This is a genomic window from Campylobacter concisus (assembly GCF_002165785.1).
Lineage (GTDB): Bacteria > Campylobacterota > Campylobacteria > Campylobacterales > Campylobacteraceae > Campylobacter_A > Campylobacter_A concisus_W.
In genome coordinates this window covers 57672-173014 of sequence record NZ_NDYO01000006.1, presented here as the reverse complement: position 1 = coordinate 173014, position 115343 = coordinate 57672, and the positions used below count along the sequence as shown (strand labels likewise).

Genomic DNA, 115343 nt, shown 5'->3' with positions numbered 1-115343 from the left:
CGCCATGTTTTTTTGGCTCACACGATGAAATTTCTCTTTTGCATAAATTTTACGAGAAAAAATAATGCAAGAAAACGAGCAATTGGACGCATTTGAACTAGCCTTGAAGCAAAAGGCAAAGATCTTGCAAGAATGCCAAGAACAAAAAGGGCAAAAAAGCTGCTTTAACTGCGAAGTATTTTTTGACTGCGAGACAAGAAAAGAATATGTAAACAGTTGCTATAACTCAATGTCAAAAGGCAATACCGGCAGCGACGGTGGATTTGATTTCTAAAAATTTAAAGGATAAAAATATGAAAGAAAAAGCTTATATAACGACACCAATATATTATGTAAACGACGTGCCACACATTGGCCATGCATATACGACCATCATCGCTGATACACTTGCTAGATTTAACCGCTTGCAAGGCAAAGAGACTTATTTTATGACAGGCACAGACGAGCATGGACAAAAGATCGAGCAGGCAGCTCGTGCTAGAGGCAAAACTCCAAAAGAGTATGCTGACGAGATCAGTGCGAAATTTAGATCACTTTGGGATGAGTTTGAGATAAGCTACGACCATTTTATAAGAACAACCGACGAAGAGCACAAACAAACCGTGCAAAATGTCTTTGAAAAAATGCAAGCAAATGGCGACATTTACAAAGGCGAATATGAGGGATTTTACTGCGTTAGCTGTGAAACTTTTTTTAACCAAAGAGACCTACTAGAAGACAACCACTGTCCAGACTGTGGCCGCGTGACGTCTTTAGTCAAAGAAGAGAGCTACTTTTTCAAGCTTTCAAAATATGAAGACGCGCTTTTAAAATGGTACGAAAATGACGAGCTTTGCGTCATCCCAAAAGGCAAGAAAAACGAGGTCGTAAGCTTTGTAAAAGGTGGACTAAAAGATCTTTCAGTAACTAGAACGAGCTTTGATTGGGGCATAAAGCTACCAAAGAGCGCAAACGACGACAAACACGTTATGTACGTTTGGCTTGACGCGCTTATAAACTACCTAACAACACTAGGATATTCAAGAGATGACGCTAGAATGGATCTTTGGCCATACACTACTCATATCGTTGGCAAAGATATTTTACGCTTTCACGCAGTTTACTGGCCGGCATTTTTGATGAGTCTTGGCTTACCATTACCAAAACACGTAGCAGCGCACGGCTGGTGGACCATAAATGGTGAAAAAATGAGCAAAAGTAAGGGTAATGTTATAAACCCAAGAGAGGTTGCAAACGCTTACGGGCTTGAAAATTTCAGATACTTTTTGCTTAGAGAAGTACCATTTGGTCAAGATGGCGATTACAGCCAAAAGGCTTTGATTGAGCGTATAAATTCAGAACTTGGCAATGGACTTGGTAACTTGCTAAGCCGTATTGTTGGCATGAGTGCAAAGTATAGCGACTATAAAATCGGTTCAAAAGACGTGATCAAATTTCACAAAGCCGAACTTGATGAGGCGAAGGGCTACCTTGATGAGGCTATAAAAAATTTAGAAATTTTAGCAACAAACCGCTATTTAGAGGATCTTTGGAAGGTCGTAACGCTTGCAAATGCAGCCGTTGCGAAGTATGAGCCATGGTCACTTGTAAAAGCTGGCAAAACTGACGAGGCAAACGCGCTTGTGGCACTTTGCGCAAATTTACTTGCAAAAGTGGCGATACTGCTTAGTCCAGCCATGCCAAAAATTTGTGCTAAGATAGCTGACACGCTTGGCTTTAGCATAGACACAGCATCTTATGAAAGTCTTGTTTTGAAAAATGAAATTTCAAATTTTGTAGCAAAAGCTACCGAGCCACTTTTCCCAAGAATAGAAAAAGAGCTAATGAGCGAGGCAAATGAGTCAAAGGTTGAGGTAAAAGCTGAGCCAAAAGAGGAGAAAAAAGAGGACGAAATCATTAGCATTGATGACTTTGCAAAGGTGGTGATAAAAGTAGGTGAAGTGCTCGAGTGCGAGAGAGTCGAGGGTAGTGAGAAACTGCTTAAATTTAAGATAGATCTTGGCGAGGAGCAGCCGCGTCAAATTTTATCTGGCATCGCAAAATACTACGAGCCTAGCTCGCTTGTGGGCAAACAAGTTTGCGTTTTAGCAAATTTAAAAGAGCGAACGATGATGAAAAAATATGTCTCTCAAGGCATGATCCTAAGCGCATCTGATGGCTCACTAACACTTCTTGGTACGCAAGGTAAAGTTAAAAATGGCGCGATCGTTGGCTAAATGACAATAGAAAATTTAACTCGTCTAATAAATGCCGAGGCTCTAAATGCACCGACGATAACTAGCGTAAGCGAGTTTGTTTTCGAACTAAAGCATGTAAGACGTGGCTTTGCCTATATTTGCTTAAACGCAAACGATAGCGACATAGAAACAGCGATTAAACAAGGCGCATACGCCATAATTAGCGAAGATAATGTGTCAATTATCGACAAAGAGATCGCCTTTTTAAAAGTTAGTAGCTTACAAACTGCCATGATAAAACTCATGAGATTTGAGGCTACTCACAAAGATTTAAAATTTTGCGCCGTAAATCCTTTTATAAATGACTTTTTAGAAAAATCAAAGCTTGGCTCTAATGCACACGTCATGTCAAAAAATATCACTGAGCTTTTTAATCAAATTTTTCACGCAAAGGTCTTTGATATCTTTTTTGGCGATGATACAAGAACACTTCAGAGAATATCGCCTCTTTTTGAGACCATTTACACAGATACAACTATGCACGAGATAAATCCAAGCTCGATATTTTTTACAAGCACAGTCTTTAAGCAAACATACTATCAAAACTTAAACATACCACGAGTTTTTACTGGGATGTTTTATGGGCTTTTAAAATTTCTTGATAGCAATAAAATTTCATTTAAGCCCTATGAAGGTAGGATTAGTGGGCACTTTGATCCGATTTTCATAGACAAAAATTTTTCTCCAACAAGCTTTGGAAATAGCTTTAGAGCTATAATCACTGAGAGTGATGAAGATCTATTTGTAAGTCAAAGTATATTTTTAAATAAAAAATTTAGCCCTGATGAGATAAAAATTTGTTTGCCTGAGGGCTCTTTATTAAAAGTACAAAATGCTATTTATTTTAAAAATTTAGGCGAGATAAAAAAACTAAAAAACTTTGTTTATATATTGATCTTATGCCAAAAAGAAGAACTCCTAGAAGAGCTTCACAAAACCACCGAAGAAAATTCGCTATTTTAGTTTGGCTTTTTTTCGTTTATTAGATCAATAAGCCTAACATCCTCACTTCTTACAATTAGACTTTTAGGCAACTCAAATTTCTTGATAACCTCGCACTCTTTTTCTCTCATTTCGCCATCATCTTTTTCATGATCAAATCCTAATATATGAAGCAATCCATGTGTAAAAAGTAGTGCGGTTTCGGCCTCTTCGCTATGATTTAGCTCAGTTGCTTTCTCTTTTACCATATCTTTATTTATAACAATTGAGCCAAGTGGAGCGTGAATGACAAGCTCAAGCGGAAAGCTTAAAACATCTGTCGTTTTATCAATGCCTCGCTCAGTTTTATTTAGTTCTCTCATTTCTTCCTTATCAACAAAAACTAGCTCGATTTCTCCTAGTGTCAAATATTCACAAATTTCATCTAAAATTTTTGGATAGCTCTCTTCGCAAAGTATCATTTTAGGCTCTTTCCTTAGTAACTTTTTGTATAATTCTAGCAAAAATAAAAGGCAAAATATGAAAAAAGCAGTTTGTATAATGAGCGGCGGTATGGATAGCACGCTTTGTGCTGTAATGGCAAAAAAGGCTGGATATGATATCGTAGCGCTTCATTTTGACTATGAACAAAGGACGATGAGGCGCGAGAAGCGTGCGTTTGATGAGATATGTGAGCGACTAGGGGTTGCTAAAAAGCTTAGCCTTGATGTTAGCTTTATAGCACAAATCGGTGGAAATTCGTTAACAGATACCAGCATAAAAATAAGAAAAGATGGGGTAGAAAAAGACGTGCCAAATACCTATGTACCTTTTAGAAATGGCGTGTTTATCTCTGTCGCTGCCGCACTTGCTGAAAAAGAGGGAGCAGAAGCTATCTATATCGGTGTCGTAGAAGAAGATAGCTCAGGGTACCCAGACTGCAAAGAGAGCTTCATAAAAAGAATGAACGAAGCTATAAATTTAGGCACATCAGATAGCTTTTCTTGCCAGATAGTTACACCTCTTGTAAATTTAAGCAAGGCTGATATCGTAGCAAAGTCACTTGAACTTGACTCACCAATAGAGCTAACCTGGAGCTGCTATGAGAGTGAGGACGAGGCATGCGGACTTTGTGATAGCTGTAGGCTAAGGCTAAATGGCTTTAAAAAGGCAAACGCCACTGATAAAATCACATATAAAAATCAAAAATTTTCCTTATGAGCCTCTAAAAGTGGCAAATTATTAAGCAAGGGTATTAAAGATATATCAACGCTTAGGCTCTTACTACCTACCAAAAACATAAATTCTCGATCAAGCTTGCCCAAATTTAATAAAGAAGATTAAAAAGTAGTTGATAAATTTAGTCAAGGGTACAGTAAAAATTTCTAAGTCAGTGGTCACTGCCACGGCTTTTTAGTGATCTTTATTTTTTCTTATTGTCTTGTTTTTTTATTTTGATCGCTTTGGATTTTTTCTAAATTTATATATCCCATTTCAACGAGTTTATTATAAATTTGAGCGATTTTTGGTCCAGCCGCACTTCCACCATGGCCACCATGCTCGATAACCATTGTGATGACATATTGCGGATCTTCATAAGGTGCATATGTAGTCATCCACGCATGAGATCTTTGCAAATACGCCATATCCTCTTCTTTCATACGCTTCTTTTCAGTTTGAGAAATTCCAACGACCTGGGCAGTACCGGTCTTTGCAGCAACTTTGACTAGGCTTCCAATAAAATGCCTATTTGCCGTGCCTCTTGGGTGATTTGCCACTTCATACATTGCATGCCTAATGGCAGGTAGCTGTGACTTTTCAAACGGCGTAAAAGCATCATCTGTTGGCGTAAAATCAACATCCTTGCCATCTATGCTCTTTAAAAAATGTGGCGTTACATTTAGCCCAGTTGCAAGGCCTGCTGTGTATTTAGCCACCTGCATAGGCGTGACTAAGAAATTTCCCTGTCCGATAGAAGTGATAAGGGTCTCACCTTGAAACCACGCTTTGCCATACTTCCTCATCTTCCACTCTCTACTTGGCAAAGTCCCCACAAACTCATTTGGCAAATCAACCTCGGTTTTTCTACCAAAACCCATACGTTCAAGTATCGGCACAATAGCGTCGATCCCTATCTTTTGACTACCTTTATAAAAATAATCATCACAGCTCTCTCTAATTGCCGTATTCATATTAACATTTCCATGTCCGTGAGAGTTCCAGCAGCGGAATTTACGCCCTCCGAGCTCATACGAGCCACTACAAAAAAAGCTATCGTATTTACTCATGCCATTATCCAAAAACGCAAGCGCCATACCCATTTTTACGACCGAACCTGGCGGATAAAGGCCGTTTATTAGCTTATTTGTAAAAGGATGATCGACGTTTTTTACAAGCTCTTCCCATTCAGGCTGAGAAATTCCAAGTACAAATGGATTTAGATCATACTCAGGAAAGCTTCCTGCTGCGATGATAGCACCGTCTTTTAGACTCATAACGATAACGCTTCCTGCATCCTTGCCAAAGACATCGGCCACAAACTGCTGAAGCTCAAGATCGACTGCAAGCTTGATGTTTTGACTTTGTGGCGCTTGATAGTTTATCTGCTCGATCTCTTCATTTAAGGCATTTACCTTTATCTTTTTAAATCCCTGAATTCCTTGTAAGATCGGATTATAAAACCGCTCCACGCCACTTCTTCCAATATAATTTGTAAGCTTTGTCAAAGGATCATTATCCATATCTTTTTGATTTGCCCTACCGACATAGCCGATGATGTGAGAAGCCAGATCGTTATATGGATAGTGGCGTTTTGAAGCGGGTCTTATCTCTAAATTTTCACGCAAAGAAAGTGATGCAAAAAATGGTAAAAATTTATCATAATCAATAAATTCGACCACATTTATAAAATCTTGGTTATAAGCTGAATCATTTTTTATGTATTCATTTTTAAGCTTTGTAACATTTAGATCACTAAATAGTGAGCCAATGTAAGCTAGCTCATCATCTAAAATTTTTACCTTTTTATTAGCACTTAAATGAGGCCTAATGGATACTGAAAAGCCAAGACGATTAACAGCCATTGGCTTATCATGTGCGTCAAAGATGATACCCCTAACTGGCGGAATATAAATAGTCTTTATCGCGTTTTGTTCTGCAATCTCGTTGTAGTAAGTATTTGAGTTGATGCTTAGGTGATAAATTCGTCCCAAAAGTATAATCCAAAAAAGAGCGATTACACTAAAGACGATGCGCATCCTCATAGCACTTTATCCCTAAAAAGAACGATAGCAAGGATACTTTCAAATGCTATAAAAAATAGATATTCAGACGAAAATGCTAAATTTTGCTCATTTAAAACATAAGCAAATAGATTATTTACAAGAAATGTTAAAGTATATCCAGCTGCTACAAAGATGATAAGTAGGCAGTTTCGCCACTTCATCGTGGTATAGAGCCAGTCTAGAATAAAATTATAAAAAAGTAAAAAAGCAATAATCGTTGAAAAAAGATGAAATCCATGGATTTGCTCAGCAAATATTATAAAAATTATCGCAAAGTACCAATTATGCTTAAACTCGTCGTATTGCTTTTGTTTTCTTGAATACTCCAAAATCATATAAGTAAAAAAAATGCCAATGAGTGGCGGCAAAAAGCCAAATTGCGTAGTTGCGATCTCATACGAGAATAAAAAAACAGCCCACCAAAATTCTTTAAAAATTTTAATATCTAAGCTGCTTATGGTTTGCATTTTATCTACCAAGAGCGTTATTTATGATAGCTTCTCTAGCCTTTTCGATACCGCTTTTATTAAGAGTTGAGACCAAGATACCGCTTGGATCAAATTTCATTACCGCACTCTTTTGGCTTTGATTTAGCTTATCGCTTTTTGTATATAAATTTAAAATTTTCTGATCAGCCCTTAAAAAGCTTTTTAGATAAGCATCCACATTTACGTCTATATCTAAATCAAAATGCCTAGCATCAATTAGGTGTATAAAAAGCCTTATATCGCTTCTAAATTTCAAAAACTCATCTAAATTTTTACGCCATTCATCATGCTTTGACTTTGCCACTTTTGCATAGCCAAAGCCTGGCAAATCAACCAAAATGAGCTTAAATCTATCTTTTTCTTCCTGCTCGTCTTTTTGCTCACAAAACTCAGCCTCAAAGAAATTTATAAGCTGAGTTTTGCCAGGAGTCGATGAGCTTTTGGCTAGATTTTTTTGATTTACAAGTGTATTTATGAGGCTACTTTTACCAACATTTGATCTCCCCAAAAAGACGACTTCGCTTGTTACAAAGCTTGGAGCCTCTTTTATACTTGGACTTGATGTGATAAATTTAGCACCTAGTGGCCTTATCACTTATCTTTTTCCTCTACCTGAAAGATAAACTTAACAGGCTTTTTTTCATCACTATTTACACTATATGTGCCATCTTTTTGATTAACAACGATCTTTTCGCCATAAACATTTTTATCAGTTTCTACCTCATGCAAATAGCCATTTCCACTAACAGTATAGATCTGTTTTGCTGGCTCGTATGTAAGAGTATTGCCTTTGCCGTCGTAGTGCTTATCTTTTATAAAAATTTTAGCTCTTGCATTGCCAGTGGCCACATATTTTATAGGTTGACGTTTTTTGTCAAAATAGACAACCACTTTATCTGCCTTAAGCTCATCAAATGAACCCTTTTTGATATTTACATTACCTATAAATTCACTAGTTTGCTTATTCTCATCTGCAAAAAAATCATTTGATGTAATTTCAACTTGCTCTGCATTTAAAAATGTAAAACCCAATATCACCGCTAAAATCGCTGATTTTCTTCTACCCATGCCCTTAACCCTTTTACCTGCGTTTGTTTTTTAGCAAGATCATAGCTTCCACTCTCACCCAGTGCCTTATCATTATTTCTTATGAGCGTGAAATTTGCTTCAGATCTTACTATTTTTGTTTTTGTTCCATATATCACTTCGTCACTTATAAATCTCAAACTATCGTTGTTTTCATAGTTTGCATTCTTTTGAAAGATGATTTCGTCATTTTGTGAGATTGCTTTGTCTGAGCTTAAAAAATGTTTTAAATTTCCTCTTAAAATTTTTGCTTTAAAACTCAAAAATTCATCTTTATCATTGTATCTATTTAGCTCATCAGCCTCGTAGACTCCGCTTATTTTCGTGGAATTTATCTCATAATCTATCACATCATTTATTTGCATATTTGATATCTTTGTATCGATCTTTAAAACATTTGCAAGGTATGGATCTTGAGCTGCCAAAAATATCATCACGACACTAAAAATTGCCACGACGAAGTAGAAAATTTTTACAACCAACGCTTAGACCACTCGTCATATAAATTTTCTGATTTTATAATAAGCTCGATCATCTCTCTAACCGCGCCATTGCCACCTTTATGCTTTAGTTTTGTCTTTACATCAAGCTCTTTTATCGCATCTTTTGGCTTAAAGCTCCAAGCAACTGCATTCAAAATTTTATAGTCATTGTAGTCATCGCCGATAGCTGCTGCGTTTTTAAAGCTAAGCCCTTCAAATTTTAATATCTCACTCGCAACTTCAAATTTATCACCAACTCCTTGATAGACGTGATTTATCTTTAGATCCTCAGCTCTTCGCTCAACAATGGCTGACTTTCTACCTGTAATGATAGCTACCTTTTTGCCAAGCTTTAGCCAGCTTTCTATCGCATAGCCATCTTTTACATCAAAAAATTTAAGCTCTTCACCATTTGCATTATAGATGATCTTGCCATCAGTGAGGCAGCCATCAACATCTAAAAATATAATCTCTATCATAAAACACCCTTTGTGCTTGGTGTGCCTATCCTTACGTTTTTGGCAAGTGCTCTACGAAGTGCTACAGCAAATGATTTAAAAGTTGCTTCTATGATGTGGTGAGTGTTTTTACCGCGAATTTGATTTAGATGAAGCGTGATACCAGAATTTATAGCAACTGCCCTAAAAAATTCCTCCACAAGCTCAGTGTCAAACTCCCCTACTTTGGCATTTTCATTAAAATTTTCATATACAAGGTAGGCTCTATTGCTAAGATCTAGCGCACAAAAAACAGCCGCCTCGTCCATAACGATGCTCGCCTCGCCAAATCTCTCAACGCCGCTTAGTGGATACAAGGCCTCTTTTAAAAGCTGACCCAAAACTATGCCTACATCCTCAACGCTGTGGTGAAAATCCACATAGGTATCGCCCTTGCATGAAATTTCAAGATCGAGCAAAGAATGCTTAGTAAATGCCTCAAGCATATGGTCAAAAAAGCCAATACCTGTGCTTATCTTTGCAACCCCAGAGCCATAAATTTTAAGCTTCATTGAGATTTGTGTCTCTTTTGTATTTCTAGTTAGTTCTAAAATTTCTTCTCTCACGTCCTAACCTCTTACTATAAATGCACCTTGGAATTTACCGCTTCTTGCATAATCCCTGGCCTCGTCCTCGCTTCTAAAGCCATTCAAAAATACCCTATAAATGGTCGAGCCGTCTATGGTAAATGTCCTGACTACCGACTTGTAGCCATCTATGCTTTGATGCTCTCTTTGATATCTGTTTGCGCCCTCAATGTTTTTAAACGAGCCTATCTGCACCATAAAATCTCCACCCACGACTCTCTGCTCTGATGAGATCACGATGCCTCCAGTTGGGGCTGTGGGTGAGACTGGATTTGGCACTTTTATACCAGTACTTGTTGGTTTTGTTTGAGTATTAATGCTAGCAACAGCATTTATATCTTCATTAAAACCTATGACTTCCATACTGACTGGAGCTGTGCCTGTACCGATAATATCAAGTTTAGTCGCAGCCGCCTTTGAAAGGTCTAAAACTCTATCAGCCACAAAAGGTCCACGATCATTTACACGCACAATAACGCTTTTTTGATTTCTTAAATTTGTTACTTTAAGGATCGTATTCATCGGCAAAGTTTTGTGTGCTGCAGTCATGTTGTACATATTATAAATTTCGCCGTTTGAGGTTGTTTTACCATGAAAATTTGGACCATACCAGCTTGCTGTGCCACTTGCCTTATCACCCACACTTACAACGGTTGGGTAGTATGTTTTGCCATTTATCGTGTAAGGCCTCATTGTTGCTTTTTGGATAGAAGCTGAATTGTTGCCCTTTACATTAGTTGGGCCACTTGGTGTAAATGGTGCCCCGTTCCAAGAGCAACCAGTAACTAGAAGAGTAAAACTTAGCCCTATATAAAATTTTAGGCTCTTATGGTATGACAATATTTGCTCCAACATTTAAATTTGAACTAGCAAAAGAATTTGCATCTTTTAAATCTTTTTCGCTTACATTAAATTTTTTAGATAAAGAAGTTATCGTATCACCAGTTTGGACTATATAGTTTTGAGATTTATTTTGGGCAGAAAATGGAATAATTAGTTTTTGATTATAGCTTACGGCATTTGTGCTAAGCTCGTTGTAGTCCTTGATCGCTCTATGACTAACACCTGTTTTTTTAGAGATAGAAAGTAATGTTTCGCCTTTTTTTACAACGTAGGTATAAAAATTATTTTTACCGTTAAATGGCTTGAAATTTTCTGCAAAAAGCTGTTTTTTATTTTCAGGGATATAAACATAATAATCTTTTAGGGTTGGTGGAGTAAATACAAATTTTAAATGTGGGTTGTTGTTTTTCATCTTTTTTGTACTAAGGCCGATACTATCGCCTATTTGAGCTAAATTTGTACCACCAGGTACTTTTACTTTTACAAGCTTTAGTCCTCCGTTTATGTTCAATAAAGATGAATCTTTAGACATCAAGAAGTCCGCGTCTTTTGCGGTATATGCTGCTCTTAAAATTTTGATAACAAAATTTCTAGTTTCGGCTGGAAGGTATTTTTTCTCTGCGTCAAGAAGCGTTACAAGGTCATCTGTACCAGCTTTTTGTATAGCTCTTTTTAAGGCTCCATCGCCGCAGTTATAGGCCATAGCTGCTAGATACCACTTACCAAATTGATTTTTCAGTGATCTTAGATAATTTGTAGCTGCAATAGTTGATTCAACCGGATCTTTTCTCTCATCTACATATTGACCTACTTTTAAACCATGAAGCCTAGCCGTTTGCTCCATAAACTGCCACATGCCAGTAGCTTTTGCGTTTGAGACTGTGTGATTTGAAAAGCCTGATTCTATCATAGCTAGATAAAAGAATGACTCAGGTACGCCGGATTTTTTGATCTGCTCTTTTACCATCGGTATATACATATAACCATTTTTTAGAGATTCTGTAAATGTTTCAAGTTGTGATTGTTTGATACCTTGCCTCATCTTTGCATAGTGAGAAGTCTTCATAAAGCTAGCGTCAATATCCAGCTCTTTTAAAATTTTTACCTGAGTGTCGTATGAGCTCTTTTCAGGCGTATTTGCTAGTAGCAAGCTACTACATGCAAACATTAAAAATATTTTAAGCATTGCTTTCATTTCTATCCTTTTTCGTGTCAAAACTTAAGATGCTAGCATCTTAAACAAGCACAATGCCTAAATTTCAGGCAAAGCACTTAAACAACCTTTTGGCATTATTTGAAGTTTTTTCACAAACAACTTCAAACTCAAGGTTTAAAATTTCAGCTATCTTTTTAGCAACAAATGTCGTAAACGCCGGCTCATTTCTCTTACCACGATTTGGTTCTGGTGTGAGATAAGGAGCGTCAGTTTCAATAACTATCCTATCAAATGGGATTTTTGGCAAGATTTCGACTAAATTTTTAGCATTTTTAAATGTTAAAACACCGCCTATGCCAAAGTAAAAATTCCCAAATTTACAAAGCTCTAAAAGGAGTGGCGAAGCATTATAACAGTGCAAAATCGCTCCAGCTTCAAGCTTTGGTGCATACTCTTTTAAGATATTAAAAGAGTCCTCATTAGCCTCCCTAATGTGAAGAATAACGGGTTTTTTTAACTCAACAGCTAAATCAAGTTGAGCTAAAAAAATACGTTTTTGATCCTCTTTTTCTTTTATCTTTTCATTTTCATCTTTTGGTAAGCGAAAGTAGTCAAGACCACATTCACCAATCGCCACACACTTTTCATCTTTAGCAAAATTTCTTAAAATTTCAATACTAAAACTCTCTTTATCATATGGATGAACTCCAGCGGCAAAGAAAATGTCAGAATTTTCACGCGCTATTTTAGCCGCTTTTGGTAAATCATTAATATCAGCTCCCGGGATAATAAAGCCTTTTAGCCCTAAATTTCTAGCTTCATCTAAAATTTTATCAAGGTCAGGATCATAAACTTTACTATCTAAATGACAATGCGTATCTATAATCATAAAGCTATTTCTACTCTGTTTCTACCATTTTCTTTTGCGGTATAAAGTGCTGAATCGCAAGCCTCAAGCATATCGTCTATCTCGCAATGCCCATTGCCAAAAGATACACCTATTGATATAGTAACTTTTACTTTTTCCTTTTTTATAGTTACTTCATTTTCAGCCACTTTGGCTCGTAAATTTACAAAAAATTTAACAGCTTCTTCTTTATTTATCTTTTTAAGGACAACGCAAAATTCTTCGCCGCCAAATCTAGCAACAATATCACTTCCTTTTGTATTGTCATTTAAAATTTTTGCGATTGATTTTAGTACCTTATCTCCGCCATCATGGCCATATTTATCATTTATCTTTTTGAAATAATCAACATCAATCATTGCAAAAGCATAAGGCTCATTAGTCTCTTCAGCTACTTGAACATACTCTTCTACGTCAGAATAAAAAAATCTTCTATTATAAACTCCAGTCAAGAAGTCACGATTTGCAAAATTTGCTATCTTGTTTATATTTTCCATCGCCTCGATCGTATTATTAACACGGCATATTAGCTCTTCTTTTGAAAATGGCTTTGCTATAAAATCGCTCGCACCATTTTTTAAAAATATTGATGCGTCAGTCTTTTCGCTAGGCGATGTCATAACAATTACGCCAAGACTATTTTTATCTTTTTCTTTTCTGACCTCTTTTAAAACTTCAAGGCCATCTTTTACTGGCATTCTATAATCAGTTATTATAAGATTTATATCAGGATTATCCGCAAAATAATTCATCGCCTCTTCGCCGTGAGCTGCGGCCAAGACTTTAAACTGAAGGCTGGTTAATATCTTTTTTATCATATTTCTAAAAGGAAGCGAGTCTTCAACAACCAAAACATTGTATTGTCTATTTTTGCTCAGTCTATTTATCATTTGAAAGATATAGTTGATATCGTCCATATTCCCTTTATAAACATAATCCACAATATCTTTATTTATAAAATTTTGCCTTGTTTCATCGTCAATGCTACCTGTTAAAACGATAGCCGAAAGTCCTTTGGAAAGCGCATAATCAACGATCTCTCCATTTGGAGCATCTGGTAAATTTAAATCCAAAATAGTCATAAAATAATCTTTGTCATGCTCGCTAATTAATGTCTTAGCCTCGGCAAAACTATATGCGACATCAATTGCCATCTCATCAATAGTCTTTTCCATTTGCATAACAATCAGCTTTGCTAACGCCTTATTATCATCAACTACAAGGATTCTTTCCATATTATTCCTACAAAAATTTTTATCAAATTAGTGGCGATTTTATCAAATAAATTTATTTATAAAGCTTAAATTAATAATTTAAATTAAGCTACTTTAAAAGCCCTTTCGCAAAATTTATTGCTTCTTCACTTATGTGCTCACCGCTTATCATACGTGCTAATTCGCTCACTCGTTCATCTTTATCAAGCTCTCTTACAACCGAGCTTTCACCGTGACGCTCAACCAAAAAGTGAGAATTTGCCTTTGAGCTAAGCTGCGGCTGGTGTGAAATGGCGAAAATTTGATAGAAATTTGCAAGCTTAAGCAAGACATTTGCGATGCTCATCGCCTCTTTTCCGCTTAAATTTGCATCTATTTCATCAAGTATGATGACATCACCGCCCGTTTTTGTGATCTCGCTAGATGCGGCTATAAAAGCCAGTCTTAGGCGGTTTAGCTCGCCTGAGCTTAAATTTTTAAGTGAGGTCTCGTTTAAATTTAAACAAACCTCATCAAGCCCTAAAATATCAAGTCTTTTTTCTTCTATTTTTAGTGTAATATCTGGCATATAAAGCTCTTTTAGGTATAAATTTATCATCGTCTCAAGCTCTTTTAAATTTACGCCCCTTACCCTGCTTAAAGCGCCAGCTAGCTCATTTGCCTTTTTGCTCAAAATTTCAAATTTCTTCTCAAGCTCACTCTTTTCAAAGCTTAAATTTTCATATCTGGCAAGCTCTTTTTCCTTTTTAGCAAGTGCTTCCAACGCCTCCTCCTCGCTGCCATAACGCCTAATGATGGCATTAAGAGCCTCTATCCTATCAAGCACGCTCTCCACGTCGATATCGTCAAGCTCCTCCATATTTAGGCTATCTCTTGCGACCCTTAGCTCGTTCATCGCATCTTCAAAAAAGCCATTGTCAAGGTCGCTGATGCTTAGCGCCTCATTTACGCTGTGCTCTAGCTCAAATATCCGCTCAGCCCTAGCCCACGCCTCATTTATCTTATCTTTTTTACTAAGCCTTTTTTTAGTCTCCATAAGCTCTTCAAACTCGCCTTTTTTAGGCCCGACACTTCTTATCTTCTCGATCTCAAAGCTAGCAAGCTCCTTTAGCTCCTCGACCTTTTTCTCTTCCTCTTTTATAGTGGCTAGCTCTTTTGAAATTTTAGAAAATTCCAAAAACGCCTCTTCAAATTCTTGTTTTATCTCTTTAAATTTCTCATTTTTTGAAATTTCAAGTCTGTCAAGCAAATTTAGAAATTTCTCATTTTCAAATTCATTTGCCTCTTTTGCCGAGAGATATTTGATGTGCTCGCGCGCCACTTGGGCTAAATTTTTCTTTGAGATGGCTTGTTGGTTTATAAAATACCTCGTGCTTTTATCTTTTAAAAGCTTGAAAATATTGACCTCTTCATTTTCTATACCAAACTCATCAAGCTCAAATTTATGCTCCACGTCAGCTTCTATCAGCCTTGCCTCGCTATCTTTTAGCCCAAAAACAGCCATTATGGCGCTCATTAGCACAGACTTACCAGCACCGCTAACGCCCGTAAATACGCTAAGCCCCTCTTTGAAATTTAGCTCGACATTTTTAAAATTTAGATAATCTTTAATCAAAATTCGATCAATCATTATAACCCCAGTGAAGTTTCTCTTTTAAAATTTGAAAATAATCCCTGCCAATATGGCGTATCAGCCTCGCTTTTTTGTCGCTGAGGCTCATGCTAACAGCTGAAATTTTACTCATATCAAACCTATCTTGTCCGTCTATAACCAAAATGGCGTCGCTATTTGTTCTAAATTTAACCGTATGATTTTTCGTGAGTACGACTGGACGCTGTGTAAGTGAGTGCGAGCATATAGGAGTTACTGTAAAAACTTCGCTTAATGGATAGATAATAGGGCCATTTGCGCTCATGTTATATGCCGTTGTTCCAGCAGGTGTCGCTACTATAACGCCGTCACCAAAATATGAATTAAAATATTTTTCATTTAAAAGTGCTTCGATATGCGTCATCGAACCACCATTTTTACTAACAATGACTGCATCGTTAAATGCTATCTTTTGCTCAGTTTTGCCATCATTTTTGTGAAGCGTCACATCAAGCATAAAAGGCATTTCTACCTGAAATTTATCATCAAAAAAGTCTTTAAAAAATTTCTCACTCTCATTAATCATTATGTCGGTTAGAAATCCGAGCCTACCAGCGTGTATACCAAGGACAAGTGGCGAGATGTGAGCTAGCTTTCTACAAGTTGAAATGATCGTGCCATCTCCGCCAAGAGTGATCAAAAATTCGCACTCTTTGGCTAGTTTTATCAGCTCAAAACCATTTTTTTCTATACGCTTAGCACAATTTTTTTCAAGCAAAATTTCTGCGTTATACTTTTTTAAAATTTTTTCTAATTTTTCTAAATCTTGCCTAAATAATGGATAATCTTTAGCAATAAGTCCTACTTTTTTTGTGCAAAAAGTATTAAATTTTTGTTCATTTTTCATGCAAATGATTGTAACATATTTTATTTTAACAAAGCTTTTCAAAAGAAAAAAGCGATTATAATTGCCTAAAAAACATTGCAAAGGAGCATTTTATGCGAAGTCATTATTGTACCGATCTTAGCAAAGCTGATATCGGCAAAGAAGTAATACTTTGTGGCTGGGCAAACACATATAGAGACCATGGCGGCGTTGTTTTCATCGACTTAAGAGACGTTAGCGGGCTTATACAATTAGTCTGTGACCCTGCTGACAGCAAAGAAGCACACGACGTGGCTGCAAAAGCAAGAGATGAATATGTCTTAAAAGCAAAAGGAAAAGTAAGAGCTAGAGGCGAAGGACTAACCAATCCAAAGCTAAAAACTGGCGAGATAGAAGTAATAGTAAGTGAGCTAATCATCGAAAATCCAAGCGAGCCGCTACCATTTATGATAGGCGATGAGAGCGTAAATGAGGACATTAGGCTAAAATACCGCTTTTTAGATCTTAGAAGCGAGCGCTTGCAAAATATCTTTAAAATGCGTTCTCGTGCGGCGATCGCAGCTAGAAATAGCCTAGATAAAATGGGCTTTATCGAGTTTGAAACTCCGGTTTTAACACGCGCGACACCAGAAGGTGCTAGAGACTATCTAGTGCCAAGCCGTGTATATCCAGGCCAATTTTACGCACTGCCACAAAGCCCGCAGCTATTTAAGCAGCTTTTGATGTGTTCTGGCTTTGATAAGTATTTTCAGATCGCAAAATGCTTCCGTGACGAGGACTTAAGGGCTGATCGCCAACCAGAATTTACTCAAATAGACATCGAAATGAGCTTTGTTGAGCAAGAAGATATCATAAATATGGCTGAGACGATGCTAAAAGATATATTTAAAGCCTGCGGATACGACATCAAAACGCCATTTAGACGCATGAGCTACAAAGAGGCCACTGAGACTTACGGCTCAGACAAGCCTGATCTTAGATATGATCTAAAAATGATCGATGTGATCGATATTTTCGAGCGCTCAAGCAATGAAATTTTTAGCTCTATCGCAAAAGATAAGAAGAAAAACCGCATCAAAGCGCTAAAAGTGCCAAATGGCGACAACATCTTTAGTAAGCGCGAGATGAATAGATTTGAGGAGTTTGTACGTAAATTTGGTGCACAAGGTCTTGGCTACTTCCAAATGAAAGAAGAAGGACTAAAAGGCCCGCTTTGTAAATTTTTCGAGCAAAGCGATCTTGATGAGATAGTCTCAAGATGTGAGCTAAAAGTTGGTGACGTCGTATTCTTTGGCGCTGGCAAGAAAAAAATCGTGCTTGATTATATGGGAAGATTTAGAATTTTCCTAGCTGAACAAATGGGTATCATCGATCAAGACAAGCTTGAGTTTTTATGGGTGCTTGACTTCCCAATGTTTGAGCAAAACGACGATGGCAGTTACTCTGCGATGCACCATCCATTTACTATGCCAAAAAATATAGACGAGCCTGATCTTGAGGACATCCTCTCTATCGCTCACGACGTTGTGCTAAACGGCTTTGAGCTTGGCGGCGGAAGTATAAGAATTCACAAAAACGATATCCAACAAAAAGTCTTTAAACTTCTTGGCATAGACGAAGAGGAGCAGCGTGAGAAATTTGGCTTCTTGCTTGATGCATTGACATTTGGCGCGCCTCCACACGGTGGTATCGCGATCGGCTTTGACAGGCTAAATATGCTTGTAAATAAAGCAAGCTCGATCCGTGACGTCATAGCCTTCCCTAAAACACAGCGTGCTCAGTGCCCACTCACAAAGGCGCCAAGCTACGCTAGCAACGAACAGCTTAGGGAGCTAGGACTAAGGATAAGAGAAAAAGAGCAAAAGGCTTAAAATTTTTGCAATAAATTTAGACTTTTTAGATGTCTAAATTTGAGTTATTTTATTAAAAGATTAAATTTTTGAGATGAATTTGGATGTTGTGCAGAAAATTTCATCCCAAAGCTAGACATATAGTCTGCTGTAGGGTGAAATTTTCAAACTCATTCAAAGACGCTCAAAAAATATAAAAAGGGAAAGAATGAAAAATTTATTTTTAATCATCGGCGCTCCAGGCAGCGGCAAAACAACAGACGCATCGATCATCGCACAGCATGATGAGAAATTTGCACACTTTTCAACTGGTGATCTTTTAAGAGCTGAAGTCGCAAGTGGTAGCGAGCTTGGCAAACTAATAGATGGCTTTATCTCAAAAGGAAATTTAGTCCCACTTGACGTTGTCGTAAATGCGATCGTCTCAGCTATCAAAAGCTCAAATAAATCAAACATCATAATCGACGGCTACCCAAGAAGCGTTGAGCAAATGACTGAGCTTGACAAAGTCTTAAGCGAACAAGATGAAATTTCTCTAAAGGGCGTCATCGAAGTAGATGTTAGCGAAGATGTGGCAAGAGCAAGAGTGCTCGGCCGTGCAAGAGGCGCTGACGATAATAACGAAGTCTTTAACAACCGCATGAAAGTATATCTTGATCCGATCAAACCTATCCGCAAATTTTACAGCGAAAAAGAGCTACTTCACGTGGTAAATGGTGAGCGTGGCATTGACGAGATCGTAGCTGACATCAAAAATTTACTAGCTAAACTTCTATAAATTTACAGACCTTGCATCACAAGGTGCAAGGTTTTAAAACTTACCTTTTATTAATATCAAAAATGTACTATCCCTTAAAATTTCACAACCAATTTTAAAGGATAAAAATGAAAAAAATTATAATCGCTGCAATATCTGCTAGCATTGCAATGGCTGGAGGCTTCATATCAAAGCACCCAAGCGAAACGATAAGTGTAAAAGATGCCTTAAAACTAAACGACGACACCAAAGTTGTGCTAGAAGGTAAGATAAAATCACATATAAAATCAGACAAATATGAATTTATCGATAAAAATGGTGATGTTATTGTTGTTGAAATCAACAATAACAAATGGGGCAACATAACAGTCAATGAAGATACACCTTTACGAATAAGAGGCGAGATAGATAAAGACCTTATGAAAACAGAGATCGACGTAGATAGCGTAGAAATCATAAGGTAGTTAAAATTTACACGCATTTAATGCAAAAAATACTAAAATCACGAAAATTTCTAACATAAAGGACGAATATATGGACGTTTCAAAAATCAAAGCTGGCTCAAACCCAGACAAAATCAATGCCGTAATCGAAATACCTTATGGCTCAAATATCAAATACGAGATCGACAAAGATAGTGGTGCAGTCGTTGTTGATCGCGTACTTTACTCAGCGATGTTTTACCCAGCAAACTATGGCTTTGTGCCAAACACACTTGCAGCCGATGGCGATCCAGCTGATATTTTAGTGCTAAACGAGTATCCACTCCAAGCTGGTAGCGTCATTCCTTGCCGCTTAATAGGTGTTTTGGTGATGGAAGATGAAGCAGGCATGGACGAGAAGCTTTTGGCTGTGCCAGTTACAAAGATCGATCCAAGATATGAGGCGATAAAAAGCTATGAAGACTTACCAGTTGCAACGCTAAATAAAATTAAAAATTTCTTTGAAACTTATAAAATTCTTGAGCCAAACAAATGGGTTAAAGTCAAAGAATTTAAAGATGCAAATGCTGCAAAAGAGATTTTAGACGCTGCTATTAAAAATTATAAATAATTTATAAGCCCTATTTTAGGGCTTTTCTTTTTAAATTTGTTCGTTTTATACTCCACGTAAAAAAGGCTATTTTTTATATTTAGATAAGCTTTTTCTTGTATAATACGATTTTCTTTCAACTGCGGGTTCATAGCTCAGTTGGTTAGAGCATCCGGCTCATAACCGGATGGTCCCAGGTTCGAGTCCTGGTGAACCCACCACTTACCAATCAAACACTCAAAAGCCAATTTTCTCTTGTTTTTAAAATTTACAAAAATAAAATATGTATAATAGCCCAAAAGCTAGGTCCAAATTTCTAAACTCTCTCTAAAATTTCCTTGCGTTTTTGCCAATCAGGCATATAAAGCGTTAGATAGTCATAGAATTTCTTTGAGTGATTTGGATAGAGCAGGTGAGCAAGCTCGTGAAATACGACGTACTCGATACATAATTTTGGCTTTTTGATAAGCTCTATATTCAAATTTATATATGATTTATAGGGATTGCAACTCCCCCATCTTGTTTTCATCTGCCTTATTTTTACGCTTTTGATATCTTGTTTTACTGTCTTGTTAAATTCTTGCAAGATATTAAAAAAATATAACATCGCCTTTTCATGATACCACTCATAGACTAAATTTTCTTTTCGCACTAGGTCGCTTTTATCTTTCACAAATAGCTCAAGATAGCCACATTGAAGCTTTACACGCTCCTCTTTAGACTGCACGACTTTAAGCCGGTAGCTTCGCCCAAGATATTTAAAGTCTTCGCCACTTACGTATTCTTTTTCGGGCGTCTTAAATGAGGCAAAAAACGCACGCTTTTGCACTATCCATTTAGCTCTTTTTTTTATGATAAATTTTATATGCTCATCGCTTGCGGCTTTTGGCGCAGTTAGGATCGCTTCGCCATTTGGTCTAACTTTTAAGGTGATATTTTTCACCTCTTTTTTGATGATTTTTACCTCATTTAACATAAAAGCTTATCTCTATTCCACGGATAGTTTGGTAAATTTTTTCCTTCTCATCGATAGAAACGCCGTATTCGTCCTCGACATCCCAAAGGGCATCCTCCATAGCGCTTGTTATCTCATTTTCTACGTCTTTATTTTTGTGCCATTCTGGTTTTTTGGAGGCCTCTTCGTAAATTTCATAAAATTTCACGCTCAAATTTTTAGCAACCACCTCAACATCCACAAGCTCCACATCTCCCAAAATGTCAAGCAAATTATCATAAATAGCAAATAAAATTTTCTTACCATTAAATTCTTTTGGATACCTGTCTTCATTTGGCTTTAAAGCACCAGTTATTAGGTCTTTTAGTAGTTTTGCTTTGGCAAGTTTTTCTTCCTCACTTAGCCTTTTTGCTTTATACTCGTCGATGATGTCTTGTATCTGCTGCGCTATTGATTTATAAAACGCTGGGTTTGAGTCCATTTTCTCTTTTACCACCGCGCTTACTGCGCTGATGATCGTGTCAGCCTTTGCATTTTTACCCTCAACCCTTTGCACCTCATCGTCAAATTCCGTCTCAAAGATATTTACAAGCCTTGTAAGCTCATTGACCCCTTGTGCATTTACGTAAGTATCGAGCAGCTTTTGCATCTGCGCTTCGTATTTGCCAAAGTCGTAAGCCTCGTGATACCTTAGCTGCACAGCCTTTCTTAGCTCGTTATAAAATTTAACCCTTTGCTTATAGGCTTTGATCTCCTCTTCGCTTAATATGTCATAAATTTTCTCACTAGAAAGCGCTAGCTTAAACGCCCTAGCAAACTGCGATAACCACTCTTTAAAGTCATCTCTTTTTTGCACGTCTTCTAAAACCGCCACGTAGCTTTCCAAATCATCTTTAAATTTAACGCTACTAAAAAGATCATCCAGATGAGTATAGTAGGTCTTTGCCTTTATGATCTCGCTTCTTACGTCTATCACGGCTCCGCTTAAATCCTCTGGGTCAAAACCGCTTAGCGACGCATAGCTAGTAAGCGCCTCATCAAGCTCGCCCAAAAGGCCTCTATAGTCTATGATGTAGCCATAATCCTTTCCGTCATAAAGCCTATTTACTCTAGCTATGGCTTGGAGTAAATTATGCTCTTTTAGCTGCTTATCTATATAAAGCGTGCTTGCTCTTGGCGCGTCAAATCCTGTTAAAAGCTTATCCACGACTATAAGCAGGTCTATCTCGTCGCCATAAACAAATTCATCCTTCACATGCTTTAGATACTCTTCCTCGCTACCATAGCCCCTTATAGTATCTTGCCACGCCTTTGCGACATACTCTTTATGTCCGCCCTCAAGCTCCTCGTGCTCGTTGCTTGATATCACATAGGCACTTTTTATCTCTCCAAATTCTTCAAATATCTCATGATATTTTATGGCGTCATATTTTCTTTGCGTTGCCAGCATCGCTTTAAAGCCACTTTTTTTCAAAGTCTTTTTAATATGCTCATTTATATCCACAGCTATTAGCTCTAGCCTTTGCTCGCTTGATGCCACACGCTCAAACCTCGCCCACTTTTGCTGCAAGTCCCTCTTAGTCTCATCGCCAAGCTCTCTTGATATGAGATCAAATTTCCTAGTTAGCCCCTCAGGGTCTAGCACCTCTTGACCCACATATCGCCCCTCGTAAAGTAGCGGCAAGACGGCTCCGTCTTTTACCGCATCATCTATCGTGTATCTATGAATTTCTCCGCCAAATTTGGCAAAGCTGTTTTTCTCACGCTTTAAAAGCGGCGTGCCAGTAAATCCTATATAACAAGCAAGAGGCAACGCCTTTTTCATAGCCTTATGAAGATCGCCGCCTTGCGTGCGGTGGCTCTCATCCACTAGCACAAATATATCGCCATCTCTTATCACTACCTTTTGGTTTTTCACCTTTTCAAATTTATGCACGAGAGTAGTTATCACGCTAACGCCGCTTTGTAGCTTTTCTATCAGATCGCTTCCGCTACTTGCTCGCCCTGCTTTTACGTCCGTGTTTTCAAAGGTCTCATGTATCTGCCCGTCTAGATCTATCCTGTCAGTTACGACAATGATCTTTGAGTTTATATAAATTTGCTTTAAAAGCTTCGTTAGCATCACCATCGTGAGCGACTTACCGCTTCCTTGCGTATGCCAGATGAGTCCGCCCGCTCTTGCGCCCTCTTTTTTCGCTGATACTCTCTTTAGCGTCTCTTCGATAGCGAAAAACTGCTGATAGCGGCAAACCTTTTTCATCCTTTTATCAAACACTATATAGTGCCTAACTAGCCTTAGCAGCCTATCTTTAGATAGTAGAGCAAAGAGCGTCATATCAAGCGAGCTCACCTCTCTACCATTTATCAAGCTCTTTAAGCTCTCTTTTGCTTTAGCTTCGTCCTGCTCTTTCCACACACTATAAAATTTAAACGGCGTGCCAGTAGTGCCATATCTTGCCCCACTTCCGTTTGCCGCGATAGTTAGTTGGATGTATTTAAAAAGGTGCGCTATCTCATCTTTACCATGCTCTTTTTCAAGCTGCTTTATGCCGTTTTCAAAGCTCACGCTTGATTTTTTAAGCTCGATCACGACTATTGGTATGCCGTTTATAAAAAGCACGAGATCAGGCCTTCTGTTTTTTGCGCTATCGCTTTGATTTGCCCTGCTTACTTCAAATTCTTCCGTTACGTAAAAGTCGTTGTTTTGTAAATTTTCAAAGTCTATAAATTTAAAAGAGAAGCTCCTTCTCGTGCTGTCTTCTAAATTTTCTTCTAAACTGGTGCCAAGCAAGAGTAAATTCGTGATCCTTTTGTTTGCAACCATTAGCCCTTCGTTTAATGATACCTCAGCTAGCTCATCAACTGCTTTTAAGACGCTACTTTGGCTAAATTTATACCTCTTGCCCTTATACTCGTAGCCGTTTATCTCGCCAAGCTTTTGGGTTAAAATTTCCCTAAACAAAACCTCGCTAGTTTTACCGCCTCGAAGCTTTAAATTTTCATCCCTGCTTATAAATTTATAACCCAAGCTTTGAAGTAAATTTATGCTATTTTGCTGGATCTTATTTTCTGAAGTATCTGGGATCATTTGGTATCCTTTGTCTATTTTAGCTCTTTATACGAATTATTCACTCTTGTTTTCTTTGTTATTTCCGTAATTGTGTAGCACTCATGTATAATATTAACTATATGCTTTAGTTTTGTATCGTTATCTGCAAAAAGAGTGTTGAACCTTGAATTTACTTTAAAGTCTTTCAAAATTATAGGAAATTTATTTATATACTTTTTTAGCTCCTTATCTTTTCTAACAAAACTTTCTAATAACTCATTATCTAAAATAAATTTTATCTTTTTACTATTTCTTGAACCTATTTTAAAATCACCACTTATAGAAAATAAGGGTATCTTATCTTCTAAATTTTCTTTAAACACCTTTACTTCTTCATCGGTAGCCTCCCTGTAATAATCTATAAATTTTTTATCAAGAGAGGTTAATATTTCAAATTTTCTAAAATACACTATTTTGTTCAAAACATCTATAATTAAATCTCTTTCATTGCGTATCTCGACCACATCATTATAAAATTCATACCCTATGGAGTTGTTAAAAAATTTTAAAAGTGAAGTTGCCTTTAAAATTGCACTATTGTATACTCTTTGAACATTTATAATGTTTTCGTCCGAATACATAAAGAACTTCACTTTTTTCATATATTCTTTATTTAGGCTTTCTAAATTTAAATAATTATTAAAGCTTTTTGTTATTTCTTCTATAACTTCAGAACCAGAGTAGCTTATATAAAACCACTCTCCATCTTCAAGCTTATATAAAATATTCTCCAAAAAAGAAATGCAATCGCTCTTTGGCAAAGAAATATCAAAAAAATTTTGATTATTAGCTCTCATTGAGTCTAGGTTATTTTGTTGCATTTCTAACTTGTATGCATTTTTACTATTAAATGCCATTATGCTTTCCATTCGATCTCCCTATTTATATAGATATGTATGCTCATCTAAGGATATAAGTTCTTTAAATTCTAAAATTTTAATTTTTTTATACTCTCTTTTTCTACTCATTATTAAGATGAATTCTGTTCTGTTAGATTCTACTTTATAGATTCTATATCCAAGCAAAAATAAAACAGGATTAAGATAACCAACATTATTCATATAAAATAACCAAAATAAAATACATATAATAATTATGAAATATGCAAATTCATACTCTGAATAATGCTTTAAGCTAAATGCCACAACACATACGGCAAAAAATGCTGGGACATACTCACTATATGCCGGATATATTTTTGATATCTCTTGTTTTCCTGAAGAGTATATCTTGCATCGCATAAAAACAATTACAGGAAGTAAATTTATACCAATAAAACTCAAAACAAATAGCCAAAAAATTACCGAATTAATTTCGAATATTTTTTATCTAGGGCATAAAGTAAAATAGCCCAAGAAAAAGACGATAAATTTAAAAGTAGTTTTATCATTTCACTCTTACCTTTCCGCTTAGTAGTTTTTGCATCAAGCCTTGTTTTTGTTTTTTCAAATTTTCCAGCTTTAAATTTAGTAAATTTATCTCATCATCGCAAGCCATTAAAACCTCTGCGATTTTTTGTTGCTCGTCTAAATTTATAGGCACTAGAATGCTTCTTGATAAAAAAGTATCATTACTAATATTTATGGTGTTTTTTGCCCCCTTTTGTATAATTGGCTTCAAATAGTTATTTGTCCTTATTGATGATTCAAAAAAGTAATGCAATAAAGTACCTAAAAATTTATTTATCGGCTCAAATACTCCATACAATGGAGAAACAATAACATTAAAAGGGTTTAAATTTTGCTTTATAATGCCGAATGGAAAGTCCCCCGTTGGACTTTTTGTATACACCAAATCAAATGGCTTTACCAAATTATAATTTGATGTATCTTCAGCTGAAAAACTACGTCCCAAATGTTCTATTTGGTTAATAATCCCCTTATGAACAGATACAGAAAAAACCTCACTTTTGTTATCACTTTTAATTTTATGCTCTTTTAAAATTTTACCCAGCTTTGTTTCCTTCCACTCGTCTTTGAACTGGGGAAAGCGGATCTTGGCTGTGAGTAAATTTTGCATAAGAGCTTTTTTAAACTGCTTTTTGCTTTCTATCAAATTTATAGTCAAATTTATAGCCTCATCCCAAGTAGATAAAATTTCCGCTATCTTTTTTTGCTCTAGTTCAGGCGGTATAAAAAACGGCATCTCTGACATATATTCCCAGTCTGCGCGCGGCATTTTCGTACCAGACGTTTTATTAGCGATTTGGTTAAATTTATCCGACTGCACTAGATAAAATAAAAAATCGTTCGTAACCTTTTTACCTTGCAAAACCCAAATTTCAGATGAGCAAACGCCATCAAATTTAGCTTGACAAAATTTTTGCAGATACGGGCGAAGTTTTCCATATAAAATTTGTCCTTTTTTAAATTCGTTTTTTATACTTTTTTGTTCACCAGAGCTTATAAAACCTAAAATTTGACCTGTTTTTTGAGATAAATGTTCAAGCTCAATGCATTTTTTGACCTCGTTGCTTTTGGTCGGATCAAATTTAGACGACGATATTTTACAAATTTCGCCTAGATCGCATTTACTCCATCCGCTTGGTAAATTTTTAAATTCGCTCATAACCCAAGCTCCGCAAGATACTCGCTCATCTTGCTTTGAACGCTTTTTAGCTCGGCTTCTAGGCGTGAGATCTCAGCCTTTGTAGCCTCGATATCTACAAGCTCTTCTTCTTCAAAGGTATCGACGTAGCGAGGGATGTTTAGGTTGTAGTCATTCTCTTTTATCTCGCTAAGGCTTGCTAGGTGGGAGTATTTTTCTATCTCGCTTCTGTTTTTGTAGGTAGTGACTATCTTTTTTATATTTTGCTCGGTTAGCGTGTTTTGGTTTTTGCCTTTTTCAAATTCCTTGCTAGCGTCGATAAATAGCACATCTTCGTTTGCGCGGTTTTTCTTAAAAACGAGTATGCAAGCAGGGATGCTCGTGCCGTAAAATAAATTTGCCGGTAGTCCGATGACGGCGTCTAGTAAATTTTCTTCGATTAGCTTTTGGCGGATCTTGCCCTCATTTGCCCCGCGAAATAGCACTCCATGCGGAAGCACGACACCCATTTTGCCGTTGTTGTTTAGACTTTTTATCATGTGCACGACAAATGCGTAGTCGCCCTTGCTCTTTGGCGGCAAAGCGTAGCTAGCAAATCTCATAAAAGGATCGTTTAGAGCAAAGTCAGCACCCCATTTATCTAGGCTAAAAGGGGGATTTGCCACGACTATGTCAAATGTCTTTATAAGGTTGTCTTGTAAATGAAGCGGGTTTCTGATCGTGTCGCCCCACTCGATCACGGCGTCATTTATCTCGTGCAAAAACATATTCATCTTGCAAAGTGCGTGAGTTTGTCCGTTTTTCTCCTGTCCGTAAAGGCGGAAATTTTTGCTACCGACCTCTTTTGAAGCCTTGATAAGAAGTGAGCCAGAACCGCAAGTAGGATCGTAGATCATATCGCCCTCTTTTGGCTCAACTAGCTTTGCAAGAAGCGTCGAAACCTCGCTTGGCGTATAAAACTCTCCGCCTTTTTTGCCAGAGTCACTTGCAAAATGAGCTATAAGATACTCGTATGCGTCGCCTATTATGTCGTTGCCCTCAAGCATAGAGGGGCGAAGATCTAGCCTAGTGTCGCTAAAGTCTTCAAGCAAATTTTTCAAGATAGCGTTTCTCTCTTTTGTGTCGCCAAGCTTGTTTTTGTTGTTAAAGTCGATGCTTCTAAAGATACCTTCAAGCTTGTCTTTGTTGTCTTCTTCGATCTTTTCTAGAGTTTTGTTCATTATCTCGCCTAAATTTACCGCCTCTTTGTGCGCTAAAAGATACTCAAAGGTGCAGCTCTCATCAAGCTTAAATTTCTCTTTCTTTAGCTTTGCTTCGATCCTCTCGCACTTGTCGCCGTATTCGGCTTTAAGCAATTCAAGCTTTTCTTTATAAAAATCAGATAGATACTTAACAAAAAGCATCGTTAAAACATAGTCTTTATAATCGCTTCCGTCCATCGTGCCGCGAAATGTGTCGCAAGCCTTCCAAACGACGTTATTTATGATCTCTTGTGTAGTCTTTTGCATCTTAGTTCTCCTCTTTTATTAAATTTTTAAATATGCTTTTGTGATATCTTTGCTTTTGGGCTGCTAAATTTTGCAAAATTTCGCTCTCCTCGCGAGCTAAATTTAGGTATTTTACTATCTTGTTTTGAGTTTGCAAATTTATGGCTGGTATTTTTATGTTATTTATGCTTGCAACGCCTATCATCGCTATGGTAGTGCCTGAAACATCCGGCGCAAGGGCTCTTTTAACGGCGCTGCTGTTTAGATAATGCGCCACAAAACGCGGATCAAATTTAGCGCTTTTAACTCTTATACGAACCATCAAAGATGTGTAGATAAGATCGTCATAGTCCTTATCTATATAAACGGCGAAATTTGGCTCTCTAAGGCGCAACAAAACATCGCCACAGCTCACTTTATACTCATCGCTTATTTTTTCGCTTGATATGAACTCATCGGCAAATGTGTCATCAAAAAGCGCATTTTCGTTAAAGGACTTTAGTGAGACTACTTTATAGCGAAATTTCTTATCTACGTTTTTATCTGCCTTTTTGCGGATTAAAACTAGACCAGTTTTTATCTCAGATATGTCGCCTATTTTTATCATTTCAAGATGTCCCTTTCTGTATTATTTTAAAAATAATACTAATGCTTTTATGACCGAAGTATAACTAAAAAAGTAAAAACTAGCAATATATTTTTATATTATTTCCAAAATAATACATAAAATTGTCGGCCAAAACCTTAATTATTTTTTAGACATTAAATTTACAATATAAATTTTTTATCTTATTAAAATTATCTCGCTTTTTAAACTTACTTTTGGTTATAATTACACCAAATTTGGTCGCAGTTGCGATTTACATTTGCATAAATTTACCTTCAACCACCATTTTTGCAAATTTCAAAAGTCAAATTTCACAAGTTTCGCGTGCCGAAAATATCAAATTTACATTTCTTAAATCCCAAAAGGAGATTTCATGGAATTAAAACAAACCGGTATATCACGCCGTGGCTTTTTAAAAGGTGCTTTAGCCACAGCTGCTGTTGCCACTCCGCAAACGATGCTAGCTGGCTTTACGCCATTTAAGTCTGACTCGCTTCAGGTTTGGTCGTGTGGTGGCCTATCTGAAGCTTTTAATGAGCTAAATGCCATTTACGAGGCAAGAACAGGGCACAATATCCAATACACTGGTGCTTTTGCTGGTGCTCTTGGCAAGTCGCTTTTAGCACTTCAAAGCACGACAGAGCTCTTTGGAGCAAGGGTTTTAGAGCTTTCTAAAAAACTTCGCAAAGCTGGCCTTAGCCTTCACTTTAGGCCACTATGCTTTACCGACTACGTCCTAGTCGTGTCAAAAGGAAACCCTGCTGGCATTCGCGACTTAAAAGACCTTGCTGAGCCAGGAGTTAGAGTGATGCTGCCTCTTAGATCATCGCCCCCTGGCAGTGGCCCAGTCAAGGGGATCTTAAAAAACTCAAACCTTACTGATGCGGTGATGAAAAACATGGTCGCAAACGGATCATGCGTCATAAATATGATGTGCGAGCTAGTTGATGGCAAGGGCGATGCCTCGATCATCGAAAAGCGCCTAACAACGCATGATAGGTTCAAAGACAAGATCGAGTATATGCCCATCGATGAAAAGCTCATCCCGCCTGGACCGCTCACTTTTACGCTAAATATAATGAAATATGTAAAAGATGAAAGGCTCGCAAATGACTTTGCAGACTTTGTTTGCGGCACCGAAGGGCAAGAAATTTTTGAAAAGCATGGCTTTACCTCCATTTATTCAGCGCGTGGGCTAGAGCTTATAGAAAGGTTTGGTGTAAAAGATGTGTAGTAGCTGTAATAGCGCATGCTCTAATAACAGTGCATGCGGCAATGTAAATTTAAAAAAGAGAAGCAAAAACTCTCCCACAACAAAGATAAGGCGCCTAGTGCAGCTCATCTTTATAGCTGGCATCGGACAATGGGCGTATTATGGCATTTTTAGATGCCCCTTTGTAGTGCCTTTTGTAAATTGCCAAAACTGCCCTATCATCACCTGTTGGGGGCGGATCACATCGCTGTTTTTTGGATTTTGGCTATTTATCCCAGCGCTTGTCATCCTTTTTGGTAGGGCATTTTGTGGCTGGGTCTGTCCAGCTGGCTTTGTCAATCAAATGCTTGGTAAATTTGCCTTTTTCAAGCTAAAAATTCGCAGCAAAAAGCTAATAATCGCTCAAATAGGCATGCTAGCTACCATAGTAATCAGCCTTTGGGTCTATTTCGTCTGGGGCAATCCTCGCATGATGATACCTATAAGAACGAGCGATGAGTACCTAACCGCTCTTACTTTGTCACTTCGCTTTGGCGAATGGGAGTGGGTCACTCGCACGGTGATCATCATCTCAGTTATGCTAGCCTCGCTGATCGTAGCTAACCTTTGGTGCCGTTTCGTCTGTCCATCAGGCGGCGTGCTTGAAATTTTGCGTAAATTTTCGATATTTCGTGTCTATAAAACTAGTGCCTGTGACGACTGCGACGCATGCTTACGCAAGTGCGAGATGGGGACGAGACCTGATGAGATAAACTGCACAAACTGCGGTGGCTGCCTCAATGTCTGCCATGCAAATGCTATTAAATTTGGAAGGAAAAAGAGCTAATGATCTTTCGTACTAAGGCTGAACTAGACAATCACCCATGCTTTAACAAAAAGGCCTCCGCTAGCTACGGACGCGTGCATCTGCCAGTTGCCCCTCACTGCAACATCCAGTGCAACTTCTGCAACCGCATATATGACTGCGCTAATGAAAATCGCCCTGGCGTAACGGCAAAGGTGCAAACTCCAGATGAATCGGTGAAATTTTTAGAAAAGCTCTTTAAATTTAGACAAGACATCTCCGTCATCGGCATCGCTGGGCCTGGCGATCCGATGTGCGACGCTGACAAGACGCTAGCGACCTTTGAAAAGTGTAAGTCCCACTTCCCAAATGCCCTGCTATGCCTCTCAACTAATGGACTAGCACTGCCTGAGCATGTTGATGAGATCGTGCGTCTTGGCGTGAGCCACGTGACAGTAACGGTTAATGCCGTGACGCCAGATGTTGGCTCGAAGGTCTATTCGTGGGTGAGGTATGAGGATAAAAACTACTACGGCGAGGAGGCTGCTAGGATACTGCTAGCACGCCAGGACGAGGGCATCCGCAAGCTAAAAGAGACTGGTATGCTAGTAAAGATAAACACCGTAGTCATCCCTGGGGTCAATATGGACCACGTCCAAAGCATCTCGGCAAAAGCAAAGCAATGGGGAGCTGATATAATGAACTGCATGGCGATGATACCGGTGCATGATACGCCTTTTGAAAATTTAAAATCCCCTTCAACTGATGAGATCCACCGCATCCGTAGATCAATAGGTAGTGACATAAATCAAATGTCGCATTGCAGTAGATGTCGCGCTGATGCATGCGGCAAACTTGGCGAAAGATAGCGATAAAAGGCACTGAATTTAGTGCCTTTTTTGGTTTTTGGTTTGTGGCTCTCGGCTAAATTTTGTAAATTTTGTTAGATATCAAAGTTGTAAAAAGCATAGGAAAGAGTGGTTGACTCGTAGTTAGAGCAGGCTTTGCTCAAAATCAAAATGGCGAAAATTTCTTTACATTACTTTGAAAAACATCTTTTTACAAACTCTTTTAAGCTTTTTAAGTGAGCTTTAAATCACACATCTTAATACTTTACCAACTTATAGAATAAGCGTTGCTATCTTCATCTATCTCGTAGCTTTGATAGTCTTTGTTGATGCTTATGATATGAGTATGCCCTAAGAGCTCTTTTTGAAGCAACCTAATCATGAAATTTCTATAAAAGTTTATAACTTTAACTTTGCCTTAAAAATATAGATGCCGTTTTATGTGAAATCTAAATTCACTCTTATATTTGTTTTGCTATTGCATAAATTTTGTCTTAGAAAGCTACCTAAATTTACACTTATCTCAAATTTACAAGCTCAAATTCTGCCCAAAATTCGCTTCCAGCTCCAACTTCGCTCTTTACACCAAGCTTTGCGCCGTGAATTTTCGCGATATTTGCCGAGATAGCTAGCCCTAGCCCACTGCCTGTGTTTGCATTTTTATTTCTTGAGCTATCGGCTTGATAAAATTTATTCCAGATTAGCTCGCTATCTTTTTTAGAGATACCCATACCATCGTCTTTTATAGATAAAAGTGCGTGCGTTTTTGACACGCTTAAATTTAGCGAGATTTTACTTGTGGCAAATTTTAGTGCGTTGCTTAAAAAGTTATCCACGAGCCTTGATATCATCAGTTCATCGCCAAGGATTTGAGCATCTGGCGCTACTACACAGCTAAATTTCAGCCCCTTTGTGCTTGCTAGCTTCTCGTAGTCGGTGGCTAAATTTTGCAAGATAGAGCTTAAATTTATGCGTTTTAAGGTCAAATTTCTGCCTGATTCTAGCCTTGAGAGCTCTAAAATTTGATCTATCAGCGAGGTGATCTTTCTTGACTGCCTAGAGATAACCTCTAGCGACTCTTTGGCCTCGTCTAAATTTTGCGCATAACTCGCGGCGTAGTCGCTCTCAGCCATGATGACTGATAGAGGAGTTCGTAGCTCATGCGAAACGTCTGAGGTGAGCTGTTTTTCGCTTTGATAGACCTTTTCAAGCGAGTCAAGCATCTGGTTAAAAACGCTTGCAAGTGCGTGCAGCTCGTCTTTGCCAGCAGGTAGATCGATACGCTTTGAAAAGTCCCGGCTACTGCCTATCTCAAGGGCTGTTTTAGACATCGTGGCGACTGGTTTTAAGGCATTTTTTATCGTTTTATAGCCGCCATAAAGCACAAAGGCAAATAAAACCGGCACAAAGACGCCAAGAGCCAGCAAAAATAGCCCCTCTTTTTTGAAAAATCTCTCCGCATTTATAACGCCTCTGATCCAGACTTTTTTGCCTTTGGCTGCGATATCGTAGTAGTAAAAGCGGTTTTCGCCGTTTTCATAGTATCTCACCTCACCGCTATCCATTTTAAGCGAGCCATCAAAATTTTTAGGTACCAAACCACCCAGCACTTCGCCGTTTGCGCTGTATTTTATAAAAAATATCCCATCGTCGTATGGCTCAAATTCGTCCGTATCATTTGCAATTTTGGTGACTGATTTGGCTAGCTTTTTTTGGCTCACATCTTCAAAAATTTCATCCGCCACGACCGCTGAGATAGCTATGAGTGCTGCCACGATAGCTAGAATAAAAAACGAGTACCAAAGCGTCACGCGCACTGTGATGGGGATATTTGCAAGAGTGCGCTTAATCCTTAACAACATAGCCAAGCCCTCTTTTAGTCTGGATCACTTCGCACTCGCCAAGCTTTTTTCTTATGTTTTTTATGAGTACGTCGATGACGTTTGAACCGCCGGTGTAATCGAAGTCCCAGACGTGCTCTTTGATCTGGTCGCGAGTTAAAATTCTGCCCTTATTTAGCATCAAAAACTCTAAAATTTCATACTCTTTGCCAGTTAATTCGATGCTTTGCCCGGCTAGCTCGACGGATTTTTTACTAAGATCTATCTTTAGCTCGCCTGAGCAAATTTCATTGGCCGCTACACCGCTTTTTCGGCGGATCAGCGTTCGCACCCTAGCTAGTAGCTCTTTAAAATCAAATGGTTTTACTAAATAATCATCAGCTCCAGTGTCAAGCCCCTTTACGATGTCGTCTATCTCGTCCTTTGCGGTGAGCATGAGCACTGGAGTTGCTAGCTTTGCGGTGCGTGACTTTTGCAAAAATGTAAGGCCGTCCATCACCGGCATCATGATATCAAGCACTATGAGGTCGTAGTGCGCCACGGCGGTAAAGTCCATCGCCTCTTCGCCGTTAAACGCACTATCGACGCTATATCCGTTTTTCTTAAGGTGCTTTGTGATGACGTTATTTAGGTCTATCTCGTCTTCAACGACTAAAATTTTCATCTTTGCCTCTTTTTGGTTTTGCTCGCTATTTTATCAAATTTAACTCTTTATTTTTAGGCTAAGTATCTCTCCGTTGCTGGCTGCTATTTTAAAACAATATAAAAAGTCGTTAAATTTAGCCTTCGCCTCGTAAAAATACTCCCTGCTAGCTTTGTTAAACGCCTCCATCTTGCCTAGATAAATTTGACCAAATTCGACATTGCCAGCCTCTGTTTTTAGGCGTTTAGCGACGATATCTTTGACTAGATCACTTGAGATGATCTGCGCGCCTTCAAATTTAGCCTGCTCTTCATTTACCCTTGAAAGCTCCGCTTTTTTGGCCTCATCTTTTAGCTCGTTTGCCAAATTTCCTAGCCACTCTCCAGCCTTACCGACACAAGCTAGCACGCCACCGGCGCTTTGGAGTGAAATTTCTAATGTCTTTTTGGCTAAATTAAGAGCCCAGTTAGCGCCGCAGCTTGTTTTTTTAATATTTTCTTCTAAATTTTCTCTTCTTTGCTCTGTTTTATCTAGAGTCTGGCTAGCGTTTTCATCTAAATTTTGATTTTCGTTTTTGCTTGCAGTAGCCATATCAACATCTAAATTTTCGTCTAAGTTTTTATTTACATTCTCGTTCATCTTTTTTCCTTAGTTAAATTTAGCGCCCAAATTTCTCTGGGCGCACAAGATCACTTCGTGTAGTTGCCGATGATCTCGCCTGTTTGAGCGTTTATTATCACTTTTTTCTCGCTCTTGCCATTTTTAAGCTCGACCTCGTAGATCCAAGTGCCGTTTTTATTATCAAGGTCCGCCTCGTCAAGACTCCAGCCAGCCTCAAGCGCGAGCGCTTTATTTACGGCCTCGTCGATATTGAGGGTGAGCTTTGAAAAGTCTATCGCCTCATTTGGTAGGATCAATTTTTTATTTTTATCCTTTTGTTTTACGATCTGACCGCTGTTTGCGTCGATCTTGATCTCTTTTTTTACATTATCTTTGAAAGACTCTATCTCATAAAATGTCGTTCCTTTTTTAACGTCTACTGAGATATCCTTGACGCTTGAGCCTGGGAAGTTTTTCTCTGCTATGTTTAAGGCATCATTATATGTGATAGCCGCTTGTAAGCCTGTGGCACCTAAAATCGCTGCTAAAACAGCTGCGCTTAATACTTTGTTCATTGTTTGTCCTTTTTATTTTTTATTTCCAACTCTTTGTTTGGATGAGCGCATTATAAAAGTCTTAAATGAAGCTAGGATGAATGGAGGAAAATTTATTTTAACTTCGCCAAAAACGAATATCTAATAGTATTTTGACCGCAAATCAGAAACGATATACTTTGAAACAGTAAATAAACCTGAGTTGAAATAAAGAGAAAAATTACAAAAAAATAAGAAAACTTAAAGTTCTTGAAACATCGTTAAAATCGAGATTTTAAAAGGATTTTTGAAGATAAATGGCTCCGGATGCTGGTTCAAAAATATATAATTCTTAAACACTCCAAAATACTCTATAAATCCCTAAAGTATTATGCATTTTTACAAATTTTGGGAATAAACAGGGAACAAATTTAGGGGGTATTATGGCAGGAAAGCTTAAAAATTACAACTCTGCTTTTGGAGTCAATAAATACCCGGGAATTTTCTTTAATAATCTAGCCAACGGCGACGTGGTTTTTTATATGAGAGTTACGCTTGAGGGTAAAAAGGCAAACGTCAAAATCGGATCAAAATCCGAAGGTGTAAATATAACCTACGCGTATAACAAAAAGAAAGAATTCGACGCAAAGCAAAGAAACGGAGAGCTTCCCGATAGCATATCCAAGAAAATGGCTGCCAAGAATAACAAAAACTCGCTTAAATTTGATGAGATCGCAGACGCCTTTTTTAATTTTAAACTAGAAAAAGAATCTGATAATGCCATCAATATAAAAGAGCAACGAAGGGATTATGAAATTTACCATAAGGATAAGTTAGGGGTCTAACTACGACGCAGATAACGCTCGAGACGATAAACGAGCATCATAAAGATATCTCTCAAATCATCTCTCCTAAAACCAAACGTAAATTATCGCAATCTCGCATAAATGCCATAATGGGTATAGTTAGGACGATTTTTAATCACGCTATAAAAAATGACCTTATCGATCATATTAGCCCGTACAAAATAGAGCTAAAAAAACCAAACAACAAGCGAGAAAGGTTTTTGGAGCTTATCGAGATAGAACTTTTACGCAAAGAAGTAGCGGGCAAGAAAGACTTCGCCCTAGGGCTGTTTGTTGAGCTTGCTTTATGTACGGGAGCTAGATTGGAGGGAATTTTAAACATCAAGAAAAAGGATTTAGTGCTATCTACTAAGTCTGTTACCATAAGTGATTTTAAAACAAAGAGCACGTATACGGGGTTTTTAAGCAAAAGGGCCTTGGAGATGATCAATCAAATTTATACTGCCCTATCCCCGAACGACTTTTTGGTAAATAAACCAAAAGCTACTATTCAAAATGTCTTACAGCCGCTACTAAACAAGCTTTTTAATCAAAATTTAGATATAAGCGACGCAACCAATAGAGTAGTTATTCATACCCTTAGGCATACGTTCGCTTCACATCTAGCTATAAAAGGCACTCCTATACTAACGATAAAAAAGCTAATGAATCACTCTGATATCAACCATACCTTAAGATACGCTAAACTAATGCCGGACAGCGGACGAGAGATGGTGGAATCTTTGTATGAGTAGGTTTATACAAGTTATTTATTCAGCAATAAGCATATAAAACAAACTGCATTTTATATCATATATGGCACAATAAGACTTAGTCACATAAAATGGTTACGATGCGGAGCGTAAAATTTGCAAACGAAGCCATAAAAGATGAGTTCTTGGAGCTACCGACCGGGCTCAGGCAAAGAGGCTATAAAATGTTCGAGCTTCTAGAAGCCAGAGGCAATACTATGGGGGAGCCGTACACTAAAAGCCTAAAAGACGGACTATTTGAGATACGTATAAAGTCGAATGAAGGTATAGCTAGAAGTATATATTGTTATGAAATGGGTAAAAGGATAATAATCCTGCTAACTTTTGTTAAAAAAACGCAAAAAACGCCAAAAAGTATACTAAATTTGGCAGAACAAAGATTAAAGGAGTTTAAAGATGGGAACCGTTAATTTTAGAGAAGTTTTAAAAGAAGAGCTAAAAAGCCCCGAATTTAAAGCGCAATACGATGCGCTGGAGGACGAATATAAAGCCATAGAAGCTTTAATAGACGCTAGAAACAAGGCAGGGCTAACTCAAAGCGAGGTAGCCAAAAGGATGGGCATAACCCAATCAGCCGTAGCTAGGATAGAAAGCGAGGCGTATAATATCAAGTATAAAACATTCTTTAACTACATAAAAGCTTGCGGTAAAAGAGTGGCGATAGTTTGAGTGAGATTAATTATCTAATAAATACTTAAACCGATACAGAAAAAAAATATTAAGCTTTGTCGGTTCTCAAGACGGGGCTTTTTGCAAATACGACTTTTAGCGACTTGGGAAGAAATAAAACTCTTAGAGCATAAAGATATTTTAGCACGATAAAATCGAGATTTTTAATACGACTGCAAAAACGAATACGGCTATATTATAGCGATGCTTGTTTTATCAAATAATCTTAACCCCGCACAAAATGCTCTTCTTTTTGATTCTTATTTCTTGCTCAAAAAACAATCTCAACTTCAATCTTTATTTATGCTATATAAAAACCAACAAAATCTCAATTTTTAAAATTTGTGCTAAAATACCAAATAAAAAAACAAAAGTAAATTTCCCTATAAACCAAAATTTACTTTAACTTAATAAAAAATAACAGCTTCTAATTCCATCGTATAGTCTTAGAACTTAATATCCAAAACATCAAGAATAAACAACCCTTACATAAGACAATATGTTAGTACTTACTTAGCAAACTCAAATGAGTTTGCTGTAAGGTCTTGGCAGACGGCCTATATTTTTCTTTGGCCGAGCAAAAGAAAAATATAAAAACTTATACGAAGCTTTATCGCTCGAAAATGATTTTTCATCGGCAAAATGTCTAAGTTTTCATATAAAAAGCCCTTAATGAATATAATTAAGGGCTTTTTATATACGGTCGGCGTGTTTGAGTCATGCACGGGCCATATAACAGTAAAATACGGCTTGATAAAAATTAGTTTTTTGACTTGACTCTATAATATAAATTTCCTTCTCGGTCTTATGTCAGGCTGCAAATTATATTTATAATTTTTCAAGATTTAACCTATATACAGCAAGTTATGTGCGATCCAATTCTAGCCTTATACTATTTTTTACTATTCTTTTATTTCTTATACAAATAATAGATAATGATAAAATCTTAGTCAAAAAATATCTTAAGATATATGCTAAATTTGCATATATAAATCATCATCAGATACCGATAAAATCGTACTAAAAATAGTTTAAGTTTTTGCTTGATTTAAGTAAGATTTCACTACAATCAAATCCTAAATTTAGATTTTCAAGCTATCATTTCGCAAAAATTAAGGAAAATCATGCAACCTATTTTTACGACCCAAATCACCAAATTTAAAGGCGCGCAAAAAAGCGCCGTTGATGATATTTTGGTGCGCGAGATCAAGCTTGAGATCTACATAAACGGCAAGCGTTTCGGCGCGGTGATGGCGACTCCGACCGATCAGGAGGCGCTAGCTGCAGGCTATCTCATCAGCGAAAATTTGATCGCGAGCCCCGAGGATATCGAGAGTATCGAGCTCTCAGACGACGCTTTAAGCGTGCGGGTAAAGGCTAAAATCAACGAAAAACGCCTCGAGCAGTTTGACGAGGAAAAGGTGATAATCAGCGGCTGTGGACGCAGCTCGACGGCAAATATCGATCCTGAGGCTATGGCGGCGCGCTCGATAAAGGACGAGGTTAAATTTAACAAAGACGAAATTTTACGCCAGATGGGGCAGTTTTACACGCAGTGCGAGCTCTACGAGATGACTGGCTGCGTGCATACGGCCAAGCTTTTCGTGAGCGGCGAGCAGTTTTACATCGGCGAGGATATCGCTCAGCACAACACCATAGACAAAGCCGTCGGCAAGGCGGTACTAGCAGGAGTGCAGCTGCAAAATTCGTTTTTGATGGTGAGCGGAAGGCTAAGCTCCGAGATGGTGGCAAAAGCCGTCATGCACGGCATCCCAGTGCTCGTCTCGCGCACGGCTCCGACTAGCCTTGGCGTCGTGATAGCGCGTAAATTTAACCTCACTCTGTGCGGCTTTGCTCGCGGCGAAAATATAAACGTGTATAGTGGCACGGAGAGAATCTATGAGTGAGCAAATCCGCAAACTGATAACCAAACTGCTAAATCCAAAGGGCAGGCTAGACTGCGGCACGGCGTTTAAGATCGCCGCAAAACTAGGCGTAGAGGTCGGGCTGGTTAGCGACGAGGCCGAAAAAATGGGCGTAAAGATCGACAACTGCGAGCTAGGGCAGTTTGGCGGGCTGGAAAACGGACGGGGCAAATACACCGTGATGACGCAGCTAAAGCAGATGACCGACGAAAAAGACAGAATTCTGTGCAAAGACGCTAGAGACGCGGCTGCGGGCGTGGGGCTAAAGACGATCCGATCAACGTTAAAAGACTATAAAATCGACGTAAAATACTGCCAGCTCGGGTGTTTTAAGGAGAAGAAAGGAAAAAAGATGAGAGTAAAAACCAAAACTTGGATAGAAAACGACGAGGGCGAGCTTATCTTTGGCAAGGGTAAAACCGAAGTCCTAGACGTCATCGCTGAGGTCGGCTCGATCTCAAAGGCCGCCGAAATCCTAGGCATGAACTATAAAAAATGCTGGAATCATCTGCAAATTTTGCAAAAAAATCTAAAAGAGGAGCTCTTTACCACTAAGCAAGGCGGCGGCGAGAACGCCGGCACGACGCTAAACGAGCGCGCGCATGAGCTCATAAACGCCTATAGGCAGCTTCAAAACGACATCGAGGATTTTGCGGATAAGCGCTTTAAGGAGTTGTTTTTGAAAAAAGACGTCGAGAAAAATGACGCAACTAAAGACGACAAAAAAGATAAAAATAAATAAAACCACATCAATTTAAGGGAGAAAAAATGTACGTAAAACTAAACGATAGGGTCTATCTAAACAAAGATAAGATCACCAGAGTAAAGGTAGATAGCGTCCAAGACGGTATCAGGATTCGCTTCTACGAGGGACAAAATCAAGTCGCTAAAAGCGGACGCTTTGAAACCGAAGCAAAAGCTATCGAGTGGCTAGAGAAAAATTTTATAAACAAATAATAAAATGGTCGTGAGCCTCTGTGGCTCGCGATTCTCTGCTTTATCAAGTTAAATTTGCCGCTTTGCGGTTAAATTTGACTTGCTCAAATTTAATCTCCAAATTTACTAAATCATTTCCAACGCAAAAGTCCCAAATTTGCGAAAATTTACTATAATTACCGCATCAAATTTAAAGAGTAAAAATGGCAAATTTAGACGAAATAAGAAAAAATATCATCCTAAAACAAGGCGTGCACTATTTTGATTACACTGCTTCGGGGCTTGCTTATGAGCCCGTAGAGCGCGAGATAGGCGAAATTTTAAAAACCTACGCCAACACCCACTCCGACAGTAGCTCCAGCGCCATCATCACGCAGCGTCGCTACGAGGGCGCGAGAGAGAGCCTAAAAAAGCTGCTCGGGCTTGACGAGCGGTTTTATCTCATCGCCTGCGGGCAGGGCGCGACGGCCGCGATCAAGAAATTTCAGGAGATACTCGGCATCTATCTGCCGCCTGCGACCAGAAGCGCGATCGGCGAGGCAAATTTACGCGCCACGCGGCTTCCGCTCGTGCTCGTTTCGCCATACGAACACCACTCAAACGAGCTTAGCTTTCGCGAGGGGCTTTGCGACTACCTGCGCGTACCTCTTAGCGAGACGGGCGAGATCGATCTGATTGCGCTTGAGCGCATCCTAAAGCTAAATGCGGGACGCCGCATCATCGGCTCGTTTAGCGCTGCCTCAAACGTCACTGGCGTCGTTAGCGATTATAAAAAGATCAGCGAGCTAATCAGAGCTGCGGGTGGCATCGTGGCCTTTGACAGCGCGGCGCTGAGCTCGCACGCAAATTTAGATTGCGATTACTTTGACGCGATTTTCCTCTCGCCGCATAAATTGCTCGGCGGACCTGCTAGCTGCGGGCTTTTGGCGATCAAAAAGGAGCTGTTTAACAGCGACGTACCGACCTTTGCCGCGGGTGGGACGGTCGCCTACGCTAACCGCGAGGGCCACGTGTTTTTGAAAAATCCCGAGCAGCTAGAAGAAGGCGGTACGCCGCCTATTATCGGGCTTATGCGGGCAAATTTGGCATATGCGCTGCGAAACGAGGTGGGCTTCGAGCAAATAAAAAGTGCCGAGGACGAGCTAGCGCGGCTTTTTGAGAGCGAGCTAGCGGGCATTGATGAGATCATAAACTACGCTCCAAAGGGCGCGCCGCGGCTGCCGATTTTTTCGTTTAACATTCGCGGCGTATCGGCTTATGATTTCGCCGCGAGCCTTAGTAATGACTTCGGCATCCAGACTCGCGCGGGCGTGATGTGCGCGGGGCCCTACGCTCACGATCTGCTGGGTATCAAGGAGGGGCGCATGCCAGAGAGCAAGCCGGGCTTCGTGCGCGTAAGCCTGCACTACACGCACACCGAGCAAGACGTGCGTTATCTAGTAGGCGCTATAAAATCCTGTATCAAAAAACACCGCGAGCTTTGGGGTGAGGAAAAGGCGATGTATGAGATGTTCGGCGAGAAGATTTAGCTTTACAATAGCGGTTAACTAGAAACAAAGTCAACAAATTTAAAGAGGCGCTACAAATGAAAATTCAAATAATATCTTACTCCACAATATTTAAAATAAATGATCCGCACATGTCTTGCACTATTAGCACTTTTGAACGTCCTAAGAGTTTTGATGAATTTGATATAAATGTTATAGATTTAAATAGTCCTAACTTATGGAGTTTCAGCCCAGAATACCAAAAGTGCACTGAGGCCGTATATCACCTTAAAACATTAAAAGAAATTATGAGAAACTCAAAAAGAGGTATATTTATCATAATAATGCCTACAAATATAAAGGTATCAGTGGACTATTCTGGATATTATACAAATCAAACCGTTGCAATTAAAGATATTCTCAAGCAAGTTAACCAGGAATTATCTACACTGGTTTTGTCTAATATAAAGTTAAGATATGAAATAAGCACAACAACCATAGACGAGCAAAATTTTTATTCCGATTTTATATTTGACAATGTGGATGGCGAGAGCATCAAATGGTCAAATGGAGGTAAGAGCACAATAGTAAAACATAATGAGAGGCTATATTCGACTACTCTTTTTATCAAAAACGCAACTAATGATTTAGAAATTTTAGTATCATTTATTGTTTCTAGATTCCAAAAATCCGATGTTCCTGATTGGTTTAATGGTTTTGAGTATTTCGATGATGCAATGCTGAAAAACAAACGCAACAAATTATTGGATATATATATATCGGCAAATTGAAGATATAGATAGGCAAATTGATGAAAATAATAAATTCAAATCAATCCTATATTCAACAGGAGATGAGCTAGTTGGTGTAGTGAAGGAAATTTTAGTAGATATTTTCAAACTAACAGACAGTCATTTTACAGATGTGAAAAAAGAAGATTTTAGATTCGAATTTGAAGATGTTAACTTTATGGTAGAGATAAAGGGAATAAATACAAACGTCAAAAATAGCAATATAGCACAGTGCAAGAAACATGTAACTGATTTAATAGCCGAAGACGATACCAAGTCTCCTGGCAATGTAAAAGGCTTGCTAATAGTTAACCCTCAACGTGACATAGAGCCTGGCAAAAGGGAGCCGATACATGCCAATCAAATAAGCTATGCAAAAAGTGAAGGTATATTAATAATAACGACTTTAGAATTACTAAAATTATATCAAGCATACACTAAAGACGAAGTTGTTAGTAATAAATGTTTTGAGACGTTTAAAAATAACGTCGGAGAGTTTAAATTTGATTTATAAAAAGGGCGCAAAGTGCACCCGAATCACGCAAATTTAAGCCATAAATTCGACTCAAATTTGCGCGTAAATAAAATTAGTTTTTGCGACTGTTTGCGTCAGGCGTGAAAAGCGGCTTATCTAGCAGCTTAAAGTCACCTATAAATTTCTGACCATCTTCGCTTGTAGCCCATTTTATAAATTTCTCTGCATTTTCGATGTCAGTTTTAGGGCAGTGTTTTGGATTTACTGCGATTAGAGAGTAGAAGTTTTTAAGATCGTTGTCGCCCTCGTTGATGATGACCATCTCAGGATGACCTTTTTGGTTTGCTTCATATTTAATGTAAGTACCACGATCAGTAAATGTAACGCCTTTTTGCTCAGCAGCAGCATTTATCGTAGCTAGCATACCTTGGCCTGTTTGCATATACCAGCCGTCTTTTTCAGGGACTTCACCAGCGATCTTTTTCCAGATGCCTTTTTCTTTATTGTCTGTGCCTGATTTATCGCCACGTGAGAAGAATTTGATACCATCTTTTTTGATAAGCTCAAAGCTCTCTTTTATATCTTTACCTTTAAATTTATCAGCGATTGATTTATCAGCGATAACGACGAAGTCATTATACATTACGGCATTTCTTTTTAAGCCAAAACCTTTTTCTACAAATTCTTTCTCAACTTTTGGTGAGTGAACGAAAAGTATGTCAGCGTTGCAGTCTTCGCCAAGCTTTAGTGCAGCGCCTGTGCCAACAGCTGTCCATTTTATATCAACGCCTGTTTTTGCCTTATAAACTGGATAGATCGCGTCAAGCAAGCCAGTGTTATCTGTACTTGTTGTAGTCGCCATGATTAGTTCATTATCAGCGCCAAACGCCAAAACTGCGGCTGCTAGTGAGCCTAAAATAATCTTTTTCATTTTTCTCCTTTAAAAAAAAATTGTGATATTATAGCACATTTAAAATAATCTTAAGAAATATGCTAGGAAAGAATAATTGGATTTTTTACTTCACGGCTTTGCAGAAGCCTTTAATCTACTTTTAAACGGCAATCTTGAAACATATTCAGCCATCAAGGCTACCCTTTACACATCAAGTGTGTCGATACTTTTTGCCGTTCTTATAGGCTTTCCACTTGGTTTTTCGCTTGGATTTTATGACTTTAAGGGTCGCAAAATTTTACGCCTTCTAAGTGACACAGCTCTTGCCATGCCAACGGTTGCGATCGGTCTTATTTTATATGCATTTATCACGAGAAATGGCCCGCTTGGCAGCCTAAATTTACTCTTTACGCTAAAAGCGGTCATGCTGGGTCAGTTTGTGCTAGCCCTTCCTATCATCATCTCGCTTACTGCAAGCGTGGTTGAAAATATGGAGACAAAGCACTATCTAACTATCCTAAATTTACGCCTTGCGCCAGCAAAGCTAGTTTTTTGCGTGCTTTATGAGTTGCGCTACGCTCTCATGGTAGTTATCGCCACAGCCTACGGCAGAATCGTGGCTGAAGTGGGCATTGCGATGATGATAGGTGGCAACATCAAGTATTTTACCCGCACGATCACGACCGCGGTGTCGCTGGAGACGAACAAGGGCGAGTTTGCGATGGGTATAGCGCTAGCTTTGGTGCTCATCTTTATCGCATTTGCGGTAAATTTGGCGATACATGCGCTAAAAAGGCTTGATAGATGAAATTTGATAAATTTAGAAATTTTACGCTCGTAAAAAGCGGGCTGGGCGCGTCAAATTTGAGCCTTTTATTTAAATTTAACGAGAAAGGCGCAAAGTGATAAACGTTAGAAATTTACGCCTAAACTACGGCGCGAACGAGATTTTAAATATCCCGCGCCTTGATATCGACGTCGCCAAAATCACCGCGCTAACGGGCAGCAACGGCAGCGGCAAAAGTACGCTGATGCGAGTGATTTCGTTTTTGCAAAAGCCAACTAGCGGCGAAGTACGGCTGTGGGGAAGCAGCGCGCCTAGTCTAAATTTACTGCGCGACGTTAGCGTTTTGCTACCAGAGCCCGCGCTTTTAAAACGCTCCGTGAGGGAAAATTTTAAAGCCGTTTTAAAAAGCCGCGGAGTGCTGGGGGAATTTGACGAGCGAGCGAGCGAGGCGTTAAATTTGGTCGGGCTTGACGAGAGCTTTTTAAACAAGCGCCACTTTGAGCTAAGCTCCGGGCAGACGCAGCGCGTTAGCTTTGCGTTAAATTTGGCGCTTAGATCGCGTCTTTATCTACTCGACGAGCCGACAAATAGCGTGGACGTGGGCACGTCAAAGCTGTTTGGCAAAGCGGTGCTTTACATGCGGCAAAGATACGGCTGCGGCTTTGTGATCGCTAGCCACGACGACAAATGGCTAACCGCCATCGCCGAAGAAAACGTCTTTTTGCACAAGGGGCGTGTGTGCGAATTCGAATACAAAAATATATTCGACGCGCGGGACGGGGTTTTAAAATTTGACGAAAACGCGAACGTAAATTTACCGCAAAATTTACGTAACGCCGTAAAGATCGCCGTAAATCCAAGTAAAATAACGCTAAGCAAAACGCTGATAGAAGGCTATCTTGAGGGCATCTTGCACTCGGTTTCGCTCTATCTTGGCAAAGAGCTTTTGGTGAAAATCAAAGTCGGCGACTTTTTGATAAAAACGCTGGCGGCGAATTCGCAAAATTTTAGAGTCGGCGAAAATATTTATTTTAAATTTGACGAGGAAGCGTTTTTGGGGCTTGAATGAGCCTCAAATTTTGCAAATTTTGCTTCAAATTTTAAATTTAGACTCGTTTAACGCCCGTTAAAAGAGCCTAGTTAAAAGTAAATATCAAAATGAAGCGTAAATGCAATATATATGCTGAAATTTCATATTTATTTTATCTCCTAAAATTCGCCGTAAGCAATATGCAACTAAGGCATATTTAAGCATATATTAATTTTTTTGATTTATTTTTTTTTAAGTATAAGAAATAAGCCAAAAAGTAGTATAGTTTCACAATCGAGAAAAATCTCAAAAAATAGACAAAAATGATAAAGGAAGGCGATGACTAGCAAGGGCGAATTTGCGGCGGGACGTGGGCTTTACTACTCGCTATTTTCGCGTTTTTTCGTTTTTAGCCAAGAAGCCGATAGATTTGCAGGCGTAAACGCGATGCTAGGCCTTGCCGCAGCGCACGCTCTAAACGAGGAATCGGCCGCTGCCATAATGCGCATACAGGCAAAATTCGACGAGAAAAATCCGCAAAATTTAGTGGATGAATTCGATGAAATTTTCCACGCTCCGCCAAGTCCGCTTAGAAACTCGATGTCGTACTACGACGAGGGTTACGAGGTCGGGCATGCTTGCGCGAAAGTGCGTAAAATTTTAGCCCGCACCGACCTTAGACGCGACAAGGCTAAATTTAAAGAAAACGAAGACAACGTGGGCTTTGTATTTGCGCTGATGAGTGAATTTATCGCGCGAGAGAGCGAGCTGGAGCTATACGGCGAGCTTGAGGAGCAGCTTTTTAAAGAGGTCATAAATCCAAACGTTGATGAGTTTATAGAGAGTCTTTTTAATCACGAAAGTAGCGAAATTTACAAAGACGTCGCGGTACTACTGCAAGGATTTATCGAGTTTGAGCGCGTAGTTTTAAGCGCGCCGCGTCCTATAAATCGCGGCGAAAACAAAAAGACTTTGGACGGAGTTTCAAGATCTGAGGCTATAAGAAGACAAAAAAACCGAGTGAGAAAGCTAAAAGCTATGGAGGAAGAAAATGCAAAAAAATAGGCGAGAATTTTTAAAAAAGGCTGGGCTAGTCGGAGCGGTAGCGGCTACGGCCGGAGCCATAACGGCAGCGGCGTCAAACCTAAAATACGGCAAAAGCAAAAAGACCGAAGTGCTTTATAAAAGAAGCAAAAACTGGGATCTATACTACGAACAAGCAAAATAATAAAATTTAAGAAAGGATAAATATGTCTGAGGCAAATTTACGTCTTATGCCCCACTCAAACGCAGTCGGGCGAAGATCGTTTTTAAAAATGGCCGCGCTAGCGGGCGTAGCGGGCGGCATGAGTGGACTGGCCGCTAGCGGCGTAACCAGAAGTGCGACTCAAGAAGAGATGGCAAATCCGTTTCCAAACTCTAAAATCGTAAAAACCGTTTGTACGGTTTGCTCCGTTGGATGCGGAGTGCGCGCCGAGGTAGAAAACGGCGTTTGGGTACGCCAAGAAGTAGCCCAAGACCACCCGGTAAGCGCTGGCGGCCACTGCTGTAAGGGTAGCGATGTCATCGATATGGTGCGCTCTCACTGCCGCGTAAAATACCCGATGAAAAAAGCAGGCGGCAAATGGAAACGCATCAGCTACAAAGAGGCTCTCGACGAGATCGGCGCCAAACTAAAGGCGTATCGCGAAAAAAATCCGGAGCAAGTAATGTTTCTAGGCTCTGCAAAAGATTGCAACGAACAAAGCTATTATATAAGCAAATTCGTAGCGATGTTCGGGACTAATAACCTAGATCACCAAGCACGTCTTTGACACAGCTCTACAGTCGCCGGTGTGGCGAATACTTGGGGTTACGGAGCTATGACAAATCATCTTGGAGATATCCAAAACGCGAAGTCTATCTTTATAGTGGGCGCAAATCCGGCGGTAAACCACCCGGTCGGCTTTAGGCATTTTCTAAAAGCGAAGGAAAATAACGGCGCAAAGCTAATCGTGGTCGATCCAAGATACACGAGAACTGCGGCTAAGGCTGATTATTTCGCTCAAATTCGCACCGGCACGGATATACCTTTTATGTACGGCATGATGAATATCATCTTTCAAAACGGCTGGGAAGATAAGGAATTTATAAACGACCGCGTTTACGGTATGGATCTGATCCGCGAAGAGGCTGCGAAATGGACGCCTGAAGTCGTAGCAGATGTTTGCGGGATCAAAAAAGAGACGCTTCTTGAGATAACCGAAGTTTACGCTAAAAATCGCCCGGGATCGGTCGTTTGGGCGATGGGTCTAACTCAGCACACCATAGGCAGCTCAAATACTCGTATCGCTCCGATCCTGCAGCTAGTGCTAGGAAATATGGGCGTTAGCGGCGGCGGCTGTAATATCCTTCGCGGCCACGACAACGTTCAAGGTGCGACGGATATGGCGAATTTGCCGACCGAGTTACCCGGATACTATCCAAAAAACGAAGCCAACTGGAAATACTTCGCTAAGATGTGGAAGGTCGATTTTGAATGGCTCCAAAAGAATTTCGTTAAGCCTGAAATGATGTTTAAGCCCGGATTTACGCTATCAAAATGGTGGGCGGGCGTGCTTGACGGTAAAAACGGCAACGAAGCCGTAGATAATGCCGGCGACAGTATAAAAGCCTTAGTAGTAATCGGCAACGGCATCACCTCTACCGCGCAACAAGTAAAAGTAAAAGAAGGCCTAGACGCGCTTGAGCTTTTGGTTCTAGTAGATCCTTTCGTAAACGATGCCGGCGTGATAACGGACAAAAAAGACGACGTCTATATACTGCCTGCGGCGACGCAGTTTGAAACCAGCGGTACGGTTGTAGCGACAAACCGCAGCGGCCAGTGGAGAAGCCAGGTCGTAGAGCCGCTTTTTGAGAGTATGCCCGATCACGAAATTTTATTCGAGCTTGCCAAAAGGCTAGGCTACTATGACGAGCTAACGCGCACGATCAGAGACGCTGAAGGCAAGATTGAGTGGCCTGAAGTCGCTACTCGCGAGATCGCAAATATAGTTAAAACTATCGGCATGACGGGTTGGACTCCGGAAAGGCTCAAAAAGCACCAAGAAAACTGGGATAAATTTGATGAAAAAACAAGCCTAGGAAAACCGGGTACCGTAGTTGAAGGCGAGTACTACGGTCTGCCGTGGCCGTGCTGGACGGAGGATCATCCGGGCAGCCCGATACTTTACGATATAAACAAATCCGTTAGGCAAGGCGGTATGGGTTTTAGAAACCGCTTCGGCTTAGAGCATAACGGAGTTAGCCAATTAGCTGCAGACGGTAGCGCGCCCGTAGATTCGTTTGTCAAGGGCGGATATCCGGAGATCAAAAAAGATAACATCGAAAAGGTGCTAGGTATCACGCTAACCGAGGATGAAAAGGCTAAAATAGGCGGCAGCTGGATACATGACGATAGTAATATCATCGCTAAAAAATGCATGGAGAAAAACATCGCTCCGTACGGCAACGCGCGAGCTAGGACGATCGTTTGGACTTTTGCGGATCAAATTCCTCTTCACAGAGAGCCGCTGCATACGCCTAGATTTGATCTAGCGCAGAAGTATCCGAGCTTTGAGGATAAGAAACTTCAAAACCGCGTCGATACAAAATTTAAATCCGTCCAGCTAGCAAAGGACTACTCAAAAGAGTTTCCTATTATCCTCACGACGGCTCGCCTCGTAAATTTTAGCGGCGCGGGCATGGAGACGAGAGCTAGTATGTATCTAAGCCGTCTAACGCCTGAGATGTTTGCTGATATCCACCCTGAGCTTGCGGCTAAACACGGCATTAAAAACTGGGATTTCATCTGGGTTCATTCGCCTGAAGGTACTAAGGTTAAGGTGCGCGCTAGAGTAGTACCCTCCGTTAAACCCGACACCATCTTTATGCCGTTTCATTATGCGGGTTATATGCAAGGCACCGATATGACTGGTAATTTCCCGGAAGGCACCAAGCCTTATGCAGTAGGCGAGAGCGCGAATACCGTCACTAACTATGGATATGATATAAACACTCAGATCCCTGAAACCAAAAGCGGTCTATGCCGCATAGAAAAGGCGTAAAATGAGCGAATTTAACGATAACAATAGACTTAAATTTTACTGCGACGACGATAGATGCATCGACTGTAACGGCTGTGCGGTAGCTTGCGACGAGGCTCACGAGCTGCCTCTTGGCATCCGCCGCCGCCGCGTCATCACGCTAAACGAAGGCGTACCCGGCAAGGAAATATCGACATCGATAGCTTGCATGCACTGCGAGGATGCGCCGTGCTCGCTGGTTTGCCCGGTCGATTGTTTTTATATCAGAGCCGACGGCGTAGTACTACACGACAAAGATATCTGCATCGGCTGCGGATACTGCCTATACGCGTGTCCGTTCGGCGCACCACAATTCCCTAAAGATGGTGTATTTGGCGCAAGAGGCGTTATGGATAAATGTACGATGTGTGCAGGTGGTCCAGAGCCTACAAATAGCGAGCTAGAGCGTGAAGAGTATGGCCAAAACAGAATTTCCGAAGGTAAAGTACCAGTTTGTGCGGCTATGTGCTCGACAAAGGCGCTGCTGGTAGGAGAATCTACAATGATAGAGAAAATCTACGGTGATAGGGTTAAGGCTCGCGGCTACGGCTTTAAAGACCTAAAGCAAACTCCGACCTGGAAGCTCGCCTACTATGCTGGCGATAGGCTTAAGATAAAATCTTAAAATTTAGCTCGCTCTCACCGAGATTGCGGGAGCGAGTAATCTCATCAAATTTGACGCGGTTTGGCTGCGTCAAATTTAACTCGCGCTTCTTTAGCTTCACTAAATTTTACATAGATAGTTCGTCAAATTTGACTCACACTTCTTTAGCTTTATTAAATTTTTACGCGATATTTCGTCAAATTTGAATGCTGGTAAATTTAAAATAAAAGTGGATAAATTTAAGTAGAAAAGGGCGGTCTCCCGCCCTAAATTTACGCTCTAACAGGCGACAAATAAGGATTTGCCGAGTGCATCGACATCTCGTTTTGCTCTCTAAATTTGATAAATTCCTCTTCGCTTAGACGCCTGATATTTGCTATCGTCATCTTTAGCGGCGTGATGCCTGAGAGCGGATCGGGATCGCCGGCGTTTGCTAGCTCGTTACCGTCGGCCTCGCTGTAGTGGAAGGTCGTAAATATCGTGCCCTCTTTTAGATCCGGATTTACGCGAAGCTTGGCCGCGATCTGGCCGCGTTTGTTTTGCACGAGCGCGTAGCAGCCTTCCTCTAGCTCCCTCTCGCGAGCGATATCCGGGCTTACCTCGATGAGCGCGCCTTCTACGCCAGCACCGTATTCTAGAGCAGGACACTCTCTAGTCATCGTACCCGTGTGGTAGTGAAATACCTTGCGTCCGGTCGTAAATAAGCACGGATAGACCTCGTCGGGCACCTCGCTAAGCGCGCCGCTACCGACCGGATAGCCGTCCGGGATATTCATCTTAGCTCTAAATTCGGCTTCTGCTTTTGCGCGTTCATTTTTATCCTCTACGTAAAGTACCGGCGCGAAGCGGAATTTACCGCCAGGCAGCATGGACTTGTGATCTGCGTAAAGCACGGGCGTGCCAGGGTGTTCCTCGTCAGGGCACGGCCAGCTGATACCGCCTAGCTTGCCTAGTCTATAGTAGCTAATACCGCCGAAAAATTTAGGCATGAGCTCTCTTAGTTCGTTCCAAATTTGCTCAGGGCTAGCAAAATCAAATCCCTCTAGCCCCATGCGGTTTGCGATGTTGCAAACGACTTTCCAGTCAGGCTCCACGCCGCTAACGGGCTCGCTAGCTTTGCGCGTTCGCTGGACGCGGCGAGAGGTGTTTATAAACGTTCCATCCTTTTCTCCCCAGCCTGCTGCAGGTAGCACCACGTCGGCCTTGTGTGCGCTCTCTGTGAAAAACAAATCTTGCACGATAAAGCAGTCTAGATGATGGACGGCGTGGACGAAGTGCTCGGTCCAAGGGTCGCTCATTACGGGGTTTTCGCCGTAGACATAGAGGACTTTTAGCTCGCCGCTATCCATTTTATCCGGCGCTTGCGTTAGCTTAAAGCCCGGAACCGGATTTAGCTCAAAGTGCCATACTTTGCGCGCTTGCTCCTGCGCGTAAGGGCTATTTACGGCGCCTGCCGGGATGACGTTAGGCAGCGCACCCATGTCGCATGCGCCCTGGACGTTGTTTTGACCGCGCAGTGGATTTACGCCAGCGCCTTTTTTGCCCAAATTTCCAGTTAAAACGGCTAAATTTGATAGCGAAAATACGTTTGAGGTACCGTCGCTAAACTGCGTTATACCCATCGTGTAGCAAATCGCCGCCGCGCCTGCTTTAGCATACATTCTAGCTGCCTCTATGATGAGCTCTTTTTTTATACCGGTTTCGCGCTCGAAACGCTCAGGGGTAAAGTCCTTAACCGCTTCTTTTAGATATTCAAATCCCTCGGAGTATTTCTCGATAAATTCGCTATCTTGCAAATTTTCGGCGATTATGACGTGCATCATCGTGTTTAGCGTTTTGATATTCGCTCCGATTGGGATTTGCAGATAGATATCGGCTTTTTTGGCCATATCGGTGCGCTTTGGGTCCACGACGATCATCTTCGCGCCGCGCTGAAGCCCGCGCTGCATCTGCATAGCGATGATCGGATGGCACTCGCTCGTGTTGGTACCGATGAGTAAAAATACTTCCGTGTCGGTCGCAAATTCTACTAAATCGTTCGTCATCGTTCCGTTTCCTAGCGTGCTGGCAAGACCTGCCACTGTAGGAGCGTGTCAAAGACGAGCGCAGTGATCGACGTTGTTGCTACCCTGAGCTCGGAAAAATTTCTGGAAAACGTAGTTGTCTTCGTTATTTGAGCGCGCAGAGCTAAAGCCCATGATCGAGCTTGGGCCGTATTTTGCGACGGTGGATTTAAATTTATCCGCGAGGAAATCATAAACCTCCTCAAAACTCACTTCTTCAAGCTCGCCGTGCTTGTCGTAGACGCCGTTTAGCTTTCTCATCATCGGACGGCTTAAGCGTTTAGGAGAGTTTACGAACTCCCATCCGAACATTCCTTTTAAGCAAAGCTCGCCGTCGTTTACGTGGTGGTCTTTGCTAGGTTTGGCGTCTACGATTCTACCGTTTCGCACGATAAGATCGATGCCGCAGCCCGTACCGCAATATGGACAGGTGGTCTTTACTATCTCTTCCATTTTCGCTCCTTTCTGGTATTACTGAAATTTATAAGATTATTATATAATGGCAAATATAAATTTAGTTTTAAAATTAGTATATTTTTTTAAGAATTATTTAAGTAATATGCAAATTTAGCATATTACTCTTTTGGCTAAATTTGCCTTTAAAGTCGTATTTTGAAAGTAAAATCACATATTGGTTATTTTGGTAAAATTTGTCCTACCGGTACCACTCTATAAAAATCTATTAAAGATTTCTCGCTGCCGATAACTTGATTATATCTCCATCCTATCCCTACTATACTTGCCTTTTATCTCATTTTTTATCTCCGTAGGCTCATCATTCAACAGTTTACTAAAATTCGGTATTAAATTGCTTATTTTTGAGATAAAACTAATAACCTTAGTTTTAAAGTTTTCTAATATAGTTAACTTATCCTGTAAATTTTCTATCGTTTCGTCTTTAACTTTTGCTTCTTCTTTCGGCTCCGATATTTTTCGGCATTATGTAGTATCCGCACAAATTCATTTTTTTATTAAATCTAAATAATGTTCGCAAATTTTAGTGTTTTTATGTAATTTTCCATAAAATCCCAATCTGGCTCAAAATCGGTTTCGTTTATTTTTATGGCTGGCAACAAAATGTTTGTTTTTAGGAGCCTATCGCCTGTCCAACTTCTACCGTATGAAAATTTATTTCTTTCTAAGTCTAATATAGTGGTTAAAAACAATCCATTATATTTATTTAGGCGTTCACTGTATCCACAGAAAGTCTTTCCACTCATTCCGATAAAATTATATCCTTGATACAGCGAGTAGCCTGCGCTTCCTTGCTCAAGTTGTATGAATAATACAATTGCCCCTCGAAATGTATTCTTTATTATCATTAAGCGACCACATAAATTCGTATCCGTTTGATTCTTTTTTTGCGGCTATATACGCAACGCCCCCCCTCTATTAAATTATTAGTATTATCTCCTTTTGTTGATTCAATTTTAAATAAAGTTCCCGATTTAAAATACTTCCAATTAGAAATATTTAAATTTTTATTTATTTTTTGCATCTTAGGTGCAGTATTGCTCAGATTTGCTTTTCCTAATTTTACGACGAAAGACGCATATTCTCTTACGGTTTTTTCAAAATTCTTTATTGATATACTAGAATAGTTTGTTTTCATATATGCTTCAGCCAACCATTCGTCATTTGCATTTATTGTTTTTAAAACAGGGATTTCGTCTTTTTCAATTTTGTTACGATAAAGATTAAGCCATTCTTTCTCCGTTTCAGCCCACGAGCCCTCAGCCTTCTCTACTCTACCTATTTTTTTTCTTTTTTGAAAAGCATCATCTTTATAATATCCAAAAAATGTTTTATGGGTGTAAGAATACCTAACACCCAATTCAAAAACCATACAACACGCTACTGAAGAAGAGCCGGGATGAAAGACATCCGAAGGCAAAGAAAATACTGCTAAAAGAGTGTGTTCTTTCGGCATTTTTTCTTTATAATTTTTGGCTCCCTTTAACTTAAACTCACGCAAAGGAGCATTAAGTTACGATGAGTTCGATGAAAAACAAATATATAATCCGTTCCCGAATTTCAGAGAAGAAATTTAGAGAAATTCTAAAGTACTTCGCAGAAGATATAGAAGCATCAAAGATATCGAATTTAACTAAAATTTCAGAAGCAACCCTATGTAAAATCTTTAGAGAAATAAGAATTCTTATATCTAAAGAGCGTGAGAAGATATTTAAGTTTTCAGGCGAGATAGAGATTGACGAAAGCTACTTTGGAGCCAAGAGAGTAAGAGGTCTTGCGCTTGCGCTCTCTTTGAGAAAAGAGGCAGAGGCACGGCAAATAAAACATCGGTGTTCGAAATGTTAAAGCGCGACGGTAAGGTCTATACCCAAATAGTTAAAAACTGTTCTGCTAATGAACTAATATCGATATTATCGGGGTTTAGCGATCTGGACGAGAGCGTTATTTACTCTGATCGTTGGAAGGCTTATGATGGCTTGGTTGATTACGGAGCCAAAGCGCATTATAGAGTGAAGCACTCTAAAAATGAATTAGCAAATAGTAAAAATCATATCAACGGTATAGAAAACTTTTGAGGATATGCCAAACATAGATTATCTAAATTTAAAGGCATTAAGAAAGAGAATTTCTTGCTTCGTCTTAAAGAGTGCGAATTTAGATATAATACTAAAACTACACAGGAAAACTTATCAAAAACTATTAAAATTGATAAGAGAGAATCCGCTTAAGTTTAATTGAGCCTTTAATTTTTTAGCTCTTGCTTGTCGTTAAACTCTTTTTCGTCTAGGTGCATTTGCTTTAGATTTTTATGTCTTGCCTTACTGCCGATTTTGCCTCTTAGAGCGATGCCGTCAAATACTATACCGCCCATTTCTTGCATGCTTCTACCGAATTTACTCGTATTTCCTTTTCCGTCGAATCTTAAATTTCTATGTTCTTTAAAGAGATAATTCGTAAAAATAAGCTGATAATGTTTAGTCTTTTCGTCGTTGCGCTCGCTAATCAATAAACACTTTACGCCGTATTTTGCACAGTATGATCTCGCAAATTTAAGGACTCTATCAAGCGAGACTTGGGCGTTGATAAAATTTGTCTCGGTTTGGCTTAAACCTTCTTTGGGTTCTTTTGGCCTTTGAGTACCAAAGCTAATAACTATCTCTGAAAATTCGACCATATTTTCACGCCAACGATTCTTTACCGCCTTGCCGTTTTTATCAATTTTAGTTTGGGCTTCGTAGTCGGCTTTCATATTTTCGTGGTATTTTTTCAAGAGTGCTTTTACATACTTTCTGTCGCTAAATTCCCTATCACTACTAGGTATCTCTCGCATGTGGCCGTTGTTGTTATACTCGCTAAGCACTATGTATCTATTATTGCGGCTGTTACCTCTAAGATATCCGATCTTAGAGGCGTGCTTAACCTCTCTAACATTGTGCTCATACCTTATAATAGACTTTTTGAGCGTCAAGAATTCGCTTCTCACGCAAAGAACTAGGTTGTGTCCGTCGATTTGAAGGGCATTCATTTACTTACTCCTTCTTAAGAATCAAGAACATGTCTTGATTCGTTTTTGAAAGATGTATGCAGCGATATCAGTAATCGCAAACGCTATACGAGAATTTTCCGCGTCGCCCATTTTAATGTAGCGAGGAATATCCCTGCCCCGCGATATACGAAGATCAAGAGTGGATACGCCGATACTAAGAAGTTTTGCCGTTTGTTGCTTGTTTAGCACCGCTTGTCCTTTGTACCGACCAGCTACATGCTTGAGAAAGTGTTTTGTACTCTACGTCGTTATATAGTTCATTAAGCATATTATTTTTCTCCTTTTGCTTAGTTCTTACATAACTAATTACGGCAACTTTTCATTTACTTTTGCTATTTTGAGTAGTTTTTGGATAGTTTTTGAAAAATTTTTAATACCCTATGGTTCCTTAGAGTATTTTAGAGTAGTCGAGAGTAAAAAATTGTTTTCTTGTTTTTAAAAACAAAAATAAAGCATCTTAGGTTGACTTAGAAAACATGGCGAGAAATTGGAATATTAAAAAATTTCGGGAACAAATAGGGAACAAATTTTATAAAACTAAGAAAACTTAAAGTTCTTGAAACATCGTTAAAATCAGGGTTCTAAAATGATTTTTGAAGAAGAATGGCTCCGGATGCTGGGTTCGAACCAGCGACCAAGTGATTAACAGTCACCTACTCTACCGCTGAGCTAATCCGGAACACTTGAAAAGAGCTCGTATTATAGACGAAAAGATATGTTTTGTCAATAAATTTTAGCTTAATTTATAAAAAATCACACAGAGCCCAATAAATTTTTATAAAAGGCTAAAACTAGCCTTTTATAAATCCACTTGCAATAACCTTATCGCCGTCATACATAACACAAAGCTGGCCTTGTGCCACACCAAGTGCATTTTGATTTAGCGTTAATCTCGCTGTTTTATTCTCTTTATCAACCTCAACAAAAGCATCAAGTTTAGGGCTTCTATATCTTATCTTAGTTTCGCACTCAAATTTATCTTTATCTATAAACAAATTTACGTTTTCAAGCTCGACTACCTTTTGAGCCAAGTCATCTTTTGTTCCTACGACGATCTCATTTTTATCGGCATTTATCTTTATAACAAAATGTGGCTCATGGGCGCCAAAAACCTCAAAACCACGGCGTTTACCGATAGTATAGTGCATATAGCCTTGATGACGGCCGATTATTTTGCCGTCTTTATCAACCACATTTCCTGGTAAATTTGTATTGTAATGCTTATTTAAAACTTCGATATAGGTATCTTCCACAAAGCAAATTTCACTACTTTCTGCCTGCGTAGCAAATTCTTCAAGCACTTTTACACTTCTTGCAAGCTCTTTTATATCTTTTTTAAATTTATCCCCAAGCGGGAAAATAACATCTTTTAATATCTCTTTTGGCACTTGAGCTAAAAAGTAGCTTTGATCCTTGCTAGGATCTTTTGCACATGTGATAAATCCATCAATAACTTGCACATAATGCCCAGTAGCAAGCTTCTCACAGCCATTTGCCTTTGCAAAATCAAGCAGTGCACCAAGCTTTATAAATTTATTGCACAAAGCACAAGGATTTGGCGTCTTGCCCTCTTTATAGAGCTTCACAAAAGGATCATAGACAAACTCGTTAAATTTATCCTGCAGATCCAAAATATGCACTTTTATGCCAAGATACTCGCCTACTTTTTTTACTTTTCTGATATTTTCTTCGTGATATCCTGGCTTTTGATGTAGCATCATATAGCAACCTTGCACTTCATGACCAGCTTCTTGCAGAAATTTAGCCGTCATAGTGCTATCTACACCACCGCTCATTGCGACCATTACTTTCATATTTTTTACCTCTTTGAAATTTAAAAGGGGATATTTTATATCTTATTTTTAAATAGCCAAAATTTCGTTTGCGATAAGCTCTAAATCATCGGTGATTTTGTATAAATTTATATCTTCTTTTTTTATTGTTTTTTGGCTAACTAGCGTATTTTTTATAAACTCATCAAGCCCTTGCCAAAATTCACTCCCAAAAAGAAAAATTTTTACTTTTTTACTACCAACTTGAGCAAGTACTAAAATTTCAAAAAGTTCATCAAGAGTGCCAAAGCCACCCGGAAAGACGACAAATGCGACTGAACGATCGGTGAGTGCAAACTTTCTTGGGCTTAAATTTGAAAAGAGATATTTTGCCGTAACGTAAGGGTTTGTATTTTGTTCAAACGGAAGTCTCACATTTAGTGCGACACTTGGAGACTTTGCGCTATCAAATGCGCCCTTGTTTGCGGCTCTCATTATGCCGTCTCCGCCACCAGTTAAGATGGCATATCCCAGCTCGTTTAGCTTATAAGCTAGTTCATAAGCCTTTTTGCAGTAGAAATTTTCTTCATCAAATCTAGCCGAGCCAAAGAAGGTAACATTTTTATTTTTATATTTTAAGACGTTTGGAAAATTTAAAAGATCACTAACTAATTCATTATTCATTATTTTAACTGTTGAAGCCTCTCGCGTTTTGAGCCTATCTGAGTGATCTGGATGCCAAAGTTTCCATCGATTATTACAACTTCGCCAAGGGCTATTACCTTATCGCCGATCAAAATTTCTAGTGGATCGTTTGCTAATTGATTTAGCTCAATAACTGAGCCAATATCCATGGTAAGCACATCTTTTAAGAGCATTCTTTTTGAGCCGATACGAACACGAATAGGTAGCCTAACATCCATTATAAGACCGATATTTCTCATCTCTTCAGCGCTAAAATCGCCCTTAGCTACGTGAGGGGTGCTTGCTGGTGCAGCTGGTGCTTCGGTCTTTGTTGGCTCAAAAAATTTCATCAACGAATGATCGCAAGCAAAACCGATATGCTCGCTTAAATCTTCGATTTTGACATTAAATAAAAATAACTTTTCATAAACACTAAAATCAAGCGAAGAATTTTCATCTAAAAAATTTACATTTATTACTTCAAAATTTATCTTTGGCATACCCTTTTGAGCGCCCAAGGACGTGCTAAAAGCACTAAAAAGGTTTGAAAATATCTCTTTTGCAGCGTCAAGCTCATCACTGCCTAAATTTTCATTCTTTGAAATTTCCTCTTCGCCCATCATCCATTCGCTAATGGCACTTATTAAAACCGGAGTGCATACTATCTCTGTTTTAGCATTGATATCGCCACTTAAAGAGATATTGGCCATCACTACTGGCGGTTTTATGCCATTTTGCGTTGGTGCATCAAATTCATTTCTTTCACCAACCTCTGGAGCTCTGCCCGTAAGTCCTTCGATAGTAGCTTTTAATTCGTTAGAAAATATATTAAAAAAATCATTCATCATCTTCGTCGTCCTCTTCTTCTTCCATTTTGCGCTCATTAGCTTCATACGCCATTAGCTTTGCTTTTCGCTCTTCTTCGTATTTTTCTAAGATATTTTTGATCTCATCTTTATCAGAGCGTATTAACTGTTCAATCCTTATAGATTTTCTAAATCTATGAAGCCCAACCTCAGCTAAGAAAACTTCTTTTTTATCGATACAAACGATTGCCTTGTCATCAGCTCCTCTATCAAGCCTTAAAATATCGCCTTCTTTTAAATTTAAAAACTCATTTACACTAATGATCGATTTGCCAAGTATAGCTTCATATAAAATTTCTGCTCGTCCGATAAGTGTTTTTAGCTCTTTGTTTCTACTTTTTTTTGCACTCGTTTCACCAAGCATAATGTCCCTGTTTGCAAGGCGTGAGAGTATCGGTTCTAGGTAGATAACCGGATAGCATAAATTTATCATACCGCTTGAGCCACCAACTATGATCTCCATAACGACCATGATGACGATCTCGTTTTGAGAGACGATCTGTACGACATTTGGACTGCTTTCTTTAGCTTCCACATTTGGGTACATATCAGTTATCATTGACCAGCTCTCTTTTAGACGCTGCATGATCATTCTAAGCACCGCATCAAGCAAATTTACTTCAATATCGGTTAGCTCTCTATTTGCCTCAAAATTTTCACCAGTTCCGCCAAGCAAACGATCTATCATCGGAAAAGCAATGCTTGGATTTATCTCCAAAACACAGTTTCCATCAAGTGGCTTTATAGAAAAGACGTTGAAACTAGTTGGACTTGGCAAACTCATCAAAAATTCGCCATAAGTCATCTGATCAACACTGTGAAGTCTGATCTCGACGATACTTCTCATAACACTAGAAATTTGACTAGCCAAATTTCTAGCAAGCTTATCATGGATACCTTTTATCGCACGGAGTTGCTCTTTACTAACGCGGTTTGGACGCTTAAAGTCATAAATAATAATCTGTTTTTGTTCGCCTTGCGATCTCTCTTCGACCTCGATATTACTCGTATCGCCGTCTTCATCAACAACTTCAAGTAGCGCGTCTATCTCTTCTTGACTTAAAATATCAGCCATTAAACCCCCAAGCTACGCCTGATACGATCAAGCAAACGTTTATGAATTTGTGAAATTCTACTCTCGCTGATATTCATGATCTGGCTTATCTCTTTTAAATTTAGCTCTTCATAATAATAAAGCTGAACCAACATCTGATCTCTTTCGTCAAAATCTTTTAAAGCCTCTTCTATTTTTAAAATGAGATCCTCTCTCTCAATGCTTTTCTCGACATCATTTTGACCAATTAGCTCCATTTGCTCGTCTATTGGCAAAATAGTAATGATACCGCTAACGCCTCTTGCCTCTCTTATCTTCTCAATATCTTCATTAAGCTTTTCGGCCAAATACTCATCGCTTGGCTCTTCTTCAAATTCATTAAAGTAGTTATCTATCTCGCTATTTATGCTCTTTACTAGCTTTCTATCGCTTCTGCTAACAACATCAAGCGTCCTTAGATAATCAAGCATAGAGCCATAAATTCTCTTTTTGCCATATCCCCAAAAAGAGTCATTTTGCTCCTTGTCATACTTCCTGCTAAGCTTTATCATCTCTTCAACACCAATGCTTATTAGGTCATTTGTATCTATACTTGATGGTAGCCTCTCTTTAAGCCTAAACGCCATTGCACGCAGTGCTGGCATATATTTTAAGACGATTTCGTCTTGTTCCTTTTTTATCGTGTTTTTATAAGCGTTAAGCTGCTTTTGCTTTAACTCGTGCATTTCGTTTACCAGAATCAAAATTTTCAGCAGTCATTTTTACCATTATATTTTCCATACGCTTTTCTCTAGTATTTAGCTCTGAGATGAGATAGTCTGCGATCTCTTCGTGTTTTTGTTTATCAAAAATTTTAGTTAAAGCCCTTTTTACATCGATGTAGTTCATGATAACAATGTGAATTATAAGATAAAAAAACAAAGTAATAACTAGTGTATAAACAAGCATTTCGATAGGCTCACTCACCTTTAGCAAGGTAAAAACTATACCTACAAAAAAGCCACAAACCGTAAAAAATGCTATAAAATTTTCTGCACGCAAAGCTCAATCTCCATTAAAATTGTTCTATCAAACGCTTAAAGAAGCCCCCAAAGCTCCTGCTTTGCTCATCGTTAAGCACTTTTCGTTCCAACCTATAAAGTAAATTCGAAGCTATCTGTTTTATCTGAGCGCTAGGCTCAGCATAAGCAGCGTCGTCTGTAAAAAGCGTTCGTTGTTTTATACTTCTTGAAACATTCTTATCAGAAGCCACAAATCCTATAAGCTCTAAATTTAAGCTAGGCCCGATATTTGCATTAGCAACGCGTTTGATATTTTCATAAATTCTAGTCGCTTCTGCTTCATTTTTTACCATATTTAAAAGCAAAAGCTCACTATTTTTAAACCTTGAGACGATCTTTATGACAGCGTACGCATCGGTTATCGCCGCAGGATCAGGCACAGTTACCACCACGACCTCATCGGCCGCTTCTAAAAATAGCTGTGTGCTACCGCCTATGCCAGCTCCGGTGTCAATGATCAAAAAATCAAGCTCATCAAGCTCGCTCGCCTCATCCAAAAACCTCTCAAATAAAAATTGATTGTTAAATTTTAAAATTTCATCGCCGCTCTCGCCAGGAATGAGGATCAAATTTTTATTTATAGGTATCAAGATATCTTTTAGGCTGCACTCACCTTTTAGCACGTGAAGTAAATTTTTACCCATTTTTACATTTAAGATGACATCAAGGTTTGCAAGGCCGATATCAGCGTCAAATAGCCCTACTTTGTAGCCATTTTTTGATAAAACATTTGCTAAATTTGCACTTATCGTACTCTTACCAACACCGCCCTTACCACTAGTTATCGCAATAAAATGCGTATTTTTGCTCTTGCTTTGAGACTGGACTAAATTTTGTAATTTTTGCGCTTGATTATTCATCGCTAGCCTTTTGCTTTGTAAAGCCGTCAAACACACACTCTACTAAAAATTCGCTCTTTGCCTCCACAAGATCATCAGGCACCTCTTGGCCTACGCTAAAGTAGCTAACCGGCGTATTTGTCTCATATATCAGCGAAAAGACATTACCAAAAATTTTTGTCTCATCAAATTTGGTGATTATCAGCGTATCAATATCCAAAAATGAAAACCCATTATAAATTTCTATTAGATCTTCAACCTTTGAGCCAGCCGAAAGGACCAAATTTACATCAATCTTTGCACCGCTATGCTTTAAAAATTTATCAAGCCTTTCAAGCTTTTCTTTGTCATACTGCGAATTTCCAGTCGTATCAATAAGTATCACATCACAATAATTAAGCTGCTTTATAGCATTTTGAAAGTCATCTATCTCAATAACATCGAGAATAGGCAGCTTCATCATTTTAGCGTATTGAAATAGCTGCTCAACCGCTCCGATACGATATGTATCAAGCGTGATGATACCTGTTTTATAGCGTTTTTCATTGCCGTAAGCAAAACGAGCAGCTAGCTTTGCAAGAGTCGTAGTCTTACCAACTCCAGTTGGGCCAACTAGCATCATGATACGTTGTTTTTTATCGCTTGGCTCTTTTCTGCAAGGTAGCATATTTCGCAAAAGCGAGTAAAAATATCTTTTTACTGCGGTTGGATTGCTCTTCATCGAGACTGGCAAATTTTCAAGCGTAGTTTGCATGATCGCCTCTAAATGCTCTTCTTTCATACCGCTTTGCTTTGCGAGCTTATAGATGCTAGCAAATTCTGGCGGGATCGAAAGATTATTGCGATTTGGGGCTTTTTCGTCCCAGATCATGTCAGTTATGAGCCCTATTTTCTCGCTTAGCACGCTTACTTGCTTTGCCACATCGTCTATTTTTTTATTCATACCATTTGGTATGCTCGACTCTTTATCTTTAACATCATCGATATTTACATTTGCGATCGTGCTTATCTCTTTTGCAGCAGCTGAGATATTTAAAAGCACGCTCTCGTTTGGATCATAAGGCTCGGGTGACGCTGTCTTTGCCTCAAATTTAGCTGGCTCTTCTTTTATCTCAAATTTTGGCTTAGCAGGTTCATAGTTTTTGTTAAATTTAGAGTAGGCATTTTCGTAGTTTATGGCTTTTGTATTTGGTTTTGTGGGCTGCTTTACGTCGTCCTCTTCAACGCTTACTAAAATTTCATAAAGCGGCTTTTTGTTTATCGTTTTGGCTTGAATCTGTTTTGTAGTAACTAGTATGGCCTTCTCGCCGCACGTTTCTTGAGCCTTTTTCAAAGCTTCAATAGTGCTCTCGCCTGTAAAAGTATGAAATTTTGTAGCCATTTATATCCTTTTAACCTCTCATAAGCCCTAGTGGCACGATCACGCTAAGCCTCTTATCAGCCCCAGGATGTGGCACGATAAGGCGCGGCGTCTTATAGACCTTCTTACTAAAATACAAAATATCCAGATCAAGCGTACGTGGTGCATTTTTAAATGTCCTGATACGCTTAAATTTACTCTCATAGTGCCCCAAAATTTTTAGAGTTTCTCTAGGGCTCATAGATGTTTGTAAATTTATAACAGCGTTACTAAAGTCATCCTGCGCTTCATAACCAAACGCCGCATTTATAAGGATCGGCGAGACTTCAACTACGTGAAACCTGCTATCACTTGTAATCGCTCTTATAAATCTATCAAACCTCTTTGCGCTATCGCCGATGTTACCACCCATACCAACTAGCGCCTCATATTTAAACTCATCTCTTTTATGAAAAGAGCTAGGGCAAAAACGGCTTTTTATGATCTTTCTTGCTCCAGCTAGCCTCATAAAATCTCACACCCACCTTCTCTTGCAACCACCACGTCCTCAATGCGCACGCCAAATTCATTTTCTAGATAAATTCCAGGCTCTATACTAAAGACCATGCCCTCTTTTATGAGCGTTTCGCTCCTTGCTGAGATGACTGGAAGCTCGTGTATATCAACACCCACGCCGTGCCCTGTCGAGTGAAAAAAGGCCTTTTCATATCCAGCTTTTGCTATCACGCTTCTTGCTGCAAGGTCTATCTCGCACGCCCTAACTCCAGCCCTTGCGACCTTTATAGCAGCAGCCTGAGCCTCTTTTACGATCTCGTAAATTTCTTGCATTTTGGCGTTTTTAAATTTTTGCTCCTTTGAGAAGTTAAAATTTTCATCAAAGCAAGCAGTTCTGGTGCGATCAGAGCAGTATCGCTTAAATTTAACCCCAGCATCAAGTAGTAGCAAATCGCCCTTTTTTAAAATTTTATCCCCAGGCAGCGCATGTGCCTTTGCGGCATTTTCATTTATCGCCACGATCGGATCAAAGCTAAGACCTAGCTCATTTTTTTGCCTAAAGATGAGTGAGGCGTTAAAATGAAGCTCTTTTTCGCTCATCCCTTCGCCATTTTCACGCACAAATTTAGCAAATTCATCAAAGCATTTAGCTCCAAATTCACTAGCTTTTTTTAAAATTTTTATCTCATCTTCACTTTTGCAAATTCTCTTTAGTCTAGAGAAATTTGCCTTTGGCTTGAAATTTATCTTAAATCCCTTGCTAAGCGCGTTAAACTCGCTTAGACTTAGCTCATCAGGGTTAAAAACAAGGCTGCTTGGCTTCATTTTTCTTAAAAATGCCCTAACCTCGCTTATTAAATTTCTCTGTGCTAAAAGAACGACCACGCCTGCATTTACGCAGCTTTTTGCCTCGAAATAATACCTCGCGTCCGTGAAAAAGTATTTTACGCCATCAAGGCATAGCAAAAACTCATTATCGCAGCTATAACCGCACTCGTAAAATACGGCATTTTCGTCCTTTAAGATGAAATTCATTGTGCTTTTTGATTTGCTCTTACTGCTTTGATTTGCTCAAAAATTTGAAGCATGCCTATCATCGCCAAATGATAGCCAACTGGTCCAAAGCCCACGATCTGGCCTGCTGCAACTGGTGCGATGAGGCTTTTGTGGCGGAACTCTTCTCTTCTATAAACGTTGCTGATATGCACCTCGATAACTGGCAGCGCAACCGCACTTAGCGCGTCACGGATAGCGATAGAGGTGTGAGTGTAAGCGGCTGGGTTCATGATGATGCCGTCAGCATCGCCCAAGCACTCTTGGATCTTATCGACTAGCTCGCCCTCAAGGTTGCTTTGAAAAAACTCGATCTCAACGTCATTTTGATCGGCAACGATCTTCATTTGAGAGTGGATATCCTCCATCTTCATAACGCCATAAATTCCTGGCTCTCTAGCGCCAAGCATGTTGATATTTGGGCCTTGGATAACCATTATTTTTAGCTTTTTATCCATGTCACTCCTTTTTGATTAAATAGCCTAAATTATACATTTTCGTTCCTAAATTTTCGCTACAATAACAAAAATTTAAGGCCAAAAATGGAAATTCTAAAAGCAAAAAAGATCATCACTGGCGGAGAAAATCCAAAAATTTTAAGAAAATCTTGTGTTGTCATTGATAATGATAAAATTTTAGAAATTTTAAGCGAAAAAGAGGCACAAAAAAAATTTAAAGAGGCGAAAATTTGCGACTTCGGTGACAGCGTGATAGCCCCAGCGTTCGTAAATACACACGTTCATTTAGAATTTAGCTCAAACGTTAGCACACTAAAATATGGTGATTTTATAAAATGGCTTGGCTCTATCATCGATAAAGGTGGCGAGCTAGCTAGAATGGACGCTAAAAAAGCGATGAATGAAGCCATAAATTCGCTGCTAAAAAGCGGAGTTTGTACCATTGGCGAGATCTCTAGCTTTGGCTCGGAGCTTGAAATTTTAGCCAGCAGCCCTTTAAAAGTCGTGCTTTTTAGTGAAATTTTAGGCTCAAACGAGCAGATGGCTCAGCAAAATTTGCAAAATTTCTTAGCAAAATTTGAAAAAACAAAGAGCTACAAAAACCAAAATTTCGCACCAGCCATCTCACTACATTCGCCCTACTCTGTGCACCCAAGACTCGCCAAAGCAGCCCTTGAGATCGCTAAAAAAGAGGACTTGCTTGTAAGCACACACTTTTTAGAGAGCAAGGCTGAAAAGCAGTGGTTGGAGTGTGGCACTGGAGGGTTTAAAAAACATCTTTTAAGGTTTAGCCCAGATCCAAAGCCGATGTATGACGACAAGAGCTACTTTGAGATGTTTCGTGAGATAAATACACTATTTACGCACTGCGTTTATGTGAGCGATTTTGCTAAATTTAGGCCTCATCACAGCGTAACACACTGCGCCGTTTCAAACAGACTGCTTGGTAAAAAGGCGCTAAATTTAAAAGAAATTTTCAAAAACAATGTAAGTCTAAACATCGGCACAGACGGCCTTAGCTCAAACATCAGACTAAATTTCTGGCATGAGCTAAGAGCTGCTTTATTTACCCACACGAGCCTTGATCTAAACAAGCTTGCCACCAGGCTTTTTGTCGCTGCAACGCATGGGGGTGCAAAGGCACTTAGGACAAATAACGGCGAGATAAAGGCCGAGCTTGCTGCTGATCTTGCAGTCTATAACGACCTAGAGTGCGATGATAGCGAGTTAATACTTCAGCTTATACTTCATACAAATGAAGCTAAAAAACTATATATCGGAGGCAAAATTTGCAAATTTTAAGGCTTATTTTTAGAGGATTTTTGGGAATTTTTAAATTTATCAATAACTACTTTAAGGCGCTCATATTTTTACTCATCTTATTTTTCATATTCGCACCAGATGGCAAGATGAAAGAGCCAAATTTAGCCCGCATAGACATCACCGGCACGATAATGGACACAAGCGAAATTTTAGAAGCATTAGAAAAGGCAAGGCTTGATAGCAACATCAAAGGCGTGCTACTCTACATCGACAGCCCAGGAGGAGCGCTAAGTCCTAGCGTGGAGCTAGCCATGGCGGTCAAGAGGCTAAAAGAGAGCAAAAAAGTGCTCGCATACGCTGCTGGCAACATGGCAAGTGGCAGCTACTACGCTGGCGTAAATGCCGATACTATCGTAGCAAACCCAGGCGCTTTCATAGGCTCCATTGGCGTCATCATGCAAGGGGCAAACATCGAAAATTTAGCCAAAAATTTAGGCGTGAGCGAGCAGGTGGTGAAGGCTGGCGAGTTTAAAGAGGCTGGCACTTTTATGAGGAGCTGGAGCAAGCAGGAGCGTGAGAGCTTGCAAGGGCTCGTAAATGACGCTTACACGCTCTTTGTAAGCGACGTGGTGGAGGCTAGAAATTTAGATATCAAGAAAAAAGACGAGTGGGCAAACGCAAGGGTTTTTTTGGCTCACAATGCCCTAAAAATTGGGCTAATAGACAGCCTTGGTAGCTACATAGACGCTCAAAACGAGCTAGCTAAAATGAGCCTCGTAGATGAGCCAGTTTGGCAAGAAAAACCGCAGATCGAAAAGATAATGGAGAAATTTACAAAGCAAGGCATAAACTCGCTTTTTAGTGCATTTTTCGAAACAAAGCTTAGATAATTTTTCAAAAAATTTATAAATTTAAGCATCAAACAATAGGCTAAAAGAGTTTTAAATAAATTCTTTTAGCCAAGTCAAATGCTAAAATTTTGCAATATTTTTAAGCTTAAACTCGTAAAGAAGATTTGAAATTTTATCTGTAGATTTGATGTCCAGTCCAAGATCATTTGCCAGTATCTTGTAATAAATTTGTGGGCTAACGCTTAAATCAATCGGTGGTGATTTTGAGCTTTTAGATAGCTTTTTGCCGTCTTTTAAAAGCAGCTTATGATGAATAAAGATAGCCTCTGAGAAGTTAAAATTTAGCCTTTTTGCGATGTATCTTTGAGCTAGCGTACAAGGCAGCAGATCTTCCCCTCTAACAACCAAATTTATACCCATATCTTCATCATCTATCACACTTGCAAAGTTGTAAGCTGGCGTAAAATCTTTTTTATAAATCACAAAATCGCCCATTTGCTCTGCCACAAGCTTACCAAGAGGATCACCCTCATCTACGCTTAGCCTAATGGCGGTCTTGTCTTTTATAAATTTTAGATTTTTATTTTTACAAATTTTAGTGTAAATGCCATTTTCATAGGCATTCTTTGTGGTTCTTGAACACTCGCAGATATAAATTTCATCTAGTTTTTCAAGTACATCTTCGTATCTTTTAGCTCTTATTTTGAAGCTAAAATTACGCTCAAAGTCACTTACGCTAATTGGACCTTTATCGTATTCAAGCCCTAAAAACTCTAAAACATCAAAGATATTTTGGACAAATTCTTGCCGGTATCTACCAAGGTCATAGTCATCGATGCGTAAGTGCAAAATACCATTTACCGAACGTGTCAAAAGATAAGTTAGGATGAAGTTATAAGCATTGCCAGCATGCAAAAAACCACTAGGAGTAGGAGCTATGCGGGATGCTATGCCACCATTTGGTGGCAAATAGTCATTAATCCCTTGGTCTAGCCTCATTTACCCTTAAAGTACGTCCGCCTAGTTCTTTTTCATTTAGTGCGTCTATGGCTTTTTGCCCCTCGTTTGCATCGTCCATTTCAACAAAGCCAAAGCCTTTTGAGCGATCAGTTTCTCTATCTTTTACTATTTTTGCTCGCCTTACTTCACCAAATTGTGCAAAGGCTTCCTTTAATTCTGCCTCTGTCGTCCTATACGACAAATTTCCTACATAAATATTCACAGGAGTATTCCTTAAAAAAATTACCGATTTATTCGGTTAGTGTGATAATAGCTAATTTTCGTCAAAAAGATGTAAAAAATCAAAAATTTATTATATTTTTTTGAAAAATATTCTTAAAAGCTACAAACTCGTATATATAGAGCTTCTATAACTATCACTAAACAAAATCTAATCTTAAATTTAAAAAGAATAATTAAATAAAAAACTATTTTATCTTTATAAGCTATTTATAAAGTAAATTATTCTTTACTTGAAGATAGGCTTCATCGCCAAGTAAATTTTTAACTATAAAAAGTGCAAATTCCATTGAAAATGCAGGACCCTTTCCTGTGATGATGTTTTGATCTTTTAGCACGTTTTTATCGCTCACGTAGCCTCTTTTGTCGCTTCTTACATTTTCTTCGAATCCTGGATAACAAACAAAATGATCTTTTAGCACACCAGCACTCTCAAGCACCATAGGAGCAGCACAAATGGCACAAATAAGCTTATTGCTTTTATCAAAATTTTGCAAAATTGCTTTGAGCCTTGTATTGTTTGCTAGATTGCTAGCTCCTGGAAGTCCACCAGGAAGGACGATCGCATCATAGTCTAGCTCTTTCATCTCACGAAGTGTTACGTCGGCTTTTACGCATATATTGTGACATCCTTTGATGTTTACGTCATTTAGCCCAACAATAGAAGCTATCGCTCCAGCTCTACGTAAAACATCAACAGAAGTTAGTGCTTCTATCTCCTCAAATCCTTCAGCTAAAATCACAGCAACTTTTTTCATAAATTTATCCTTTACAATAATATGTTTTATTTGTTAAGTAAAATTCTATATAATGTTGGCTTATTTCACAAGAAAGGACAGAGCATGCAAGTAAAAATTATTTACTGCAACTCTTGAAACTATCGTCCGGTAGCTTCTCGTGTAGAAGATGAAATAAAAGCGAACTTTAGTGATGCAAGAGTCGAAAAGGTTGTAGGTGATGGTGGAAATTTCATCGTCGAGGTTGATGGAGATGTTATATTTTCTAAGAAAGATCGTATCGGAAATGATGAAGCGAGATTTCCTCACGGTGAAGAGATCACAACTCTTATAAACAAATATCTCAAAGAAAAGTCGGCTTAATGCTAGCTACCGAGACGGGAAACCGTCTCGTTTTTCCCCTATTTTTGACTTACGGTTCTACTATCCTAATATAAAATTTTATAGTTAAAACATTTGCTTATCTCGCTAAGAATTTTCATTATTTTATATATTTTTTTGATTTTTGAAGATTTTATGAGCTGATATTTGGCTATATTTGGATTTTTATAAAATATAAAAATTTTGTGTATTCTAAGCTAACACTGTTTGAAATTTTACAATGTAGAAATGAAGTTTTTGCTAAAGCCAATACTTTTTAAATAGTGACTTTAGCTAAGCATTAGGCTTACTAAACGTTTTAGTAAGAAAGATTAAACTGCATTATTTATTCGCACGCTCGATATACTCGCCGCGAACAGTATCCACACGGATAACTTCGCCTTCAAGTACGTGAAATGGTATCTGAACTACCGCACCACTCTCAAGAGTAGCTGGCTTTTTACCGCCTTGTGTATCACCCTTGAAATTTGGTGGAGTCTCAACTATCTTTAGCTCAACTACTTGTGGCACTTCAACGCCGATCGCATTGCCATTGTGAAATAAAATTTCAACCATCATGCCATCGATCATCCATTTTTTAACATCACCCACATCCTCATCGCTAATAGCAACTTGCTCATAAGTAACCGTATCCATAAATTGACAATATTCACCATCATCATAAAGATACTGCATCTCTTTTTCTTCAAGATGTGGTTGCTCGCATTTATCGCCTGCGTGAAAAGTTTTTTCAAGCACTTTTCCGTCGATAAAAGATTTGATTTTCGCACGAACAAAAGCTGCACCTTTGCCCGGTTTAACGTGTTGATATTCTACGATTTTATAAGGAACGCCATCGATCTCGATCTTTAGCCCTTTTTTTAGATCGCCCATTGAATATGAAGCCATTTTTTATCCTTTCAAAATTTTATATAACTGCGTATTGAGCCCAAACGCAAGCTTCAAGTGCGTTTAGTCTCTCTAACGTTTCTACTTTTATATGTTCATCAACCAAGATGACAGCAAGTGCCATATTGTGATCATCTCTACCAAGGCGGAAGTCTGCGATATTGATCTTTTCATCAGCCAAGATTTTACTAATCTGAGCGATAACGCCTGGCACGTCATGATTTTTAAAGATGATCATCTTACCTTTTGGCTTAAAGTCGGTCTTAAATCCATTTATTGTTACGATACGTTGCTGATTTTCACCAAATACCGTTCCACCTACGGTTACAATACCATTTTCAGTAGTTAAGCGAACGGTAATTTTATTTTTAAAAATGCTATCTCCACCAAGGCTAGTTTCGGTCACTATACCTTTTTCATCGCATAAAAATTTAGCATTTACATAATTTATCGCATCACCAAGACTCTCTTTTAAAGCACCTACGATTGCAAAAGTTAGCATTGAATTTGCATATTCGCTAATCTGACCGTGAGTCTCGATACGAATGGCCTTGATAACGCTTTTATTTATCTGTGCAGCAAGAAATGCCATCTTGCTTGTAAGATCGATATAAGGCTCAACAAATGGCGGTAGATCTTCTGTTTTTATAGGTAAATTTAATGCATTTGGATAGCTTATACCACGAGCTGCTAAAATAGCTTGTTCGACTGCCTCGACTGCGATATTTCGCTGTGATTCAAGAGTATTTGCTCCAAGATGTGGAGTGACACTTACATTGTTTAGATCAAGAAGTGGATGATCAGTCGCTGGCTCTTTTGTAAAAACATCAATACCAGCGAATGCTATTTTGCCACTTTTTAGTCCTTCATAAAGCGCTTCTTCGTTATAAAGACCGCCTCTAGCGCAGTTTATAAGTCTTACGCCATCTTTCATTTTTGCGATCTCTTTAGCGCCTATCATATTAGTCGTCTCTTTAGTTTTTGGCGTATGTATCGTAATAAAATCACATGCTAAAATATCATCAAAATTTTTAGTATAAGTACCGCCCATGTCGATAACTTTAGATGGGTCAATATATGGATCATAAGCGATGATCTCCATACCAAAAGCTTTTGCACGAACAGCTACTCTCGAGCCAATATTTCCAAAGCCGATCACGCCAAGCTTTTTCTTAAAAAGCTCAACCCCATACCATTTCTCACGCTTCCAAATTCTATCTAGCTTTAGATCATTATGAGCGTATTCAAGAGATCTAGCTGAAGCTAGCATATGCGCCATTGTTAGCTCAACTGCAGCAATAGTGTTTGCAGTTGGAACGTTCATAGCTATTATGCCACGCCTTGAGCATCCTTCTATATCGACATTATCTACACCAACACCAGCTCTAACAATAGCTTTTAGTTTTTTACCAGCGTTTAAAAAGGCCTCGTTTACTTCAGTTGAGCTTCTTGTTATAGCAACATCAGCCTCGCCTAAAATTTTTAAAAGTTCATCTTTGGGAGTATTAACTGCGTCTATTACGTTTATATCTTGCTCTTTTTTTAAAAGTTCAAAACCTACTGGATGTATCGCATCGCAAACAATGATAGTCTTCATAATTTTACCTCTCTCACACTTGAGTGGATATCATAAACTCTTAGTTCTAAAATGATATTTTGTAGAAGTTTAGAGTCTTGAGTATTTAAAAATATCTGGCTTTTTGCACCATCTTTTACAACAGTAAAATCAACCTCGCTTTTTCTTAAAGTCTGCATCAAACAAAACATTGAATAGATATCATTTTTATCTATCAAAAGTTCATATGCAGTAATCTTTGGTCTTTCTATTTTGGGTCGGTTGTATTCTATAAAAATTTCATTTACGGGCAGTACATAATCTCTTTTTCTAATAGTTGCTAGCTCACTCATCCAGTTGGTATTACTGGTCGTGTTTTTGGTTAAATTTTGCTCATTTGTGATATTTTCTTCAGATATTTGACTGAAATTTACACTTGCAAATTTAACAAGAGAAATTCCAACCAAACCCAATATTACAAATAGCAGGACAACTACTAATAAAAGTATGCGTCTGCCCATTTAAACTAAAGTAATTGTTCTTTTATAATATCGCCAAGTGTTACTTTATCATCGTTATCATTGATCTCATTTAACACTTCACGCTCTTTTTGTTTTGCTAAACGGCGTATGCTCAGGCGAATTCTATTTTTCTTCTCATCGATAAATGCGATAGCTGCTTCGATCTCATCGCCGATCTTAAGTGTGCTAACGTCTACACTACCTAAATCTTCTTTGCGGATCAGCGCATCAACGTTATCACCAAGCTCTACAAATACGCCAAAGTCTTTAATGTCACGAATTGTTCCTTTTACGATATCGCCTACATTAAATTTATCAGCAAATGCTTGAACTGGACTTTGTTTTAGGTCTTTTAGGCTAAGTGAAACTTTTTGTTCAGCACTATCGATTTTTATTATTTTTACTTCAAGCTCGTCACCAGCTTTAAACATATCTTTGCATTTATCGTTTCTATCCCAAGACGCGTCTTCATTATGTAGTAAGCCTTCAACGCAACCCACTCTAACAAATGCACCAAAATTTGTGATAGTTGTCACAACGCCTTTTACTACGTCACCCTCTTTGTGTTTTGCCTTAAACTCATCAAATGGCTTTGGAAGTAAATTTTTAAGGCTTACTCTTAGACGATGTCCTTTTGCATCTATCTCGATAACCTCAACATCAATCTCTTGACCTTCATTGATGTGATCTTTTGGATTTTTGATATTTTTGTCCCATGAAATTTCAGATATATGTAAAAATCCTTCAATATCATTTCCAAGATCGACAAATGCGCCATAAGGCTCGATATTGCTAACTGTAACTTTGATAGTGTCACCAACCTCTAGTCCATCATTTATGATCTCTTCCCAAGGATCTGGAGTAGCTGCCTTGATAGATAAAGATAGGTGGCGTTTTTCGTTGTCATAACTGATAACTTTAACTAAAACTTTATCGCCTTCTTTATATAGTGAGCTAGGGTTTACTGGGCCTTTATAACTTATCTCGCTGTAATGAACAAGCCCATCGACACCGCCAACATCAACAAACATACCATAAGTTGTGATTTTTTTAACTGTGCCCTCTATAACGCTATCATTTTCTACTATGCTTGATAGAGCTTCTTTACGTTTTTTGCGATCATCGTCTAAAATTTTCTTTCTAGAGACAACTATGCTATTTTCTTCTTTATCAATTTTTATAACTCTTACCTTATATGTTTTACCAATTACTCCTTCAGCGTTTTTAAAGCCACTATGAGTTTTTGGTAAGAAAAATTCCACCCCATTTACATCTTGAGTTATAAAACCACCTTTATTTTTTCCAACTACTTTTACGTCGATTTCGCCAGAATTTTCAGGATCGTAAGCTTCGATGAAAGCTTTAACTTTCTCTTTTCTAAGTGCTTTTTTGTGCGACACTATAGGTCTTCCATTTCTTGATCCAGTTATTACAACTTTGATCGTATCGCCAACTTTATGCGTCAGATTTCCGTTTACGTCAGTGATCTCAGAAAGATTCAAAATACCTTCTGACTTCTTGCCAACGTCGATTAAAACCTCATCGCCATTGATACTGACGATCTTTGCGTCACTATCTTCTTCAGTCTTTTTAAAAGACTCCTCTAACATCGCAGCAAAATCGATATCCTCGATATCTTCGTCTTTTGCTTTTCCTAATTGAACACTTTTGTTCACAGCCATCTTGATCCTTTAAATTTTATTATGCCAGTAGAGGCAAATTAGCTTATTATAGTTAATTGTGGCTTTAGCTAGGATAAATTTTATACTTTTTTGATTCTGTCAACGACTTTTTGTATGATCCAGTCAGGCGTACTTGCACCAGCACTTATGCCACACAAATTTTTTCCATCAAACCATGACTTTTCAAGCTCTTCTTCGCTTTCTATCAAGTAGCTATCTTCGCAGAAATTTTTAGATATTAGGTAGAGTTGTTTTGTATTTGAGCTATTTTTTCCACCGATTATTATCATCACGTCAGCCCTTTTTGCCAAATTTTTAGCAGCCTCTTGGTTTTCAAATGTTGCGTTGCAGATAGTGTTAAAAACACGCACCTCTTTTACATGAAGCATAAGGTAGTTTGCGATCTGCATAAATTTCTCAACTTTTCTAGTCGTTTGGCTAACAAGCGCGACTTTTTGTTTAAATTTGATACCCTCTAGCTCGCTCTCTTCAAGCACGACATAGACGTTACCCTTGGCATATGACTTCACGCCCTTTACTTCAGGGTGATGCATGTCGCCATAAATTACCACATCATAGCCTTCTTCGCTCATTTTTTCACAAATTTGCTGTGGCTTTGTCACAAACGGGCAAGTTGCGTCGATCACTTTTATATCTGTCTTTTTTAGCTCTGCAAGGTCATTTTTAGTGATGCCATGAGTGCGGATGATCGCCTTTTTCTCATCTTTTAGCTCGTCTATGCCATCAAGTGTCTTCACATTGTAGTTCTTTTCAAGCCTGTTTATCTCTTCGTTATTATGGATGAGTGGCCCAATGGTTGCAGCATCTCCTGCATTTTCAGCGATCTTTATCGCCCTTTTTACACCAAAGCAAAATCCATAACTACTAGCAAGCTCAATCTTCAACTCTAGCTCCCATTTTCTTTAAAATTTCAGCAAAATTTGGAAATGAAGTGGTGATAAATTCACTCTTCTCTATCTGCATGCCACACTTTAGCCCAAGCACAGCAAAACTCATCGCAATCCTGTGATCCCCGTGACTATCTATCGTGGCAAATTTAGCCTCTGAACCATTTATGATAAAGCCATCTTCAAGCTCGCTAGCATCAACGCCGCACTGCTTTAGCGCATTTATCGTGACAGCTATCCTGTCGCTCTCTTTTACACGAAGCTCTTTGGCATTTATTAGCTTGCTTTGGCCTTTGGCGTAGGCAAATGCGATGGCTAAAGCTGGAGCTTCGTCGATGAGCCACGAGATATTTTCGCTAACTTCTACACCTTTTAAGTTTGGTGAGTATTTAACCTCGATATCACCGATATCTTCGTATTTACTTGAGGTTTTGTGAAATTTTATCTCAGCTCCCATTTTTTCTAGAATTTTATAAGCTTCGATACGAGTTTTATTTAGTAAGATATTTTTTAAAATAATGTGCGAGTCCGGAATGATAAGTGCTGCGACCGCAAAGAAAAATGCCGAGCTTGGGTCATTTGGCACGTCTATATCAAGTGGCGCAAGTGGGGCTTTCATCGGCTCTAGCTTGATCTCTAGGCCGTCACGCTTTATATCAGCTCCCATGCCAGCAAGCATACGCTCGGTGTGATCCCTGCTTAGCTCTGGTTCGCTAAATTTGCAGCCATTTGAATAAAGTGCTGCCAGCAAAAGCGCACTTTTTACCTGGGCTGAGGCAATCTTGCTTTCAAAACTAAATCTTTCAAATTTCGTCCCTCTTATGCAAAGTGGAGCGTTGCTTGCGTTGTTTGCACCATCTATCTTTGCACCCATATCGTTTAGAGGTTTTGCTATTCTAGCCATTGGACGTGAGTTTAAATACCTATCGCCACTTAGCACGAAAAAGCCATCCTGTGCGGCTAGTAATCCCATAAAAAGTCTCATTGCCGTACCAGAGTTACCACACTCTAAAATTTCATTTGGCTCTTTTATCTTTTGTGGCGGCATGATCGTTATTTCAGAGCCATCGTCCTCAACTTTTGCGCCTAAAAGCTGAACTATCTTTAATGTATTTAGTGTATCGCCAGCACTTAGATAGTTTCTAATGTGAGATGGTTTGTCGCTTAAAAGTGAAAAGATCGCGCATCTATGCGATATTGATTTATCCGCTGCGATGTCGTCAATAGTTAAATTTAGACTTTTTTCTAATGGATAAATTCTCATCTTATTCCAATATTTAGTTTCTCTTTTAGCTCACCTAAAATTTTATCCATAAGTGCGTTTATATCATCATCCTCAAGTGTTTTTTCCATATCTTGGAATGTAAATTTAAGGCTAAGGCTGATCGCGCCATTTAGCTTCGCATCTTTATAAATATCAACTGGTAAAAACTCTTTTAGCTCTTTTAAATTTAGTCCTCTTATGCACTCATAAATTCGTCCGGCCTCGAAATTTTCAGGTACGATAAGACTAAGATCCCTTGTTGTGCTTTGAAATTTTGAGTAAGGTACTGCCAAAATTGGTTCAAATTTAAGCTTTGCAAAATCAATCTCACAAACATATGTTCTTGGCAGATCTCTCTTTGCTTCTACTCTTGCATCGACTCTACCGATATAGCCAATATTTTCGCCATTTTGATAGATATGTGCCTGCTCGTATGGGCTAAGATACGATAGTTCGCGGCAAGGTTTTAGCTCAAATTTACCTATGACGTTTTGCACCATCGATGCAAATGCGTAGAAATTTACCTCCTCACCTTTTGCGCCGTTTATCAGAGTCGGCTCTTTCAAAAGTCCAGACACAACAAAGCCTAAATTTAAGCCCTGATTTGCATTTTCATCAAAAATTTCTCCAAGCTCAAATAGTCTAACTGAGCGTTTCGAGTTTTTGATATTTTTCTCGCTTGAGCTTAGAAGGTGATTAACAAGTGTCGGTCTAAGCGTGTTTAATTCGTTGTTTATAGGATTTAGTATCTTGACTTTGCATGGCTTAAAATTTAGCTCACTAAGCTCGTCCTCACTATCAAAGACATAGTGCACACTTTCAAAAAAGCCATTATCAGCTGCACGGCGTCTTAAATTTAGGGCGTTTTTATAGTCAAAATATGTCTTATTTAGCCTATTTTTCTCAGAGAAATTTAGTGGTTTTGAGGCGATATTGTCTATGCCTACTATCCTTACGATCTCCTCACAAACATCGTGAGAATTTACTATATCATGGCGAAATAACGGCACTTTTACGTTAAAGCTCTCTTGCTCAACGTTTACCGCAATCTCAAAGCCAAGTTTCTTTAAAATTTTAACGACATCATTTCTAGCAATATCTTGACCGATCATATTTTTAAGCTCAAAAAGAGAGATGCTTAGTGTTATAGGCTCGGTGTTTAAAAGCGACTGCTGTGAGCCAGCAAAGAGATTTAGTGCATCTTTAAAATTAGCAAGCCTTTTAAATAAATAATCCGCACCATAAGCTAAATTTGGCTCACTGCCACGACTTGAGCGATAAATTTGATTACCTTTTGGTAAATTTTTATTTTCAAAAATAGCTTTTGAAACTACATCTGGCTTTACGTAGCTAGCTTCTACTAGGATCACTTTTGACTTCTCATCTACCCTTGCTACGTCACTTTGGTAAATTCCAGCAATGCCTAAATTTTTATCCCCGCAATAAACGACACATTCGCTATTCTCGCCATTTTTTATATCAAAAACAGCCTTTTCGCCTTCACTTACAAGTTTAGCGTGATCATAAGCCCTAAATAAAACGCCCGTGCAAAATGTCGCGTATTCAAGCAGTCTCTCAACTAAATTTGTCTTTTGGCACTCTATTAATGCTAGACGCATGCGAGTTATTAGATTTTCATATAGTCCCTCTTTTAGTTCAAAAGCCTTATATAAAAATGACCCATTTACTTTATCCTCTGCTCGCACAGAAGCTATTCTACCAATACCTAGTAAATTTTCGCTCTCATCGTCTTCGTGACTATCTTTCATATTTAAATCAAGCGCTGCACAAATTTCTCTTGCGATGCCATGTAAATTTTGGCAATCGCCTCTGTTTGCTGTTACATCAACTTCGATTATCGTATCTTTAAATATCTCAAATTCACTAAGACTTGTACCAAGTTTTAGCTTGCCGATACTCTCATCAAGTGGTAAAATTCCATCGCTTACCTTTGGAAGTCCCAGCTCACTTGAAGAGCAGATCATACCACTTGACTCGATACCTCTTAGCTTTGCTTTTTTTATCTCAAGACCATTTGGCATAGTCGTGCCAATAAGTGCAACTGGCACAAACTGGCCAGCTTCAACGTTTTTAGCCCCACACACGATCTGAAGCGTCTCTCCACCAACATCCACTTGACAAATGCTTAGTTTATCGGCATCTGGGTGCTTCTCTCTACTTTTTATGTAGCCAACCACAATACTCTTTGGTAAATTTATCTCTTTATAGCTATCAACTTCTAGCCCGATAGAATTTAATGTCTTTGAAAGTGTCTCGCCGCTAACGTCGCTAAGGTCGATCCACTCGTTTAACCAATACTTTGAAATTATCATTTAAACTGCTCCAACAATCTTAAATCTCCCTCAAAAAGCGACCTTAGATCAGGCACTCTATGAAGCAACATCGCAAATCTCTCAACGCCAAGGCCAAAGGCATATCCGCTTACATTTTTATAGCCAACCGCCTTAAATACATTTGGATCCACGACGCCGCATCCAAGCACCTCAAGCCAAGTAGTCTGCTTGCACACCCTGCAACCCTTACCATGACAGAATATACAACTAATATCAACCTCAGCGCTAGGCTCCGTAAATGGAAAGAAGCTAGGGCGAAAACGCACTTCAACGTCGCCAAACATGTGCTTTAAAAAGCCCTCAAGCATTGATTTTAAATTTGCAAAGCTAACTTTGTCTGCATCCTCCACCACAAGGGCCTCGACCTGGTGAAACATCGGTGTATGCGTTAAGTCCATATCGCGTCTAAAGACGGTGCCAGGCGCTATCATGCGAATAGGCGGCTTTTGATTTAACATGGTTCGCACCTGAACTGGGCTTGTATGAGTCCTTAAAAGTCTAAAATCATCTAGGTAAAATGTATCTTGCATGTCCCTTGCTGGGTGGTATTTTGGTAAATTTAGCGCTTCAAAGTTGTGAAAATCATCTTCTATCAGTGGTCCGGTTTCAAGTGAGAAATTTAGCGCTAAAAAGTACTCAATTATCTTATCCATCGTAGCCATAACAGGGTGCAGCGCTCCGCTAGCAACAGGCTCATTAAATAGCGTGATATCAGCGGCTTCTTTTTTCATCTTGTTATCTATCTCTTGTTCGCTAAGCTCAGCTTTTTTAGCTTCTATTAGCGCGCCAAGCTCATCTCTTTGCTTGTTTAAATTTGCTGCAAATTCCTTTTTCTCATCTTCACCAAGCTCTTTTAGCTTTGCAAAACCTTGCGCCAAGATGCCCTTTTTGCCAAAAATTTCTACCCTGACCTTCTCAAGATCGTCAAGCGTTGAAATTTCATTTTTGATTTTATTAACGAAATCTTGCAATTTTTTACCTTTATAAATTTTTGAGTCGATTTTATAGAAAAAGAGTTAAAATCAAGATAAAGAGCACGAAATTTAAGCACACTTTGATATAATTTTGCAAAATTTCAAAGGAGCTAAAATGACCATATTTGAAAAGATCGTAGCTGGTGAAATCCCTTGCAACAAAGTGCTTGAAAGCGAGAAATTTCTAGCTTTTAACGACATAAACCCAAAAGCGCCGATCCACATCCTAATCATCCCAAAAAAACACTATAAAAATTTCCAAGAGATGGATCCGATTTTAATGGGAGAGATGACAAAATTTATCCAAGAAGTGGCGACCTTAATGGGCGTTGATAAGAGCGGATACCGACTCATCACAAACTGCGGTGAAAACGGCGGTCAAGAAGTTATGCATCTACATTTTCACCTACTTGGCGGAGCTAAGCTTGGCTGGAGCGAAGGCGTAGCTGATCCACAAAGCACATTTTAATAACTTATAAATCTTAGACTCAAAGCATGAGTCTAAGATTTTATTTTCTTGCAGACTTAATAGCTTCAAGCAACTCTTCAAAACCTACTTTACTTGAGTTTTCTACATCCTTTAATATTTCAACGCCAGGTAGATTTCCTTTGTCTTTATCAGCAAAAATAACCATCGCTTTTTCTAGTCCATGATGAACATTTTCATGATGAGCTGAGATACTTGAGAGAATTTTGGCATCTTTTACAAGAGTATTTTTCACATCTTTTTCATACCATTTGCCAAATCTACACTCATGAACATCTTGAATCTTATTAAACTCATTTAAAAGCACGCCTCTATATCCATTTAATTTCATATTTATATGATCTATTTTTCCATTGCTTACATAGACTTCATTTGTAACATTTAGAGCCTGATTTAGGATATTTTGCGTATTTGCATTTACGCTTGAGATATTTCCTTCAAATCCACCTAAAATTTTCATAGCATTTGCAGAAATTTTTGAGAAATTCTCACTCATTTCGATCATCGTATTCGCACTTTGCTTAAGGCCATTTATATTTACTTCTACTTCAAGTGTCGCTTTTTGAGTGCGTTCAGCTAGCTTTCTAACCTCATCTGCTACGACAGCAAAACCTCGTCCATGCTCACCCGCACGAGCTGCCTCGATAGCAGCATTTAGAGCTAGTAAATTTGTCTGATCTGAGATGTCTTTAATGAGATTTATAATCTCAACAATCGAATTTACGCTTCCATCAAGCGAAGAGGCGTCGTTTGAGAGATCACCACTCATCTGGCTTACTTGTTCAATCGAGTTTAAAATTTCAGCCGTTTGCGACTTGAGTTCGCCTGTCTCTTTGAAAGTCTTTTCATTTAGTCCATTTATACTTTCAAGCATTTTTAGGTTTTCTTCCATTGTTAATTGCAAGAAATTTATACCATCTTGATAACTTGAAAGCAATAAATTTACAGCCTCTTGCTTATCCTTGGCTTGCTCTTTTGGCTCGCAAGTTTTTACATTTTTTAGCTCATTTTTAAGTGCTAAAATTTCAGCCTTTAAAGCTTCATTTTCTCTTTGCAAAGCTTCATTTTTACTACAAAGCTCTTTATTTTTGCCATCAAAAAACATTTTTCATCCTTTAAAATTTGTAGATTTTGCATAATTATAACTCTTTTTACTTAAGCCAGTAGTCTAAAATTTCTATCTGCTCATCAACGCTTTTATTTGCCGTGCCGCCCTGCGAACAACGCGCCTCTTTTGAAGCGTGAAGATCTAAAAATTTAATAGCATTTTCGTCTAAATTTTCATCAACACTTTTTAGCTGCTCTTCATTTAATTCACTTAAATCAAGTCCTAAGTTTTCAGCCTTTGCGACAGCTTTGCCTGTGATAAAATGTGCCGTTCTAAATGGGATGTTTTTTTCACGCACTAGATAGTCTGCCAAATCAGTCGCACTTAGATGCCCAGTTTTTGTCGCTTTTAACATGTTTTTTTCATTAAATTTAGCTGTTTTTATCATCTCATTTAGGATAGTAGCCGAGCTTAAAATGGTTGAGACGCTGTCAAACACACCCTCTTTATCTTCTTGCATATCTTTATTGTAAGCAAGTGGCAGGCCTTTCATCGTGGTTAGTAACGCTACTAAATTTCCATTTACGCGCCCAGTTTTACCGCGTATGAGTTCAGCGACGTCTGGATTTTTCTTTTGAGGCATTATGGAGCTTCCTGTGCTATAAGCGTCGCTAATGCTTACAAAGCCAAATTCTTGCGAACTCCAAAGTATGAGCTCCTCACAAAGCCTAGAAGCGTGCATCATAAAAACGCTAATGTTAAATAAAATCTCAAGCGCAAAATCACGGTCGCTCACGCTATCCATCGCATTTTGCGTGCAACCTGCAAAGCCAAGCTCACTTGCAACGATAGTTCTATCTATCTTATGGGGAGTGCCTGCAAGGGCTGCTGAACCAAGCGGACTTAGGTTGTTTCGCTCATATGAGCTAACAAAACGCTCGAAATCTCTTTTAAACATAAATGCATATGCTAGCAAGTGATAGCTAAGGCTTACTGGCTGAGCGTGCTGAAGATGTGTGTAGCCTGGCATTAACGTATCTTTGTGGTTTTTTGCCAAATTTGTAAGCGTGGCGATGAGCTCTTTTATACATGAAGAAATTTCTAAATTTTTCTTCAAAACGTAAAATTTAAAATCAAGCGCAACTTGGTCATTTCTACTTCTAGCTGTGTGCAGTCTGCCTCCAAGCTCAGCTCCGATGATCTGGCTAAGACGCTTTTCAACTGCCATATGTATATCTTCATCTTCTATTCTAAACTCAAATTTACCTGCTCTTATCTCAGCCAAAACCTCATCAAGCCCCTTTATAATCGCCTCTGACTCATCTTTTTTCAAAATTCCACAAATTCCAAGCATCTTTGCGTGAGCCTTACTCCCGGCGATATCTTCTTCAAAAAGATTTTTATCAAAATTTATAGAAGCATTAAATTCCTCAAGTAACTTCGAGCTAGCCTCGCTAAATCTTCCCTCCCACATCTTTTTGTGTGCGCTTTTCTCTTCTTTCATAGCTTTGCCTTTAATTAGTTTTGCGTGATTTTAACAAAATAGTACTTAACTGGGTATTTTAACTATAAAGTTGCAAAAAAGTTATAAATATAATTTATCTTTAAGGATATAGAAATATAATTCAAAATATAACTTTTTAAAAACTATTTTAATTTTCTATTGAATATAGTTTAAAATAAAAATAATCTATAAGAGGAAAGATTATATGCAAATAGATGCGAATATGAACTCAAACATTTTCTATCATGATGGCTATACATCTATCTCTTCAAATAGCTCAAAAACAAGTATGCTAGTATCTTCTGGCTATGACAAGAAAGATATTGTTAGAAGCAATGAAATAAATGTAGAACAAAGAGAGGATGCTAAAATTTCTCCTATAATTATTAATAAAGCGAGCGCTATACAGTTACAAAAGGACTTAGAAAAATTACAAGATCAAAAGCTAGATATTTCGCATCAAATTTCAAGCATCCAAAGCCTAGAAGATCGTAACTCTATGCAAATGCTTCATTACTTAAATTTAGAGCAGTCAGCTATTCAAAATAACATTTTAAGCATTAAAACTCAAATGATAGAAATGACACAGGCTTAAAACTAAGCCTTGCCAATAATAGTTTCTAAAACTAGGCAAAAATCCTCTAAAAAATATCCCATTGATTTATAAAAATTGCTAGTTGCGTCTTTTTGGATATCTCTTGAAAGCTGTTTAGCATAAGGCAAGAAAAATGAGACACTAAAAGCTGCAAGAAGCTTCATAGACTCCTTAGATGCTTCGCTTTTTAAAATATTTGCTATTAAAATTAGCTGATTTGAGATGCTATCAACCTCGCCAATTTTTGGCTGAAAATTTATAGCCTTATAAAATTGAGCTAGATCATCTTTTGCAGATGAAAAATAGTAGCTTGCCTCAAATTTTGACTTTAAAATGACAAAATCGTCACATAAAGCAGCACTACTTTCATCTTTGATAAATTTGGTATAAAGCTCATTGCCTTTTTTATTTGCTTCGCTATTTGTCTGCGTTATCCACGCATTTGTCTTTTTGATACGCATAAAAGATGAAACATCCAAAATGCCACTAAAATTTGCAGCAAGCGCAGCCGCTACAACGCTATAAAGTTCTCCAAGTTTCAAATTTTAATCCTTAAGTCGTAAATATCTAAGTCTAAGTGCGTTTAAAACGACAGTAACAGAGCTAAGACACATTGCCATTGAGCCATAAACTGGGCTTAAAAGTAGCCCAAAGACAGGGTAGAGCACGCCTGCAGCCACTGGGATACAAATCGCGTTATACATAAATGCCCAAAATAAATTTTCTTTTATGTTTGCCATAGTAGCATTTGCTAATCTAACTAGTCCAGTCACTCCACGCAAATCATTTTTAATAAGCACGATATCTCCAGCACCTTTTGCTATATCTGAGCCCGAGTTCATAGCGATACCAACACTTGCTTCTTTAAGTGATGGTGAGTCGTTTACGCCATCTCCAACAAAGATAACGCCACCATGATTTGTAAGCTCTTTTATCTCATTAAATTTATCTTCAGGCAGCATATTTGCGTGATATTTACTCACATTTAGCTTCTTAGCGATGCTTGCAACTACTTTCTCATCATCGCCTGAAAGGATCACACTTTGTAAATTTAGACTTGTAAGCTCGTTTATAACATCACTTGCCTCGTCTTTTAGCTCATCACTAAGCGTTAAAAAACCAACAAATTTTTTATTTATAGTACAAAGTATGACGCCGCTTCCATCGTTTGTAGCCTCTTTTATAGCGTTACTTTCATCCGGATTTAAACTTACTTCATTTGCCAAAAGCAGCTTTTCGTTTCCGATTATTATCTGATTATTCTCATCCTCATAGATGATGCCTTGCCCGACAACATTTTGAAATTTTCCATTTAGCTTTTGTAAATCTATACATTTTTGCTTTGCATATCTAACGATAGCTTTTGAGATGAGATGCTCACTTAAATTTTCAGCAGAAACGATAAGAGCTAAATCTTGCTCGCTTAAATTTGAGCTTTTGACGCTGATTTGTCCTTTACTAAGTGTGCCTGTTTTGTCAAATGCTACGAATTTAGCATCTTTTATTAGCTCTAAAACTTCTGGATTTTTTACTAAAATTCCAGCTTTTGCACCACGTGCAAGCGAGCTTACTATTGCTATTGGCGTAGCAAGTCCAAGAGCGCATGGACATGAGATTATTAAAACGCAGATCGCGCTAGAGATCGCATAGGCGAAATTTCCACTAAAAATTATCCATATTAAAAATGTAAGAACTGAGATCGCCACGACACTTGGCACAAAGATGTTTGCTATCTTGTCAGCCAGCCGTCCGATAGGCATCTTTTTAGAGCTAGCGTCGCTTAGTAGGTTTAAAATTTGAGATAGCAAGCTCTCGTAAGAGCTCTTTGTCACCTTGACGCTTATGTAGCCATTTGTGTTTAGAGTGCCGGCAAATACGCCATCTCCCACCTCTTTATAAACTGGCAAGCTCTCTCCTGTAAGCATAGAAGCATCTATCTCAGCGCCACCTTGAACTATCACGCCATCACATGGAACATTGTAGCCATTTTTTACGATGACGATGTCGCCTACTTTTAGCTCATTTACATTTACCTCTTTACTATGTCCATCTGGCATGACCAAAAAGGCGGTCTTTGGCGAAATTTTAAGTAGCGTCTTTAGGTAGTCGCCTGCCTTTGCCTTTGAGCGCTCTTCAAGATACTTACCTAGCAAAACAAAGGCTATTATCATCGCTGCGCCCGAGACATAGACATTTTTTAGATCATCTGGGATGAAATCTGAAAAGATCACAACAAAAAGCGAGTATAAAAATGCACTGCCGCTTCCAAGAGCTACAAGCACGTTCATATCGTAGTTTTTGTTTTTAACAGCCTCTATGGCGTGAGCAAAGAAGTCTTTGCCACTAAAAGCTAGCACCAAAAAGCCAAGCGCTAAAATGGCTAAATTTACAACCACGCTAGGCCTTACAAACATCTCAAGCGCCATGATGACCATGCTCGCTAGAAATGCAAATATAAATTTATTTCTGATCGCAGTTATATGCTCGTCTCTTTTGGCTTCGAATTCATCAATATTTGTCGCCACAAAGTAGCCAAGCTTTTTTATCTTTTGCTCTAAAACTTCACGCACGCTAGCGTCTTTTAGGACAAATTCGCCGCTTGCATTTGCAAAATTTACATTTGCTTCAAGCACCCCATCTATCTTTTTAGAAACTTTCTCGATAGCGTTTGAGCAATTTACGCAGCTCATTCCCGCTATATTTAGCTTGACTTTTAAAGGCATATCAAAGCTCCTTTATAACGTCAAATCCAAGATCAGCCATTTCAGATTTAAATTTTTCAACTTCACTATCTTTAAGATCAACCCTAACTTGTCTTGGCTCTTTGCTAAGATCAACTTCTATCTTGCCAAAGTCATCTTCAAGTGCGTTTTTTATAGTGTTTGCGCAGTTTTGGCAGTGGATATTGCTTGCTTCAAATGTTTTCATATTATCTCCTTTATCATATGGTCGTATTCATGTAAATTTACAATTTTCTTAACATTAAATTTAAAGCCCAAACTCTCGTAAAATTTACGAACTTTTGGCTTGTTTGTATCTACTATTAATGAAACCTTTTTATGCCCTAGCTCTTTTGCCTTGACAAATGAATGCCTTATAAGCTCTTTTGCAAGCCCTTGGCCTCTAAAATTTTCATCAACAGCGATACTATCTATATAAAACTCATCATCAAAACACTCTTTTTCTACCTGGGCGTCTTTGCCAAGCGCCTTTAAATGCTGCAAAATTTCTATATCAAGTTGTTCCGCGTCGCCACCAAAATATACACACATAGCAGCGATAATTTCCTCATTATGTTTATAAACAAAGACATTTTTATAGCTTAGTCTATTTGTCTCACTTTTGAAAAAAATTTCTAAAATTTCATCACTTTTAATAGGATCATCGTAGCCACTTAGCTTGTAGGCGATATCCTCCATTGCTAGATTTAGTAGCTTTATGCATCTTTTTGCATCTTGTTTTTGAGCATTTTGTATCATGTGCGTCATTATAAAACTCTAGCTTAAATTTTTACCAAATATTTTTTTAAATTTACAAAGTTAGGCGCTTTGGCTGGCAAACTAAAAATGTTTTAAAAAAGTATAAAATTTTTTTAGTTATAATCCGTAAAAAATTTATTTAAGGATATTTATGGGACGAGCATTTGAGTACCGAAGAGCGGCAAAAGAAGCTAGATGGGATAAGATGAGCAAAGTATTTCCAAAACTTGCAAAGGCTATAACAGTAGCGGCAAAAGATGGCGGATGTGATCCGGATATGAACCCTAAACTTCGTGCAGCTATCGCAGCGGCAAAAGCTGAAAATATGCCAAAAGATAACATCGATGCAGCTATAAAAAGAGCAAATGGCAAAGATAGCGCCGATATTAAGACTATTTTTTATGACGGTAAAGCAGCTCACGGCGTGCAAATCATCGTTGAGTGTGCGACCGACAATCCAACAAGAACGGTTGCCAATGTTAAAGCGATATTTAGCAAAAATGGTGGAGAAATTTTACCAAGTGGCAGCCTTAGCTTTATGTTTACAAGAAAGAGCGTTTTTGAGCTTGAAAAACCAAGTGCAGACATTGAAGAGATCGAGCTTGAGCTGATAGATTATGGTCTAAGCGATATCGAGGCTGACGATGAGACGCTATTTGTATACGGTGATTATGCAAATTTTGGCACACTTCATGAAGGTATCGAAAAGCTAAATTTAGTGGTTAAAAAAGCTTCACTTCAATACTTACCAAATCAAACCGTGAATCTAAGCGAAGAGCAAATGCTTGAGGTTGAGAGACTTCTCGATAAGCTAGAAGATGATGATGATGTTCAAGCAGTTTATACAAATATCGAATAAAAGGGAAATACATGCGTTTTGATGAATTAAAAGTTTATAATATAAATTTAGATGAACTTAAAAAAGATAAATTTGTAGTTTTAGAGACAGACAAAGGCGAGATCAGACTTGAACTTTTTGCCGAAGAAGCTCCACAAGCTGTCGCAAATTTTATCCATTTGATAAAATCAGGCTTTTATAATGGTCTAAATTTTCACAGAGTTATACCAAATTTTGTCATCCAAGGCGGTTGTCCAAATGGCACAGGTACAGGCGGTCCTGGCTGGAGAATAAAATGCGAATGCGACAACCAAAGGGTAAAACACGAGCGCGGTAGCCTAAGCATGGCCCACGCGGGGCGTGATACTGGCGGATCACAGTTTTTCATCTGTCATAGCAAACAACCTCATCTTGACGGCGTGCACACAGTCTTTGGAAAATGCGTTGATGAAGAGAGCCTAAAGGTGCTTGACGCTATAAGACAAGGCGATAAGATCATCTCTGCTAAGATCAGAGAAAGCCTATAAAGGGGAAATTTATGAATAATACTAAAAAGCAAGGAAATCTTGCTGTAAGATTATTTACCAATCTTGCCTTTTGGGTTGTGATCGGTATTGTTGGTGGCGTTATCGTTGGCATGGTCGCACCTGAGCTTGGTATAGCAAGCAAGCCAGGCATTGATTATTTTATAAAAGCACTTAAAATTTTAATTGGTCCTATTATCTTTTTAACGATCGTTTCAGGTATCGTTGGACTTGAGAGTTTAAAAGATCTTGGGTCTATTGGATTAAAGGCATTTATCTATTTTGAGATAGTTAGCACGCTTGCTCTTGCTGTTGGTATCGTCTTTGGCGAGACACTTCGTCCGGGACATGGCATGAATCTTGACTACACTCAGCTTGATGCCTCAAGTGTGGCTAAATTTACATCTCAAGCTGCAAATATGGACGCAAATAGTGGGTTTGTAGCACATACACTTCATCTTTTAAGAGGTGCGGTGCCAGTAGATGACATTTTCCCATACGTTCATATACTTGATCCATTTATAAAATCAAACACACTTCAAGTACTTTTTATGGCTATTATCGTTGCAATCGTACTTTCACTGCTAGCTCATGATAAAAAACAAGCTTGCCTAAAGCCACTTGAATTTATTCAGCACTATGTCTTAAAACTTCTTAGTTGGCTTATGCTCTTTAGCCCGGTGGCTGCATTTTCAGCTATGGCTTATCTAATCGGTAAATTTGGTATCGGAACGCTTCTTGGCATGATGGAGCTTTTGGTTGTTATGGCACTTGCAAGCTGCTTTTTCATATTTGTGGTGCTTGGCGTTATCTGCTATTTTGCGAAAATCAATGTCTTTAAATTTATGCGTTTTATTTCAAAAGAGGTATTGATAGTCTTTGCGACAAGCTCGAGCGAAACAGCTCTTGCGCCACTTATGCAAAAGCTAGAATCAGCTGGTATAAACAGAGGCGCTGTTGGCCTTATCATCCCAACTGGCTACTCATTTAACCTTGACTGCACAAACATCTATTTGAGCTTAAGCGTTATTTTCTTAGCTCAAGCATTTAATATACCGCTAAGTTTTGAGCATCTAATAAGCATTTTAATCGTGCTAATGATCACAAGTAAAGGCGCAGTTGGCGTTACAGGATCGGGCTTTGTCGTCCTTGCTGGCACATTAAGCGCACTTCCGAGCACTGGCATACCAGTTGTCACCGTAGCTGTGCTACTTGGCGTTGATAAATTTATGTCAGAGATGCGTGCCGTAGGTAACCTTTGCGGTAACGCAGTTGGCTGCATGATAGTTTCTATCTGGGATAAAAAAGTCGATATGGATAAATTTAGATATGCGCTAGATCATCCAGAAGAATTTCACTTTCACTCATAATATACATTTATAACTATAAGGGCAACTTTGCCCTTATTATTTTTTTATTCTAAATTTAATGCGATAAATCTCCTCCTCAAACCTATAAAAATTTTTAAAAACAGCATCGCAATAAATGATATTTGATAACTGGTTCAAGCACAAAAAGAAAAACTAGAGGCTAATTGTAATAGGAAAATTTTATTAGCAACTCATATATTTGGCAATATCTAATATTTTGTTACTTACTAGAATAAATTTACAAATGTAACAATTGAACTTGGAATTTAGAAGAAAGATACTTTAATATCAAAAATGCCAACTAAAAAACTAGCCTTGCAAAATTTTTTACAAGGCTATGCAAATTAAGCTTTTGGTCCAGCTTTAGCGTACTCAACACCCTCTTTTACATCTTCGTAACGTTTGAAATTTTCAACAAACATTTTAGCGAGCTTATCACGTGAAGCGTTATACTCAGCAGGATTTGCCCATGTGTTTATAGGGTTTAGCAGTTTTGTCTCGACACCATCAAGCTCTTTTGGTATAGCAAAGTTAAATTTATCAAAATTTTCAAACTCACATTTTGTGATGCTGCCATCAAGGATTGCATTTATGCAAGCACGTGTCGCTTTTATGCTCATACGCTTGCCAACGCCGTAAGCACCGCCGCTCCAGCCTGTATTTACAAGATAGACATTAACGCCGTGTTTATCGATCTTCTCACCTAGTAGTTTTGCATAGACGGTTGGGTGAAGTGGCATAAATGGCTCGCCAAAGCAAGCGCTAAAAGTAGCAACAGGCTCAGTTATACCGCGCTCTGTGCCAGCAACTTTTGCTGTATAGCCACTTAGGAAATAATACATCGCCTGCTCTTTTGTCAGCTTTGCAACTGGAGGAAGCACGCCAAAAGCGTCAGCGCTTAAAAAGATAATATTTTTTGGATGGCCGGCACTTGAGCTTGGCTCGTAATTGTCGATGTGATAGATCGGATAGCTCACACGTGTGTTTTCAGTCTTTGAGCCATCTTTGTAATCAACCACGCCCTTTTCGTCAGCCACGACGTTTTCAAGTAGCGCATCACGCCTAATCGCTGCGTAAATTTCTGGCTCGCTGCTTGGATCAAGGTTGATACATTTTGCGTAGCAGCCGCCCTCAAAATTAAACACGCCATCATCGTCCCAGCCGTGCTCATCATCACCTATTAACTTGCGTTTTGGATCAGTTGAAAGTGTCGTTTTACCAGTGCCAGATAGACCAAAAAATAGCGCTGTATCGCCCTTCTCGCCTACGTTTGCAGAGCAGTGCATACTTAGCTTTCCTTCAAGTGGCAACCAGTAGTTCATCATAGAAAAAATGCCCTTTTTCATCTCGCCGCCGTACCATGTGCCGCCGATCACCGCGACGTTTTCTTCGACGTTAAAGATAACAAAGACATCTGAGTGTAGCCCATCAGCCTTGTAGTCCTCATTTTTTGTCTTACAAGCGTTATATACTACAAAATCAGGCTCAAATTTAGCTAGCTCTTCCTTGCTTGGACGGATAAACATATTTTTTACAAAGTGCGCTTGCCACGCTACTTCAGTGACAAAGCGGACTGATTTTTGGCTCTTTTTGCTAGCTCCACAAAATGCATCTTGGATGAAAATTTCTTTACCGCTTAGCTGCTCTTTTGCTTTTTTAAGAAGCTTATCAAATAGCTCTTTTGTGATAGGCTGGTTGATCTTGCCCCAAGCGATATACTTTTGACTTGGATCTTGTTTGACAAAATACTTGTCTTTTGGGCTTCTACCTGTAAAAATTCCAGTATCAACCATAAATGTGCCGTTGCTTGAGACTCTGCCCTCGTTGTTTGCCTTTTCAAGCTCAAAAAGCTCGTCATAGCTTAGATTGTGATTTATCTTTTTGATCTCTTTTAGACCTAGCTCGTCTAGCTTATTTATCATGTTGTTTCCTTTTAAATTTTCGTTTCTTTATAAATTTGACCTAAAAGTCATCAAAATGTTAATCAAATTTCGCTTAACACTATCTTTTTAAAAGTGGCAAATTTATTTAAATCTAGCCACCACTTGATTGTTTGCAACGCTTTGACCTTTACTAACCTCGATAGAGCCTATGACGCCGTCTTTTGGGGCTTTGACCTCTATCTCCATTTTCATCGCTTCAAGCACAACTACAGCTTGCCCTTTTTTGACTTGATCGCCAGGGCTTACTAAAATTTTATGCACAGCGCCTGGCAAGCTTGCAACGATATCATTTTCAGTTGCACCTGCTACTGCACTTTTGGCATTTTTTACACTCTTGCCTTCAACTTCAGTGATTGATTTTACTTGGATGCTATCGTTAAAGCCCTCGCTTACTTCGACATTGTAGCGGCTACCATTTACGACGACACTATATCTGCCACTTTGAGTTTGTCTGCATTCATTTGCCTTAGCGTTTGGATCGATCTTTCTTACATTTACTTTGGCTTCACCTTTTAAAAATGCGATGCCTTTTTCTTTACAAGCAGCTGCTATAAATATATTTTCTTCGGTAGTTTTTATATTGTTTTGCTTTAGAATTTCTTTTACATGAGCAAGCGACTTGCTCTCATCTTTATCGGCTATATCAACTGCGTGTTTTGTAGTTGGTTTTAACCCTAGTTGCTCGCTTGCAAGCTTAATGATCTCTTTATCAGGCGTAACTGGGGTCTTGCCAAAGTAGCCAAGCACCATTTTGCCGTATCCCTCGGCGATCTTTTTCCACTTGCCAAACATCACATTATTAAATGCTTGTTGGAAGTAAAACTGACTAACCGGGGTCACTGAAGTACCGTATCCACCCTTTTGCACTACTTCACGCATCGCAAGGATGACCTCTGGGAATTTATCTAAGATATTATTATCTCTCATCATCTGGGTATTTGCAGTGAGTGCGCCACCAGGCATCGGTGAAAATGGTATAAGTGGGCTTACTTGCACGGCCTCAGGTGGTAAGAAATACTCTTTTAAGCAGTCATTCAAAACGCTTTCATATTTTAAAATTTTCTCCACGTCAAGTCCGCCAAGATCATAGTTTTTGCCTTTTACTGCATGAAGCATGGTTAAGATATCTGGCTGGCTTGTACCGCCACTTACTGGGCTTGCGGCTAGATCTATGCCATCAACGCCGGCTTCAAGCGCTGCAAGATAGCAAGCCACACTTACGCCTGCAGTTTCATGTGTGTGAAGTCTGATATGAGTTTTTTCTGGCAGCAGCTTTCTAGCCATTTTTATGGTTTCATAGACCTTTTGTGGGCTACTTGTGCCACTTGCGTCTTTAAAGCAAACGCTGTGATATGGGATATTTGCATCTAAAATTTCTCTTAAAATTTTCTCATAAAATTTAACATCATGAGCTCCCACACAGCCACTAGGCAGATCCATCATCGTAACAACAACCTCGTGTTTTAGTCCGTGATGAGCGATCCTCTCGCCTGAATATTTTAAATTTTCAACGTCATTTAGTGCGTCAAAATTTCTAATGGTGGTGGTTCCATGTTTTTTGAAAAGCTTTGCGTGAAGGTCGATTAGCTCACGACTGCCAGTATCAAGTGTTACGGTATTTACGCCCCTGCTTAGGGTTTGAAGATTTGCTTTTGGTCCTACGATGCTTCTAAATTTATCCATCATCGCAAAAGCATCTTCATTTAGGTAAAAATAAAGGCTTTGAAATCTCGCTCCGCCACCAAATTCAAAATGCTCTATACCAGCCTCTTTGGCTGCTTCAAGCGCGGGCAAAAAGTCGTTCATAAGCACCCTAGCGCCATAAACTGACTGAAAGCCATCTCTAAAAGTCGTATCCATAACATCGATAAATTTCTTCGCCATATTTCACCTCATTAAATTTATAAATTTACTAAAAAGCGGTCATAAAAATGGCTAAATTGGGCAGAAACTCAAATTAGCCATTTTGCTTGTTTTTTGGTATTTTACAACCAAAAACTTTTATATCATTTAAAAAGTGAGAGTAAGAAGTTTAATAATCCGCCGTGGCTCGCATCAAGCATTGGCTTTAATTCCATTAGAAAGACGCAGAAAAATACAAGTACAGCAAGCTGAATAAAAATATAAGGCACAACACCTTTATAAATAGCAGTCGTTTTTATCTCAGCTGGTGCGACTGACCTTAGGAAAAATAAGCTAAAACCAAATGGCGGCGTTAGGAATGAAGTTTGCAAATTCATCGCAACTAAGATTGCTAGATAAATTGGATTTATACCAAGCTTTGCAGCTATTGGCACCAAGATAGGAAGCACAATGTATGAAATTTCAACAAAGTCAATAAAAAAGCCAAGCACAAAGATGACAACCATACTAAAAATGATAAAGCCCCACTTCTCGCCTGGCAAATTTGTCATAAATTTTTCAACAATCTCATCGCCACCAGTGTAACTAAATACCATAGAAAAGGCTGTCGCACCAACAAGTATAGCAAAGACAAGTGCTGTGGTTTTTACGCTTTCAGCCAATGCCTCTTTTATCATAGAAAATGAAAATGTCCTATAAAAAATAGCTAAAATAATGGCTCCAACGCAGCCAAAAGCTGAACTTTCAGTTGGTGTAGCGATACCTGCAAATATAGAACCCAATACACAAATAACCAGCAAAAGCGGTGGAAAGATAGCGATTAGTGCTCTCATAATCTGCTTAAATTTACTAACACCGCTCTCATCTTTTACTACCGGTGCAGTATCTGGTTTCAAATAAGCAACAATCAAAATATAAATGATATAAACTGCTACTAGTGTGAGTCCTGGGATGATGGCTTGATGAAAAAGCTCACCAACTGGCACTGAAAATATATCACCCAAAATAATCAACACGATAGAAGGTGGAATGATCTGTCCAAGCGTACCAGCAGCACATATAGTACCACAACCTAGCGCTTGGTCGTATTTATACTTTAACATAACAGGCAAACTTATAACACCCATTGCAACGACACTTGCACCAACAACACCAGTTGAAGCTGCAAGAAGTGCCCCAACCAAGATAGTGCTAATAGCAATGCCTCCGCGAATTTCTCCAAAAAGCATACCCATACTCTCAAGCAGCCTCTCGGCTAGTTTTGACTTTTGAAGCACGACACCCATAAATACAAAAAGTGGAACTGCTATGAAAATTCTACTCTCCATGATAGAGAAAATTCTATAAGGCATGAAGTTAAACATATCTTTAAAAACTTCGATACTTCCAAGTAGTCCATCTCCGTCTCCAATGCTCTCAACAATACTACCAATCATGCCAAATATCATCGAAACTGCACCAAAGGTAAAGGCTACCGGAAAGCCAATGCCTAGCATCAAAAGCGCAGCTATAAACATTATCAAACCAGCCATTATTCCCCCTTTTTAGCTTTTTTGTAAAGATTAAAATTTCTTATAAAAAAGCCAATCGCAAAAAATACAAGCAGATAAAAAGAAAAAGGAATAAGTGCTTTTATGATCCATCTGTGAGTAAGACCGCCTGGATCTGCACTAGCTTCAGCTGAAGTATAAGCATCACTCACAAATTCAAACGATAAATTTGAAACTAAAAGTGCAAATGGGATTACAAAAATAACAGTTCCTATCATATTTACAAGAGCTTTGTTTTTTGGTGAAAATTTAGCATAAAAGATATCAACTCTAACGTGTGCATCTTCTTTTAATGCATAGCTCATACCAAGCAAAAATATCACAGCAAAAAAATGCCACTCAAGCTCCTGAAATGCGACGTTCCCATAAGAAAAAAAATATCTTGCCACAACGTTAAAAAAGACGTCTATTATCATCAAAGCCATAATAAACATGCAGATATAGCCGACTATATCGCCGACCTTATCAAAAAATTTCTCAACTTTTTGCATAACCAACCCTTAAAAAAACAATTTATTTATCATGATGATAAATACGCAAACTGGCGCCACATATCTTAATAAAAAATACCATGCACTAAATACAAAGTCGCTCATATATGGACTAAATAGCACATAAAGTGCCTCTCTTTTCATAAAATATCCAACAAATATCGCTCCACCTATACCACTAATTGGAAGCAGAACATTTGAAGCGGTAAAGTCAAGAAAATCAAAGAAATTTTTACCAAAGAGCATAAATTTGTCGCCAACATTTTCTATATTTGATAAAAGACATAAAAATCCTAAAACAAAAACACCGGCTCCAACTATGCTAAGAGCTTTTATCCTACTAATGCCATACTCCCTGATCAAGAAAAATACAAACGGCTCTACGATAGAGATAGCTGAAGTAATGCCAGCAAAGATAAGTGCAGCAAAAAATGCTACAGCTAAAATTTGACCTATCACACCAAGCTTTGCAAAGAGCGTTGGAAGCGAGATAAAGACAAGTCCTGGTCCTTGAGACGGCTCGGCACCAAATTCAAATATAAATGTAAAGATAACAAGACCCATCATAATGGCTAAGACGATGTTTATAAAGACGATACTTAGCGTAGAAGTAGCTAAATTTGTATCATCGCTTAGGCTAGCTGAATATGTAATGATCGCTGCCATACCAAGAGATAGTGTCCAAAAAGCAAGCCCAAGAGCAAGCAAGAGTGAGTTAAATGAAATTTTACTAAAGTCGGGAACAAGCAAAAACTCAGCCGATTTTGTAAAGCCATTCATTGTCATAGAAAAGATAAGCATGATTAAAACCATGATAAATAGGCTTGGCATCATCCAAACATTTAGCTTTTCAATACCACTTTTCACACCCTTTGAAAGGATAAAAAAGCAAGCTACAAATGCTATAACAAAATAAAGCGTCTGCTCGCCAAGACCATGTGTAAGAAGCTCGTTAAATATTACTTTTGAGCTTTCTATATCGTTTGGAAGACCGGTAAAAGATAGTGTGAAATACTTAAAGACCCAGCCGATGATAACAATATAATAAGATGAGATTATAGCTGCGGTTACCATAGCTAAAATTCCAACTAGTTGCCATAAATTTTTATTTTTATTCGCTAACTTTCTAAAGGCATTTACACTATCGCTCTCACTAAGTTTGCCAATACTTAGCTCTGCCATAAAGATAGGTATGCCAACTAAAAACGTTATCAAAAGATATAAAATAACAAATGCTGATCCGCCATTTTCACCGACCATATATGGAAATTTCCATGCATTTCCAAGTCCAACAGCTGACCCTGCAACTGCTAAAACATAACCTATTTTAGAAAACTGTTCTTTTGCCATTATGCAATCTCCCTTACTAACACCACAAAAACTAGAACTGGTGCCACAAACCTTATTAAAAAATACCAAATTTTAAAAACAACCTCACCCATATAAGGCAAAAATAGCTCTTTTAAAAGCTCAAATTTCATAAAGTACCCAACAAAAATGGCAAATATAATGCCACCAAGTGGGAGCATAATGTTTGAGCTAAGATAATCAAGCAAATCAAAAAAGCTCTTACCAAAAAATGTAAGTGCTTCTTTAAAATTGCCAATACCGCTTAATGCACATAAAATCCCTAAAACATAAACTACGGCACCGACAATGATAATTGATCTATTTCTACTAAATCCCAAACTTTTATTTAAGAAAAATATAAATGGCTCGACTAGCGAAATAACCGATGTTATACCAGCAAAAAATAAAGATGTAAAAAATGCAAAAGCCAAGAAATTTCCAAGCAAACCAAGCTTTGCAAAAAGCGTTGGAAGCGAGATAAATGCTAACCCTGCACCCTTTGATGGCTCTGAGCCAAATTCATAGGTGAATGTAAAAACTATAAGCCCTATAATTACGCTAATAATTATATTTGCAAAGACTACATAAAGCGATGAAGTGAATAAATTTGTATCATCTCCAAGACTTGATGAATAAGTAAGGATACAGCCTATGCCTATACACATTGTAAAAAAGGCAAGCCCAAGAGCGTTTAAGATAACGCCTTGATCGATCTTTGAAAAGTCTGGCACTAGTAAAAATTTAGCCGCCTCTTCAAATCCATTCATACCAAAAGAGTAGCCAAGCATAAGCAAAAGCAAAATAAAAAGTGCTGGAATAAGATATATATTTATACGCTCTATTCCACTTTTTATACCTTTTGTAAGTATAAAAAAGTATGCAAAAAAAGCGATGCTAAAATATAAAATTTGCTCCTCTATGCCCTTTGAAGTAAAATTTACAAAAAGCGCTTCTGAGCTTGCCATATCTTTTGGAAGCTCACCAAGACTTAAGATAACGTATTTTAAAACCCAGCCGATAATGAGCGTATAAAAAGATGCGATGAATAGCCCTGTCACCATCACAACACCAGCAAATTTCCAAGAATTTGCCCCCTTTGTAGCTAGACTTTTAAATGCTCCAACCGTGTCAAGGCGTGAAATTTTACCCATTGCCATCTCAGCAAAAAATATGCTAAGCCCAACCACAAAAGCAAAAAATAGATATATAAGAATAAATGCTGAACCGCCGTTACTACCGACCATATATGGAAATTTCCATGCATTACCAAGGCCAATAGCCGCTCCAATAATAGATAGAACAAAACCAACTTTACTAAATCTATCCATCATTCACCTACTATTTGATAGATCATGATGGCACAAATTGCAATTAGCACAATATATCTTAGAGTGAAGTACCAAATTTCAAAGAATACTTTTCCCATAAATTCGCCAAAGAGTAGATATAGGCTCTCTTTTTTAAGTTTATAGCCAACAAAAAAACTAAAAATTATGGCACCTATTGGCATCATTATATTTGAAGTAAGAAAATCAAGCGCATCAAAGACTGGCTTACCAAAAATACTAAAGATATTAGCCGTCTGTGCATAATATGAAAAAATACAAAAAAGGCCTAAAATATAGACAAAAATTCCAATATAAACAAGAGCCATTTTGCGTGAAATTTCAAATTTTCTAACCAAATAATAAGCAAATGGTTCTATCATCGAAACAGCACTTGTAACACCAGCAAATAAAAGTGAAACAAAAAATGCGATGGCCATGACATTGCCAACTATCCCAAGCTTTGCAAAAAGTGTAACAAGTGAGATAAAAATAAGCCCCGGGCCACTTGCCGTGCTATCAGCTCCATAAGCAAATATAAACGTAAAGACCACAAGTCCCATCATAATGCCTATTAATATGTTTATAAAGATGATAGAAAGCGTTGATTTTATAAGATTTGTCTGCTCTGGTAAATTTGCAGCGTATGTCGGTATTACACCAACGCCCATAGATAGCGAGAAGAACGCGAGTCCAAGAGCTTGTAAAATAACATCTGGCGTGATTGCGCTAAAATTTGGTACAAATAAAAATTTAGCCGCCTTAACAAAGCCATCACCCATGCTAATTGCATAAAAAAGTATACAAATAAGCAGTATAAAAAGACCCGGCATCATCCAAATATTTAGCTTCTCAATGCCACTTTTCACACCTTTTGAAACAGCAAAAAATACCATTAGAAAGACTAGACTAAAGCAAACAATAGCGCTACTTAGATCATTCGATAAAAGCGTATTAAACTGTTGGACTGCCTCTTCTTGATTGCTCAAAAGTGGCGAAAAGCCAAGATAAATATACTTTAATATCCAGCCAATTACAACCATATAAAATGAAGCAATAAGTATCGCTCCTATCATGAAAAAACCAGAGAACGACCACGCTTTTTTATGCTTTGGAGCAAGTTTATAAATAGAGCTCACAACGTCGCTTTCGCCAAGCTTGCCGATACTAAGCTCTGCTAAAAACGCCACAAATGCGATAGCAAATGTAAGGAGCAAATATAAAATTATAAATGCTGAACCGCCGTTGTTTCCCACCATTGTAGGGAATTTCCAGGCATTGCCAAGACCAACAGCAGAACCAGCCATCGCAAGAACAAAGCCTATTTTTGAAAATTTTTCATTTATCATTGATTACCTGAGATTAAGAATAAATTAATTTTTTCAAAGATAACATAAAAAAACTTTTATTTTTCTAAGCTAAGAATTTTTTATGGGCAATTTAAATTTTTAGTGTTTTTATTTGAAACAAAGTTTTGTTTTTGTAATATTACGGCTCATAAAGTTTAAGTAGGGGACAGATCCGAAAGAGCTTTAAAATTTTAAAGGAGCAACGATGAAAAAGATCGTGTTTTTAATTCTTGGTCTTGCTGCATTCGCATTTGGCGCTGATGGCGAGATGATCAGATCATATTCAGTTATCGCTGGTGGTATTGGCCTTGGCCTTGCAGCTCTTGGTGGCGCTATTGGTATGGGTAACACAGCTGCTGCGACTATCAGCGGAACAGCTAGAAACCCAGGTGTTGGTAGCAAACTTATGACTACAATGTTTATCGCTCTTGCGATGATCGAAGCACAAGTTATCTACGCACTTGTTATTACGCTTATCGTTCTTTACGCAAACCCAATGCTTGGCTAAGCGTAGAGCTTAAATTTAGCCCCCTCTTTGGGGCTTTTGTTCTTTTTTGCGATCATGGTGGAATTGGTAGACACGCTATCTTGAGGGGGTAGTGCCGCTAGGTGTGCGAGTTCGAGTCTCGCTGATCGCACCATCTAATCTTACACTTCAAAATCCAAAATCTTACAAAATTTAAAAAGGGGAATTTATGCTAGATAAAAAACGTGCTTTAAAACAGCTACAAAATGAAGCAGATGATACCGCTATCTATACGTTACTCGAAGCTAGTGAAAAAAATGAAGAAAATAAAAAAATACTTCGTAAATTAATCACTGAGGAAAAACGACATTATGCTTTTTGCCAAAAGATAACAGGTGAGAGCAGAAGTGCAAATTTATTCAAAGTCATTTTCTACACGATACTTGTTAAAATTTTTGGTACATCTTTTACTTTAAAATTTATGGAGTCACGTGAAGAAGACGCAGAGCAATTTTATCTTGGTATCGTTGATGAGTATCCTGAAGCTAAAGATATTTATGAAGAAGAAGTAAATCATGAAAACAATTTAATCTCTATGTTAAAAGATATAAAACTAGTCAATGCCGGTGGCATTGTTCTTGGTATGAATGACGCATTAGTTGAGCTAACTGGCACACTAAGTGGTATCGCACTTGCTTTTTCAAATACAAAATCAGTTGGCGCAACAGGCCTTATCATGGGCATTGCAGCTGCTCTTTCCATGGCTGGCTCAGCATATCTTGAGTCAAAAGAAAATCCAAGTGACGAGATCAAACCGCTTACCTATTCGCTCTACACAGGTGGTTCGTACATCATAACAACGGCGTTTTTGATACTTCCATTTTTCATCTTTTCAAGCGGTCTTTACGCTGTCTTGTCAATGTTTTTCTTTGCCTTTGTTGCCATTATCACTTACAACTTTTATATAAGCGTAGCAAAAGAGCTTAAATTTTTGCCAAGAGCGATTGAGATGTGCGTGATAACTTTTGGTGTTGCGATCATTTCATTTGGCATTGGCTTTTTAGTCAAGCACTATTTTGGCTTAGATATTTAATCCAAAATTTCATACCAGGTGTAGCTATCGTCTCCAAAATTTCCACTAAATAGTGGTTTTAAATTTAGATCAAGGCTCAGGTTTTTACCATCCTTAAAATTTGAGCTTTGATAGATAAGCAGCCATTTCACGTTTGCTAACTTGCCCTCTTTTACAAGTTTTAAAAACTCACCAGCGCCTTCAAACATACTAAGTCCTTTTAAACTAAGCTCTTTTTGAATGCTAACTTTGCGATCTGGTACGCTAAAAAGTGGCAATGTTTCATCAAATTTATCACTTCTTGAGTAGATTATGACGTCTGGGTTTTTACCGCCACTTACTAGCCTACTGTCAAGCTTTGGGCGATCAACTCGCACTGTGTTGCCGCCGATCACTAGCGTATCTATAACGCTTCTAAGTTTATGGACGTGCTTGCGACTAAGCTCATTTGTGATGATGCCGCCACTTGCCACGCCATTTTTGCTAAGAGCTATTTTCAAAAAACTAAATCCACCATTTTGATAGGCTAAAAATGGCTCAAACAACTTATCGCAGCACTCTTTTAAAACGCCAAATTTAACTCTCACTCCAGCACTCTTAAGCAAAATAGCACCGCCACTTGCTATTTTATTTTCATCATGACTACCTATTATTACCTCACTAAAACCAAGCTCTTTTAGTAAATTTACACAAGGTGGCGTTTTGCCATGATGCGAGCAAGGCTCAAGAGTGACGTAGGCTTTTGCATTTTTTAGTAAACTTGAGTGGTTGTTTAGTATAAATTCGTAAGTAAATTTTGGCTCTAAAAGGCCAAATTCGCCATTTTTTATATTAGAGCCAAATTTAGCATTATATGCTTTTATAAAATTATCTTTAAATTTTTCACTTTTTTTGCAAAGCGCAAAGAGTATCGCTGTCGGTTCAGCGTGTAAATATCCAGCCTTTTCATGAGCCTTGCAAGATAAAATTTGCCCATTTTCATCAAGGATAAGGCATCCAACGGCTGGATTTGGATAGGTCAGGATCTGAAATTTCCAAGCCTCACTTAAAGCAAGATCCATATAAAATTCGTCGTTCATCTTAGCAGACTATTTTTATTTTCCTATATCTTTTATCTCATCAACAAGAGTTTTTGAGATCAAGTCGATATCGGTCGGCTCATCCTCTGCGTCCCATCTAAATGCAGCAATCTCCGTCAAAACAGCGATCTCTTTAAAATAGCTATACTTTGTCGTAGAGAGTGGTATAGCATAAGAGACCAAAAGCCTATCTGCGTTATCATAAATTTTCACGCTGTAGCTAAAATGTGGCTTGTTTAACGCTTTACCACCCCAGTTAAACCATCTTTCATAGTCCATTTGTATTTTTATCTTGAAGCTATTTTCGTCCCCTAAAATACCCTGCTCTTTTAGATGTTTGCTTATAAATTCCACAAACTCATCACGAAGTTCGCTTTCATTTTTATAGTTAGTGTTGTGCTCGTATGTAGTTGGTTGATTTGTCAATGTTAGGTTAAAATCACCAACAATGTATTTAGCCACGCCTTTTTGTATAGGCGTTGGCTCAACATTATATTTATATCTTCCCGCGCATCCAACGAAGAAAACACCTAAACCTATTAAAAAGAGTATTTTTACAAATTTCATACTTTTCATAAATTTATGACAAGCCGTCGATCTTGCCGTCTGCGTCTATCTTCATATTGACAGCGGCTGGTACTTTTGGAAGTCCTGGCATCAGCATGATCTTACCGCAAACCGCGACGATAAAGCCAGCTCCCGTTCTAATATCAAGATCTTTTACGCTAAATGTAAAGCCCTTTGCTCTGCCTAAAAGCTTTGCGTCATCGCTAAATGAGTACTGCGTTTTTGCGATACAAACTGGCAAATGGCTTAAATTTAACTCTTTTATCATCTCAATCTTTTTAAGGGCAGCCTCTTCAAAGACTACCTCACCAGCTCCATAAATCTCTTTAGCGACCTTTTCTATTTTAGTTTTTGTATCGTCGCTCATATCGTATGTGAAATTTATCTTGCTTGGCTTATCACACTCTTTTAAAACTAGCTCAGCAAGCTCAACCGCACCTTTGCCACCTTTTACAAAATTCTCGCAAACTGCCACTTCTACGCCAAGCTTTTGGCAGTACTCTTTTACGAAATTTATCTCTTCTTCAGTATCAAAGCCAAATTTATTTAGTGCTACAACTACATTTTGGCCAAATTTGCCTTTTAAGTTTCCGATGTGTCCGCCAAGATTTTCAATACCTTTTTTAAGAGCACTCATATCTGGTTTTGTGATCTCATCTTTATTTGCTTCGCCGTTATATTTTAGCGATCTGATCGTACTTACAAGCACTACAGCACTTGGCTTAATGTTTGCGATCCTGCACTTTATATCTAAAAATTTCTCCGCGCCAAGCTCCGAGCCAAAGCCAGCTTCAGTAATGACATAGTCTGCTAAATTTAGAGCTGTTTTTGTAGCGATAACAGAGTTGCAGCCATGTGCGATGTTTGCAAATGGACCGCCATGCACGAGCGTAGGTGTATGTTCAAGTGTTTGAAATAAATTTGGTTTAATCGCATCTTTTAAAAGTATGCAAACAGCGTCTTCGCAACCAAGATCACGCACGTAGATAGGCTTTTTATCGCTATCATAGGCGACCATGATATTTGCCACGCGCTCTTTTAGATCAGAGAGGCTCGTAGCCAGGCAAAGTACGGCCATGATCTCGCTTGCGGCGGTGATGTTAAAGCCATCTTCTCTTGGCACGCCGTCCGTTCTACCACCCTGTCCTACTGTGATAAATCTAAGCGCGCGATCATTCATATCCATACAGCGCTTCCATAAAATTTTCTCTATTTTTAGCGGGTTTTCTTGATAAAGACTATTGTCTATCATCGCCGAAATAAGATTATTTGCGGATGTTATAGCATGAAAATCACCAGTAAAGTGTAAATTTAGATCCTCCATCGGCGCAAGCTGCGAGTAGCCACCACCTGCTGCTCCACCCTTTATGCCAAAAACTGGTCCCAAAGATGGCTCGCGAAGTGCTAGGCAAACCTTTTTATTAAGTGAATTTAGTGCGTCAGCTAGACCGATCGACATAGTCGTTTTGCCCTCGCCGTATGGGGTTGGATTAGTCGCAGTGACTAAGATGAGCTTTGAGTTTGACGGCTCAAGCCTTGGAGAAATTTTTGCCTTATATTTGCCATAAAGTTCAAGCTCGTCTTCGCTTAAACCTAGTTTTGCGGCAACTTTACTGATGTGTTCTAGCTTTGTTTGGTGAGTTATCTCGATGTCGCTTAGCATTTTACCACTCCAAATATGTTTTTGCTTTTTTTATCTCACTGATGTTGATCTCAAAAATTCCCTCTTCGTTTTCTACTGCGATGCTCTCTTCGTCTGCTTTTACGAGCCTTCCTGCAAATTTCTCAGCCTCGGTTTGAATTTTAACTAGCTCACCGATGCTTGATTTAAAATGAGATGGCTTACTAAGCTTTCTCTCAAGGCCAGGTGAGCTAACTTCGAGGTTATAATCCCCGCTAACTGGCGGTGTCACGTCAAAAATAGGCGAGAGCAATCGACTCACTTTTTCACAGTCGTCAAGGCTCACTCCGCCATTTTTTGTGATATAAACTCTAAAAATAGCCCTACCATTTTCATTTGCGATCTCGCTATCGTAAAGCTCGACACCGCATTCGCGTACTAGTTTGTCTAAATTATCCATTTTTGTTTAAATCCTTTGAAATTTTATCAAACAACTTATCCATATGGTTTTGATACTCTAATCTATCATCAAATTTAAAGTGAAAATTTGGGCATCTGTACCAGCCCTCAGCTGCCATGCAGTGGTTTTGCAAATGCCTACAAACTCGCTTTAAATGCCCCAAAATATACTCTTGTTCACGCTCATCAAATGCCATTTTGTCAAGATAAACAAAGGCGTCGTATCTGCCTTTTTTACACTCGACGTCAGTGACGCAAAGACCTTTTAAAATGCTATCTTCAAGAGTGGCTAGAGCCTCTGGTATGAGCTCTTTTAGCACGCTCTCTGTTCTCATACGCTTTATTTCGTTAGCGTTCATAGAGTAGCTTTCTCCTTAACTTCTTTAAAGCTTTCGATGTAGTCATTTTCTCTGATGTCGTTGAAATTTTCGATACCAACGCCACATTCATAACCTTTAGCAACCTCTTTGACGTCATCTTTGAAGCGTTTTAGTGAGCTAACTGAGCCCTCATAAACAACCACACCTTCTCTAATAAGGCGAATTTTTGCCCCTCTGTTTATCGTGCCCTCAGTGACGATACATCCAGCGATAGCACCAACTTTTGGCACATGGATCACTTGGCGAACCTGAGCTTGACCAAGCTGCTCTTCTCTAATTATCGGTGACATTAGTCCGCCCAAGATCGCTTTCACATCGTCAATTAGATTATAAATAACGTTGTAAGTTTTAATCTCAACGCCGCTCTCTTTTGCCTTTTCTTTTATCTCACCAGTTGGTCTTATGTTAAAACCAAGGATTATACAGTCTTCGCTCGCACTAGCAAGTGCTACGTCGCTTTGCGTGATGCCGCCAACACCAGAGTGGATGACATTTACTCTGATCTCATCATTTGCTAGTTTTTCTAAGCTTGCTTTTAGTGCCTCAAGTGAGCCACCAACGTCAGCTTTGATGATGACTGGAAGCGTCTTTAACTCACCCTCAGCGATCTTAGCACTAAGCTCGTCAATACTAACTTTTGTGCTCTTGCTAAGCTCTTTTTGGCGGATATATTCAGCCTTTTTCTGTGCGTATTCACGAGCCTCTTTATCAGTTTTTACACCTATTAGCGTCTCGCCAGCCTCTGCTATCTCGCTAAGACCTACTATAACACCGCATTCGCCTGGTTTTATCTCTTTTAGTGGCCTGCCCTTATCATCAAGCAAACTTCTTATCTTGCCATACGCAACGCCTGCAACAACAGTGTCACCAACATTTAATGTACCGTTTTCAACGATAATGGTAGCTACTGGGCCACGACCCTTTTGAAGTGAGCTCTCGATAACAGTTGCTTTTGCGTTTGCTTTTGGATTTGCTTTTAGCTCCAAAAGCTCAGCTTGTAAAAGCACGATCTCCAAAAGATCATCTATACCTGTACCCATTTTTGCAGAGATTGGCACAAATTCATACTTTCCACCCCACTCTGTTGGCATAATGTCAAGCTCAGCAAGACCGGTTTTTACTAGATCAGGATTTGCTGACTCTTTATCCATTTTGTTTATCGCGATGATTATTGGCACACCAGCGGCTTTTGCGTGGCTGACCGCCTCTTTTGTCTGTGGTTTTACGCCGTCATCTGCTGCAACAACGATGATAACTATATCAGTTACGCCAGCACCCCTTGCACGCATAGCGGTAAACGCTTCGTGACCTGGAGTGTCGATAAATGTGATATTTTTGCCGTTTTTATTTACCATATAAGCACCGACATGCTGAGTGATACCGCCAGCCTCGCCAGCTGCTACGCGAGAATTTCTAATGTAATCAAGTAGTGAAGTTTTACCATGATCAACGTGACCCATGATGGTTATGACTGGTGCTCTTGGCTGAAGATTTTCATCGTCTTTTATCTCTTCTTCATAGGCTGCTACGTAGTCAAATTCTTTTTGATCGTCGATGATATTAACCTCTACATTAAACTCATCAGCCAAAATTTCGATCGCATCTTCATCCAAAAAGTCATTTTTTGTTGTCATCATGCCAAGCATGAAAAGCTTACCAATAATCTCGCTTGGCTGTTTGTTCAGCTTTTCAGCAAATTCATAAACACGAATCTCTTTTGGAATATTTATAGACGTCACGGCTTCATTGTTTTGTTTATTTTCAGGCTTTTTGTGTTTTTTTCTAGCTCTTCTTTGAATGCCACCTTCACCAAAAGAATTTATCGTGTTATTGACCGTAGTTCTCATAACGTTTGGCTGTTTTGTCTTTTGAGCAGGTGCTGGTGCTGGGGTTTTAAAACTAAAATCAGGAAGAACGACTACATCTTCATCTTCTAGTACAATGTCGCCAAAGTCACTTCCGCCAAGTAGGTCCATCTTCTGGACGCTATCCTTTTTACTTACAACAACTACCTTTTTATCTTTTTTCTTTTTCTTAGCTAAATTTTCATCATTTGCTGAAAACATACTTTTAAAATCGCTTATATTAGCTATGCTTGGTTCAGGCTTTTTCTCTTCTTTTGTAGCAATTGGCGCCTCATAATCTTTTTTCTTTTTTACTATCACAAGACCACGTCTTTTTTGAGTCACATCAGCCAAGCTCTCTTTTGGTCTTGGAGCTTCGACTTGTTTTTGCTCTACTTTGATTTCTTCTTTTTTAGGCTCAATTTTTTGTTTTTCTTCTAAAATTTGTGCCTCTTTCTTAGGCTCAGCTTTTACCGACTTTGACTCAGTTTTAGTAGTAGCTTTTTTAGGTTCACTTTTTTGTTTTTCTTCTTTTTTTACTGACTCTTTTTCTACTTCTTTTTTAGACTCTTTTTTTGGCTTAGGTTCACTCTTTTTCTTTTTAAATTTATCTGGTATCACACCAGTTTGAACATATTCATATATAGCTTCGGCCTCTTCAAGGCTAACTGCATTTGAGTGAGTTTTGACTTTTAATCCTAACTCTTGAGCTTTTTCTACTATCTCTTTACTTGGATAGCCAAGCTCGTTTGCGATCTCTGAAATCCTAACATTGCTCATTTAAGAGTATCTCCTTTAACTTCGGTGCATCACAAATAAAAGCACCTTTAGTTTGTTTATCAATTATTTTTTTTAAAATTTTTATATCTTTTTGCATACATTTGTCGCACAGATAAAAGCTACGACCATTTCCTTTGCCATGCTCTAAATTTTTACCTACCAAGCGGTATCTTTTTAGCAAGCTCTGAGAAATTTTAATTTTACAAGCGACACATGTCCTTACAGGATTATTTTTATTCATTATATCTTTTTAAACTTGTTTTTAGCTTTGCGTAATTTCGTATCCATCGTTATCAAATAAAAAAACCTCAACCCTAAAGTCACTAAATTTACTCTTTAAAATATCTTGTAAATTTTTAGCATCATCTTTATAAGAGATGTTTAAAAAGCTTGAACCTGAGCCTGAAAGCGTACTCATTAAAGCACCATTTTCATAAGCTACTTTTCTAACTTCAAAAAGTTCTTCTAAAGCGTGCATTCTACGCTCTTCATGCATCAAATCTTTGCTTGCTATTTTTAAGAGATCATACTTTTTTTCATAAAAACAAGACGTTAAAAAAGCGGCATGAGATAAGTTATTTACGCATTCTTTCATCGAATAGTTCTTTGGTAAAATTTGTCTTGACGAGGATGTACTCATTGGTTTATTTGGGATAACAACTACTGCTTTTATCTCTTCGCTTAAACTTATTTTATTTGCGTAAACATTGCCATTTTTTACGATCGCGCTGATAAATCCACCGTGAACTGCTGGCGAGATATTATCAGGATGGGTTTCATAGATGATAGCTTTATTTAAAACTGTATCTTTACTTGCCTTAAAACCAGCCATTTCGTACGCTGAAGCAATGGCTCCAACGATAACAGCGGAGCTACTGCCAAGTCCCCTTGAAAATGGGATATTATTTTCAAAAACGACTCTAAAATTTTCATTTTTACCAGTTAGCTCAAAAAAAATTTCATTAAAAATACTTAAGAATATATTATTTCTCTTTAAATTTACACTTCCACTGCCTTCGCCGTTTATCGACACTGAGCTAAATTTTGCTGGCTCGATTTTCACGCTATTAAAAAGCCTCAAACTAAGCCCCAAAGCATCAAAACCAGGACCCAAATTTGCACTTGTTGCAGGCACTAAGATATTCAAAATTTCTCCTAAACTGCTTGGATGATATAATCTGGAAGTGTATCTGAATTTAGTTTTAATTCATCTAAATTTAAAGGCAACCTAAATCCTACTGGCTCTACTTTTTCAAGTGAAATTTTGCCATCTTTTAAAATGAAGCTTAAATTTTTATTTGCTCTGATCGCTTGGCCTCCATTTAAGCTAAATCCACTAACGGCGTAAAATTTGCATCCTTTCGCCAAAGAAAATGTTTTTAAGATGACATAGGCCGCCTTTAGCCCCATGAAGCTTCCTGGCGTATTTGCATAGATAATTTTTGTGATATTAAATTTAGAGGATAAATTTTCTAAGATTTTTATCAAAACTTCACTGACATGTTCATCAGTTGTAATTTCATCAAATTTTACGCCGTCTTTATATGCTCCAACTAAAAGCGGAGTAGATAAAGAGGCAACTAAAATTTCAATATTTTCTATGCAAATACCTTTTGATACTCTTTTAGAAGTTCACCATTTAGAGTTGCGATCTCGTAGTTTTTCTCATCGGCCATCAAAGCAAGAGTTAATTTGTGATTTAGATCGTGGCTTCCAGCAAATGCTGTATAATCGCCCAACAAAGGCGCTCCAAGCAAGCTTAAATCACCAATCGCATCTAAAATTTTGTGCCTTACAAACTCATTTTCAAATCTCAAACCTTCTGGATTTAGGATATGTGTATCATCGATTGCCACAGCATTATCAAGCGATGCACCAAGAGCTAGATTTTGAGCTTGCAAACGTTGTAAATCTTTCAAAAAGCCAAAAGTCCTAGCACGAGCTATATTTTTTATAAAAGAGCTTTTACTAAAATCAAAAACATATCTTTGTTCACCAATAACTGGATGATCAAATTTTATCGTATAGTCAAATTTTGGACTTCTTGAAGGTGAAGTTCGTACAAATTTAGAACCCTCAACGACTTCAACTTCACGTCTAACAAGAATTACTTTTTTACCGGCATCAAGATATCTTATGCCAGCCTCATCAAGTAGCATGCAAAAGCTTATCGCACTGCCATCCATGACTGGAATTTCATTTGCATCAACAGAGATTCTAATATTATCAATGCCATAACCATTTATGGCTGACATTAGATGCTCAATCGTACTAATAAAGCCCTTTTCATTGCCAACAACGGTTGCCATCTGCGTATTTATCACATTTTTAGGTTCGGCTTTAAAACTAATACCAAGATCTTCGCGGTGCAAAATAATACCAGAATTTGCATCAAGAGGTTCTAGTATAAGTCTTATCGGCTCACCCTTGTGAAGCCCTATACCAACGGTCTCAACGCGTCTTGCGATAGTAGTTTGTTTCAAAAATTTTCCTTATATTTTCTAATCCGCTTATAATAGCACTAAAAAATCAATTTTGCAAATTTAGTTCTTGTCTATCATCGCCTTTGCGGCATCTAAGACACTAGTCACATTATCTTTTATCCACTTTTTATCCATCCATTGCTGAGGTCTCACTTCTTCGCCTTGGACTAAAATTCCAAAGTGAAGGTGATCCCCAAGTGCAAGGCCGCTAGTTCCAGTAGTGCCTATCTGATCGCCAGCTGCAACAATATCACCTTCTTTTACCCTAGAGCTTGAGCAGTGTCCATAAAGTGAATAAAGCCCAAATCCATGATCGATCACGATGTTTAATCCATAAATTCCATTTTCTGATGCAAGCACAACACGCCCAGCATTGGTAGCTATTATTGGAGCTGCCGCCACGCTTGCAAAGTCTATTCCCATGTGCCAAGACTCGCTTACCTGCTCGTTATTATATGTATAGTAACGATGATCGGCGAAGTCAGCCACCTTTTTACCATTTCTTAGTGGATAAAATGGAGTCACACTAAAGCCAGTTAGCATCTCATCGCCAGGATTTGTAGTAAGTGCTGTTATTTTTTCTTCGTTTGAATTTCTAAGTGTTTCATTGACAAATCTCATCTTTTCAAGTCTTGAAAGTGCGCTTGGATCTTTTGCGTATTGATCTGTTAGATCGACTATCTTGCCATCTAAAAATTTATCATTTAATGCAATTGTTGAAGTTTTATATTTTACATTTTCATAAAAATATCTCACGTGAGACTTGCTCTCGTTGCCTGCAAAGTCTCTAGCAATGACTTCTGCGCTAAAATTTTCAACCTGAACAGGCCAAGCAACAAGTGCTGCATAAAAGCCCTCTTTATAAAATGGCACTGCCTTAAATTTTTTACCAAAATTTGTCTGGACATAGGCCTCTTTTAGCTGGTTATCAGTCGCTCTAAACACCACAACAGCACTACCACCTTTTGAGATAGAATAAGATTGCGAAAGTACGTAAAGATCAGGCTTTGAAGTATCAAGCACTACTTCAACCTTTTTGCTAGCTTTGTTGCCAGTAAAAAAACTCCATTTGCTAGTATCTACAGCTTCGATATTCATCTCATAGGTATCTTTTTGAGCAAAAAAGCCAGTCTTTGGAAAGGTTAAATTTACATCAAGCTCAGTACTTGGATTTTGTATGATTTGATTTAACAAATTTAGATCATTTTTCCCATCATTCATACTAATTCGTACAAATTTTATACCACTATCGTCTTTAAATTTGATATTCATTGGGGTTCTAAGATTCCAATAAACCTTATCAGCAACACCGATTATCGGTTCATTTCGCTCAAAATCTTTTGACATCAAAGCATAGCCAAAACCACCGGCTAAGATTAAAATTAGCAAAAGCACAACAATACTAAAACCGCCAATTCCACGTCTATACATATATTTTTACCTTAAATTTAATTTGCAAAATTTTACACGTAAATCAATAAATTTTTAGTTAATTACAAAATTTCTCTTACAGCCCTAGCGTCGCTCATCCAGGCAAAAAGTTCGTCCCAGCGTTCATCTTTGATGAGATCTTTGCACAAATTTAGCTCTTTTTCAAACATATTTATAGCTTCAACAACATTATTTTTATTTTGCTTAAAGATATCGCTCCACATAAAAGGCGAACTCTTTGCGACACGTATCATACCCTTAAATGTAGGTCCGCCAAGTGCTACGATGTGCCTTTTATCCTCTTCTTTTAAAATTCCACTCGCTAGAGAAAATGCAATCGCATGAGGCAAATGCGAAATAAGACCCACGTGATGATCATGTTCTTTCGCACTCATAAAAATGATTTTCATGCCAAGGCAAGAAAATAGCTCCACACTTCTTTTTACATGTTTTTCTGCGCTCTCTGCAAAGTCGCAAACGATAACAGTTGCTCCTGTGTAAAGTGATTTAAAAGCAGCCTCTGGACCAGAATACTCAGTACCTGCCATCGGGTGAGCTGGGATGAAATTTTTACGAATTTTTTCTGGCACGGCTTCTATTATCTTTTGTTTGGTCGAGCCAAAATCAATGATAGTTGTATCTTCGCTGATATCAGTTAAATTTTGCACGATGCTCACGATAGCCTCGACTGGAACAGCCAAAAAGATGATGTCACACTTCTTTTTCATCTCGTCAATGCTTAAAATTTCATGCACCAAGCCAAGCTCTAAGGCCTTTTTGCTATGATTTTCGTCTTTATCGTATCCGCTAACACAAGAGATTAATTTTTCATCTTTTAGTGCAAGACCAAGCGAGCCACCCATAAGACCAAGTCCGATGATACCTATTTTCATAAAAAACCTTCAAAATTATAAAATTTAAATTTATTAAAAATAAAATATGATATTATACGCACTTATACTAAAACTCTAGGTTAAATTTAATGAAAAAGAAATTATTTTTATTAGCATTAGCTTTCAGTGGCCTAAGCGCACAAACAATCCAGTCAATAAATTTTAAAGGACTAATTCACCTTTCGCCTGAAGTAGCAAGCCAAATAATGGGCTTAAAAGTCGGTCAGGATCTGACTCCAAAGCTTAGCGATAAGGCGATCACAAATTTATACAAACAAAACTATTTCGACGATATCTACATAGAAGATACAGGCAATGGTAATCTTTTAGTAGCTGTAAAAGAGAAGCCAAGTGTTGCTAGGGTCGATCTAAAAGGCGTCGTAACAAATGACAAAACTGCCATAGAGTCGTTAATCAACATCAAACCAGGCAATATGTATGATGAGCTTACAATAGAAAAAACTAAAGAGAGAATTCGTCAGTATTATGAGTCAAAGGGTTATTTTGATACCGTCGTAGACGTAGAAAAACAACCAGTTGCAGATAACGACAGCTCACTTTTTATAACACTCAACATAAACCGCGGCGAAAATATGATAATCAAAAATGTAAATTTAGTCGGCGCAAAAGAGTTTGATTATGACGACATTGAGCCAGTAGTTGCAAATAAAAGTAGAGAATTTATGGGCTGGCTTTGGGGTAGAAATGACGGTAAAGTTAAACTTTTTGAGCTTGAAAATGATCCAGCAAGAATACAAGACAAATATTTCCAAAAAGGCTATTTAGACGCGACTATTTCGTCGCCTTATTTAAATTCATCGTTTGATAATTACACAGCTGATCTTACTTATTATGTTCATGAAGGTGAGCCTTATAAGGTTTCAAATGTAAGCATTACAGCACCTGAAGAGCTGGAGCTTGACACTAAAAAGATCATAGATGACTTTAGGCTTGAGGCTGGCGATACGATGAACTCAGCAAGACTTCGCCAAGATATGAAAAAACTCGATGATATGGTTGCTGATAAAGGTTATGCGTTTGTGAAGGTCTATCCAAAGACTGATAAATTTGATGAAAATAAAACTGTCGATATTGATTATGAAGTAGATCCTGGCGAAAAAGTATATATAAGAAATGTTCAAATTTCAGGAAACGATAGGACCGTTGACCGCGTTGTAAGACGTGAACTTTATCTAACCGAAGGAAATTTATATAGTAGAACCGACCTTCAAGACTCAAAAGATGCGCTAAAAAGAACAAGCTACTTTGACGATGTCGAGATAGAAGAAGATCCAGTTGATAAAAATACAGTCGATCTAAAAGTAAAAGTAAAAGAAGCCTCAACTGGCTCAATAAGCGGCGGTATCGGATACGGTAGCAGCGACGGACTACTACTTAACGCTGCACTTTCTGACACAAACATCTTTGGCTCTGGTCTTCAAGGACAAGTAAGCGTAGATAAAAGTGACAGAGAGCTTTCAGGTCAGATAAGTCTTACAAACCCAAGAATTTTCGACTCAGAGTATAGCCTTGGCGGAACACTTTACGCAAATGACTATGACTGGAGAACATATAAAGAGAGAAGCTATGGCTTTAGCACAACACTAGGTAGAAAACTAACTAGAAATTTAAGTGCTTCACTTACTTACAACATTGAGCAAAGCAAAATTACCTTAAAAGATGATGAGCTAAGAGATATCAACACAAAAACCAAAAAAGAAATTTATAGAGAAGGTAAAGCCATAAAAAGCGCTATAACTCCAGCTTTAACATATAATAGCACCGACGATTATTACTTGCCAAGACGTGGCATCATAGCTAGCACATCATTTGAGATAGCTGGGCTTGGTGGCGATATAGACTTTATCAAAAATCGTACAAATTTTAACTACTACCTAGGCCTTAGAGAGTACATCGACTACGATCTTATCTTAAGATATAAAGCTAGCTTTGGCAAAATTTGGGAAAGAGGATATACTCCGATCAACGAAAGACTTTACCTTGGTGGTATAAGAAGCTTACGTGGTTACGAAAGCAGAACTGTATCTCCAAAGGTAAAATATAATGGCGACTACTACGAATATGGTGGCGAAACTTCGTTTAATAATTCAGCTGAAATAAGCTTCCCTATAATAGATCGTGTCAAAATGCGTGGTGTTGTATTTTACGACTATGGCATGATCGGCGAGAATAGCCTAAATGAGATAAAAAGATCATCAGTTGGTACTGGTATCGAGTGGATAACACCTATCGGACCACTTCAACTAATCTTTGCAAAAGCTCTTAAACCTAAAGAGGGCGATGATACAAATACATTTGAATTTACTATCGGAAGACGCTTCTAATAAGATACTTTAAGGGGACCAACTTGCCCCTTCAAACCTCTACAAATAAACAAACTTTAAGTC

At 38.5% G+C, this 115343-nt stretch carries 115 protein-coding genes, 3 tRNA genes and 3 pseudogenes (1 of these 121 only partly in view); 42 read left to right on the top strand and 79 right to left on the bottom strand.

The window, feature by feature from the left end; all coding sequences use genetic code 11:
- The 4 genes in view from B9N62_RS05655 to B9N62_RS05640 are tightly spaced (at most 19 nt apart) and all read left to right on the top strand, a layout consistent with a single transcriptional unit that may run on beyond the window.
- On the top strand, positions 1-65 hold the 3' end of the coding sequence (locus B9N62_RS05655; RefSeq protein WP_257640191.1) for a class 1 fructose-bisphosphatase. Its footprint begins 799 nt before the window's first position; the window shows 65 of its 864 coding nt (coding positions 800-864); its start codon lies beyond the left edge, outside the window; it ends in the stop codon at positions 63-65.
- Complete coding sequence (locus B9N62_RS05650; protein ID WP_087584735.1) at positions 65-274, top strand: hypothetical protein; 210 nt, start codon at positions 65-67, stop codon at positions 272-274. The genes B9N62_RS05655 and B9N62_RS05650 overlap by 1 nt, the downstream gene beginning before the upstream one ends.
- 19 nt (positions 275-293) lie before the next feature.
- Complete coding sequence (gene metG, locus B9N62_RS05645; protein ID WP_087584734.1) at positions 294-2216, top strand: methionine--tRNA ligase; 1923 nt, start codon at positions 294-296, stop codon at positions 2214-2216.
- Entirely contained in the window at positions 2217-3200 is a 984-nt protein-coding gene (locus tag B9N62_RS05640) for a ferrochelatase (RefSeq protein WP_087584733.1), read from the top strand.
- On the opposite strand, the gene ybeY is transcribed toward B9N62_RS05640, so the two are convergent.
- Positions 3197-3640 carry an rRNA maturation RNase YbeY gene (ybeY, locus tag B9N62_RS05635; RefSeq protein WP_087584732.1) on the bottom strand — a complete coding sequence of 148 codons (444 nt, stop codon included), beginning with the start codon at positions 3638-3640 and terminating at the stop codon, positions 3197-3199. The genes B9N62_RS05640 and ybeY overlap by 4 nt on opposite strands.
- Positions 3641-3665: 25 nt before the next feature.
- Here ybeY and queC point away from each other — a divergent pair, with 25 nt between their 5' ends.
- The gene (gene queC / locus B9N62_RS05630) at positions 3666-4379 is read left to right on the top strand and encodes a 7-cyano-7-deazaguanine synthase QueC (protein ID WP_257640189.1); all 714 of its coding nucleotides are present in this window, start codon (positions 3666-3668) and stop codon (positions 4377-4379) included.
- A gap of 212 nt (positions 4380-4591) precedes the next feature.
- Here the strand turns inward: queC and mrdA are convergent, their stop codons facing one another.
- From mrdA to B9N62_RS05565, 13 genes and pseudogenes are all read right to left on the bottom strand, one after another.
- Positions 4592-6421: a penicillin-binding protein 2 gene (gene mrdA, locus B9N62_RS05625; protein WP_087584730.1), complete on the bottom strand. Its 1830-nt coding sequence runs from the start codon at positions 6419-6421 to the stop codon at positions 4592-4594.
- Positions 6418-6909 carry a hypothetical protein gene (locus B9N62_RS05620; protein WP_085657841.1) on the bottom strand — a complete coding sequence of 164 codons (492 nt, stop codon included), beginning with the start codon at positions 6907-6909 and terminating at the stop codon, positions 6418-6420. Before B9N62_RS05620 ends, mrdA begins: the two co-directional genes overlap by 4 nt.
- A gap of 1 nt (position 6910) precedes the next feature.
- Positions 6911-7525, bottom strand: a complete 615-nt coding sequence (gene yihA, locus B9N62_RS05615; RefSeq protein WP_087584729.1) for a ribosome biogenesis GTP-binding protein YihA/YsxC — start codon at positions 7523-7525, stop codon at positions 6911-6913.
- Positions 7522-7998 carry a lipopolysaccharide transport periplasmic protein LptA gene (gene lptA, locus B9N62_RS05610; protein WP_072594780.1) on the bottom strand — a complete coding sequence of 159 codons (477 nt, stop codon included), beginning with the start codon at positions 7996-7998 and terminating at the stop codon, positions 7522-7524. The genes yihA and lptA overlap by 4 nt, the downstream gene beginning before the upstream one ends.
- Positions 7971-8498, bottom strand: coding sequence for an LPS export ABC transporter periplasmic protein LptC (locus B9N62_RS05605; protein WP_021090489.1), 528 nt, complete (start codon positions 8496-8498; stop codon positions 7971-7973). Before B9N62_RS05605 ends, lptA begins: the two co-directional genes overlap by 28 nt.
- Positions 8489-8977: a KdsC family phosphatase gene (locus B9N62_RS05600; protein WP_087584728.1), complete on the bottom strand. Its 489-nt coding sequence runs from the start codon at positions 8975-8977 to the stop codon at positions 8489-8491. The genes B9N62_RS05605 and B9N62_RS05600 overlap by 10 nt, the downstream gene beginning before the upstream one ends.
- The gene (hisB, locus tag B9N62_RS05595) at positions 8974-9549 is read right to left on the bottom strand and encodes an imidazoleglycerol-phosphate dehydratase HisB (protein WP_180382164.1); all 576 of its coding nucleotides are present in this window, start codon (positions 9547-9549) and stop codon (positions 8974-8976) included. Before hisB ends, B9N62_RS05600 begins: the two co-directional genes overlap by 4 nt.
- 15 nt (positions 9550-9564) lie before the next feature.
- Positions 9565-10281: pseudogene (locus tag B9N62_RS05590) on the bottom strand (septal ring lytic transglycosylase RlpA family protein); the annotation flags it as partial.
- A 127-nt stretch (positions 10282-10408) separates the two neighbouring features.
- Positions 10409-11620: a lytic transglycosylase domain-containing protein gene (locus tag B9N62_RS05585; RefSeq protein WP_087584725.1), complete on the bottom strand. Its 1212-nt coding sequence runs from the start codon at positions 11618-11620 to the stop codon at positions 10409-10411.
- Between the two features lie 64 nt (positions 11621-11684).
- Positions 11685-12470, bottom strand: a complete 786-nt coding sequence (locus B9N62_RS05580) for a TatD family hydrolase (RefSeq protein WP_084040889.1) — start codon at positions 12468-12470, stop codon at positions 11685-11687.
- Positions 12467-13723 (bottom strand): GGDEF domain-containing response regulator, encoded by a 1257-nt coding sequence (locus B9N62_RS05575; protein WP_087584724.1) that lies wholly within the window; start codon positions 13721-13723, stop codon positions 12467-12469. Before B9N62_RS05575 ends, B9N62_RS05580 begins: the two co-directional genes overlap by 4 nt.
- Before the next feature lie 88 nt (positions 13724-13811).
- Positions 13812-15332, bottom strand: a complete 1521-nt coding sequence (locus B9N62_RS05570) for an AAA family ATPase (RefSeq protein WP_180382160.1) — start codon at positions 15330-15332, stop codon at positions 13812-13814.
- Positions 15325-16200 (bottom strand): NAD(+) kinase, encoded by an 876-nt coding sequence (locus B9N62_RS05565; protein WP_087584827.1) that lies wholly within the window; start codon positions 16198-16200, stop codon positions 15325-15327. The genes B9N62_RS05570 and B9N62_RS05565 overlap by 8 nt, the downstream gene beginning before the upstream one ends.
- Positions 16201-16292: 92 nt before the next feature.
- On the opposite strand from B9N62_RS05565, the gene aspS reads away from it, so the two are divergent.
- The 5 genes from aspS (at position 16293) to B9N62_RS05540 (ending at position 20039) form a co-directional block, all read left to right on the top strand.
- The gene (aspS, locus tag B9N62_RS05560; protein ID WP_087584723.1) at positions 16293-18050 is read left to right on the top strand and encodes an aspartate--tRNA ligase; all 1758 of its coding nucleotides are present in this window, start codon (positions 16293-16295) and stop codon (positions 18048-18050) included.
- A gap of 187 nt (positions 18051-18237) precedes the next feature.
- Positions 18238-18807: an adenylate kinase gene (locus B9N62_RS05555; protein WP_087576742.1), complete on the top strand. Its 570-nt coding sequence runs from the start codon at positions 18238-18240 to the stop codon at positions 18805-18807.
- A gap of 107 nt (positions 18808-18914) precedes the next feature.
- Positions 18915-19250 carry a NirD/YgiW/YdeI family stress tolerance protein gene (locus tag B9N62_RS05550; protein ID WP_087584722.1) on the top strand — a complete coding sequence of 112 codons (336 nt, stop codon included), beginning with the start codon at positions 18915-18917 and terminating at the stop codon, positions 19248-19250.
- Between the two features lie 70 nt (positions 19251-19320).
- Positions 19321-19839: an inorganic diphosphatase gene (gene ppa / locus B9N62_RS05545; RefSeq protein ID WP_072594769.1), complete on the top strand. Its 519-nt coding sequence runs from the start codon at positions 19321-19323 to the stop codon at positions 19837-19839.
- Between the two features lie 123 nt (positions 19840-19962).
- Positions 19963-20039: transfer RNA gene (locus B9N62_RS05540), tRNA-Ile, on the top strand.
- A 95-nt stretch (positions 20040-20134) separates the two neighbouring features.
- Here B9N62_RS05540 and B9N62_RS05535 read toward each other — a convergent pair.
- The 6 genes from B9N62_RS05535 to B9N62_RS05505 all read right to left on the bottom strand — a co-directional run bounded on the left by B9N62_RS05535 (position 20135) and on the right by B9N62_RS05505 (position 28523).
- Positions 20135-20794: a M48 family metallopeptidase gene (locus B9N62_RS05535; RefSeq protein ID WP_087584721.1), complete on the bottom strand. Its 660-nt coding sequence runs from the start codon at positions 20792-20794 to the stop codon at positions 20135-20137.
- Complete coding sequence (locus B9N62_RS05530) at positions 20784-23861, bottom strand: type I restriction endonuclease subunit R (protein WP_087584720.1); 3078 nt, start codon at positions 23859-23861, stop codon at positions 20784-20786. The genes B9N62_RS05535 and B9N62_RS05530 overlap by 11 nt, the downstream gene beginning before the upstream one ends.
- A 14-nt stretch (positions 23862-23875) precedes the next feature.
- Positions 23876-24751: a hypothetical protein gene (locus B9N62_RS05525; protein ID WP_087584719.1), complete on the bottom strand. Its 876-nt coding sequence runs from the start codon at positions 24749-24751 to the stop codon at positions 23876-23878.
- Positions 24752-25268: 517 nt separating this feature from the next.
- Positions 25269-26450: a restriction endonuclease subunit S gene (locus B9N62_RS05515; protein ID WP_087584717.1), complete on the bottom strand. Its 1182-nt coding sequence runs from the start codon at positions 26448-26450 to the stop codon at positions 25269-25271.
- Positions 26447-27937 (bottom strand): type I restriction-modification system subunit M, encoded by a 1491-nt coding sequence (locus B9N62_RS05510; protein WP_087584716.1) that lies wholly within the window; start codon positions 27935-27937, stop codon positions 26447-26449. The genes B9N62_RS05515 and B9N62_RS05510 overlap by 4 nt, the downstream gene beginning before the upstream one ends.
- Before the next feature lies 1 nt (position 27938).
- On the bottom strand, positions 27939-28523 hold the full coding sequence (locus B9N62_RS05505) for a restriction endonuclease subunit S (RefSeq protein ID WP_087584715.1): 585 nt from the start codon (positions 28521-28523) through the stop codon (positions 27939-27941).
- 373 nt (positions 28524-28896) lie between these two features.
- On the opposite strand from B9N62_RS05505, the gene B9N62_RS05500 reads away from it, so the two are divergent.
- The 3 genes from B9N62_RS05500 to nifB all read left to right on the top strand — a co-directional run bounded on the left by B9N62_RS05500 (position 28897) and on the right by nifB (position 31389).
- A complete protein-coding gene (locus tag B9N62_RS05500; protein ID WP_087584714.1) occupies positions 28897-29757 on the top strand; it encodes a substrate-binding domain-containing protein in 861 nt (286 codons plus the stop codon).
- Between the two features lie 97 nt (positions 29758-29854).
- Positions 29855-30562: a 4Fe-4S binding protein gene (locus B9N62_RS05495; RefSeq protein ID WP_257640188.1), complete on the top strand. Its 708-nt coding sequence runs from the start codon at positions 29855-29857 to the stop codon at positions 30560-30562.
- A complete protein-coding gene (gene nifB / locus B9N62_RS05490) occupies positions 30562-31389 on the top strand; it encodes a nitrogenase cofactor biosynthesis protein NifB (RefSeq protein ID WP_087584712.1) in 828 nt (275 codons plus the stop codon). Before B9N62_RS05495 ends, nifB begins: the two co-directional genes overlap by 1 nt.
- A gap of 497 nt (positions 31390-31886) precedes the next feature.
- Here the strand turns inward: nifB and B9N62_RS05485 are convergent, their stop codons facing one another.
- Genes B9N62_RS05485 through B9N62_RS05470 form a run of 4 tightly spaced genes read right to left on the bottom strand, consistent with a single transcriptional unit; the run spans position 31887 to position 35027 of the window.
- Positions 31887-33230 (bottom strand): sensor histidine kinase, encoded by a 1344-nt coding sequence (locus B9N62_RS05485; protein WP_087584711.1) that lies wholly within the window; start codon positions 33228-33230, stop codon positions 31887-31889.
- Entirely contained in the window at positions 33214-33873 is a 660-nt protein-coding gene (locus tag B9N62_RS05480) for a response regulator transcription factor (RefSeq protein WP_087584710.1), read from the bottom strand. The genes B9N62_RS05485 and B9N62_RS05480 overlap by 17 nt, the downstream gene beginning before the upstream one ends.
- A gap of 39 nt (positions 33874-33912) precedes the next feature.
- Positions 33913-34491 carry a hypothetical protein gene (locus B9N62_RS05475; RefSeq protein WP_087584709.1) on the bottom strand — a complete coding sequence of 193 codons (579 nt, stop codon included), beginning with the start codon at positions 34489-34491 and terminating at the stop codon, positions 33913-33915.
- A 50-nt stretch (positions 34492-34541) separates the two neighbouring features.
- On the bottom strand, positions 34542-35027 hold the full coding sequence (locus B9N62_RS05470) for a PepSY domain-containing protein (RefSeq protein ID WP_087584708.1): 486 nt from the start codon (positions 35025-35027) through the stop codon (positions 34542-34544).
- Between the two features lie 401 nt (positions 35028-35428).
- Here B9N62_RS05470 and B9N62_RS10485 point away from each other — a divergent pair, with 401 nt between their 5' ends.
- The 10 genes from B9N62_RS10485 to B9N62_RS05420 all read left to right on the top strand — a co-directional run bounded on the left by B9N62_RS10485 (position 35429) and on the right by B9N62_RS05420 (position 42925).
- Positions 35429-35830 carry a hypothetical protein gene (locus B9N62_RS10485; protein ID WP_180382159.1) on the top strand — a complete coding sequence of 134 codons (402 nt, stop codon included), beginning with the start codon at positions 35429-35431 and terminating at the stop codon, positions 35828-35830.
- A gap of 110 nt (positions 35831-35940) precedes the next feature.
- Positions 35941-36585 (top strand): tyrosine-type recombinase/integrase, encoded by a 645-nt coding sequence (locus B9N62_RS10480; RefSeq protein WP_180382158.1) that lies wholly within the window; start codon positions 35941-35943, stop codon positions 36583-36585.
- Positions 36586-36674: 89 nt separating this feature from the next.
- On the top strand, positions 36675-37013 hold the full coding sequence (locus B9N62_RS05460) for a type II toxin-antitoxin system RelE/ParE family toxin (protein WP_257640187.1): 339 nt from the start codon (positions 36675-36677) through the stop codon (positions 37011-37013).
- Positions 37000-37272 carry a helix-turn-helix domain-containing protein gene (locus B9N62_RS05455; RefSeq protein WP_087584706.1) on the top strand — a complete coding sequence of 91 codons (273 nt, stop codon included), beginning with the start codon at positions 37000-37002 and terminating at the stop codon, positions 37270-37272. The genes B9N62_RS05460 and B9N62_RS05455 overlap by 14 nt, the downstream gene beginning before the upstream one ends.
- A 1124-nt stretch (positions 37273-38396) precedes the next feature.
- The gene (gene fdhD, locus B9N62_RS05445; protein ID WP_087584705.1) at positions 38397-39179 is read left to right on the top strand and encodes a formate dehydrogenase accessory sulfurtransferase FdhD; all 783 of its coding nucleotides are present in this window, start codon (positions 38397-38399) and stop codon (positions 39177-39179) included.
- Positions 39172-39939 (top strand): winged helix-turn-helix domain-containing protein, encoded by a 768-nt coding sequence (locus B9N62_RS05440; protein ID WP_087584704.1) that lies wholly within the window; start codon positions 39172-39174, stop codon positions 39937-39939. The genes fdhD and B9N62_RS05440 overlap by 8 nt, the downstream gene beginning before the upstream one ends.
- A 26-nt stretch (positions 39940-39965) precedes the next feature.
- Positions 39966-40154, top strand: coding sequence for a hypothetical protein (locus B9N62_RS05435; protein WP_004321084.1), 189 nt, complete (start codon positions 39966-39968; stop codon positions 40152-40154).
- 182 nt (positions 40155-40336) lie between these two features.
- Positions 40337-41662: an aminotransferase class V-fold PLP-dependent enzyme gene (locus B9N62_RS05430; protein ID WP_087584703.1), complete on the top strand. Its 1326-nt coding sequence runs from the start codon at positions 40337-40339 to the stop codon at positions 41660-41662.
- 56 nt (positions 41663-41718) lie between these two features.
- On the top strand, positions 41719-42411 hold the full coding sequence (locus tag B9N62_RS05425; RefSeq protein WP_087584702.1) for a hypothetical protein: 693 nt from the start codon (positions 41719-41721) through the stop codon (positions 42409-42411).
- Positions 42412-42490: 79 nt separating this feature from the next.
- On the top strand, positions 42491-42925 hold the full coding sequence (locus B9N62_RS05420) for a hypothetical protein (protein WP_087584701.1): 435 nt from the start codon (positions 42491-42493) through the stop codon (positions 42923-42925).
- A 73-nt stretch (positions 42926-42998) separates the two neighbouring features.
- On the opposite strand, the gene tupA is transcribed toward B9N62_RS05420, so the two are convergent.
- Entirely contained in the window at positions 42999-43817 is an 819-nt protein-coding gene (gene tupA / locus B9N62_RS05415) for a tungstate ABC transporter substrate-binding protein TupA (protein WP_087584700.1), read from the bottom strand.
- 76 nt (positions 43818-43893) lie between these two features.
- Between tupA and tupB the strand changes: the two genes are divergently transcribed.
- The 6 genes from tupB (at position 43894) to fdh3B (ending at position 50323) form a co-directional block, all read left to right on the top strand.
- Complete coding sequence (gene tupB, locus B9N62_RS05410; protein ID WP_087584699.1) at positions 43894-44586, top strand: tungstate ABC transporter permease TupB; 693 nt, start codon at positions 43894-43896, stop codon at positions 44584-44586.
- 94 nt (positions 44587-44680) lie between these two features.
- Positions 44681-45634, top strand: a complete 954-nt coding sequence (gene tupC, locus B9N62_RS05405; RefSeq protein ID WP_087584698.1) for a tungstate ABC transporter ATP-binding protein TupC — start codon at positions 44681-44683, stop codon at positions 45632-45634.
- A 300-nt stretch (positions 45635-45934) separates the two neighbouring features.
- Complete coding sequence (locus B9N62_RS05400) at positions 45935-46660, top strand: TorD/DmsD family molecular chaperone (RefSeq protein ID WP_087584697.1); 726 nt, start codon at positions 45935-45937, stop codon at positions 46658-46660.
- On the top strand, positions 46647-46823 hold the full coding sequence (locus B9N62_RS05395) for a twin-arginine translocation signal domain-containing protein (protein WP_087584696.1): 177 nt from the start codon (positions 46647-46649) through the stop codon (positions 46821-46823). The genes B9N62_RS05400 and B9N62_RS05395 overlap by 14 nt, the downstream gene beginning before the upstream one ends.
- Before the next feature lie 46 nt (positions 46824-46869).
- Positions 46870-49680 (top strand): molybdopterin-dependent oxidoreductase, encoded by a 2811-nt coding sequence (locus tag B9N62_RS05390; protein WP_087584825.1) that lies wholly within the window; start codon positions 46870-46872, stop codon positions 49678-49680.
- Position 49681: 1 nt separating this feature from the next.
- Positions 49682-50323 carry a formate dehydrogenase FDH3 subunit beta gene (gene fdh3B, locus B9N62_RS05385; RefSeq protein WP_087584695.1) on the top strand — a complete coding sequence of 214 codons (642 nt, stop codon included), beginning with the start codon at positions 49682-49684 and terminating at the stop codon, positions 50321-50323.
- A 251-nt stretch (positions 50324-50574) separates the two neighbouring features.
- Here the strand turns inward: fdh3B and B9N62_RS11030 are convergent, their stop codons facing one another.
- The 3 genes from B9N62_RS11030 to B9N62_RS05365 all read right to left on the bottom strand — a co-directional run bounded on the left by B9N62_RS11030 (position 50575) and on the right by B9N62_RS05365 (position 54295).
- A complete protein-coding gene (locus tag B9N62_RS11030) occupies positions 50575-52818 on the bottom strand; it encodes a molybdopterin oxidoreductase family protein (protein WP_374188109.1) in 2244 nt (747 codons plus the stop codon).
- Positions 52819-53342: 524 nt separating this feature from the next.
- On the bottom strand, positions 53343-53687 hold the full coding sequence (locus tag B9N62_RS05370; RefSeq protein WP_087584693.1) for a hypothetical protein: 345 nt from the start codon (positions 53685-53687) through the stop codon (positions 53343-53345).
- Positions 53687-54295: a hypothetical protein gene (locus tag B9N62_RS05365; protein ID WP_087584692.1), complete on the bottom strand. Its 609-nt coding sequence runs from the start codon at positions 54293-54295 to the stop codon at positions 53687-53689. Before B9N62_RS05365 ends, B9N62_RS05370 begins: the two co-directional genes overlap by 1 nt.
- A 62-nt stretch (positions 54296-54357) precedes the next feature.
- On the opposite strand from B9N62_RS05365, the pseudogene B9N62_RS05360 reads away from it, so the two are divergent.
- Positions 54358-55077: pseudogene (locus tag B9N62_RS05360) on the top strand (IS1595 family transposase).
- A 4-nt stretch (positions 55078-55081) separates the two neighbouring features.
- Here the strand turns inward: B9N62_RS05360 and B9N62_RS05355 are convergent.
- The 14 genes from B9N62_RS05355 to aroQ form a co-directional block, all read right to left on the bottom strand.
- A complete protein-coding gene (locus B9N62_RS05355) occupies positions 55082-55864 on the bottom strand; it encodes a hypothetical protein (protein ID WP_257640186.1) in 783 nt (260 codons plus the stop codon).
- Between the two features lie 21 nt (positions 55865-55885).
- Entirely contained in the window at positions 55886-56074 is a 189-nt protein-coding gene (locus B9N62_RS05350; protein WP_087584691.1) for a helix-turn-helix transcriptional regulator, read from the bottom strand.
- Between the two features lie 415 nt (positions 56075-56489).
- A tRNA-Asn gene (locus B9N62_RS05345) sits at positions 56490-56564 on the bottom strand.
- A 112-nt stretch (positions 56565-56676) separates the two neighbouring features.
- Positions 56677-57699, bottom strand: a complete 1023-nt coding sequence (gene mnmA, locus B9N62_RS05340; protein ID WP_087584690.1) for a tRNA 2-thiouridine(34) synthase MnmA — start codon at positions 57697-57699, stop codon at positions 56677-56679.
- A gap of 48 nt (positions 57700-57747) precedes the next feature.
- On the bottom strand, positions 57748-58341 hold the full coding sequence (locus tag B9N62_RS05335; protein ID WP_087584689.1) for an LOG family protein: 594 nt from the start codon (positions 58339-58341) through the stop codon (positions 57748-57750).
- On the bottom strand, positions 58341-59189 hold the full coding sequence (gene fliY / locus B9N62_RS05330; RefSeq protein ID WP_072594737.1) for a flagellar motor switch protein FliY: 849 nt from the start codon (positions 59187-59189) through the stop codon (positions 58341-58343). Before fliY ends, B9N62_RS05335 begins: the two co-directional genes overlap by 1 nt.
- The gene (fliM, locus tag B9N62_RS05325) at positions 59179-60282 is read right to left on the bottom strand and encodes a flagellar motor switch protein FliM (protein WP_054196277.1); all 1104 of its coding nucleotides are present in this window, start codon (positions 60280-60282) and stop codon (positions 59179-59181) included. Before fliM ends, fliY begins: the two co-directional genes overlap by 11 nt.
- Positions 60282-60986 (bottom strand): RNA polymerase sigma factor FliA, encoded by a 705-nt coding sequence (locus B9N62_RS05320; protein ID WP_021090868.1) that lies wholly within the window; start codon positions 60984-60986, stop codon positions 60282-60284. The genes fliM and B9N62_RS05320 overlap by 1 nt, the downstream gene beginning before the upstream one ends.
- Positions 60958-61302, bottom strand: a complete 345-nt coding sequence (locus tag B9N62_RS05315; RefSeq protein ID WP_021090750.1) for a hypothetical protein — start codon at positions 61300-61302, stop codon at positions 60958-60960. Before B9N62_RS05315 ends, B9N62_RS05320 begins: the two co-directional genes overlap by 29 nt.
- Before the next feature lie 13 nt (positions 61303-61315).
- Positions 61316-62182 (bottom strand): P-loop NTPase, encoded by an 867-nt coding sequence (locus tag B9N62_RS05310; protein ID WP_021090665.1) that lies wholly within the window; start codon positions 62180-62182, stop codon positions 61316-61318.
- Positions 62175-63542 (bottom strand): flagellar biosynthesis protein FlhF, encoded by a 1368-nt coding sequence (flhF, locus tag B9N62_RS05305; protein ID WP_087584688.1) that lies wholly within the window; start codon positions 63540-63542, stop codon positions 62175-62177. The genes B9N62_RS05310 and flhF overlap by 8 nt, the downstream gene beginning before the upstream one ends.
- A 10-nt stretch (positions 63543-63552) precedes the next feature.
- Positions 63553-64029 carry a 2-amino-4-hydroxy-6-hydroxymethyldihydropteridine diphosphokinase gene (gene folK / locus B9N62_RS05300; RefSeq protein WP_087584687.1) on the bottom strand — a complete coding sequence of 159 codons (477 nt, stop codon included), beginning with the start codon at positions 64027-64029 and terminating at the stop codon, positions 63553-63555.
- Positions 64026-65051: a M24 family metallopeptidase gene (locus B9N62_RS05295; RefSeq protein WP_087584686.1), complete on the bottom strand. Its 1026-nt coding sequence runs from the start codon at positions 65049-65051 to the stop codon at positions 64026-64028. Before B9N62_RS05295 ends, folK begins: the two co-directional genes overlap by 4 nt.
- A complete protein-coding gene (aroQ, locus tag B9N62_RS05290; protein WP_087584685.1) occupies positions 65048-65527 on the bottom strand; it encodes a type II 3-dehydroquinate dehydratase in 480 nt (159 codons plus the stop codon). The genes B9N62_RS05295 and aroQ overlap by 4 nt, the downstream gene beginning before the upstream one ends.
- 84 nt (positions 65528-65611) lie before the next feature.
- Between aroQ and mqnF the strand changes: the two genes are divergently transcribed.
- Together mqnF and sppA are read left to right on the top strand one after the other, a co-directional pair.
- A complete protein-coding gene (gene mqnF, locus B9N62_RS05285) occupies positions 65612-66829 on the top strand; it encodes an aminofutalosine deaminase family hydrolase (RefSeq protein WP_087584684.1) in 1218 nt (405 codons plus the stop codon).
- On the top strand, positions 66817-67680 hold the full coding sequence (sppA, locus tag B9N62_RS05280) for a signal peptide peptidase SppA (RefSeq protein ID WP_087584683.1): 864 nt from the start codon (positions 66817-66819) through the stop codon (positions 67678-67680). The genes mqnF and sppA overlap by 13 nt, the downstream gene beginning before the upstream one ends.
- Before the next feature lie 81 nt (positions 67681-67761).
- On the opposite strand, the gene B9N62_RS05275 is transcribed toward sppA, so the two are convergent.
- The 3 genes from B9N62_RS05275 to B9N62_RS05265 form a co-directional block, all read right to left on the bottom strand.
- The gene (locus B9N62_RS05275; RefSeq protein WP_087584682.1) at positions 67762-68640 is read right to left on the bottom strand and encodes a glutamate--tRNA ligase family protein; all 879 of its coding nucleotides are present in this window, start codon (positions 68638-68640) and stop codon (positions 67762-67764) included.
- Positions 68618-68863 (bottom strand): RNA recognition motif domain-containing protein, encoded by a 246-nt coding sequence (locus B9N62_RS05270; protein ID WP_009294719.1) that lies wholly within the window; start codon positions 68861-68863, stop codon positions 68618-68620. Before B9N62_RS05270 ends, B9N62_RS05275 begins: the two co-directional genes overlap by 23 nt.
- Positions 68864-69086: 223 nt before the next feature.
- A complete protein-coding gene (locus tag B9N62_RS05265) occupies positions 69087-69638 on the bottom strand; it encodes a DJ-1 family glyoxalase III (RefSeq protein ID WP_087584681.1) in 552 nt (183 codons plus the stop codon).
- A gap of 84 nt (positions 69639-69722) precedes the next feature.
- Here B9N62_RS05265 and B9N62_RS05260 point away from each other — a divergent pair, with 84 nt between their 5' ends.
- Positions 69723-69980 carry a SelT/SelW/SelH family (seleno)protein gene (locus tag B9N62_RS05260; protein ID WP_257640185.1) on the top strand — a complete coding sequence of 86 codons (258 nt, stop codon included), beginning with the start codon at positions 69723-69725 and terminating at the stop codon, positions 69978-69980.
- Between the two features lie 339 nt (positions 69981-70319).
- On the opposite strand, the gene efp is transcribed toward B9N62_RS05260, so the two are convergent.
- The 8 genes from efp to pheS form a co-directional block, all read right to left on the bottom strand.
- Complete coding sequence (efp, locus tag B9N62_RS05255; RefSeq protein ID WP_021090997.1) at positions 70320-70886, bottom strand: elongation factor P; 567 nt, start codon at positions 70884-70886, stop codon at positions 70320-70322.
- 19 nt (positions 70887-70905) lie between these two features.
- Entirely contained in the window at positions 70906-72486 is a 1581-nt protein-coding gene (serA, locus tag B9N62_RS05250; RefSeq protein ID WP_257640198.1) for a phosphoglycerate dehydrogenase, read from the bottom strand.
- Positions 72480-72908, bottom strand: coding sequence for a hypothetical protein (locus tag B9N62_RS05245; protein ID WP_257640184.1), 429 nt, complete (start codon positions 72906-72908; stop codon positions 72480-72482). Before B9N62_RS05245 ends, serA begins: the two co-directional genes overlap by 7 nt.
- Before the next feature lie 59 nt (positions 72909-72967).
- Positions 72968-74644 carry a 30S ribosomal protein S1 gene (locus tag B9N62_RS05240; protein ID WP_087584678.1) on the bottom strand — a complete coding sequence of 559 codons (1677 nt, stop codon included), beginning with the start codon at positions 74642-74644 and terminating at the stop codon, positions 72968-72970.
- Positions 74645-74724: 80 nt separating this feature from the next.
- Positions 74725-75549: a 4-hydroxy-3-methylbut-2-enyl diphosphate reductase gene (locus tag B9N62_RS05235; protein ID WP_087584677.1), complete on the bottom strand. Its 825-nt coding sequence runs from the start codon at positions 75547-75549 to the stop codon at positions 74725-74727.
- Positions 75539-76816 carry a 3-phosphoshikimate 1-carboxyvinyltransferase gene (gene aroA, locus B9N62_RS05230; RefSeq protein WP_087584676.1) on the bottom strand — a complete coding sequence of 426 codons (1278 nt, stop codon included), beginning with the start codon at positions 76814-76816 and terminating at the stop codon, positions 75539-75541. Before aroA ends, B9N62_RS05235 begins: the two co-directional genes overlap by 11 nt.
- Positions 76813-79149: a phenylalanine--tRNA ligase subunit beta gene (pheT, locus tag B9N62_RS05225; RefSeq protein ID WP_087584675.1), complete on the bottom strand. Its 2337-nt coding sequence runs from the start codon at positions 79147-79149 to the stop codon at positions 76813-76815. The genes aroA and pheT overlap by 4 nt, the downstream gene beginning before the upstream one ends.
- Positions 79146-80141 (bottom strand): phenylalanine--tRNA ligase subunit alpha, encoded by a 996-nt coding sequence (gene pheS, locus B9N62_RS05220; protein ID WP_087584674.1) that lies wholly within the window; start codon positions 80139-80141, stop codon positions 79146-79148. The genes pheT and pheS overlap by 4 nt, the downstream gene beginning before the upstream one ends.
- Before the next feature lie 118 nt (positions 80142-80259).
- On the opposite strand from pheS, the gene B9N62_RS05215 reads away from it, so the two are divergent.
- On the top strand, positions 80260-80613 hold the full coding sequence (locus B9N62_RS05215; RefSeq protein WP_072594719.1) for a histidine triad nucleotide-binding protein: 354 nt from the start codon (positions 80260-80262) through the stop codon (positions 80611-80613).
- 40 nt (positions 80614-80653) lie between these two features.
- On the opposite strand, the gene B9N62_RS11025 is transcribed toward B9N62_RS05215, so the two are convergent.
- From B9N62_RS11025 to argH, 3 genes and pseudogenes are all read right to left on the bottom strand, one after another.
- A complete protein-coding gene (locus B9N62_RS11025; RefSeq protein WP_374188110.1) occupies positions 80654-80962 on the bottom strand; it encodes a CZB domain-containing protein in 309 nt (102 codons plus the stop codon).
- Between the two features lie 84 nt (positions 80963-81046).
- Positions 81047-81325: pseudogene (locus B9N62_RS11020) on the bottom strand (methyl-accepting chemotaxis protein); the annotation flags it as partial.
- Between the two features lie 457 nt (positions 81326-81782).
- A complete protein-coding gene (gene argH / locus B9N62_RS05205) occupies positions 81783-83183 on the bottom strand; it encodes an argininosuccinate lyase (RefSeq protein ID WP_087584672.1) in 1401 nt (466 codons plus the stop codon).
- Positions 83184-83388: 205 nt separating this feature from the next.
- Between argH and B9N62_RS05200 the strand changes: the two genes are divergently transcribed.
- Complete coding sequence (locus B9N62_RS05200; protein ID WP_087584671.1) at positions 83389-83778, top strand: hypothetical protein; 390 nt, start codon at positions 83389-83391, stop codon at positions 83776-83778.
- Positions 83779-83780: 2 nt separating this feature from the next.
- On the opposite strand, the gene B9N62_RS05195 is transcribed toward B9N62_RS05200, so the two are convergent.
- Genes B9N62_RS05195 through B9N62_RS05180 form a run of 4 tightly spaced genes read right to left on the bottom strand, consistent with a single transcriptional unit; the run spans position 83781 to position 87257 of the window.
- On the bottom strand, positions 83781-84320 hold the full coding sequence (locus tag B9N62_RS05195; RefSeq protein WP_087584670.1) for an oxidoreductase: 540 nt from the start codon (positions 84318-84320) through the stop codon (positions 83781-83783).
- Between the two features lie 3 nt (positions 84321-84323).
- On the bottom strand, positions 84324-86501 hold the full coding sequence (locus B9N62_RS05190; protein ID WP_087584669.1) for a heavy metal translocating P-type ATPase: 2178 nt from the start codon (positions 86499-86501) through the stop codon (positions 84324-84326).
- A 1-nt stretch (position 86502) separates the two neighbouring features.
- Positions 86503-86706, bottom strand: coding sequence for a heavy-metal-associated domain-containing protein (locus B9N62_RS05185; protein ID WP_054196255.1), 204 nt, complete (start codon positions 86704-86706; stop codon positions 86503-86505).
- Positions 86703-87257 carry a GNAT family N-acetyltransferase gene (locus tag B9N62_RS05180; RefSeq protein WP_087584668.1) on the bottom strand — a complete coding sequence of 185 codons (555 nt, stop codon included), beginning with the start codon at positions 87255-87257 and terminating at the stop codon, positions 86703-86705. The genes B9N62_RS05185 and B9N62_RS05180 overlap by 4 nt, the downstream gene beginning before the upstream one ends.
- A 151-nt stretch (positions 87258-87408) precedes the next feature.
- Between B9N62_RS05180 and B9N62_RS05175 the strand changes: the two genes are divergently transcribed.
- Genes B9N62_RS05175 through B9N62_RS05165 form a run of 3 tightly spaced genes read left to right on the top strand, consistent with a single transcriptional unit; the run spans position 87409 to position 89989 of the window.
- Positions 87409-88116 carry a YebC/PmpR family DNA-binding transcriptional regulator gene (locus B9N62_RS05175; protein WP_021090734.1) on the top strand — a complete coding sequence of 236 codons (708 nt, stop codon included), beginning with the start codon at positions 87409-87411 and terminating at the stop codon, positions 88114-88116.
- A gap of 11 nt (positions 88117-88127) precedes the next feature.
- Positions 88128-88622, top strand: coding sequence for a peptidylprolyl isomerase (locus B9N62_RS05170; protein ID WP_087584667.1), 495 nt, complete (start codon positions 88128-88130; stop codon positions 88620-88622).
- 11 nt (positions 88623-88633) lie between these two features.
- Positions 88634-89989: a cation:dicarboxylate symporter family transporter gene (locus B9N62_RS05165; protein ID WP_087584666.1), complete on the top strand. Its 1356-nt coding sequence runs from the start codon at positions 88634-88636 to the stop codon at positions 89987-89989.
- A gap of 344 nt (positions 89990-90333) precedes the next feature.
- On the opposite strand, the gene pckA is transcribed toward B9N62_RS05165, so the two are convergent.
- The 7 genes from pckA to B9N62_RS05130 form a co-directional block, all read right to left on the bottom strand.
- Entirely contained in the window at positions 90334-91908 is a 1575-nt protein-coding gene (gene pckA, locus B9N62_RS05160) for a phosphoenolpyruvate carboxykinase (ATP) (protein WP_180382163.1), read from the bottom strand.
- A 105-nt stretch (positions 91909-92013) separates the two neighbouring features.
- A complete protein-coding gene (locus tag B9N62_RS05155; RefSeq protein ID WP_087584664.1) occupies positions 92014-93816 on the bottom strand; it encodes a biotin/lipoyl-containing protein in 1803 nt (600 codons plus the stop codon).
- A 122-nt stretch (positions 93817-93938) separates the two neighbouring features.
- Positions 93939-95327 (bottom strand): TRAP transporter large permease, encoded by a 1389-nt coding sequence (locus B9N62_RS05150; RefSeq protein WP_054196248.1) that lies wholly within the window; start codon positions 95325-95327, stop codon positions 93939-93941.
- Complete coding sequence (locus tag B9N62_RS05145) at positions 95327-95836, bottom strand: TRAP transporter small permease subunit (protein ID WP_021090735.1); 510 nt, start codon at positions 95834-95836, stop codon at positions 95327-95329. Before B9N62_RS05145 ends, B9N62_RS05150 begins: the two co-directional genes overlap by 1 nt.
- Positions 95837-95845: 9 nt before the next feature.
- On the bottom strand, positions 95846-97186 hold the full coding sequence (locus tag B9N62_RS05140) for a sodium-dependent transporter (protein ID WP_021090462.1): 1341 nt from the start codon (positions 97184-97186) through the stop codon (positions 95846-95848).
- Positions 97186-98517, bottom strand: coding sequence for a sodium-dependent transporter (locus B9N62_RS05135; RefSeq protein ID WP_087584663.1), 1332 nt, complete (start codon positions 98515-98517; stop codon positions 97186-97188). The genes B9N62_RS05140 and B9N62_RS05135 overlap by 1 nt, the downstream gene beginning before the upstream one ends.
- Positions 98514-99860 (bottom strand): sodium-dependent transporter, encoded by a 1347-nt coding sequence (locus B9N62_RS05130; RefSeq protein WP_087584662.1) that lies wholly within the window; start codon positions 99858-99860, stop codon positions 98514-98516. The genes B9N62_RS05135 and B9N62_RS05130 overlap by 4 nt, the downstream gene beginning before the upstream one ends.
- 205 nt (positions 99861-100065) lie before the next feature.
- Between B9N62_RS05130 and B9N62_RS05125 the strand changes: the two genes are divergently transcribed.
- The 3 genes from B9N62_RS05125 to B9N62_RS05115 all read left to right on the top strand — a co-directional run bounded on the left by B9N62_RS05125 (position 100066) and on the right by B9N62_RS05115 (position 101419).
- Positions 100066-100368, top strand: coding sequence for a F0F1 ATP synthase subunit C (locus B9N62_RS05125; protein WP_004317263.1), 303 nt, complete (start codon positions 100066-100068; stop codon positions 100366-100368).
- A gap of 48 nt (positions 100369-100416) precedes the next feature.
- A tRNA-Leu gene (locus B9N62_RS05120) sits at positions 100417-100501 on the top strand.
- Between the two features lie 54 nt (positions 100502-100555).
- Positions 100556-101419, top strand: a complete 864-nt coding sequence (locus tag B9N62_RS05115) for a VIT1/CCC1 transporter family protein (RefSeq protein ID WP_087584661.1) — start codon at positions 100556-100558, stop codon at positions 101417-101419.
- Here the strand turns inward: B9N62_RS05115 and ribD are convergent.
- The 12 genes from ribD to B9N62_RS05055 form a co-directional block, all read right to left on the bottom strand.
- The gene (gene ribD / locus B9N62_RS05110) at positions 101416-102477 is read right to left on the bottom strand and encodes a bifunctional diaminohydroxyphosphoribosylaminopyrimidine deaminase/5-amino-6-(5-phosphoribosylamino)uracil reductase RibD (RefSeq protein ID WP_087584660.1); all 1062 of its coding nucleotides are present in this window, start codon (positions 102475-102477) and stop codon (positions 101416-101418) included. The two genes, B9N62_RS05115 and ribD, sit on opposite strands and share 4 nt — an antisense overlap.
- A gap of 15 nt (positions 102478-102492) precedes the next feature.
- Positions 102493-103044, bottom strand: coding sequence for a hypothetical protein (locus B9N62_RS05105; protein WP_087584659.1), 552 nt, complete (start codon positions 103042-103044; stop codon positions 102493-102495).
- Between the two features lie 13 nt (positions 103045-103057).
- A complete protein-coding gene (locus tag B9N62_RS05100) occupies positions 103058-104707 on the bottom strand; it encodes a formate--tetrahydrofolate ligase (RefSeq protein WP_087584658.1) in 1650 nt (549 codons plus the stop codon).
- Position 104708: 1 nt separating this feature from the next.
- Entirely contained in the window at positions 104709-105125 is a 417-nt protein-coding gene (gene rimP / locus B9N62_RS05095; protein ID WP_087584657.1) for a ribosome maturation factor RimP, read from the bottom strand.
- A complete protein-coding gene (gene rbfA, locus B9N62_RS05090; RefSeq protein ID WP_021090755.1) occupies positions 105118-105483 on the bottom strand; it encodes a 30S ribosome-binding factor RbfA in 366 nt (121 codons plus the stop codon). The genes rimP and rbfA overlap by 8 nt, the downstream gene beginning before the upstream one ends.
- Entirely contained in the window at positions 105480-108128 is a 2649-nt protein-coding gene (infB, locus tag B9N62_RS05085) for a translation initiation factor IF-2 (protein WP_087584656.1), read from the bottom strand. The genes rbfA and infB overlap by 4 nt, the downstream gene beginning before the upstream one ends.
- A complete protein-coding gene (locus B9N62_RS05080; RefSeq protein ID WP_072594698.1) occupies positions 108115-108369 on the bottom strand; it encodes a hypothetical protein in 255 nt (84 codons plus the stop codon). The genes infB and B9N62_RS05080 overlap by 14 nt, the downstream gene beginning before the upstream one ends.
- Before the next feature lie 21 nt (positions 108370-108390).
- Positions 108391-109275 carry a homoserine kinase gene (gene thrB / locus B9N62_RS05075; RefSeq protein WP_087584655.1) on the bottom strand — a complete coding sequence of 295 codons (885 nt, stop codon included), beginning with the start codon at positions 109273-109275 and terminating at the stop codon, positions 108391-108393.
- Positions 109276-109283: 8 nt separating this feature from the next.
- Positions 109284-109616, bottom strand: a complete 333-nt coding sequence (locus tag B9N62_RS05070) for a glycoprotease (protein WP_257640183.1) — start codon at positions 109614-109616, stop codon at positions 109284-109286.
- Between the two features lie 110 nt (positions 109617-109726).
- Positions 109727-110611 (bottom strand): UDP-3-O-acyl-N-acetylglucosamine deacetylase, encoded by an 885-nt coding sequence (gene lpxC / locus B9N62_RS05065; RefSeq protein WP_084041565.1) that lies wholly within the window; start codon positions 110609-110611, stop codon positions 109727-109729.
- Between the two features lie 60 nt (positions 110612-110671).
- Positions 110672-112042: a M23 family metallopeptidase gene (locus tag B9N62_RS05060; RefSeq protein ID WP_087584653.1), complete on the bottom strand. Its 1371-nt coding sequence runs from the start codon at positions 112040-112042 to the stop codon at positions 110672-110674.
- Positions 112043-112104: 62 nt separating this feature from the next.
- Positions 112105-112935, bottom strand: a complete 831-nt coding sequence (locus B9N62_RS05055; RefSeq protein WP_084108777.1) for a prephenate dehydrogenase — start codon at positions 112933-112935, stop codon at positions 112105-112107.
- A gap of 89 nt (positions 112936-113024) precedes the next feature.
- Here B9N62_RS05055 and bamA point away from each other — a divergent pair, with 89 nt between their 5' ends.
- On the top strand, positions 113025-115280 hold the full coding sequence (gene bamA / locus B9N62_RS05050; RefSeq protein WP_084108780.1) for an outer membrane protein assembly factor BamA: 2256 nt from the start codon (positions 113025-113027) through the stop codon (positions 115278-115280).
- Positions 115281-115343: the final 63 nt, after the last annotated feature.

What these genes read in the sequence shown, in the direction of transcription:
- B9N62_RS05650 (WP_087584735.1), top strand. Translation starts at nt 65, where the DNA reads ATGCAAGAAAACGAGCAATTGGACGCATTTGAACTAGCCTTGAAGCAA.
- metG (WP_087584734.1), top strand. Translation starts at nt 294, where the DNA reads ATGAAAGAAAAAGCTTATATAACGACACCAATATATTATGTAAACGAC.
- B9N62_RS05640 (WP_087584733.1), top strand. Translation starts at nt 2,217, where the DNA reads ATGACAATAGAAAATTTAACTCGTCTAATAAATGCCGAGGCTCTAAAT.
- ybeY (WP_087584732.1), bottom strand. Translation starts at nt 3,640, where the DNA reads ATGATACTTTGCGAAGAGAGCTATCCAAAAATTTTAGATGAAATTTGT.
- mrdA (WP_087584730.1), bottom strand. Translation starts at nt 6,421, where the DNA reads ATGAGGATGCGCATCGTCTTTAGTGTAATCGCTCTTTTTTGGATTATA.
- B9N62_RS05620 (WP_085657841.1), bottom strand. Translation starts at nt 6,909, where the DNA reads ATGCAAACCATAAGCAGCTTAGATATTAAAATTTTTAAAGAATTTTGG.
- lptA (WP_072594780.1), bottom strand. Translation starts at nt 7,998, where the DNA reads ATGGGTAGAAGAAAATCAGCGATTTTAGCGGTGATATTGGGTTTTACA.
- B9N62_RS05600 (WP_087584728.1), bottom strand. Translation starts at nt 8,977, where the DNA reads ATGATAGAGATTATATTTTTAGATGTTGATGGCTGCCTCACTGATGGC.
- B9N62_RS05585 (WP_087584725.1), bottom strand. Translation starts at nt 11,620, where the DNA reads ATGAAAGCAATGCTTAAAATATTTTTAATGTTTGCATGTAGTAGCTTG.
- B9N62_RS05580 (WP_084040889.1), bottom strand. Translation starts at nt 12,470, where the DNA reads ATGATTATAGATACGCATTGTCATTTAGATAGTAAAGTTTATGATCCT.
- B9N62_RS05575 (WP_087584724.1), bottom strand. Translation starts at nt 13,723, where the DNA reads ATGGAAAGAATCCTTGTAGTTGATGATAATAAGGCGTTAGCAAAGCTG.
- B9N62_RS05570 (WP_180382160.1), bottom strand. Translation starts at nt 15,332, where the DNA reads ATGATTGATCGAATTTTGATTAAAGATTATCTAAATTTTAAAAATGTC.
- B9N62_RS05565 (WP_087584827.1), bottom strand. Translation starts at nt 16,200, where the DNA reads ATGAAAAATGAACAAAAATTTAATACTTTTTGCACAAAAAAAGTAGGA.
- aspS (WP_087584723.1), top strand. Translation starts at nt 16,293, where the DNA reads ATGCGAAGTCATTATTGTACCGATCTTAGCAAAGCTGATATCGGCAAA.
- B9N62_RS05555 (WP_087576742.1), top strand. Translation starts at nt 18,238, where the DNA reads ATGAAAAATTTATTTTTAATCATCGGCGCTCCAGGCAGCGGCAAAACA.
- B9N62_RS05550 (WP_087584722.1), top strand. Translation starts at nt 18,915, where the DNA reads ATGAAAAAAATTATAATCGCTGCAATATCTGCTAGCATTGCAATGGCT.
- ppa (WP_072594769.1), top strand. Translation starts at nt 19,321, where the DNA reads ATGGACGTTTCAAAAATCAAAGCTGGCTCAAACCCAGACAAAATCAAT.
- B9N62_RS05535 (WP_087584721.1), bottom strand. Translation starts at nt 20,794, where the DNA reads ATGTTAAATGAGGTAAAAATCATCAAAAAAGAGGTGAAAAATATCACC.
- B9N62_RS05530 (WP_087584720.1), bottom strand. Translation starts at nt 23,861, where the DNA reads ATGATCCCAGATACTTCAGAAAATAAGATCCAGCAAAATAGCATAAAT.
- B9N62_RS05525 (WP_087584719.1), bottom strand. Translation starts at nt 24,751, where the DNA reads ATGGAAAGCATAATGGCATTTAATAGTAAAAATGCATACAAGTTAGAA.
- B9N62_RS05515 (WP_087584717.1), bottom strand. Translation starts at nt 26,450, where the DNA reads ATGAGCGAATTTAAAAATTTACCAAGCGGATGGAGTAAATGCGATCTA.
- B9N62_RS05510 (WP_087584716.1), bottom strand. Translation starts at nt 27,937, where the DNA reads ATGCAAAAGACTACACAAGAGATCATAAATAACGTCGTTTGGAAGGCT.
- B9N62_RS05505 (WP_087584715.1), bottom strand. Translation starts at nt 28,523, where the DNA reads ATGATAAAAATAGGCGACATATCTGAGATAAAAACTGGTCTAGTTTTA.
- B9N62_RS05500 (WP_087584714.1), top strand. Translation starts at nt 28,897, where the DNA reads ATGGAATTAAAACAAACCGGTATATCACGCCGTGGCTTTTTAAAAGGT.
- nifB (WP_087584712.1), top strand. Translation starts at nt 30,562, where the DNA reads ATGATCTTTCGTACTAAGGCTGAACTAGACAATCACCCATGCTTTAAC.
- B9N62_RS05485 (WP_087584711.1), bottom strand. Translation starts at nt 33,230, where the DNA reads ATGTTGTTAAGGATTAAGCGCACTCTTGCAAATATCCCCATCACAGTG.
- B9N62_RS05480 (WP_087584710.1), bottom strand. Translation starts at nt 33,873, where the DNA reads ATGAAAATTTTAGTCGTTGAAGACGAGATAGACCTAAATAACGTCATC.
- B9N62_RS05475 (WP_087584709.1), bottom strand. Translation starts at nt 34,491, where the DNA reads ATGAACGAGAATGTAAATAAAAACTTAGACGAAAATTTAGATGTTGAT.
- B9N62_RS05470 (WP_087584708.1), bottom strand. Translation starts at nt 35,027, where the DNA reads ATGAACAAAGTATTAAGCGCAGCTGTTTTAGCAGCGATTTTAGGTGCC.
- B9N62_RS10485 (WP_180382159.1), top strand. Translation starts at nt 35,429, where the DNA reads ATGGCAGGAAAGCTTAAAAATTACAACTCTGCTTTTGGAGTCAATAAA.
- B9N62_RS10480 (WP_180382158.1), top strand. Translation starts at nt 35,941, where the DNA reads ATGGGTATAGTTAGGACGATTTTTAATCACGCTATAAAAAATGACCTT.
- B9N62_RS05460 (WP_257640187.1), top strand. Translation starts at nt 36,675, where the DNA reads ATGGTTACGATGCGGAGCGTAAAATTTGCAAACGAAGCCATAAAAGAT.
- B9N62_RS05455 (WP_087584706.1), top strand. Translation starts at nt 37,000, where the DNA reads ATGGGAACCGTTAATTTTAGAGAAGTTTTAAAAGAAGAGCTAAAAAGC.
- fdhD (WP_087584705.1), top strand. Translation starts at nt 38,397, where the DNA reads ATGCAACCTATTTTTACGACCCAAATCACCAAATTTAAAGGCGCGCAA.
- B9N62_RS05440 (WP_087584704.1), top strand. Translation starts at nt 39,172, where the DNA reads ATGAGTGAGCAAATCCGCAAACTGATAACCAAACTGCTAAATCCAAAG.
- B9N62_RS05435 (WP_004321084.1), top strand. Translation starts at nt 39,966, where the DNA reads ATGTACGTAAAACTAAACGATAGGGTCTATCTAAACAAAGATAAGATC.
- B9N62_RS05430 (WP_087584703.1), top strand. Translation starts at nt 40,337, where the DNA reads ATGGCAAATTTAGACGAAATAAGAAAAAATATCATCCTAAAACAAGGC.
- B9N62_RS05425 (WP_087584702.1), top strand. Translation starts at nt 41,719, where the DNA reads ATGAAAATTCAAATAATATCTTACTCCACAATATTTAAAATAAATGAT.
- tupA (WP_087584700.1), bottom strand. Translation starts at nt 43,817, where the DNA reads ATGAAAAAGATTATTTTAGGCTCACTAGCAGCCGCAGTTTTGGCGTTT.
- B9N62_RS05400 (WP_087584697.1), top strand. Translation starts at nt 45,935, where the DNA reads ATGACTAGCAAGGGCGAATTTGCGGCGGGACGTGGGCTTTACTACTCG.
- B9N62_RS05395 (WP_087584696.1), top strand. Translation starts at nt 46,647, where the DNA reads ATGCAAAAAAATAGGCGAGAATTTTTAAAAAAGGCTGGGCTAGTCGGA.
- fdh3B (WP_087584695.1), top strand. Translation starts at nt 49,682, where the DNA reads ATGAGCGAATTTAACGATAACAATAGACTTAAATTTTACTGCGACGAC.
- B9N62_RS05370 (WP_087584693.1), bottom strand. Translation starts at nt 53,687, where the DNA reads ATGATAATAAAGAATACATTTCGAGGGGCAATTGTATTATTCATACAA.
- B9N62_RS05365 (WP_087584692.1), bottom strand. Translation starts at nt 54,295, where the DNA reads ATGCCGAAAGAACACACTCTTTTAGCAGTATTTTCTTTGCCTTCGGAT.
- B9N62_RS05355 (WP_257640186.1), bottom strand. Translation starts at nt 55,864, where the DNA reads ATGAATGCCCTTCAAATCGACGGACACAACCTAGTTCTTTGCGTGAGA.
- mnmA (WP_087584690.1), bottom strand. Translation starts at nt 57,699, where the DNA reads ATGAAAGTAATGGTCGCAATGAGCGGTGGTGTAGATAGCACTATGACG.
- B9N62_RS05335 (WP_087584689.1), bottom strand. Translation starts at nt 58,341, where the DNA reads ATGAATAATGAATTAGTTAGTGATCTTTTAAATTTTCCAAACGTCTTA.
- fliY (WP_072594737.1), bottom strand. Translation starts at nt 59,189, where the DNA reads ATGATGAATGATTTTTTTAATATATTTTCTAACGAATTAAAAGCTACT.
- fliM (WP_054196277.1), bottom strand. Translation starts at nt 60,282, where the DNA reads ATGGCTGATATTTTAAGTCAAGAAGAGATAGACGCGCTACTTGAAGTT.
- B9N62_RS05320 (WP_021090868.1), bottom strand. Translation starts at nt 60,986, where the DNA reads ATGCACGAGTTAAAGCAAAAGCAGCTTAACGCTTATAAAAACACGATA.
- B9N62_RS05310 (WP_021090665.1), bottom strand. Translation starts at nt 62,182, where the DNA reads ATGAATAATCAAGCGCAAAAATTACAAAATTTAGTCCAGTCTCAAAGC.
- flhF (WP_087584688.1), bottom strand. Translation starts at nt 63,542, where the DNA reads ATGGCTACAAAATTTCATACTTTTACAGGCGAGAGCACTATTGAAGCT.
- folK (WP_087584687.1), bottom strand. Translation starts at nt 64,029, where the DNA reads ATGAGGCTAGCTGGAGCAAGAAAGATCATAAAAAGCCGTTTTTGCCCT.
- B9N62_RS05295 (WP_087584686.1), bottom strand. Translation starts at nt 65,051, where the DNA reads ATGAATTTCATCTTAAAGGACGAAAATGCCGTATTTTACGAGTGCGGT.
- aroQ (WP_087584685.1), bottom strand. Translation starts at nt 65,527, where the DNA reads ATGGATAAAAAGCTAAAAATAATGGTTATCCAAGGCCCAAATATCAAC.
- mqnF (WP_087584684.1), top strand. Translation starts at nt 65,612, where the DNA reads ATGGAAATTCTAAAAGCAAAAAAGATCATCACTGGCGGAGAAAATCCA.
- B9N62_RS05275 (WP_087584682.1), bottom strand. Translation starts at nt 68,640, where the DNA reads ATGAGGCTAGACCAAGGGATTAATGACTATTTGCCACCAAATGGTGGC.
- B9N62_RS05265 (WP_087584681.1), bottom strand. Translation starts at nt 69,638, where the DNA reads ATGAAAAAAGTTGCTGTGATTTTAGCTGAAGGATTTGAGGAGATAGAA.
- efp (WP_021090997.1), bottom strand. Translation starts at nt 70,886, where the DNA reads ATGGCTTCATATTCAATGGGCGATCTAAAAAAAGGGCTAAAGATCGAG.
- B9N62_RS05240 (WP_087584678.1), bottom strand. Translation starts at nt 74,644, where the DNA reads ATGGCTGTGAACAAAAGTGTTCAATTAGGAAAAGCAAAAGACGAAGAT.
- aroA (WP_087584676.1), bottom strand. Translation starts at nt 76,816, where the DNA reads ATGAGAATTTATCCATTAGAAAAAAGTCTAAATTTAACTATTGACGAC.
- pheT (WP_087584675.1), bottom strand. Translation starts at nt 79,149, where the DNA reads ATGATAATTTCAAAGTATTGGTTAAACGAGTGGATCGACCTTAGCGAC.
- B9N62_RS05215 (WP_072594719.1), top strand. Translation starts at nt 80,260, where the DNA reads ATGACCATATTTGAAAAGATCGTAGCTGGTGAAATCCCTTGCAACAAA.
- B9N62_RS11025 (WP_374188110.1), bottom strand. Translation starts at nt 80,962, where the DNA reads ATGAAATTAAATGGATATAGAGGCGTGCTTTTAAATGAGTTTAATAAG.
- argH (WP_087584672.1), bottom strand. Translation starts at nt 83,183, where the DNA reads ATGAAAGAAGAGAAAAGCGCACACAAAAAGATGTGGGAGGGAAGATTT.
- B9N62_RS05200 (WP_087584671.1), top strand. Translation starts at nt 83,389, where the DNA reads ATGCAAATAGATGCGAATATGAACTCAAACATTTTCTATCATGATGGC.
- B9N62_RS05190 (WP_087584669.1), bottom strand. Translation starts at nt 86,501, where the DNA reads ATGCCTTTAAAAGTCAAGCTAAATATAGCGGGAATGAGCTGCGTAAAT.
- B9N62_RS05185 (WP_054196255.1), bottom strand. Translation starts at nt 86,706, where the DNA reads ATGAAAACATTTGAAGCAAGCAATATCCACTGCCAAAACTGCGCAAAC.
- B9N62_RS05180 (WP_087584668.1), bottom strand. Translation starts at nt 87,257, where the DNA reads ATGATACAAAATGCTCAAAAACAAGATGCAAAAAGATGCATAAAGCTA.
- B9N62_RS05175 (WP_021090734.1), top strand. Translation starts at nt 87,409, where the DNA reads ATGGGACGAGCATTTGAGTACCGAAGAGCGGCAAAAGAAGCTAGATGG.
- B9N62_RS05170 (WP_087584667.1), top strand. Translation starts at nt 88,128, where the DNA reads ATGCGTTTTGATGAATTAAAAGTTTATAATATAAATTTAGATGAACTT.
- B9N62_RS05165 (WP_087584666.1), top strand. Translation starts at nt 88,634, where the DNA reads ATGAATAATACTAAAAAGCAAGGAAATCTTGCTGTAAGATTATTTACC.
- B9N62_RS05155 (WP_087584664.1), bottom strand. Translation starts at nt 93,816, where the DNA reads ATGGCGAAGAAATTTATCGATGTTATGGATACGACTTTTAGAGATGGC.
- B9N62_RS05150 (WP_054196248.1), bottom strand. Translation starts at nt 95,327, where the DNA reads ATGGCTGGTTTGATAATGTTTATAGCTGCGCTTTTGATGCTAGGCATT.
- B9N62_RS05145 (WP_021090735.1), bottom strand. Translation starts at nt 95,836, where the DNA reads ATGCAAAAAGTTGAGAAATTTTTTGATAAGGTCGGCGATATAGTCGGC.
- B9N62_RS05140 (WP_021090462.1), bottom strand. Translation starts at nt 97,186, where the DNA reads ATGGCAAAAGAACAGTTTTCTAAAATAGGTTATGTTTTAGCAGTTGCA.
- B9N62_RS05135 (WP_087584663.1), bottom strand. Translation starts at nt 98,517, where the DNA reads ATGATGGATAGATTTAGTAAAGTTGGTTTTGTTCTATCTATTATTGGA.
- B9N62_RS05130 (WP_087584662.1), bottom strand. Translation starts at nt 99,860, where the DNA reads ATGATAAATGAAAAATTTTCAAAAATAGGCTTTGTTCTTGCGATGGCT.
- B9N62_RS05125 (WP_004317263.1), top strand. Translation starts at nt 100,066, where the DNA reads ATGAAAAAGATCGTGTTTTTAATTCTTGGTCTTGCTGCATTCGCATTT.
- B9N62_RS05115 (WP_087584661.1), top strand. Translation starts at nt 100,556, where the DNA reads ATGCTAGATAAAAAACGTGCTTTAAAACAGCTACAAAATGAAGCAGAT.
- ribD (WP_087584660.1), bottom strand. Translation starts at nt 102,477, where the DNA reads ATGAACGACGAATTTTATATGGATCTTGCTTTAAGTGAGGCTTGGAAA.
- B9N62_RS05105 (WP_087584659.1), bottom strand. Translation starts at nt 103,044, where the DNA reads ATGAAATTTGTAAAAATACTCTTTTTAATAGGTTTAGGTGTTTTCTTC.
- B9N62_RS05100 (WP_087584658.1), bottom strand. Translation starts at nt 104,707, where the DNA reads ATGCTAAGCGACATCGAGATAACTCACCAAACAAAGCTAGAACACATC.
- rimP (WP_087584657.1), bottom strand. Translation starts at nt 105,125, where the DNA reads ATGGATAATTTAGACAAACTAGTACGCGAATGCGGTGTCGAGCTTTAC.
- rbfA (WP_021090755.1), bottom strand. Translation starts at nt 105,483, where the DNA reads ATGAACGCTAACGAAATAAAGCGTATGAGAACAGAGAGCGTGCTAAAA.
- infB (WP_087584656.1), bottom strand. Translation starts at nt 108,128, where the DNA reads ATGAGCAATGTTAGGATTTCAGAGATCGCAAACGAGCTTGGCTATCCA.
- B9N62_RS05080 (WP_072594698.1), bottom strand. Translation starts at nt 108,369, where the DNA reads ATGAATAAAAATAATCCTGTAAGGACATGTGTCGCTTGTAAAATTAAA.
- B9N62_RS05060 (WP_087584653.1), bottom strand. Translation starts at nt 112,042, where the DNA reads ATGTATAGACGTGGAATTGGCGGTTTTAGTATTGTTGTGCTTTTGCTA.
- B9N62_RS05055 (WP_084108777.1), bottom strand. Translation starts at nt 112,935, where the DNA reads ATGAAAATAGGTATCATCGGACTTGGTCTTATGGGTGGCTCGCTTGGT.
- bamA (WP_084108780.1), top strand. Translation starts at nt 113,025, where the DNA reads ATGAAAAAGAAATTATTTTTATTAGCATTAGCTTTCAGTGGCCTAAGC.